We start from the raw sequence: 114,850 nt of genomic DNA on the forward strand, positions 1-114,850 counted from the left end.
TGCCAGCACCGCCCGATTGACCATGATCGCCACACATGGATCATGCCACCCACCAGCAACGACACCCCACCCGCTATCACGCACCAACTCGTTAGAAGGGAGGCTCCTCTTCAGCCTGCGCGGCGTCGAGCAGAGCCTCACTCAGAGCCTGCTCTACTTTCGACTCCCCCCTCGAAGTGAACTCCTTGAGCATGACCCATTTGCGGGAAGTGGTGGTACCCGGCTCATTCCGTGTGTCCGTGGTCCATTGGTCGGGGTGCAGACGATCCAAGGCCTCCCTGACCAAGCCGAATCCCCACTCGCGGTCCGCACCTGTTCGTTTGGTATGCTCAGGGGCTTTTTCGGCAAGGAGGAAGCCGATCCTTCCCCACTTGATCCCTTCAGGCGTCTTAATCTTCCGTTGGAACTCGGCCTTATCCCGCAGGTGAGCTATGGCGATGTCGGTGTCGTCCGCGGCCGGTACGTCTTCGCTATGGTCGATGCTGGCATCCTGGGGGTGGCTGGCGGCAAGGCTGGCGGAAGCGACCCTCGCTTCAGTCCGCCGTTTCTCGACTGCGGCTCGGGCTTGGACGGCGAAGCTTTCGGGAGCCGAGAGCGCGTAGTCGGTGTCGGCCATCGGGTACGAGTCTTCGAAACTGAGGACGCGTACGGAGATCGGGTACGGGCGCGAGTGGCGATCTGTGCCGGGTGCACTAGACCAGTAGATACCATTGCCAACGAGCGGCTCGTTGAGCAGGGTTGCCAGCAGGTCCTCGGAGAAGTGGGCGTTGGCCTTCTTCAGGGACATCAGGTCGCCCTGCGAGAGCAGGTGGAAGACGAAAAAGTTGTCGCCCTGGCTGAGGAGTTCCTGCGGCAGGCTGCCGGGCTGCTGGGTGATCAGCAGGGCGCCGAGGTCATACTTGCGGCCTTCCTTGACCCAGGAGACGAAGGGGCCATCTTCGCTCTGGGAGGAGCCGCCGAGGACGGACTGAGCCTCTTCGATGACGGCGATGGTGGGGATGGACTTGGGCTCGGCCTCCGTGAACTGGTTCTGGTTGTGCTCGAAGATGTCGCCGAGGATGACACCGGCGAGTTGGAGTCCCTGGGAGCCGCGCATCTGGGAGATGTCGACAACGCACAGCTTGCCCTGGGACAGGCAGTCCTTCAGTGCGCTGAGTAGCTGGCTGTCAGGGTCGTGGAGTGCGTTTACGACGCGGGTCATGTTGCCGATCGCGGCGTTGGTTTCGGCCTCCTGGCCGGGATCGAGGTGCAGGATCTCCCGGACCTGGTCGCGGTCTGCACCGTACTTGTCACGGTGGATCAGGTCGACGAGGCGGCTCCACTTGGGGCCGTCGAGGGACTTGAGCTTGACGACGTTTTGCTGATCCTGTTTCTCCGGGGGCAGGGCGATACCCAGTACCCGGGACGCTTGCAGTTCCTTGATGTTCAGCTTGACGCCGTTGACGACGAAGGACTGGTAGAAGTCGCTGGGGCCCCTACGGTTGGTGAAGACAACCAGTTTGTCGCGCAGGTGCGGCACGTCGCACAGGGCGGGGCGGCCCTTGAAGTCGGGCCAGAAGTACTCGCCATCAGGGTCGAAGATGACTGTGCCGACGGGAGCTTCGCCAGAGCGCCGTGGGACAGTGGGCTGGCCTTCGTACAGGGCGGAGAAGAGCAGCTTGACCAGGTTCGATTTTCCGAAGCCGGCCCGGGCGAAGACGAAGCTGCGACGGGCAACGAGCTTGTCGATCTGGAAGGTCGGCATGATCGCGGGCTGCTGGAGCTGCATCCAGGAGGTGTCGCCCACACGCTTGTCGTTGCCGGCGTAGACGAACTCGCCGAAAGCGAGATAGCCGATGGGGACCGCGCCATCGTCTGTGTCCTTAGCGTTGACGACTTCGGCGAGCAGATCATCGCCCAGGAGCGCGACCTGGGCGCCGACATGCGGGAGACGCCGGTGGCTGGGGACGAAGATGTGCTTGTCCCCCTCCATACGCAGGACGCCGAGGATGCGAATGTCAACCTTGTACTTCAGGTAGCGCTCGCGCAACTCGTCAGGGATGGGCCGCTGGTCGCGCACCGCGCGTGTGGCGTAGTCCTCGCCGATGGGGGATACCAGGCGCCCCTGGGAGGAGATGGTGGTGATCCGCCCGAGGATGGCCTCACGCTCGTGCTCGAGCTGGACGAGGACGAACTGGCCGTGCATGGCCATGGACTGAAAGTCGTCGTGGTGCGGCAGCACGAGGTCGGCGTGGAACTCCATGCCGCTTTCGGAGAAGCCGCGGAAGGTGCCGACGACTTTGTCGCGCTCGAACAGGCTCATGACGGTTCTTGCTCCACAGGAGGTGGGACGGACAGAAGCGGGTGTTACTCGTAGCGGCGGGCGGCCACGTCGGAGGCCAGTCGCAGGGCGTCGATGACCGGGGCTTTGTCCTCGCCGACCTGCTCGCGCACGGCGTCGACGAGGTAGTCTTCGACGATGTCCATGTCTAGGTCGGCGACGCGGGAGAAGCTGTCGGCCTGCTGGATGCAATTCGGATAGAGCGGGATAGGAAAGCCGGCCACCGCGTCAGCCTGCAGATAGCCGAAGATCGCCTGGGCCTCCCTGTCCTGGCGGGACATGACGTCGACGGTCCAGATGGGATCGCCGGAGTAGGGGCCGAAGCGGACGAAGTACATCGATCCGAAGTTGAACTTCGGCTTCTCGCCTGTGGAGTCGTCCTCTATGTCCCTCGTGTACTCGTCCCAGAGGTACACCTCGTCCAGCATCTCCGACGGAACCTTTGCGAAGCAGGCGGCACCGTTGTCGAACACGCCGGACAGTGAGATCGCCAGCCGGTAGTACTCCAAGACTTGGGTTTTCTTCGCCAGTCCCACCAGCCACACCTTGCGCCGGTCTTGACGGTAGATCCGTTCGATGGCCTGGTACATCAGCTCGCCCATCTTCACGAACAGCTCACCCTTGAAGATCTTGGCGCGCAACAAGCCATCGCGGACGATCAGGGTGTCGACCGCGTAATCGCGGTGACAGATGAGGTCATAGAGCGTGGCCCACTCACACAGATCCCTGAAGACCTGGACCCAGCTGGGGGAGTTGCCGGACATCATTGGTGACAAATCCTGGAGCCGTTCGACACCGAGTCCGTGCATCATCCTGCCCAGGGCTGTACTGGGGCTGCCGTCCTCGTGGAACTGACGGCGGCTTAGGGCGTCGATGTTGGAGATCGGGGCGACCACCTCCATGCACAGCTCTTTGCCGCTGGAGTCCACGACGCGGACGACCTGCAGGTAGAAGGGGTTGAAGGCGACCTTGTTGTTGCCGCCGTCGGACGCCATCAGTGCGACCGACGTCGCGGCCCGCGGTTTGATCACCCTGACCTCGGAGCGGATGCCACGGGCTTGCTCGACAAGCTTGTCCAGCTCCGTGCGACCGGCTTCGACCTGGTCGCCGATCAGCTGCTTGAGCTGCTTGATCTGGTCCGCGTCGAACATGCCTCTCCCCACACCACGTTCGTGCTGTCATAGGCGAGTGGTTCACTCGTCTGGCCCCCACAGGATGGCACGGCGCACAGACAATCCGTCACGTAGTTGTCGGAAGTAGCAGGGGTACCGCATCAGCGGGGAAGTCCGATCAGCTCGGCGATGAGGTCGATCTCGTCGATGGCGGAGCCGGCCTTGCCGAACTGCTCAGCCTGCCGCTTCGGTTTGGTCGGGGTGCCGGCCTGACGAACCTCCTTGACGACCCACCCGGCCTTCGACTCCTTCACGGACGCCAGTAGCATCTGCTCGGGATCGGTGCGGGCCGAGGGCAGAGCGCCGAAACGGATCGCCAGCCGGGCGCCCTGGTGGCAGCGGCGGGCGGCAGCGGCCCACACCTTGGCCAGAGCCTGGACGAACGCCTCCTGATTCGGCTGTCGCGCGATTTGTCCGTGCGTGCCGTAAGGGACCTCCGGGGGGCCGCCGAGGAACCACGAGCGCAGCCATTGGTCGGCCACGTAGGTGCGCATGCCGTAATACGGGGGTGAGGTGACCACCAGATCAAACCTCTGCCGCAGGCCGTTCAGAGCCTCGACGGAATCGCCCAGGTAGACCTTGCCGCCCTGAGCGAGCGGGGCGGCGTCCAGCAGCCGCTTGGCCCGCCGCTCGATGACCTCCAAGGCCGGGACGCGCACCGGTTCCATGTCGCGCTTGGCCCAGAATTTCACCGCGTAGGCGGGCTTGGACGCGTACGTCCGCGGCATCTGGTTCGACAGGTACGACGGGAGGTTCTTGTTGCGCGGCCCGTGCAAGATGCCCAGCATGACCGCCCGAAGCATGGCCGCCGTGGGTGTGGTCATCTCCAGCAAGGAGTCGCGCAATGTCACTAGCTCGCGCAGCGTCTCCCGCTCGAAGCACCACTGCCAGAAATCTCCCTCGGGCAGCTCCCCCCTCACACCACCGTCGAGGATCTGCCGGGCCAGCCGGACCACTGCGCCCGGCGTGACCTGGATGAGCTTGGCCTGAGCAATAGCGGCGGCCACCGGATTGATGTCGATGCCCACCGACGGCAGTCCCGCCAGACGCGCGGCGTACAGCGTGGTGCCCCGCCCGCAGAACGGATCCAGTACCCGGGTCGCCGCAGGGTGGGCAGCAAGCTGCTGGAGAGGGAAGTCCAGTGGAAACATCGTGTAGTACGGGCAGACGGCGTTCAGCCGCAGCACATCCTCAGGCCAACTAGTGGAAGCGGCCGCCGCAGTCACCGTCATGGGGTAATGATACAGGTATAGTTACACCCATGTCGCGAAGGAGGCTTGATCCCGCCGCACAGCGTCGCGGGCAGATGCTGGCCTCCCGACTGACGAATGCCCGGCGCGCCTCCGGGCGCTCAGCTGAGGCCGTCGCCCGCAGCGCAGGAATCTCCGTCGAGACCGTGCGCAGTATCGAGAAGGGCCGCACGTCCACGCCTGAGTTCTTTACCGTCGCTGCTCTGGCCGCCGAGCTGGGGCTGTCGCTCGACGAGCTCTATGCGTTCGTGCGTGAGCCATCCCCCGGTGAGCCCCGCGGGTTGGACGAACCCAGTCTCAACGCCTCCGGCTAAGCCATTCGTACCGCAGAAATCGCATGTCTTCCGTGGTGCCTGCGTACGGAGCTGAGCACGAGACGCGAGAAGCAGCATTGGCGCTGCCACCTGCTCCGTCACCCCGACCGCCCCCCCCGCGCATGTCTGCGCCGGGATGTTATGGGTGCAAAGCAGCCAGCGATTTCGTGCAGGTTACGCGTCTGCCCAGCGCGCTTGGTAGTACATCTTCTCGGCCTCCTCGGCTGCGGCGGCGGGCGTGCGTTCGTAGTGGCAGACGAGGCATTCGCCTACGCCCACCCCCATGCCGAGCTCATCGCCGTAGTCGGCGCTGAACGCGGCGTAGCCGCAGACTGGGCAATCCGGTAGTCCGAGGCCGTTGGGGTTGTGCTTGGGGTGGTAAGGCGTGTGGAGCTCAGCGGCCTCTTCCGCTCGGCGGGCGGCGGCCTCGTCGCCGATGCGAGACAGGAGGGCGGCTGCACGGGCGCGTGAATGACGGTCCTCGTCTCTCGTGCTTTCCCATGCGCGGTCTGAGTGCTCGGCCCCGAGGACTCGCAGGCTTTCGTGGTCGTCGAGGGCGAGCAGCGCATCGACGTGTTCGCGTCGCAGGCCGCCCTCGCCGCTGGCGTGCCGTACCGGCTGGGTGCCCTTGATGCCGTCTCGGAGCACGGTGATGTTGATGCGGGTGTCCAGGTCCGGCAGATTCGGATCTTGGGCCCACGGCCACCGTGAGTCTCCCTGGACCGTTGCGGCCGCTGGCTCTGGATCGGGAATCACGAAGATTCCCGGCTCCGTCGTTACGGCCTTGGCCTTGTCCTCGACCACGGTGAGAAGTCGGGCGGCTGACTTCACCCGCCCCTTCTTATCCGCGGCCCCCTCTTCACCCCACTGGGAGGAGACGATCGCCGCGAGACCGTTGGTCAGCGCTTGGTCGAAGATGGCTTCCGCTCCCGAGGCGCCGTGGTTCCCGTCGATCTCGGCGGTGCACGGGGCGTACGCCTCTGCGCGCTGTCTCTGCATGTCGATATTTTCGTCGGCGCACGCGAACTCGACACCGGCGTTTCTGTTAATTGACCGATGAGCCACCGTCAGAAGGTGATGGGTGGCGGCTCGCAGCCCACCCATCACTCCAGCTTAAAACGGGCCGGCGAGGCTGTGCAGAGGCAGCTCAGGTCAGTTGCCTCGCGCCCGGCCACGCCGAGGATTTGCACACCGTCGTGAGACTGAACGGCTGGACACGGCGTGAGACTGCATGAGAAGCCACAGGTCACGGGATCGACCTAGGACACGAGCCGCGAGATCCTGCAGGCGGGGCTGTCGGGAGGCTACTGGCCCGCTTGGGCGTGGGCTGGGGGCGTGGTCTTGTGGGCGGTGGCGAACTGGCCGCGGGACGTGGAGCCGTTCGGCAGGAGCCAGTTGGCGGTGATGTGGCCCAAGAGGGCTGCCTCGTGGGCGGATGAGTCAGCCGTGGTGGGCTGGAGGACTCGGTTCACCCGGATGGTCAGTTGGCCGGTCGGTGAGGTGGGCTCGGCCGTGGTGGTGGTCCGTACGAGGAGATCGGTGCCGTGCGGTCCGTCGGTCACCGTCGTGAGGTGGATCGGCGCTCCATGGCCGGTCGGTGCGAAGTGGCCGGTGACAGTCGGGTCGGGGCTGTTGCTCGTGCTCTGGGCCTGCGGCTCGGCCTCGCCGGTCATAAGGGCGAACAGTTGAGCAACCAGAACCGGGTCATGGGTTCCGTCGTAGATCCACCGTCGTCCCAGCACGCCGTGCTCGGCGGTACCGATCAGCGCCTGCTCGGCATCGTCGAGCGGTGCCCCACGGTAGGTGAGTGGTACGTGGTAGGCGAGCGGCTGGTCGCCGGAATCGTCGGTGACCACCATGAACTCGATTCCGACCTCTCGCTCCGGATCGTCGAGCCGGAAGCCGCCGGCCTTGGTCAGCTTCGGCTCCGGCCCGTTGCCGAGGTACCAGGGCTGCGCGGGAAGCCACGATGCGAGAAGCTCCAACTTGCCCGGCGCCAGCGTCGTTCTGTGGATGACAGCCATGTCCCGACCTTTCCTTACTCGCCAACATGCGCTCGCCGTCCGCCGAGCGATACGGGAACCTACCTCACCTGCGAGGACGAACGGGAGACGCCCGTCCCCGGGGGCCGGGGACGGGCGTCGGGCTCTCGTGAGTGCGTCGTACGCGGGCAGGTAGGGGGCGGTGGGCGGGGAGCGGTGGCTCAGGACACCACTCGGCTGACCAACTGGCCGCGGACCCGGGCCGGGATGTCCGGGGCGAACCGGCGCAGATAGTGGTCCATGTGCGTATCGTCGCCGAGCAGGAAGGGCAGATCGAAGACCAGGAGCTTACGGACCGCCAGCAGCGGTACGGGAGCGCGCAGAGGACGGAACAGGGAGTTCCACAGGCCCGGTTCCTCGCACACCGGATGGAACTGCCCGATCATCAGGCCGTCGGCCACGAATTCGTCCTTGGCCTTGCGCTGGAGCTCGTCCAGCTCGCCCGAGTCCGTCGGGTCGAAGCCCGGCAGCACCAGCAGCAGAGTCAGCAGCTCCTGGTCCTCCTCGTCCAGGCCGGCCGAGAGCTTCTCGTACCACGCCCGCAGCGAGCCGACGGCCGAGGACAGATTCGCGTCCTCCGTCCTGGCCGGCACCGCGAGATGGAAGAGCTGCTTGCGCAGCGAGGGCTGGGTGTACGGGCACACCGGGCCGCTCCGGCCCAGCTCCGGATGGCCGGACACCAGGAAGTCGCCGCTCCACTCCAGAACCGCGCGCAGATGCGGCAGATGCCTCTGTGGCACCTCACCTTGCGCTACCTCGGCCGCGGTCCAGAAGTGGATGTGCTCGTCGCCCCTCACCGCGGGTCCCGCCACAGCGGACGCAGCGACGGACCGCCGTTCGGCAGCGTGATGTCGCCGCCGAGCGGGACGAAACCCTGCCGGAGACAGAGCGCCTCACCACCGGGTGAACTGGCCTCCGCGTACGCCGGGTGGCCCTCCCGGTCGGCACGGTCGATCAGCTCCTGGAGCAGAACGGAGAGCAGGCCGTTCCGCTGCCGCGCCGGGCGGACCGCCCCGAACGAGGCGTAGTAGTGCGGAGGACCCGCAGGATGGCGCTCGGCCTGGAGTCCGACGATGGTCCCCAGCGCGCCGGCGTACTCGCCGAGGGCATCGGCGAACCGCTGTTCCAGCTCGTCCCCGCGCGCGTCCACCTCCTTCGAGGCACCTGGCGGCAGAAACAGCATCACCGCGTCGCCGCAGGGAGAGAGGGCCACTCCGTCGTAGTCGTGCGAGACGTCGACGAAGATACGGAACAGCCCGGGCAGCAACTCCGCCCGGGTCCGGTCGTCCGGAATGATCCAGCGGGTCAGCGGATCGTTGTGGAAGGCCGCGGCCAGCAGCGCGGCCAGCTCATCGGTGTCCGGCCTGGCAGGACGGCCCAGGCCCAGGACACCACGCGGCGGACTTTCGAACGTGGACAACGATTCCCTCCGGAAGGCGGTGCGGGGGCCGTGCGCTACCGCTACTCGCCGCGGACGGCGAGCTGCTCCACCCGGGCGTGCAGGCGGTCGAGATAGTGCTCGGCCTCCGGCTTGATCAGGACACTGCGCATTACCCGTGCCGCATCGGCGTCGCGGACGATCCGCGGATGCCGGCGTACGAACGCCTCGGCGTCCGTACGGAGCACACTCAGGAAGACCGGCTCCTTATGAGCGGTCATGCCGCCTTGCAGCAGACGTCCGGACGCCGCGTCGACGGCGGACAGCGAGGCCGGCCGGGTCGTCGGGAAGTAGGTGACGATGTCGAGATCGGGCCGCTGGTAAAGCTCCAGGGCGTCCGAGGACTCCAGCAGATCCGCCCACCGCAGCGCCGCGCGACGGTTGGCCGCGAGGATCGCCCCGAAGCCGTCCGGAGTCAGCGGGAGGAGCTGAAGAGTCAGCCACAGGCCTGCCGCCGCGGCTCCGGCCCTGGAGCACTCCAGGCTGATCTCGCCCAGATGCACCTCGGCGTCGGTGAAGTAGGTGTACGGCGAGTCGTGCGCGAAGTGCCGGCCGGCGCGCGGATCGGGGAACAGCACTGCGCCGCAGCCGTACGGCTGGAGCCCGTGTTTGTGCGGGTCCACCACGACCGAGTCGCACTCCGCCACCGCCTGCCAGGGCCTCGGGTCGATTCCCTCGGGCGCGTCGGCCCGTCCGAGCAGCGCGTAGAAGCCGCCGTACGCCGCGTCGACATGCACCCGTGCCCCGTACCGCCGGGCCAGGGGCAGCACCTCGTGCACCGGGTCCACGGCTCCCAGCCCGGTGGTGCCCGTCGTCACCACCACCGTGCCCACCCGGCCCGTCTTCAGCAGGCTCTCCAGGGCGTCCAGATCGATGCGGCCGTACGCGTCGACCGCCACCCGGTGGCCCTCGACGCCCAGGACCTCGCACATCCGCTCATGCGTGTAGTGGCACTCCGAGCTGTAGGCCACCCCGCGGTCCGGATGCAGCCGACGGGCCACATACAGCGCTTCGAGATTCGCCATCGTGCCGCTTGTCGTCAGATGCCCGACATGCGCGGGCAGACCGAACATCCCGGCCAGCGCGGCGATGCACTCGCGCTCCATCTCGGTGGTCGCGGGACCGCCCTCCGCCGCGTGGTTGTTGGGGTTGAACAGCATCGCCGTGAGATAGCCGACGACGGCGGCGGGATGCGGCGGCTTCACCATCTGCCCGGCGTAACGGGGGTGGAAGAACGGGTAGTTGTCCTCCATCCGCTTCGCGAACCGCTCGAACGCGTCGGCGAACGCCTCGTCGCCGACCTGGTGAGCCGTATGCGCCTCGAAGGGACCGAACCGCTCGCCCCATTGCTCGGCCACATCCACCGCGCGCGGCAGCCAGTAGCGAAGATCCACGGTCAGCCTTCCCGGGCATACGACTTGGACGTACGACTCGGACGTACGTAGGAGTACGTATACGGGCCGGCCCGCAAGCCCCGCGCAACGCGCGTCGACTCGTCCGGTATCGGCTCTTCGGGGCCGGGCGGAAGGCTCTTCGGCTCCGCGCGAAATGAGGTCGACTCCCTGAGGCGGCACCGGTAGATGTGGGGCATGACATCACCCATCGAAGAGCTGCTGCCCGGCACCCGGCGAGCCCTGCTGCACCGCGTCGCCCTCGCACAGACCGAGGGACGCGCTCCCTCGCTGGTCGCGGCGGTGGCACGCGAGGGACGGATGGTCTGGACGGGCTCCCGCAGCTGTGTGGACGGGCATGCCCCGGACGCCGACACCCAGTACCGCGTCGGGTCGATCACCAAGACCTTCACCGCCGTACTGGTGCTGCGGCTGCGCGACGAGGGACTGCTCGATCTCGGTGACCCGCTGGAGAAGCACCTCCCGGGCACAGGAGTGGGCGAGATCACCGTTGCCCAGCTTCTCGGCCACACCGCGGGACTGGCCGCCGAGAGCCCGGCGCCCTGGTGGGAGCGGACACCGGGCTCGGTGCGCCCGGAACTCTCCGATGTCCTCGGCGAGCGGCCCGTGCTCCATCCCGCGGGACGCCGTCACCACTACTCCAACCCGGGCTACGCCCTGCTCGGTTCGCTGATCGAGGCGGTGCGGGGCGCGTCCTGGGAGGAGGTGCTGCGGCGAGAGATTCTGGAGCCGCTGGGCATGGACCGTACGACCACCCAGCCCGTCGCCCCGCACGCCGGAGGCTGGGCCGTGCATCCCTGGGCGGATGTGACGCTGCCCGAGCCCGCCATGGATCTCGGACTGATGGCCCCGGCCGGCCAGCTCTGGTCGACCGCCGCCGATCTCTGCCGCTTCGCCGGGTTCCTCGCCGAGGGAGACGTAAAGGTCCTGAGCCCGGAGTCCGTACGGGAGATGCGGACGCCGTCCGCTCCACCGGAGGCCGGTCAGTGGGACGGTGGCTATGGGCTCGGTGTGCAGCTGGCTCGCCAGGCCGGTCGTAGCCTGGCCGGGCATACGGGGTCGCTGCCCGGCTTTGTCGCCTCTTTGTGGGTCGGCGTGGAGGACGGAGTAGCAGCGGTGGTGCTCGCCAACGCCACCTCGGGACCGGCGGTCGGGACGGTCGCGGCGGCTCTGATCGGGATCGTGGCGAATGCCGAGCCCCGGATTCCTGAGCCCTGGCGTCCGCTGCCGGAGGTCGATCAGAGGCTGCTGGAGCTGACCGGACCGTGGTACTGGGGCACCCAGGCCTTCGGTCTGAAGCTGACGGCGGACCGAGGTGTGGAGCTGCATCCGTTGCGCGGCGGTGGGCGCGGCTCACGTTTTGTCATGCAGCCGGACGGCACCTGGACGGGGCTTGATGGCTATTACGCGGGGGAGACCTTGCGTGTGGAGCGTCGGGCGGATGGCTCGGTGGAACATCTCGACCTCGGTTCGTTTGTCTTTACCCGTCAGCCGTATGACGCCGAGGCGGATGTGCCTGGTGGCGTGGACGAGGGAGGCTGGCGCGGTCTGACGCCGTGAAACAAGCCGGATGTTTCACGTGAAACAGGCGAGGGTGGGCTTTCCGGTGTATGGCGGACTCCTCGGATGCTCGAACTCCTTGGACGCTCGGATCCCTCCGACTCCGTGGAGCCGTCGTTCAGAGCTGGAGCTTGAAGCCCATATGAGAGGCGGTGAAGCCCAGCCGCTCGTAGAAGCGATGGGCATCGGTGCGGCTCGCGTCGGAGGTGAGCTGGACCAACTGGCAGCCCTGGCGGCGGGATTCATCGATCGCCCACTCGATGAACCGAGTGCCGAGCCCGCTGCCGCGCTCATCGCCATGGATGCGTACGCCCTCGATGATGGAGCGGAGGGCGCCGCGCCGGGAGAGTCCGGGGACGATGGTGAGCTGGAGCGTCCCGACCACGCGGTCCTCGCGCACAGCGACCATCACCTGCTGGTTCGGGTCGCGGGCCAGGCGCTCATAGGCCGCGATATACGGGCCGAGGTCGTCCGGGGACTCGCGCTGGGCGCCCAGCGGGTCGTCCGCGAGCATCGCCACGATGGCGGGAAGGTCGTCAGGGGCCGCGGGCCGTATCTCCAGGTTGCTCATGATCCGCAGACTACGCCGGAGGGCGGAGCGGGCGGCCTGGAGGCTTCCAGGTGATCCCGACCGCGCATTGTGGAGCCGGGCACCGAAGGTGGGCGCCCTGCGACTCAGCCTGTCGCCAGGTTCAGCGGCGCGAACCGCCTGGTCCAGTCACCGGGCAGATCCGGGATGCCATGGACCATCGTCGTGGTACGGGCCGCCGGCTCCAGACCGTGCTCCTTCACCCAGGCCAGCAGCTCCTCATGGCGTATATCGATCATCGTACGCACCGGCCGGTCGAGGTCGGGGCCCAGCGAAGCGACCAATGAGCAGATCAGCGCTTTCGCGGTCTCCTCGTCGCCGGCGACCAGCGGGCCGATCACATGTGCTTCCGGAGTGGGCCAGACCGCCGCGTATCCGATGAGCCCGGCGCTGTCCTCCGCGACTCCGAGCCGGTCCGCGAAGGCAGGGAGGCGCGCGATCAGATGGGTACGGTCGACTCCGAGGACCTCGGTGTCCAGACGCACGATCGTCGGCAGATCGCCGGCGGCAGCGGGCCGTGTCGTCACTGATGGCGCGGTCTCCGGAGACCGGAAGCGCCCGAGGACCGTCTCGGTCCCGCCGATGTCGGTGAAGCCGAGCTGCCGGTAGAGCGGCCGGCCGTACTCAGTGGCATGCAGCATGAGCGGCGTGCCTCCGGCCTCGCGCAGTACATGAGTCATCAGCCGCCGTCCGAGCCCCTGCCGGGCATGGCGCCCGGCGACAAGCATCATGCCGATCGCCGCGAGACCCTGGCCGCCGCCCGAAGAGCCGTACGAGGTGATCACGCAGACGGCGGCCAGGCCCTTGCCCTCGGGATCATCGATCCCGTATCCGGTGCCCGCCGTCAGCAGCAGACCCCATCTGTGCTCCTCCCGGGCCCAGCCACGGTCCTCGGCGAGATCCGCACAGGAGATGAGGTCACCCAAGGTCAGACGGCGGATGGGCAGAACGGAGAGCGATGTCGGCATGGGGATCAGGCTGTCGGAGCCGGTGATCGTTCGTCCACCGGTTTGCGGGAAGTTGGTACAGCCCGAAGGCGGCGCCCGCGCCGGGTCAGTCCCCAGGGCTTGAGCACCGAGATCGCGGTCATCAAGAGATAGGCGGAGGTGGCCACCGTGGGCGCGGCGACCAGGCTGCTGTCCGGTATTCCGGTGGCCGCGGCTGTATGGATGCCTGGCCGCAGGGCGAAGACCGTCGCACCGAAGGTGATCAGAGTGAGCCAGAACTTGATCCACACCCATCGATGCCGGGCCAGACCCCAGGGCGTACCGAGCGAGAGCACCAGTCCGCTGATCAGCGCGAGCAGGGCCACCGGGATGATCGGCCAGTCGACGAGGATCTTCATGGCCTGGTAAGCGGTCTGGGTGATGGCGGGGTCGCTGGTGCGGAAGGCGGTCACGCCGAGTGTCAGCAGACCGATCGTGAGCCCCAGCCAGCTCACGGACGTAGCGACATGGATGACCAGGAGGGCCCGGCGGACGGGCCGTTTGAGGTGTTTCACGTGAAACACGGTGCCGTCCGGTCGGCAGAAGGGCGTCTGACGACGGGAGTAACCGTACGTACTAACCTCGGCGTACATGGCGAGCGTACGCAGACTGCATCTCTTCGACCTCGATGGAACACTCATCCGCGGTTCGGCCGCTGCTGTGGAGATCTCACGGCAGCTCGGACTGAGCACCGAGATCGCCGAGCTGGAGAGCCACTTCTTCTCCCGAGGGATGGCACCGGACGAGTTCGCGGTACAGGCGAGGGCGCTATGGGCCGATCTGACCATGGAGCAGGTATCGGCGGCCTTCGACGGTGCGCCCTGGCTGGCCGGGATACGTGAGGTCTGGGCGGATATCCGGAGCCAAGGAGATTACTGTGCCGTTATCTCCCTCTCGCCCGACTTCTTTGTCAGACGCCTGCTGGACTGGGGCGCGCATGCCGCCCATGGTTCACGCTGGCCGGTTCCGCCTTTCACCGAGCCGGTCGACCGGGCGGGCATTCTCAACCCGGCGGCCAAAGTGGAGATCGCGAACCGGCTGTGTGCAGAGTTCGGGGTAAGCCTGGACGACTGCGTTGCGTACGGTGATTCCATGTCGGACGCCGAGATTTTTGCGGCGGTGCCCAGGGCGGTGGCGGTCAATGCGGACCACCATCTGTCGGGGCTTGCCACGCACACGTACAGCGGAGGCGATCTGCGTGAGGCCTATGAACTGGTATGCCCTGCGCGGTGACTCAGGCGCCTTCGGACAGTAATACGCTGACCCGAGGGCGCCGCGGGAAACGCGGCGGGAAACCGCGAATGGGCACAGGAGCAATGCAGCGTAACGGTAAATCCGGTACGGATGGCCGGACTTCACGCTCTTTGTCCCATCCGCCGGTGTTCCCTGTCATGCTGCGACAGCAGGGAACGGGAGCGCGGCGGAGGCTAATGTGGGCTGTCAACAGTCCTAGTCGAGCGGGGAATTGCTAGCGTATTCCGGGCCAGCGGAAGTGCGCAGACCGACCGAAAGATGTTCGAGGCGAGGCACACCATGGACGCTCCGACCACCACGTCGGCCGACAACGGCACTTCCGGAGACGGCGGAAAGGGCGGCTGGTTCGCTCCCCGCAGGGCGCCGAGCGCCGAGGGCCGCACCGACTCCGGCACGGCAAGCGGACCGGCAGCCGGCCCGGCAGGCGGTGCGGCAGGGCAGTCGGCAGGCCGGGAGCGAATACGCGTGCCGAGCCGCTCACTTGCCTCCATACGCCCGGTCGGTTCCGGCGCGACGCGTCCCACGCGGCCCTCGCGTGAGGGCCCCGCGGGGCATGACGCGCGTACGGAGACGGTCCCCGGCCCTCCGGCACCGGTGGACGATGTCCCCGACGCCTTTCGCCCGCGTACCAACCCGCGCGCCACGGGATCCCGTGGCGGTGACGGACCGGCCGCGCATCCGCCGGTCCCTGAGGGACCCGTCACCACGGCAGAGACGGGCAGAGAGCGGGGACCTGTCTCCCAGGCCGCCGCGGAGGCCGCTGTACGGTCCGCCGTCGGCCGCCCGGAGCCGACCCGGCCGATACCTGCTCAGCCGATCCCCACACAGCCGCCGTCGGCCCAGCCGGCTGCGGCCCGGCCCGATCCCGTAGGGCCTCCCGAGACGCGCCCCCAGGCCGCACAGGAGACCAGCGAGCCGCCTGCCAGGCCGAGGCCACCGGAGCCGGACGCGGAGCCGCGTGCTTCCGAGCCACAGGCCATGGACGCCCGTACCACCCAGCCCGACGCCGTCGAGCCCGGCCGTACCGAGCCCGGACACACCGAGACCGGCGCCTCCGGGCTCCGGACCGCCGCTCCGCTGCCGCAGGAGGCCCCGGTATCGGCCGCGCTGCCTCCGGAAGCTCCGCCGATGGCCCCGGCCACACAGCCGTCCGTGGCCGCACCCGCGGCCTCACTCTTTCCGGAGGACCGCAACGCGTCCCCCGACGCGATCCTCATCCGTCGCACGCTGGAGGAGGTCGCTCCCGTCGCCGACCAGCTCACCTCCTACTTCTACGCGCTGCTCTTCGTCCGCCATCCGGATCTGCGCAATCTGTTCCCCGCGGCCATGGACGCCCAGCGCGACCGCCTCCTCAAGGCGCTGCTCACCGCCGCCGAGCACATGGACACCCCGGACGTCCTGACCGGCTATCTGCGCCAGTTGGGCCGTGGACACCGCAAGTACGGCACTCAGGCGACGCACTATCCCGCCGTGGGCGAGGCCCTGATCGGCGCGCTGACCCGCTATGCCTCCACCATCTGGGACGAGGAGACCGAGGGCGCCTGGGTCAGGACGTACACGACCATCTCGCAGATCATGATCGACGCCGCCGCCGAGAACGAGCTGCACGCTCCGGCCTGGTGGCAGGCCGAAGTGGTCTCGCACGAGCTGCGCACCGCCGACATCGCCGTCGTCACCGTCCGGCCCGACCAGCCGTATCCCTTCCTCGCCGGGCAGTACACCAGCCTGGAGACGCCGTGGTGGCCCCGGGTCTGGCGGCACTATTCCTTCGCCTCGGCACCGCGCCCGGACGGGCTGCTCTCCTTCCATGTCAAGGCCGTTCCGGCGGGCTGGGTCTCCAATGCCCTGGTCCATCACGCCGGTCCCGGCGATGTGCTCCGTCTCGGGCCGCCCGCCGGCTCGATGATCGTGGACCACAGCAGCCACAACGGTCTGCTCTGTCTGGGCGGAGGCACCGGCATCGCGCCCATCAAGGCGCTTGTCGAGGATGTCGCCGAGCACGGCCACCGGCGCCCGGTCGAGGTCTTCTACGGTGCGCGCAGCGATCAGGACCTGTACGACATCGAGACGATGCTGCGGCTGGAGAGCGAGCATTCCTGGCTCTCCGTACGCCCGGTGGTCGCGGAGGGGCCCACCCTGGGACTGATGGGACAGCTTCCCGAGGCGGTGCGTGAGCACGGTCCCTGGCATGAGTACGACGCGTATCTGTCCGGTCCGCCCGGGATGATCCGCAGTGGCCTCGACGCGCTCAAGGGCGCCGGGATCCCGTCCGAGCGGATCCGCCACGACTCCCTCGAAGAGCTGGTGGCCGCCGCCAACTGAGCCCGGCCGGGCGGAGTTGAGTTCTCAGCCGAGATCGGGGGCGTGCATCGCGCGCACGCCCTCGATATTGCCGTCGAGATAGTGCCGCAGCGAGAGCGGTACGAGATGGACGGCGGCGATCCCGATCCGGCTGAACGGCACCCGGACGATCTCGTACTCCCCGCAGGGCTCGTCCATCTCGGGGCCGTGCCGTAGGGAGATGTCCATCGACTCCAGCCGGCAGACGAAGAAGTGCTGCACTTTGACGCCGGTCACGCCGCCGTCGGCGATATGTTCCACGGTGTCGACGAAGCACGGCACCACATCGATGATCTTGGCGCCCAGCTCTTCGTGGACTTCGCGGTGGAGTGCGTCGACGACGGTGGAGTCCGTCGTCTCGACGCCGCCACCCGGTGTGATCCAGTAGGGATCCACTCCTGGCTTGGTGCGTTTGATCAGGATCAGGTCGTCGCCGTCGAGCAGGATGGCGCGTGCGGTGCGCTTGACCACGGGCCGTTCGGTCATGGGAAGAGGTTCGCCCGTGGCACCCGTTCTGAAACGCCCGTCGGCCCCGCTGTCACCAGTCCACCGCAGCACGCAGCAGCCACTCGTGCGCCCGCGCGACCGGCGGCAGCGCGAGTGTGCCGGTGCGTACGACCAGGAAATAGGTGCGCAGCGGAGGCACCGGCGGATCGAGGAGCGCGACCACCTCTCCCCGCTCCAGCGCGCCCTCGCAGAGATAGCGGGGCAGTACGGCCAGTCCCGCGCCCGCCGCCGCGCATTCCAGCACGGCCCGCAGATCGGGCGCGATCACCGTACCCGCGGCGGCCGGCGGGGAGTCGAAGACGGACGCCCAGTAGCGGGAGACGAGCGGCAGCGACTCATGCACCTCCACCACCGGGAGCTGCTCCAGCACCACATGGCCCTCGCGCAGGACCGTATGGCCCAGCCGTGCGGCCCAGCGTGGCGCGGCGACCAGCACATGCTCCTCGTCGCAGAGCGGAGTCGACGTCAGCAGTCCGCCGCGGGGCCGGGCCGTGGTGATGGCCAGATCATGGTGTCCGGCGGCCAGCCCTTCCAGGGTCTCCTCGGCATTGGCGCAGAACGAGGCGCGCAGCGTGAGGCCATGGGCGGTGAGCGGAGTGAGCGCCGGCAGAGCGCGTACGGATGTGAACTCCGGCGGCCCCGCCAGATGGAGCGTCCGGGCGCCGGACTCCTCGTCGAGCCCGGTCTCGGCGATCTCGATCAGCGCGTCGAGATGCGGTGCCGCCCGGTGCGCGAGTTCGTCGCCGATCGTCGTGGGTGTCACGCCACGGGCCTGGCGCAGAAAGAGCGGACGGCCGAGCTGTCGTTCGAGAGTTCTGATCTGGCCGGTCACCGCGGGCTGGGAGAGACCGAGCAGCGCCGCGGCCCGGGTGAAGGAGCCGGCGCGGTGCACGGTGACGAAGGTACGCAGCAGAGCCAGGTCCATGTCCCGCTCTCCCGTCTCGTACCTGGGCCGCAGCATCTTCGGACCGTCAACTATAAATAAGTCGATAGGTTGCTGTCGCTACTGTGATTGGACACTGACGCAGAGTCAACTAGCCTTGTGCAAGTGGTTCTCCGCGCGTGGAACCTGGGACGGTCCGAGCCATGAGGGGGGAGGCTCGGACCGTCCGTATCCGGTGAACGCCGCATTCCACGGGCCAGGTTTCAGTAGGCCGCTCCATCCAGGGCGCGCAGCACATCCGCGACCAGGTCCTCGGCGTCCTCGGCGCCGACGGAGAATCGGATGAAGCCTTCCGGTACGGCGTCGCCGCCCCACCGGCCGCGCCGCTCGGCCGTGGACCGTACGCCGCCGAAGCTGGTCGCGTCGTCCACCAGCCGCAGCCCGGCGAGAAAACGCTCGGCCCACTCCCGGTCGGGCAGTACGAACGAGACCACGGAGCCGAAGCGCCGCATCTGCCGCGAGGCGACGGGATACGAGGGATCGCTCGGCAGCCCGGGATGGCGCAGCCCGCTCACCTCGTCACGTCCCAGCAGCGCCTGGGCCAGCACCAGCGCGCTCGCGCACTGACGGTCGATCCGGAGCTGGAGCGTGGCCAGCGAGCGGTGCGCGAGCCACGCCTCCATCGGCCCCGGGATCGCTCCGACGACCTTGCGCCAGCGCCGTACTCCCGCCGCCAGCTCCGGATCGGCGCTGGTCACATGGCCGAGCAGGATATCGCCATGGCCCGTCATGCCCTTGGTGTCACTGGCCACCGAGAAATCCGCTCCGAGCTCCAGAGGCCGCTGGCCGAGCGGCGTGGCGAGCGTGTTGTCGACGGCGACCAGCACGCCCGCGGCATGCGCCTCCCGTACCAGCCGCCGTATGTCGCAGACATCGAGGCCGGGATTGGACGGAGTCTCGATCCAGAGCAGCCGAGCGCCGTCGAGAACGCCGAGCTGGGCATCGCCGCCGGTCGGCGCCGTCCGCACCGTTACGCCGTACGCCTCAAGACGTTCGCGCAGCAACGGCAGGGCCTGATAGCCGTCGCTCGGCAGTACGACCGTGTCGCCGGCCCGGAGCTGTGAGAAGAGCACCGCCGAGATCGCGGCCATCCCGGAGGCGAAGACGACGGTCTCGACCGGCTTCCCCGGCGCCTCCAGCTCGCCGATGGCCCGTTCCAGATGGGTCCAGGTCGGATTGTCGTCCCGGCCATAGGTGTACGGGCCGGTCGGTTCGCCCGGCAGGTGGTAGTGGGCGGCGAACACCGGGCCCGGCAAGGTCGGTTCATATGTCACCGGGTCGGGCAGCCCGGCCCGCACCGCCCGAGTGCCGTCCCCGATGCCCGTGCCGTTCACGCTCATGCCGCCGCCTCCTCGATCGTGTCCCGTACGGCGGAGAGCAGCCCTTCGCTCGCCGCCTCCACCAGCTCCAGACACTCCTCGAAGCCGGTGATGTCCCCGTAGTACGGATCGGGCACGCCCAGCTCACCGGTCGGCTCCGCGGCGGCGTCGTACGAGCGCAGCAGCCGCACCTTCGCGGCATCGGCGGCGGTGGGCGCGAGCCGTCGCAGCTCGCGCAGATGACCTTCGTCCAGCGCGATCACCAGATCGAGCCGGGAGAACCACGAGGCGTGGAACTGCCGTGCGGTGTGATCGTTCTCATATTCGTGCGCGTCCAGTACGGCGACGGCGCGCGGGTCGGCGCCGTCGCCCTCGTGCCAGCCGCCGGTTCCGGCGCTGTCCACCTCGACCAGCCCGTCGAGACCGGCCTCGATCAGCCGTGCGCGGAAGACGGACTCGGCGATGGGCGAGCGGCAGATATTGCCGGTGCAGACGAAGCAGACGCGGTACGGGCGGTCAGTCATTGTCGTCAGGGAGCACCATGTTCAGCGCCCACGACACGATCGAGATGATCAGGCCGCCGAGCACGGCGGTCCAGAAGCCGTCGACCTGGAAGCTCAGATCCAGCTTGTCGGCGAGCCATGAGGTCAGCAGCAGCATCAGGGCGTTGACCACCAGCGTGATCAGTCCGAGCGTGAGGATGAACAGCGGCAGTGTCAGCAGCTTCACCACCGGCTTGACTATGAAGTTCACCAGCCCGAAGACCAGTGCCACGAGCACCAGTGTCAGGGCCTGGTTGCCGGTGCTGTCACCGGTCAGAGTGATGTCCTTGACCAGCCAGATCGCCACCGCGAGAGCGCCCGCGTTGGCGATCGTCTTGACTACGAAATTCTTCATGTGTCTGATCGTGGCATGAAGGCATTCCGACTGGACGAGCTGGAGGCGGAGCGTGCCGCCAACGACGGGGCGTATCTGCAGTTTCTGCGGGAACGCAACATGTCAGTGGGCCTCTACGCCCTGGACGCCGGTGAGATCGACCCGCAGCAGCCGCACCGGCAGGACGAGGTGTACTTCGTCGTGAGCGGCCGGGCCTCGATCACCGTCGGGATGGAGACGAGCCAGGTCGGCCGGGGCAGCGTCGTGTACGTACCGGCCGGAGTCGCGCACAAGTTCCACCACATCACGGAGGATCTGCGGGTGATGGTCGTGTTCTCTCCGCCCGAGGGCTGACCGGGCGGCCTTCTTCTCAGGGCTGCCTCAGGGTCGGATCAGGGGAGAGCGGGGGCCGCACAGGCTCCGCCGCCGTTCCCTCGGCTCTAGCATCGATGGTGCAAGGCAGGTACGTGAGTCACTCGGTGAAGCGAGGTAAGGACGATGGCGGTTCGGGAGCTACTCACGGGGTTGCCCTGGTGGGTGAAGTGGATCGCGGTGCCCGTGATCGCCATCGTCGTGTTCGGTGGACTGATCATGAGCGTGGTCGCGTTTGTGATCGGAGTGCTCTTCAAGGTGCTGATCTTTGTGGCACTCGTCGGCGGACTCATCTATGTCGTACGGAAGTTCATGTCCTCCTAGCCCTCGCGGGGCGACCGGCAGGGACCGGTGAGGAACGGTAGGGACCGGACCGGTACGGACTTGTAGGACAGACCGCGCGTACGGCTGTTAGCCCGCGCGAGGGAAAGGTGAACCGGAAACCATCCCGGGGAGCGGCCTGCCCCTAGAGTGACAAATCCCACCGCTCCCCGGTCTCCCTCAGGAGTGCGGCGGGCGCGCGGGGGCGGCCCCCGCGGGCGGGCTCTCGCCCGTCGGCATGCCTGGGGGCGACTTTGGCCACGGTTACAGAAAGCGCAGCTCCGAGTGTTTTCGCCCTCGGTGAGGCTGTGCAGAATCGTCGCGGCAGGATTACCGACTCGATCGGCCGCCGGCACGACACGCGCCGGCACGACGACACGCTCGACGCGCCCGTCCGTTTTGGATCCGTGGCGGCGACCGTGGCTGTTTCTGTGCCACTCCACGAGCGAGGGCAACGGCTCCCGGCAGTCGAGCGATTACACAGAGAGACCGGATCGCTGCTCAGCGCGCTCGCCTTCTCTATCTGTATCTGAAAAATTACTCCTTGTGATCTGCTAGCGCTTACAGGACGATTGCGTCAAGAGGGTCAACGGGGATCATTCCCAGCCACTGTTTCATCTACTCCGGAGTACACGATGCGCGAGTCGGTGCAGGCCGAGGTCCTGATGAGCTTCCTTGTCTCGGAGGAGCTGGCGTTCCGGATCCCGGTGGAACTCCATTACGAGATGAGAGATCCCTACGCCGTGCGCATGACATTCCATCTGCCCGGCGATGCGCCTGTCACCTGGACCTTCGGCCGTGAGCTGCTGCTCGACGGGATCAACACGCCGAGCGGTGACGGCGATGTGCATATCGCGCCCACCGAGCCCGAGGACCTCTCCGATGTCCATATCCGGCTCCAGGTCGGCGACGATCACGCGCTCTTCCGCGTCAGTGCCGCGCCTCTGGTGGCCTTCCTCGACCGCACGGACCGACTGGTTCCGCTCGGTCAGGAGCGCACGCTCGGTGACTTCGAGGGCAATCTTGAGGAGGCGCTCGGCCGCATCCTGGCCGAGGAGAATGCCGGCTGAGCCGGTCCGAACGGGGCCGTCCGGGTGATCCTTTACGGCCGAACGGATTTCCGGACGGGACGGCGATTTCCGGGCCGGGACGGCAGAGGGACCAGAGGGACTACTTCTTGCGGCGTCGGCCCTTGCCGCCGCCCAGTTTGCGCGCCGGTGCGCTCTGTACCGGCAGTGACGGCGCCGCTTCCGGGCCCTCGGGATCCGAGAGGCCCGCCGGGCCTGTCGTACTCGTCGGGCCTGCTGGACCTGCCGGGCCTGCCGGACCCGCCGACCAGGGGCCCGCTGTCCCACCAGGAGCCGGATACGGCGGTGTGGGAGGCAGAGCCTCCGTCGGGGCCGTCGTCGGGGCCACTGGCGAGTCCTTCTGCCCCGAGCGATCGGCGGAGACCACCAGCGCCGCCAGCGCCGTGGTCACCGGCACCGATGCGACCAGACCGATCGAGCCCACCAGCGTTCTGACGATCTCCTCCGCCACCAGCTCACTGTTCGCGACCGTACCCACGCCCGACTGCGCGATCGAGAAGAGCAGCAGCAGCGGCAGCGCGGCGCCCGCGTAGGCGAGGACGAGCGTATTGACCACCGAGGCGATATGGTCCCGGCCGATCCGGATACCGGCCCGGTAGAGGGCACGCGGTCCCATCGACGGATCCGCCTGATGCAGCTCCCAGACCGCCGAGGTCTGTGTGACGGTCACATCGTCGAGCACACCGAGTGAACCGATGATGACGCCCGCCAGCAGCAGACCGCTCATATCGATTTCGGGATAGAGGCCATGGATCAGCCCGGTGTTGTCGTCGGTATTGCCGGTCAGGCTCGCCCAGCCGATGAAGAGCGAGCCCAGCAGCCCGATCAGCAGCAGTGAGATCAGTGTGCCGAGGACCGCGACCGAGGTACGGGCTGTCAGACCGTGACACATATAGAGCGCGAGCAGCATGATCGCGCTGGCCCCGACCACCGCCACGACCAGCGGATTCGAGCCCTGAAGAATCGCGGGCAGGATGAACAGTGTCAGCACGGCGAAGGAGACGGCGAGTGCGACCAGGGCCATGAGACCGCGCAGCCGCCCCACCACGACCACCGCCAGGGCGAAGATCCCCGCCAGCAGGGCCATGGGGAATCTGCGGTTCACATCCGTCACGGAGTACTGGAGATCGCGAGGCGCGTCGGGTGCGTATGCCACCACTACGCCCTGTTTCACGTGAAACTGTCGCGGTGCGTCCGGCTGGACGACCTCGATAAAGGTCCGCCCTTTCTCCTTGCCGCTGGTGACCTCGATCGTCGCCTTGGTGCAGTCACCGTTCTCCGCCCGCTCCGCCTCACGTCCCTGAGGTTTTGAGGTATCGCCGGTGGACGGGATCTGGGCGGCGTTCACGTCCTTGCAGTCGACCGACTGGATCTGTACCACCCGGCCCTGCTCGGTCTGCCGGTCGAAGCCCACACCGGTGCGCTCATGCGCCGGTGCGCCACCCGGCCAGAGCACGGCCAGCCCGACGACCACCGCAGTCGCGAACGGAATCAGGACCGCGGCGATGACCTTGCGAAGGTGCTGGGAGACCGGCGCGGCGGGGCCATGGCTGTGCGAGTGTCCGTGTGATTCGTGGGTCTGCTGGGGTGAGGTCACCCTCCGATCATCGCAAGAAGCCAGAGGCCCTCTGTTCAGCACGCCGGATATGACGCTAGCGTGGGGGCACCTTTTGCACACGCGGGAGCTCGGAGCACCGGGCTGAGAGGGCGCTGACTGTGTAGTCCCGGGGAGTATCCCCAGGACTCCTGAGCTGCGCCGACCGCTGAACCTGTTACCGGGTAATGCCGGCGTAGGGAGTAGGTCTCATGACCGTTCAGGACGCACACACGCCTGCCTCCGATTCGGGAGATCCGATCGAGGCCCAGAGGTCCATCGGCTGGCACAAGGGATATGTCCAGGGCTCACGCCCCGACCTTCAGGTGCCGGTCCGCCGGGTGCACCTCACCAACGGCCAGGATGTGACGCTGTACGACACCTCGGGGCCGTACACCGATCCCACCGTCGAGACCGATGTACGCCGCGGTCTCGCGCCGCTGCGGGAGAACTGGATCATCGGGCGAGGTGACACCGAGGAGTACGCGGGCCGGCCGGTCCGTCCCGAGGACGACGGGCTCAAGCACACGGCGCCGCGCGGAGGACTGCGTAACCTCGACGCGGTCTTCCCGGGCCGGCCGCGTCAGCCGCGCCGGGGCCGGAGCGGGCAGGTGGTGACACAGCTCGCGTACGCCCGTCGCGGAGACATCACACCGGAGATGGAGTATGTCGCGATCCGCGAGAACGTGTCTCCGGAGGTCGTCCGCGAGGAGATCGCCGCGGGCCGCGCCGTACTGCCGGCGAATGTCAATCACCCGGAGATCGAGCCGATGATCATCGGCAAGCGGTTCCTGGTCAAGGTCAACGCCAACATCGGCAATTCCGCGGTCACTTCCTCCATCGAGGAGGAGGTGGAGAAGATGACCTGGGCGACGCGCTGGGGCGCCGACACGGTCATGGACCTCTCCACCGGCCGCAATATCCACACCACGCGTGAGTGGGTGCTGCGCAACTCCCCCGTGCCGATCGGCACCGTGCCGCTCTACCAGGCGCTGGAGAAGGTCGACGGCAGGGCCGAGGAGCTGACCTGGGAGATCTACAAGGACACGGTCGTCGAGCAGGCCGAGCAGGGCGTCGACTACATGACGGTCCATGCCGGTGTACTGCTGCGCTATGTGCCGCTGACGGCGCGCCGTAAGACGGGCATCGTCTCGCGGGGCGGCTCGATCATGGCGGCCTGGTGTCTGGCGCACCACAAGGAGTCGTTCCTGTACGAGAACTTCGAGGAGCTGTGCGAGATCCTCGCGGCGTACGACGTGACGTACTCCCTGGGCGACGGTCTGCGGCCGGGCTCCATCGCGGATGCCAACGACGAGGCCCAGTTCGCCGAGCTGCGGACGCTCGGGGAGCTGAACTCCACCGCGAAGCGGCTGGGCGTACAGACGATGATCGAAGGGCCGGGCCATGTCCCGATGCACAAGATCAAGGAGAACATCGACCTTCAGCAGGAGATCTGCGAGGAGGCGCCGTTCTACACGCTCGGCCCGCTGACGACCGATGTGGCTCCGGCGTACGACCACATCACCTCCGGGATCGGTGCGGCGATGATCGCCTGGTGGGGGACGGCGATGCTCTGCTATGTCACGCCCAAGGAGCACCTCGGTCTGCCGAACCGGGACGACGTCAAGACCGGTGTCATCACCTACAAGATCGCAGCCCATGCGGCGGATCTCGCCAAGGGCCATCCGGGAGCGCAGGACTGGGACGACGCCCTTTCCGACGCCCGGTTCGAGTTCCGCTGGGAGGACCAGTTCAATCTGGCCCTCGACCCGGACACGGCCCGGGAGTTCCACGACGAGACCCTCCCGGCCGAACCGGCGAAGACGGCCCACTTCTGCTCGATGTGCGGCCCCAAGTTCTGCTCGATGAAGATCTCGCAGGACATCCGGCAGCGGCACGGCGGCGACATGGCGAGTGGCGGGACGGCAGGCGCCGGTACGGAGGGCACCGGTACGGAGGACACCGTGTTCGGAACCGCCGAGATCGAGGCGGGCATGGCCCAGAAGTCCAAGGAGTTCGCGGCGAGCGGCAATCGCGTATATCTGCCGCTGGCTGACTGATCTGGAGACTCGCGGTAGGTGAGCGGTGGCGGCCTCGGTCCGAGGTCCGGGCCCCACCGCTCACACCGGCTGTCTGACGACGTCTCCGGGGCCGTCGGCGGTCCCCGGTGCCGTCAGCGCCGTACGTCACTCCGGGTGGTGGTCCGGGCCGCCGAAGTCGGGGCTGGTGAAGTCCGGGCTGGTGAAGCTCGGGCGCTGGCCGGTGGTGGCTCCTTCGTCCGGGCTGGTGAAGTCGGGCCGGCTGTAGCCGATCTTGGGCAGATGCTTGATCGACCTGGGCGGCGGCGCGGCCGGATCCGCGCTCGGGTCGGCCAGAGCGGCGCGTAGGAAGGGCAGAATGCCGCGCTCCAGCAGGGCATGGCGCCAGGCCTCCCGCGCACGGGCCACTTCGTCCGGCAGCTCACCGCTCGTCGGCTCCTCGGCCGGAAGCTGGGTCGAGCTGTTGCGCAGGGCCGTGATCAGCAGGCCTGTCGCGGCGGCCAGGATGCCTATCGCGGTGATGGCACCGAAGAACCAGCCCACGGCGACCAGGCTGTCGGCGAACGCGGGCGGCCGGCTGAGCGCCTTGAGGAGATAACCGACGAGCAGGAAGATCACCGCGGCCGTGCCTCCGAGCACCGGGAGCAGCACGGTGACAACAGCCGTCAGCCCCGCACCGGATCCCGTCGGCTCGCTTCCCTCCGGCTCCAGCACGGAATCGCGGACCGAGACCGAGGGCCCCGGCGAGCGTGACTCCTCGCGGATCTTTCTGTAGTGCTCGTACTCGGCGGCTGCGGCCGTCGTTATCAGCGCCGTGGCGTTCAGCGTCATCGTGCGGAGCTGCTCATTGTTGAGCCGCTCCCCGACCGTGTCGAGATCCGGCCGGTCGTGCGCGTTGCGCAGCACGTCATCGAGGATCCGCTCGAAATCCGCGCGATCCTCGCTCAGCAGGTGTGGAGCGCTGTTCATGTGCATCCCCCGATGCTCCGTAGGGCCGGTTTGCCCGCATAGGGCGGGCAGTTGGCGAAAACGGAGGAGAGCCTGCTACGGATAAACCGATGGTAGAGCTCTTCCGGCGCGTGGTGACAGGGGGTTTGCGGAAATCACTCGCGTGACGGTGTTTCAGTTCTCCAGAGGAAGCCGGACGACCAGCAGCTTTCCCGCCATGGTCACTCCGCCGTCCATCGCGATGGCAAGTCCGTCGGCATATACATGTGGCCCTTCCACCACCGGGCCGGTGTCCGCCTCGCCGTCCGAGACATCTTCGGTGCCGACTTCGCCCAGCAGATAGGGAATGGGGCTGTGGCCATGGACGATGCGCTGTCCGCCGTACTTGGAGAGCAGTTCCTGGACGGCCTGCGGGCCGCTGTCGTCGCGGAACGCGAAGCGTTTCGTGAGCTTGCGGAACAGATCCCAGCATTCGTCCGCGTCATTGCGGGTGAGGATCTGATGAATGGTGTCGTTGACGTCCTCGATCGTGGAACCGTAGTCCAGATAGGCCGTCGTGTCGGAGTGCACCAGCAGATGTCCCTCCTCCTCGACCACCGCGTCGAGCCGGGACATCCACTGGAGATGGACGTCCTGGAGGCGCTCCATATCGGTGCGCTGACCGCCGTTCAGCAGCCAGGCGGCCTGGAAGGTGGCCGTGCCCGCGCCGGAGTTGACATGCGTGTCGCCGAACCGCTTGGCACCGATCAGCAGCAGCTCGTGATTGCCCATCAGGGCCTTGCAGTAGCCGCCCGCCGCCGCCGCCTCCGCGGAGAGCCGCATGACGAGATCGATGACACCGATACCGTCCGGACCGCGGTCGGTGAAGTCCCCGAGGAACCAGAGGCGGGCGCTGCCCGCCGTCCAGTGGCCGTCGGCGTCGATCAGCCCCTGTTCGGCGAGCGCGGCGAGGAGTTCGTCGAGATAGCCGTGGACATCGCCGACGACATAGAGCGGGCCGAGGCCGTCAGGCCCCGGCGCGTCGGCGGCGGGAGCCACCCGTACCTGGACCGTGTCCCCCCGGTTGATCACCGGGAGGTCGCGCTCGGTGGGTGTGTAGCCCTCCGGCGGCTCGTCGTCGGGGACCGCGTTGCCGGGATGCCCGGACATGGGACCGGCCGGCCCGGACATGGCACCGGCCGTGGGGCCGGGCTGTCCGGGCGGTCCGGACTGCACGGGGACCTGTGCGTACGGCGGTACGCGGAAGTCGCGCAATGTCGCCGTCCGCACCACGGGTCCCTGGCCGGCCCCCTGTGTCATCGACCCCTCCACCGCCGTCGTACCGCCGTACACCTCGCGGGCCGTCCGGCCGGTGGCGGTGAGTCCACCGGTGGTGAGGGAAGGTCCGTGGTGTCGTCCGCCCATCATAGGAATGCAGCTCGTCCTGTGTGACGCACCAGGGGTGGTGAATCCGATTGCACCTCCGGTTCAGCGGCTGTTTTCGCGCCGATCGCCCGAAATGCGAAAGGTCTGGGCCTTCGGTCAGTCGCCCGCGGGAGAGCGGGGCGCGCTGACCGTGGTGCGCGGAGGGCGTCGCTGGGAGGAGGTACGGACGATCAGTTCGGTCGGTATGACCTGCTCGACCGGCCGGTCGGTCTCCAGCCCTTCGATGGCGTCGATGAGGAGCTGGACGACGGCGGTGCCGATACGGCGTGGCTTGAGCGAGAGCGTCGTGATGGGCGGTTCCGTCGACGCGTACACGGTGGACTCGCTGCAGCAGACGAGCAGGAGATCGTCCGGTACGCGCAGTCCGTACCGCCGTGCGGCGGCGAGCAGATCGGTGCCGTTGGGATCGAAGAGCCCGTACACGGCGTCGGGCCGGTCCGGGCGGGCCAGCAGCCGGTCGGCGGCGACGGCCCCGGCACACGGGTCGTGGGCGGGATAGGACTCGTAGACCGGGTCCTGGCCGACGCGTTCGCACCAGTGCAGATAGGCGGTGGTGGAGAGCCGGGTGTAGGTGTCCGTGGTGGTGCCGGTGAGCAGACCGATCCGGCGTGCTCCGGCCGCGGCGAGATGGTCGAGCAGATCGAGGACGGCCGCCTCATGGTCGTTGTCGACCCAGGCGGTGACGGGAAGGGTGCCCGCGGGCCGGCCGTCGGAGACGACGGGAAGGCCCTGGCGGACGAGTTCGGTGACGACCGGATCGTGGTCGGAGGGATCGATGACGACGGTGCCGTCGAGGGCGACATTCGCCCAGACGTCATGGCGGGAGGTGGCGGGGAGGATGACGAGGGCGTAGCCGCGGGCAAGCGCGGCGGAGGTGGCGGCCCTGGCCATCTCGGCGAAGTAGGCGAACTCGGTGAAGGTGAAAGGTTCATCCCCGTACGTCGTGACCGTCAGGCCGATGAGGCCCGACTTGCCGGTACGGAGGGTTCGGGCGGCGGCGGACGGTCGATAGCCGAGGCGTTCTGCGACCTCTCGGACATGGCGTCGCGTGGCGTCGGGTAACCGTCCCTTGCCGTTGAGCGCGTCCGAGACAGTCGTGATGGAGACACCGGCTGCGGCGGCCACGTCCCGGATGCCCGCCCGACCTTGCCGGCTTCCCCGGCGGGATGTGTCCGTCCGGCTCACCTGGTGTTTCCCTGCTGCTGTCATGGCGAGCCGATAGTAGGGCTCGGGCGGGCGGTGGGTCCGGTCGCACAATCACCTATGGGCAGGCACGTTTTTGCATGGTTGAAGGTGGTTAATGGCCTTGGAACATAAGGGAGTTAACAGGTGTAGCGATGTTCTGCCATGCAACGAGCCGCATGGGCCTGTCGTAGGGCCCATGTTTCGAAGAGGTCTCAACTCACCTCTACGGGGGACGCGCGCCACGGAGTGGGCCACCGGCGCGCGCCATGGGAGCGAGTGCGCCCCCTCTTTCTGAGGGGTTCGGCGGCGGTCCGGGCGGCGGTCCGGCGGCGGGTCTCATGGCGTCCGGCGGCGGTCCGGGCGAAGGTCCGGCGGCCGGGTTCGCAAGGGCCGCGAATCCTCATAAGGTGAACAGCATTGAAGTCGTCGTTGAAGTCGTCAGAGAAGTTGTACGGACCCGTGAACGGCCGAGGAGGACCTGCGGTGAGCGAGACGAGCCCCAAGCTGCGCGCCGAGCTGGACGGCATCCCCACCTACAAGCCGGGCAGGCCGGCCGCGTCCGGCGGCGGGCCCGTCGCGTACAAGCTGTCCTCCAACGAGAACCCGTATCCGCCGCTGCCCGGCGTGATGGAGCAGGCGATCTCGGCCGCGGGCGTCTTCAACCGCTACCCGGACATGGCCTGCACCGGACTGATGGACGAGCTGGCGGACCGCTTCGGCGTGCCCGTCGCGCATCTCGCGACCGGCACCGGTTCGGTGGGCGTGGCCCAGCAGCTCGTCCAGGCCACCTCGGGCCCCGGTGACGAGGTCATCTACGCCTGGCGTTCCTTCGAGGCGTATCCGATCATCACCCGGATCTCGGGCGCGGCCTCCATAGAGGTGCCACTGACCTCGGGCGAGGTGCACGACCTGGACGCGATGGCCGACGCGATCACCGAGCGGACCCGGCTGATCTTCGTCTGCAACCCCAACAACCCGACCGGCACGGTGGTGCGCCGCGCCGAGCTGGAACGGTTCCTCGACCGTGTTCCGGGCGATGTGCTGGTGGTGCTCGACGAGGCCTACCGCGAGTTCATCCGCGACGCGCAGGTGCCGGACGGCGTGGAGATCTACCGCGAGCGCCCGAACGTGGCCGTGCTGCGTACATTCTCCAAGGCGTACGGACTGGCCGGTCTGCGGGTCGGCTTCGCGATCGCCCATGAACCGGTGGCCGCCGCGCTGCGGAAGACCGCCGTCCCGTTCGGTGTGAGCCAGATCGCACAGGAGGCGGCGATCGCTTCCCTGCGTGCCGAGGACGAACTGCTGGGCCGGGTCGGCGCGCTGGTCGCCGAGCGCACGCGGATCTACGCGGGCCTGGTCGACCAGGGCTGGACCGTGCCCGAGACCCAGGCCAATTTCGTCTGGCTGCGGCTCGGCGGCCGCACGCTCGACTTCGCGGCGGCCTGTGAGGCGGCCGGTGTGGTCGTACGGCCCTTCGCGGGCGAGGGAGTACGGGTCACGATCGGCGAGCACGAGGCCAATGACGTCTTCCTCCAGGCGGCGGAGGCGTTCCGCAAGGAGCTGTAGCTGCGGCAGTAAGACTGGCCGGTGCGGCGCCAGTGCGGCCAGTGCGGTCTCGCTCGGCCGGTCCGGTCCGGTCGGGCGAGAGCGATACGGAGTGGTGCGGGGCGGTCTCTTCGAGGCCGCCCCGAGGCATGCCGACCCCCCTGCGAAGGCCCGGAAGCATGTGCGACATAATGCTTGTGAATGTGAACGCGTTCACAAGCGCGTCCCGTTTCCTCTCGTATGTCCAGGGCGAACGGGACAAGCTGCCGCTGTGACCACGGCGATGTAAGGAGAAGACGACGTGGACCTCGCTCTGGCGCCGGAGACCCTGGCGCGATGGCAGTTCGGCATCACCACCGTCTATCACTTCCTCTTCGTCCCTCTGACGATCTCGCTCGCCGCGCTCACGGCCGGCCTGGAGACCGCGTGGGTCCGCACGGAGAATCCGAAGTACCTCAGGGCCACAAAGTTCTGGGGCAAGCTCTTTCTGATCAATATCGCGATGGGTGTCGTCACCGGCATCGTGCAGGAGTTCCAGTTCGGGATGAACTGGTCCGACTACTCGCGATTCGTCGGCGACATCTTCGGTGCTCCGCTCGCCTTCGAGGCGCTGATCGCCTTCTTCTTCGAGTCGACCTTCATCGGACTGTGGATCTTCGGCTGGGACAAACTGCCGAAGAAGATCCATCTGGCCTGTATATGGATGGTCTCGATCGGCACGGTCCTCTCCGCCTACTTCATCCTGGCCGCCAACTCCTGGATGCAGCACCCGGTCGGCTATCGCATCAACAAGGAAGCCGGCCGTGCCGAACTCACCGACTTCTGGAAAGTGCTGACCCAGGACACCGCGCTCACCCAGTTCTTCCACACCCTGACGGCCGCTTTCCTGGTCGGCGGTGCCTTTATGGTCGGTATCGCGGCCTTCCATCTCGCGCGGAGGAAGCACATACCGGTGATGCGGACCTCGCTCCGCCTCGGCCTGGTCACCGTCGCGATCGCCGGACTGCTCACCGCCGTGAGCGGTGACTCGCTCGGCAAGGTCATGTTCGAGCAGCAGCCGATGAAGATGGCGGCGGCGGAAGCCCTGTGGGAGGGCGAATCGCCCGCGCCGTTCTCGCTGTTCGCCTACGGAGACGTCGAGAAGGGCCACAACACCGTGGCCGTCGAGGTTCCCGGACTACTGTCCTTCCTCGCCAACAACGACTTCAGTTCACATGTCCCCGGTATCAACGACGTCAACAAGTCCGAGCAGGAGAAGTACGGTCCCGGCGACTACCGGCCCAATATCCCGGTCGCGTACTGGGGCTTCCGCTGGATGATCGGCTTCGGAATGGCGTCGTTCGGCATCGGTCTGCTCGGGCTCTGGCTGACCAGGCGGAAGTTCCTGCTGCCACCCGCCCTGCGGACGGACGAGGACGAGGTGCCCCATCTGGTGCTCTTCCGGCAGAAGGCGCTCAGCCCGAAGCTCACCAAGTGGTACTGGATCGTCGCCCTCTGGACCCTGCTCTTCCCGCTGATCGCCAACGCCTGGGGCTGGATCTTCACCGAGACGGGACGCCAGCCATGGGTCGTGTACGGAGTGCTCCGCACGGCCGACGCGGTCTCCCCCGGAGTCTCCCAGGGCGAGGTGCTCACCTCGATGATCGTCTTCACGCTGCTGTACGGAGTGCTCGCGGTCGTCGAGGTCAGGCTGATGGTCAAGTACGTCAAGGCCGGCCCGCCGGAGCTGACGGACGCCGATCTCCATCCGCCCACAAAGATCGGCGGCGACCACACGGACGCCGACCGGCCGATGGCCTTCTCGTACTGAGGACTTGAGGAGCTATGGCTATGGAACTCCACGACGTCTGGTTCGTTCTGATCGCCGTCCTGTGGACCGGCTACTTCTTTCTCGAAGGCTTCGACTTCGGTATCGGAGTCCTCACCAAGCTGCTGGCCCGCGACCGTAAGGAACGGCGGGTCCTGATCAACACCATCGGGCCTGTCTGGGACGGCAATGAGGTCTGGCTGCTCAGTGCCGGCGGAGCGACCTTCGCCGCCTTTCCCGAGTGGTACGCCACGCTCTTCTCCGGCTTCTATCTGCCGCTGCTGCTCATCCTGGTCTGTCTGATCGTGCGCGGTGTCGCCTTCGAGTACCGGGCCAAGCGGCCCGAGGAGAGCTGGCAGCGCAACTGGGAACACGCGATCTTCTGGACCTCGCTGCTTCCCGCCGTGCTCTGGGGTGTCGCGTTCGGCAATATCGTGCGCGGCGTCAAGATCGACGCGCACAAGGAGTACATCGGCAATCTCGCGGATCTGCTCAATCCCTACGCGATCCTGGGCGGTTTGGTCACCCTGGCTCTCTTCACCTTCCATGGCACGGTATTTGCCGCGCTCAAGACGGTGGGAGACATCCGGGTCCGGGCCAGGAAGCTGGCGGTCGGACTCGGGGCGCTGACCGCCGTGCTGGCGCTCGGTTTTCTGCTCTGGACCCAGGCGGACCAGGGCGACGGCAAGAGCCTGGTCGCGCTGGTCGTGGCGGTGGTGGCGCTGGTCGCCGCGATCGGCGCCATCGCGGCGGGACGTGAGGGCTGGTCGTTCGCGCTCTCGGGCGTGACGATCGTGGCCGCGGTGGCGATGCTCTTTCTGACTCTCTTCCCGAATGTCATGCCGTCCTCGCTGAATCCGGCATGGAACCTCACGGTGACGAACGCGTCGTCCACTCCGTACACCTTGAAGATCATGACCTGGTGCGCGGGTATCGCGACTCCGCTGGTGCTGCTCTACCAGGGATGGACGTACTGGGTGTTCCGCAAGCGGATCGGAACGCAGCACATCGCGGATGCGTGACTGCCGTTGCGTGACCGCTGTTGCGTATCGCCGATGTGTAAGAGACCGATGCGTCCGAGGGCAGAGCCCGGTTCGTAAGAGCCCGGTTCGTAGGAGTGGGTGTTTCACGTGAAACCAGTCGATCCGCGTCTGCTGCGATATGCCCGGGCCACTCGCTACTTCCTGATCGCCGTGGTGGCGCTGGGAGTGGCCGGTGCGGGGTTGGTGATTGCTCAGGCGATGCTGATCGCCGAGGTGGTGGTCGGAGCGTTCCAGCGCGGACTGGACGGTTCGGAGCTGCGCACTCCGCTGCTTCTGCTGGTCGCGGTCGCCGTCGGGCGCGCTCTGGTTTCCTGGCTGACCGAACTGGCGGCCCATCGAGCGAGCGCGGCGGTCAAGTCGGAACTGCGCGGACGGCTGCTGGAGCGGGCGACCGCACTCGGCCCGGGATGGCTGAGCGGACAGCGCACCGGCTCACTGGTCGCGCTCGCGACCCGCGGTGTGGACGCTCTGGACGACTACTTCGCGCGCTATCTGCCTCAACTGGGGCTCGCGGTGGTGGTGCCGGTGGCGGTTCTGGCGAGGATCGTCACCGAGGACTGGGTCTCTGCGGCGGTCATTGTGCTGACTCTGCCGCTGATTCCACTGTTCATGGTGCTCATCGGCTGGGCCACCCAGGCCCGGATGGACCGTCAGTGGCGGCTGCTCTCCCGGCTGTCGGGCCACTTCCTGGATGTGGTCGCCGGACTGCCGACCCTGAAGGTCTTCGGCCGGGCCAAGGCGCAGGCCGAGTCGATCCGCGCGATCACCTCGGAGTACCGGCGGGCCACCCTCCGTACGCTGCGTATCGCCTTTCTGTCGTCCTTCGCGCTGGAACTGCTCTCGACACTGTCGGTGGCTCTGGTCGCGGTCGGGATCGGGATGCGGCTTGTGCACGGTGATCTGGATCTGTACACGGGGCTCGTGGTGCTGATCCTGGCGCCCGAGGCCTATCTGCCGATCCGTCAGGTGGGCGCGCAGTATCACGCGGCGGCCGAAGGGCTGTCGGCCGCCGAGGAGATCTTCACGGTCCTGGAGACCGGGCCTCCGGCGGGCGGTACGGGAGAGGTGGCCGGTACGGGTGCGCCACGGCTGGAGCTGGACGGTGTGACCGTCCGCCATCAGGGCCGTACGGAACCTTCGCTGGACGCGGCCTCGCTGACGGTCGAGCCGGGGGAGACGGTCGCCCTGGTCGGTCCGAGCGGTGTCGGGAAGTCCACGCTGCTCCAGGTGGTGCTCGGCTTCACCGCACCGGACGAGGGCCGGGTACGGGTGGACGGCCGGGATCTGTTCTCTCTTGATCCGGACCGCTGGCGGGAGCGGATCGCCTGGGTTCCGCAGCAGCCGTATCTCTTCGCGGGCACGATCGCGGAGAACGTACGGCTGGCCCGGCCGGACGCGGACGACGCGGCGGTACGGGACGCGCTGCGGGAGGCGGGTGCGTATGAGTTCGTGACGGCGCTGCCGCAGGGCGTGCACACGCCGCTCGGTGAGGACGGTTCCGGGCTCTCGGCCGGTCAGCGGCAACGGCTCGCGCTGGCCAGGGCCTTTCTCGCCGACCGGCCGCTGCTGTTGCTGGACGAGCCCACGGCGGCGCTCGACGGCGAGACGGAATCGGGCATCGTCGAGGCGGTACGGCGGCTGGCCCTGGGCCGTACGGTGCTGCTCGTCGTCCATAGACCGGCGCTGCTCGCGGTGGCCGACCGGGTGATCGCGCTGCCGGAGCGGTCGGCGGGCAGGGCGGAGGTGTCCGGATCGGCGGAGGAGCGCGGCGGTCTCGGCTTTGTGCCGGCGCCTGCGGCTCCGGTCGGTGGCGAAATTGGTGGAGAAGCCGGCGGACAGGCCGATGCGGATGCCGGGGACGACGCCGTCAGCGGACATGTCGTACCGGCCGATTTCGGTGCGGCCGGTACGGCCGGCACGGCTGGTACGCCCAGTGAGGGAGGTGGATCAGCCAGGGATCCGCTCGTGCGGATGAGGGCCGCCGCCGGGGCGCTGCGCGGACGTTTTGTACTGGCGCTGGTCCTCGGCAGTTGTGCCCTCGGCTCCGCCGTCGGGCTCATGGCGGTGTCCGGCTGGCTCATCTCGCGCGCCTCCGAGCTGCCCCCGGTGCTCTATCTGATGGTTGCGGTGACGGCAACCCGTGCCTTCGGTATCGGCCGGGCCGTCTTCCGCTACGCCGAGCGCCTCGTGTCGCACGACGCCGTACTCAGGATGCTCGCCGATCTCAGGGTCTCCGTGTACCGGCGGCTGGAGCGCATCGCGCCTGCCGGGCTGCGCGAGACCCGGCGCGGGGATCTGCTGTCCCGGCTGGTCGCCGATGTGGACGAACTCCAGGACTACTGGCTCCGGTGGCTGCTCCCGGTCGGTACCGCCCTGCTCGTCGGAGTGGGGGCCGTCGGATTCACCGCGTGGCTGCTGCCGCAGGCGGGTGCCGTACTGGCCGCCGGGCTGCTTGCCGCCGGGGTGAGCGTGCCGCTGGTGAGCGGCGCCTGCGCGCGCCGGGCCGAACGGCAGTTGGCCCCGGCGCGCGGACTCCTGGCCACCCAGGTCACCGATCTGCTCCGTGGCACCGCCGAGCTGACCGTCGCGGGCGCGCTGCGGAGCCGTATGCGCCGGGTGCGCGAGGCCGACGGAACGCTGACGGCCATCGCCGCGCGCGGCGCGAGCGCCAACGCGCTCGGCGGCGGACTCTCCGCGCTGGTCTGTGGACTGACTGTGGCCGCGGCGGCGCTCGTGGGCGTTCAGGCGGTACGCGACGGACGCCTCGACGGCGTGGAGCTGGCCGTGGTCGTCCTGACTCCGCTCGCCGCGTTCGAGGCGGTGACCGGGCTGCCGCTTGCCGTGCGCTATCGGCAGCGGGCCAGGCGCGGCGCCGAGCGGGTGTACGAGGTGCTGGACGCTCCCGTGCCCGTACATGAGCCCGAGCGGCCGGCCGTCGCTCCCGTATCACCGTTCCCGCTGGAGGTACGAGGGCTGTCCGCGCGGTACGCGGGGCAGCGGCGGGACGCTCTCAGCGGCTTCGATCTGACGCTGACGGCAGGGAAGCGGGTCGCCGTCGTCGGGCCTTCCGGTTCGGGCAAGACGACGCTTGCGCAGGTCCTGCTGCGCTTCCTGGACGCACGCGAGGGCGGCTGCCGGCTCGGCGGTACGGATCTGGCCGCGCTCGACGGGGACACGGTCCGGGGCTTTGTCGGGCTGTGCGCGCAGGACGCCCACCTCTTCGACAGTTCCGTACGGGAGAACCTCAGGCTTGCCCGTACCGAGGCGACCGAGGACGAGCTGCGCGAGGCTCTGCGCCGGGCCAGGCTGCTCGACTGGGTCGAGGGTCTGCCCGCCGGGCTCGACACCCTGGTCGGCGAGCACGGCGCCCGGCTCTCGGGCGGTCAGCGGCAGCGTCTGGCGCTGGCCCGCGCGCTTCTCGCCGATTTCCCGGTACTGGTCCTGGACGAGCCCGCCGAACATCTGGACCTGGCGACGGCGGACGCGCTGACCGCCGATCTGCTGGAGGCGACGGAGGGCCGTACGACACTGCTGATCACCCACCGTCTGCGAGGGCTCGACCAGGTGGACGAGGTGATCGTGCTCGACGGAGGCCGTCCCGTACAGCGAGGCCCTTACGCCGAGCTGGCGGCCGACGAAGGGCCACTGCGGCGGATGCTGGAGCGTGAGCGGGCCGGCGATCGGCTCATGACCGGCTGATCGCCGACCGCCGACAGCCCTGCCGGTGTCGTCCGGGTGGTCGATGTTCGGGAGGTCGGCGTGCGCAAGTGGACTTTCCCTATCAAATAGGAGTTACTACGCTCTGGCTTATGAAAGTGCCCGAGCCTCTGGGCCCTCTCGACGCGGTCACCCGCGCCGCCAGCAGCCTGGAGGGCCTGTCCGCCGAGAACACCGCGCGAGTGCCTCAGCTTCTGGAGGCGATGTGTTCCGTCGGTACGGGCCGCGGACTGCACACCACGCTCGCCCGGATCTGTGAGACCGCGGCCGAACTGGCCGGGGCCCGCTTCGCCGCGATCGGAGTCCTTGACGAGACGGGCGAGAGCCTCTCCGACTTCGTGACCCATGGCGTCGGCGAGGACGTGGCCCGGCGCATCGGTCACCCGCCCGATGGACGTACCGGCCTTCCCGGCGTGCTGATGAGAGGCCCGGAGCCGATTCGGCTCGCCGATCTGACCGTCGATCCGCGCGCCGCCGGACTTCCTCCGGGACATCCACCGATGCGGACGTTCCTCGGTGTTCCCATCCGCGCCCAGGGCGAGGTCCTCGGCAACTTCTATCTGGCCGAGAAGCCGGGCGGTGGCGAGTTCAGCGACTACGACCTGCACATGGTGCGCGTACTCGCCACTGAGGCCGGGAACGCCATCGGCAACGCCCGGCTGTACGAGGCGGCCAGACAGCGCGAGCGGTGGATCGACGGCTCGGTCGCCGTCACCACGGCCCTGCTCACCAGCGGTGACGCGGGAGGCGGGGCAGATGCGGCAGACGCGCTGTCCGTGGTCGCCGAGCAGATCCGCAGACTGGCGGATTCGGTCATCGGTGTGGTGCTGCTGCGCACGGAGGACGGCGGACTGGAGGTCGTGGCCGTCTCCGACGACCATCCGACCGTCAAGCGGAACTATGTGATCCCGGCCGAGAATCCTGTCACCAGGACGCTCCTGGCCGGCGAGTCCCTGTTCGTGGACGACCTCGCCACCGATCCTCGGGTGACACCCGCTCTGGCCGCGGATTTCGGTCCCGGCATGCTGCTGCCGCTGCGGGCCGACGGCCGGGTGCTCGGCGCCCTGGTGATGCCTCGCGCACGGGGCGCGCGCCGTTTCGGAGAGCGGGAACGCATCCTGGCTGACCAGTTCGCGGCCCAGTCGGCGCTGGCGCTGATGATGGCCGACGCGCAGCGTGACCGGGAGCGGCTGGCCGTCCTGGAGGACCGGGACCGGATCGCACGCGATCTCCATGACCTGGTCATCCAGCGGCTGTTCGCCACCGGGATGACGCTGGCGAGCGCCCAGCGCGGCACGGTCGCTCCCGAGGTGCACCAGGGCATCGACAAGGCGGTCGATGAACTGGACGTGACCATCCAGGAGATCCGTACGGCCATCTTCGCGCTCCAGCAGGGCTCGACCGAGGCGCCGGCCGGGGTGCGTACGCGTGTGCTGCGGGAGATCAATATGGCGGCCGTGCCGCTGGGCTTCCGGCCGAGCCACCGCTTTCTCGGGCAGGTCGACACGGCGGTCGGCGAACTGGCTGGACGGAATCTGATCGCCGCGCTCCGTGAGGCCCTGTCCAATGCCTTCCGGCACGCGCAGGCCACCCGTATCGAAGTGGTTGTCGACGCCGCGGCCCGGCTGCCGGACGGCAGGGCGGCGGTGCGGCTGTCGGTCGCCGACGACGGTGTGGGCATTCCGGACGGCGGACGGCGCAGCGGACTGCGCAACCTCGCGCGACGGGCCGAGTCGCTGGGCGGATCGAGTACGTGCGAGCCGGGGATCGGGGAGGACAGGGCGGGTACGACGGTGATCTGGGAGGCGCCGCTATGACGGGCGGCTGTGAGTGGCGGCTCGCCGTTCGCACTGGTCGCGCCGTTCACGCCGCTTGCATGGATTTGCGTGGATCTAGAGCCGCGCGAGAATCTGCTCGATGATGATCGCGACGCCGTCCTCGTTGTTCGTGGCCGTATGTCCGGAGGCGGCGGCCAGCACGTCCGGATGGGCGTTGTCCATCGCGTACGAGGTCCCGGCCCAGGTCAGCATCTCCAGATCGTTGGGCATGTCTCCGAAGGCGACGACCTCGTCGGACGAGACACCGCGCTCGGCGCAGCAGAGCGCGAGCGTGCTGGCCTTGCTCACTCCCAGGGCGCTGATCTCCAGGAGTGCGGTGGGGCTCGACCGGGTGATGGTGGCGCGGTCCCCGGCCGCCGTACGGGCCAGGGTGAGGAAACCGTCGGGCGTCAGGTCCGGGTGCTGGGCGAGCAGCTTGACGACCGGGCCCGCGGACTCCTCGTACTCCTCACGGAGGAGCTTCTCCGCGGTGGCGACGGTCGCGCCCGGGTCCTCCAGGAAGGGCGGGTACGTCGGCTCGTAGTTGATCCCGTTGGTCATCTCGACGGCGAAGGCCGTTCCCGGCGCGGCGTCGCGCAGGGTCTGCACGACGTACAGCGCGGTCTCCCGGTCCAGCGGCCGGACCTTCAGCAGCTCCCCGCCGGCCCGCAGATCGACCACCGCTGCGCCGTTGGCGCAGATGGCCATGCCGTGGCCGTGCACATGGTCGCTGACAACTCCCATCCAGCGGGCCGGGCGCCCGGTGACGAAGAAGACCTCGATGCCCGCCTCCTCGGCGCCTTTGAGCGCGGCGATCGTACGGTCCGAGACGGACTTGTCGTGGCGCAGCAGGGTGCCGTCGAGATCGGTGGCGATCAGCCGGGGCCGGGCGGGGAGCGGAGAGTCAGCAGGCGAGGTCACGGCGCCATTCTCCCGTACGTCTGTGCACGGGCGTGCGGTGGGGCGCACATCTGAGAGGTCATAGGAGAAGCCGTACGGGCTGTATGGACCGTACGGGCCGTACGGGAGAGAGGCCGGACCGAGGAGAGTCAGGAGGCCGGCGGTGGCAGTGCGACCACTGCGAAGACCGCGCCCTGCGGGTCCTGGAGGATGGCCATCCGGCCGACCTTCTCCATGTCGAAGGCGGGCACCATTACCGATCCACCGGCCCGTACGAGCGCGTCCACCGTGCTGTCGGTGTCGTCCACCGCGAAGTGCACCAGCCAGTGCGGCGGAATCCCTTCCGGGAGGTTCTCCATGCTCTGGAGACCGCCGACGGTGCGCCCTTTGACCTGGAATCCGGTGAACTCGGGCATCTCCGGCATCGGTGCGACGTTCAGGCCGAGCGCGGTGCGGTAGAAGGTGCCCGCGGCCTCGGGATCGGAGGTGCTGAGCTGATTCCAGACCAGCGAGCCGGGCTCATTGACGAGCTGGGCCCCGGGGAACTCCACCGCCTGCCACGCCCCGAACACCGCGCCCTGCGGATCGGCGGCGATCAGCATCCGGCCCAGATTGCCGACATCCATCACCGGGGCGAGCACGGTGCCGCCGTTCGCGCTGATCGCGGACTGGGTGGCGGCTGCATCGGCGGTGGCGAAATAGCTGGTCCAGCTGGGCGGCGGCGGAGGCTGGTCGTTCGGCGCCATCGCCGTCATGATCCCGGCGACGGGCTTGCCCCGCATGGTGCAGGTCGCGTAGCCACCGAACACCGCGGGCCCGGGCTCGCCCTGCCACCCGAACAGATCCCGGTAGAAATCCAGGGCCGCCTGCTGGTCGGGCACCATCAGATCGATCCAGCACGGTGTACCGGGCTCGTAGGGAGCGGTGACTTCAGGCATCTGTGTCATCTCCGGAATCTGCTCTGCCAAGGGCACTCGCCCGGGCTGCTGCACATCCCCCCGCCGACCACCCTCTCCGCACTCCGCCACTGCCGCCACCTGAGTGCGGCAGACGGCGACGTGCTCGCCGGGCCGGGGCATGCGTCTGAGTACCGTGATTCTTCCCGTTCGCCGTTGGCATGATGGTGGCCGCGACGAGTGGCTGCGTGCCGAGCGGCTCGGATTTTATGCCGCGTATACCTATGACCACCTCTCGTGGCGCACCTTTCGCGACGGTCCATGGTTGGGCGCGGTGCCGACGCTTACCGCCGCTGCCGCCGTCACCGAGCGGCTGCGGCTGGGGACTCTTGTCACCTCAGTCAAGGCTCGTTCACCGATCGCGCGCTGACCTGCGGAAACGCGGCAAGGGCGCGGGAAAGGCCGACGTAGGCGCTCAGATCGGCTCGACGGCGATGCGAAGGTGGCAAAGTCGGCGCAGGTCATCAGTGTCGCTCGTGATGACAGTGACGTTGCCGTGCTCCAAATGAGCCGTAGCCGCGAGCATTGCATCGATGGCGTACTTGCGGCCGTGCAGGCTTTCGGCGGCGAGCAGCCTGCTGGCCGCACGTGCGATCTCCTCTGTGACGGGGCGCACCTTGGTCAGGGAGACCGCATGGTTGAACGCCGCCTGCGGCACCTTCGGGTCGCGTGCCTCGACCAGCGTCGCCGCGCTTGTCGCGACGAGCAAGTCCAGGTTGCGGGCGACGTCCAGCCATACGGTCATGTCGCGGTGCCGCCGGGAGAGCTTGGAGAGAGCCTCGCTGCCGAGAATGAGAGTCCCACTCACGCGGCGTCCGCTGGAGCGGAGTCGCCACGGTGAGCGGCGTGGTGAGCGCGGACGCGCTCGGCCTTGGCCGACACCTCGGCCGGGTCGACAGGACCGTGCTCCGCCTCGGCGGCGGCGATGTACTCGTCGATGGCCTCACGCTGGAGCTGCCGCTGGACAGCCTCCTCGATATAGGAGGAGACGCCCTGTTTACCGGCGCGCGCGCGAATCGCCTCCAAGGTCTCGGCGCGCAGGGAGACGCTGGTGACTCGTGTCTTGCCAGGGCGCGGCGTGTCCATACATGGATTGTAGTACATGGCCTGTTAATTCGCTGGCGCTCCGAGCGCGGAAGCTCGGTCGCCGGTTCGAGAGCCGCACCGAGAGCCGCACCGAGGGCAGGGCCGAGCTTGGCCCCGATTACTTCGAGGATTCGAGGATCGCGACAGCCGGCGATGGCCGGTATCGGATCGCAGGTGAGGAGAGCCGTCGGTCTGGTCAGCCGCCCCGCGAGCCACCTCTTCAGGGGCGGTGGCTCATCCAACAGGTGGTCGGGCTTGCGCGGCATCCGCCGCGTCCCGGTGAACGGTGGCTATTGGCGGCCGGCGTCAAGCTGGCTGAGACGGTCGCCGATCACTGAGACGCCCGGACGGGGCTCGTTCTCGTAGTACCAGGGCTTGCGTCGGCGCAGCAGCGCCTCGCCGTGCTCGCTCCAGGTGAATCCGGGCTTCCGCAGGAGCTTCCTGAACACCACGTCGGCTGTCCCCGGGTTGGCGGCGGCCAGTCGGCGGATCGGCAGGGGCGTGATCGACTCCTCACGCAGGTAGGTGCGCAGCAGGTCCTGGTACTGCTTGTGGCCTGCGCAGGCGGGATTCGCGAAGAGGTCCCGCAGCATCCCGTAGTCCGCGTAGAAGTTCAGGCCGTCGACCTCGTCGTAGATGACGCCGATGGTGTCCGAGTCCGCCAGTTCTCGTGGCAGTTCGAAGAAGGGCAGGTCCAGGCCGGGGAGTCGCCTGCCCCGGGCACGGCCAGGCTGTCCTCCGGCGACGGCGGCCTCCTGGCGGTGGCGGTAGTAGGCGTTGAGGCGGTCCTCGGCTTCGGCAGGCGGAAGGACCAGCTCGTCGCCGCCGCAGAACTCGACGAACGCGGCCCGGTCCTCCCGCATCCGCTGCCATCCCTGCTCGATCTTCTCGGGGTTGCGGAAGACAAGCTCGGGCCGGCTGGTGGCCAGTTCGATCGCCACTTGGGCGATCTCGGAGGCGTTGGACCTGGGGTAGTACGACATCGCCCCGGATACCAGCCATGCCCCGTCGGCCGAGTGAACGGGTACCAGGCAGGTGTGGAGGAACCCTCCCCTGGACACTCCACGGAACGCCGCCCGTCCCATATTCGAGTATGTGCGGTACTTCAGGTCGTCGAGCAGGTTCAGCAGGACGACGGCATCTCCTTCCTTGCGCTCGACCTCGAAGACGCCCTCGACCGGGTCACGCCAGCCGAGCAGCATCTCCCAGTCGGCCGCGGCCAGGTCCTTCCGCCCGGCGACGAACCGGTCCACCACGGTCGAACCGCCCGGCAAGCGGTACCGCAGAATGAAATGGTCGGTGATCCGGACCACCGCGCCCTCGTCCAACCGCCGCTCAGGCCCTGCGGCCTCCAGCAGAAGAGGTGTCAACCACCGGTCGAAGCGAGCGCTCTGCGCGAAGGCGACCAACTGCCCTTTCAACTCGGCACTGCGCTCGATGAGGCCGGTCAGCGACGGTTCACCGACGCCCTGATGTGCGCCCTGTACGGCGTCAGCCATATTCAGTCCCTCCATACAGGCCAGTTCCGGGTGAAGCGTCATGAAGTGTGGGGTGCCTGGCCTCAACCGGCCCAGTGACGGTACGCCTCGATCCACTCCACGCCCTCGGGGGCCGGACTGGGCAGCGGCAGTTCCAGGATTCCGATCGACTGCCGCATACCGCCGCGAGAGCACACGGCGACGATCCTGCCGTCCGGCGTGAGGTCGACGCCCCGCACGGTCACCTCGACGCCGAGCACAGCGGTGGTGAACGGCACGTCGAGGTGCTCCTCAAGCATGGCGAACAGACCGGTGAGCTGCTCGTCCTCGTTGTAGGCATCGACGGTCGCCTCTTCGATCATGGCCTTGAGTTCGGCCTCGCCCAACGTGCCCATGGATCAACGCTAGCGACGACCGGGGCGACGCCAGGCTGCTTCCAGCACCTTTCCCCCGGGACCGCCGTGGTGCCGACAGCCCGCGTATCGTCTGCGGCATGCGTCTGAGTACGGTGATTCTCCCTGTCCACCGGTGGAGCCAAGGAAAGAAGATCTGGCGGCGGGCCGAAGATCTCGGGTTCCACGCCGCCTACACCTACGACCACCTGTCCTGGCGGAGCTTCCGGGACAAGCCTTGGTTCGGAGCGGTGCCCACGTTGACCGCCGCCGCGACAGTGACCGAGCGTATCCGGCTTGGCACCCTGGTCACCTCGCCGAACTTCAGGCATCCGGTGACGCTCGCCAAGGACCTGATCGCGCTGGACGATGTCTCGGGCGGGCGGATCACTCTTGGGATCGGTGCGGGTGGTACGGGCTTCGATGCCACGGTGCTGGGGCAGGAGGCGTGGACGCCGAGGGAGCGGGCGGATCGGTTCGCCGAGTTCGTGCCGTTGCTCGACCGGCTGCTGACCGAGGATTCCGTGACGTACGACGGGACGTTCTACTCCGCGGTCGAGGCCCGGGGCATTCCTGGGTGTGTGCAGCGGCCCCGGCTGCCCTTCGCGGTGGCGGCCACCGGGCCGCGAGGGCTGAAGCTTGCCGCCCGGTACGGCCAGGCGTGGGTGACGACGGGCGATCCGACGCTCTTCGAGACGGGTACGCCAGAGCAGTCGCGGGAAGCCGTCCGCGGGCAGATCGAGCGGCTCGGGAAGGCCTGTGCGGAGATCGGGCGTGAGGCGTCCGAGGTGGAGAAGATCCTGCTCACCGGCTTCACACCGGACCGGGACGGACCGATGAAGTCCCTGGATGCGTTCGTGGACTTCGCGGGCAGGCACTTCGAGCTGGGCATCACCGAGATCGCGGTGCATGCGCCCATCCCCGACTCGGAGTTCGCCGCCGACCAGCGGGTCTTCGAGCGGATCGCGACCGAGGCGTTGGCGCAGCTCCGTCTGTAGCGCGCGGTCGGTTGCTCAGTCGGGGAAGCGTAGATAGCGCGGCGGTACGGCGTCGGTGAGCCAGACGCCATTGGCGCTGACATGGAAGACCAGCCCGCCGCGGTGCATCGCTTCCGCGTCCACCGACAGCACGACGGGCCGGCCGCGGCGGGCGCCGACCCGGGTCGCGGTCTCGCGGTCGGGCGACAGATGCACATGGTGGCGGAACATGGGACGCAGCCCCTCGGCCCGGATCGCGTCCAGATGGCGGGCGACCGTCCCGTGGTAGAGATACGCGGGCGGCTCCGCTGGAGGCAGTTCCAGGTCGACCGTGACGGTGTGGCCCTGGTTGGCGCGGATGCGGTCGCCGTCGACCGTGAAGCGCCGCTTGTCATTGACGGCCACGACATGGTCGAGTTCGGCGCGGGTGATACGGAAGCCGTGCTCACCGGCCGCGCGGATCAGCTCGTCGACCGCGACCCAGCCGTTCGCGTCCAAAGCGATACCGATCCGCTCGGGCTGATGGCGCAGGTGCTTGGAGAGATACTTCGACACCTTCACTGTGCGTCGTTCATCAGGTACTCCGTTCATACGAACAGCGTGACCGTGGCGTCTGCACACCGCCACTTATTTCCAAGTAATCTCTTTTCACAGGTTTGATCCACAGCCAACTGGGGTTATCCACAGGGGATTTGTCGATCCTGTGGACAACGGGTGTGCCAATTAACCTATTTGATCAATATGGCTTCTTTGTCGGTGGGTTGAGGTGAGGACATCCAAGGTCCTTGCCTGAAGCTCCCGTTCCGTGGCCGCCGTGATGAAGGCCGCGGTGTTCTCGCGGCCAACGAGCCGCCGTACGGCCCGAATCGTGTCGGCGGGAAGTGTCACCGAGCGGGTCTCGGAGTCCGGTGATGGCGGAGCGTCCGCCGTCAGAAGGTGCTGGAGACGGCGGGTGGCGAACAGCCGCATCGCGCGGGCGAGTTCGGCGTCGACCGACTGCCGCGCGAGCGGTCGCATCCGGCGTACGAGCGCGGCGGCCTTGGCCGCGTCCGCCTCCGTCGGGGGCCGATGACCGAGATAGCGGGCGAAGACATGCTCGGTCGTGAACTCCAGGAAACGGGCAGCGATGTGCTCGACCTGGCCGCGAAGCTCCCGTAGCTGCCCGGAGATTGTGGGCAGCGGCACTCCCGCCGCGTACAACTCCGCTGCCACGGAGAGCTCCTGGGGGCTGGGCACGAGGAACATGTCGTCCCGGCCCGGGACGCGCTCCAGCACACCCAGTTCCACCGCCTCGGCGATCGCCTCGTCGTCCGCTGTCCCACCGAACCGTTCGTCCAGCTCCGCACGGGAGATTCCGGCCGCCTCCTCATCGGTCCACGGTCCGTGCACCTCGGCGACCAGGCCGAGCACCACGCCCAGACCGCGTCCCGTGTCCCATGCCTCCAGCAACTCCTTGATGGAGGCCAGGGTGTACCCACGGTCCAGCAGATCGGCGATCTGCCGCAGCCGGGCGAGATGGGTGTCGTCGTACACATTGGCCCGTCCGCGCCGCTCCGGTCTGGGCAGCAGCCCGCGGTCCTGGTAGGCCCGGATCGTACGGACGGTGGCGCCGCTGGCGTGCGCCAGCGCCTCGATCCGGTACTCGGCCGGCGCGGAGGACCCGACCTCCGCCGCCGGTGCCGGCATCGGCGGCGGCGCTGTTTCCGCCTGTGGCTGTGGCTGTGGCTGCAGCTCCGACCTCGGCCCGGACATGCTCACTCCCTACGCCCGAGCGCCGCCCGGCCCACCGCGCCCGCCGCCGCACGGGCCGCGGGCGACGTCGCGAGGTACTCGACGGCCCTGCGCAGCGAGCCCTCCCGCGAAGGGTGGTACGACCGGCGGAAGTAGCGGGGTATCGCCGCGCCCAGCTCGCGCCAGGGCGGCAACAGCCCTTTGCCGATCGCCTTGTTGTGCTCGCGCAGCGAGTAGCGCGGCAGGCCGGCGAGTTGAGGGTCGTGCCGGATCAGATAGGCGGCGCCCGAGATCCACAGCCACAGCAGTACGGGCGCGGTGACGCACATGGTTCCGACGCGACGGGCGTAGCGAGCGGGATCCGGGCCGCCGCAGTGCTCGTACATGTCGAAGGCCACAGCGCGGTGTTCGACCTCCTCCGCGCCGTGCCAGCGCAGTAGATCGAGCATGATCTCGTCGGCCCCTGCCCGGTCCAGCCCTTCCGCGCGCAGCACCCAGTCACCGAGAATCGCCGTGAACTGCTCTATCGCGGCGACGAATGCCAGTCGGTAGAGCAGCCATTTCCCGGCCGGGAAGGGTATCCCCCACGGTGGCTTCTCGCCGAGGAGCTTCTCGAAGAGGAAGTCGATGTGCCGTGTGTACGCCTCGGTGCTCAGCTTCTGCTCGGCCAGATGGTCCAGTACATAGGAGTGCTGCACGCTGTGCGTGGCCTCCTGCCCCATGAACCCCTTGACGTCCTTGAGCAGTTCCGGGTCGGTGACCAGCGGCAGACCCTCCTTGAAGACCTTCACGAACCACCGCTCGCCCGCGGGCAGCAGCAGATGCAGCACATTGATGACATGGGTGGCCGTCGGCTCGTCCGGTATCCAGTGCAGGGGAGTCCCGTGCCAGTCGAACGAGACCCGGCGCGGCACGATCGCGTAGTGCTCCCCGGCTTCTCCGGCTTCCCGGGCCTCCCGGGCGGCCCTGTTCTTCTCGGCGCTCACAGCGGCGGCTCCACGCGGGCGATCGCGCGCAGTGCCCCGGGCGCGATACGGGACAGGAGCCGGGCTCCCCGGGCCTCCGGAGTGACCGGCACGACGGCCTGGTTGCGTACGACGGCCCGCAGTACGGCGTCGGCGACCTTCTCCGGCGGATAGTTGCGCAGACCGTACAGCCGTGCGGCCTTCCTTCTGCGCCGCTCCTGCTCCTCCGTGGAGACACCGGTGAAGCGCGCGGTGGACGTTATGCCCGTGTTGACGAAACCGGGACAGATCGCGGAGACCCCGATGTCCTGCCCGGCCAGTTCGGCCCGGAGACATTCGCTGAGCATCAGCACCGCCGCCTTGGACGTGCTGTACGCGGGCAGCGCCTTCGACGGCTGATAGGCCGCCGCGGAGGCGGTGTTGACGATATGGCCGCCCTGGCCGCGCTCGGCCATCTGCTTGCCGAAGACGCGGCAGCCATGGATGACGCCCCACAGATTGACGTCCAGGACCTTCTTCCAGTCCTCGGCGGTGGTGTCCAGGAAGGCACCCGACAGCCCGATTCCCGCGTTGTTGACCAGGACATCGACGATGCCGTACTCCGTGGCGACCTTCTCCGCGAGCTTCTCCATGGCCTGCCCGTCACCGACGTCGGTCTGCTCGGCCCAGGCCGCCGGGGCTCCGATCAGCCGGGACAGCTCCGCCGTCCTGGCCGCTCCCTCCAGGTCGAGATCGACCGCCACGATCCGTGCGCCCGCCTCGGCGAACGCGAAGGCGGTGGCCCGGCCGATACCGCCGGCCGCACCCGTGACCAGGACGAGCTGCCCACCGAAGCGCTGGGCGTACGGTCCGCTCGGCGCCGCTCCCGTACCGGCACCCGGACTCGTGCGCGTGCCCGTACCCGTACTCGTACCCGCGTCTGTACTTGTGCCCGTGCCCTCGGGCGGGTGTCCGCCCTCCTCGTGGTCCTCGTGGACCAGGACGAAGTCGCCGATCCAGGAGGCCAGTTGGTCCGGCCTGGTGCGGGGTACCCAATGCTTGGCCGACAGCGTGCGCCGTACCAGCCCCGGAGCCCACTGCTCCAGATCGTCGTAGAGCCGTTCCGACAGGAAGGCGTCGCCGGTCGGAGTGATGAGCTGGACGGGTGCGTGCGCATAGGCGTTGGTACGCGGCCTGCTCAGCCGGGCGCGGACATTGTCCCGGTAGAGCCACGCGCCGTGCGCCGCGTCCTGTGGCAGCGAGGGCGTCGGATAGGACGTGTCGTGGAGCTTTTCGGCCCGTCGGAGGATCTTGGGCCACTGCCTGCCGAGAGGACCGCGCCAGGCCAGCTCGGGCAGCACGGGCGTATGCAGCACATAGACGTACCAGGACTTGGCTCCCTGGCCGAGGAGTTGAGCCATCCCGCGTGGAGTGGGCCGCTTCGCGCGCTGTTTGATCCAGTGCCCCAGATGATCCAGGGAAGGCCCTGACATCGAGGTGAACGAGGCGATCCGGCCCTCGGTCCGCGCCACGGTCACAAATTCCCAGGCCTGTACGGAACCCCAGTCATGGCCGACCAGATGGACCGGCCGGTCCGGGCTCACCGCATCGGCGACCGCCAGGAAGTCGTCCGTCAGCTTCTCCAGCGTGAAGCCACCGCGCAGCGGCGCGGGCGCCGTCGACCTGCCGTATCCCCGTACGTCGTACAGCACCACATGGAAGCGCTCCGCGAGTCGTCCCGCGACCTCGGACCAGACCTCCTTGCTGTCGGGATAGCCATGCACGAGCAGTACGGTCGGCCGGGCCGGATCGCCCAGCTCGGCGACGCACAGGTCGACGCCGCCCGTGCGCACCCGGCGCTCCCGCGCGTCCTTCAGCCCCGTCCCCGTACTCATACGGCCTCCGCCCAGCGCCGCACATGCGGCAGATCGTCATCCAGCCAGAACGCGCTCTGCTCCGGATCCCGGGAGTCGGTGACCACCAGGATCTCCTCGAACTTCGCGCCCGTACCCCGGAATCCGAGGTGTGGTTCGACCGCCCACAGGCCCGGCGTGGGCGGATGGTCGGAGAATTTGTACGGGCTCCACAGCGGCGACCAGCCGTCCCGGTGACCGCGGAGCGCGTCGCTCGCGAGTCCTTTGAGCGACTGGGTGCCGAACCCGAAGACATGCGGCGACCAGCGGCGCTCCTTCACCCGGTCGACCTTGTGGGCGATGACTCCGAAGGGATACGCCCGATGCCGGTTGGCATAGCCCTGCCGGATCATCAGCCGGTCCACGTCCTCGTAGATCTCGCGCAGCGTGCGCCGCTCGCGCACCTCCCGCAGAATGAGCTCGCGGTGCGTCCGCAGATCGGCGAGCAGCCTGTCGTGCAGCGGATTGGGACCCAGACAGCCCGAGTAGCCGACATCGGCGGTGAAGCCCCGATGGATGGGCGCGAGATCCAGGATGTACGGCATCCCTTCTTCCAGCCGTCGGTCGGTGGGAAAGAACTGGAGCGGTATCCGGAAGCCGGTGAACGCCGTACGGTCCCCGAACCACGCGAAGGGCAGATGGAACCAGTCGCGCACCCCACGGGCACGCAGCCACTCGCGCTGCATCCGCGCCGCCCCGCGCTCCGTCACTCCCGGCCTGAGCCGTGCGGAAACGGCCTCCGCGCACTCGTACGCCAGACGCTGGACCTCCCTGAATCCCCGTAGCTCCGCGGTCCGTTGATCCGTCACTGCATCGCCTCCCACCCGCTCCGTGTGCGGTACGTGTTCGTGATGTGACGCTGAAGAATGTCTCACTGATGAATGTGACAATGGTCGACGGCGGCGTCAAGCGTCGGCTCATACCTGTGGATAACCGGTGCGGACCGGTGTGGACCGCTGTGGTCGGCGCGAACCGACGCGGTCCGGCGCGAACCGGCGCGGATCTATACGGATCCATGCGGATCGGCGCGGACAACCGGCCGATCGGCCCGCAGCCCTTACGTTCCCCTTACGGGTCCCTACATCTGGAGACGGACACCGATACAGCCGCCAGGTCTGACGCCCTCTGTCGCCTTCACCACTACGGTCGGACCCGTGACTGTGATCGCGACAGAAGGCCTGAGTAAGCGGTTCCCCCGGGTAACCGCGCTTGACCGGCTCTCTTTGGACATCGGACCCGGTGTGACCGGTCTGGTGGGCGCCAACGGGGCCGGCAAGTCCACCATGATCAAGATCCTCCTGGGTCTTTCCCCCGCCACGGAAGGCCGGGCCACGGTGCTCGGGCTCGATGTCGCCACCAGCGGCAGCGCCATCCGGGAGCGCGTCGGATATATGCCCGAGCACGACTGCCTGCCGCCGGACGTCTCGGCCACCGAGTTCGTCGTCCATATGGCGCGCATGTCCGGACTCCCACCGACCGCGGCCCGCGAGCGCACCGCGGACACCCTGCGCCATGTCGGCCTCTACGAGGAGCGGTACCGTCCCATCGGCGGCTACTCGACCGGTATGAAGCAGCGCGTCAAGCTCGCGCAGGCGCTGGTCCACGACCCCCAGCTGGTCCTTCTGGACGAGCCGACCAACGGCCTCGACCCGGTCGGCCGCGACGAGATGCTCGGTCTGATCCGCCGTGTCCACACGGACTTCGGCATCTCCGTCCTGGTCACGTCGCACCTGCTGGGCGAGCTCGAACGCACCTGTGACCATGTCGTCGTCATCGACGGCGGGACGCTGCTGCGCTCCAGCTCCACCAGTGACTTCACCCAGATCACCACGACTCTCGCGGTCGAGGTCACGGACACGGACGCGCACCCCGACGGCACGCAGACGCTGCGCGAGGCTCTCACCACGGCCGGGCTGACCCTCCACGCGGGCATGGAGGAAGGACTCCCCGGCGCGGGCCACATCCTGCTGATCGAGGCCAAGGGCGAGGAGACGTACGACGTCGTCCGCGACACGGTCGCCGAGCTCGGCCTGGGGCTCGTACGGATGGAACAGCGGCGCCATCACATAGCGGAGGTTTTCCGCCCGCAGCAGAACACGCAGGCGCCGGCCGACCACGCGACGGACCACACACTGGTGAAGGGAGGCGCCCACGATGAGCACTGAGACCGAGAACGGTACGACGGCCGGAGCCGGGTCCGGCGCCGGCTCCAAGGGTGGCTCCGGCTCGAGGGCCGGCTCCGGCTTCGGATCCGGCTCCGCGGCGGGAGCCGAGGCCGGGACGACCCGGATCCACAACATCGGATACCGCAACTACGAAGGACCGCGCCTCGGCCGCGCCTACGCGCGCCGCTCCCTCTACTCGCAGTCCCTGCGCGGCGCGTACGGACTCGGCCGCTCGGCCAAGTCCAAGGTCCTGCCGATGATCCTCTTCGCGGTGATGTGCCTGCCCGCGGCCATCATCGTCGCGGTCGCCATCGCGACCAATCTCAAGACCCTGCCCCTCGACTACACCCGCTACGCGATCTTCACCCAGGCCGTCATCGGTCTCTATCTGGCCTCCCAGGCGCCGCAGTCCGTCTCCCGGGATCTGCGCTTCAAGACCGTGCCGCTCTACTTCTCCCGTCCGATCGAGCGCGTCGACTACGTGCTCGCGAAGTACGGAGCGATGGCCTCCGCCCTCTTCGTACTGACCGGCGCGCCGCTCGTCATCCTCTACGCCGGCTCGTTGCTGGCAAAGATGGACTTCGCGGACCAGACCAAGGGATTCGGTCAGGGGCTGGTATCGGTGGCGCTGCTCTCCCTGCTCTTCGGCGGACTCGGCCTGGTGCTGGCCGCCCTCACACCGCGCCGCGGCTTCGGCGTCGCCGCGGTGATAGCCACCCTGACCATCTCGTACGGCGCGGTGTCCACCCTCCAGGCGATCGCATGGAGTTCGGACGCGATCGGCGCCGTCAAGTGGCTCGGCCTCTTCTCGCCGGTCACGCTCATCGACGGCGTACAGACCGCCTTCCTGGGCGCCACCTCCGCCTTCCCGGGCGAGGCGGGTCCCTCGGCCGGCGTGGGCGTGGTCTATCTGCTGGTCGTCCTCGCGCTCGTGCTCGGCTCGTACGCCGTTCTCATGCGCCGTTACCGGAAGGTCGGGCTGTGACCACCATCAATATCGAGCACGCCTCGCGCTGGTTCGGCAATGTGGTGGCCGTCAATGACGTCACCATGACGATCGGCCCCGGTGTCACCGGGCTGCTCGGTCCCAACGGCGCCGGCAAGTCCACTCTCATCAATATGATGGCGGGCTTCCTCGCGCCCTCCACGGGCACCGTCACCCTCGACAGGCAGCCGATCTGGCGCAACGAGTCCGTCTACCGGCAGATCGGCATCGTGCCGGAGCGGGAGGCGATGTACGACTTCCTCACAGGTCTCGACTTCGTCGTGGCCAACGCCGAACTGCACGGCCTGGGTACGAAGGAGGCCCGCGCGGCGCTCGCCACGGTCGAGATGGAGTACGCGCAGGACCGCCGGATCGCGACGTACAGCAAGGGCATGCGTCAGCGGGTGAAGATGGCGTCCGCGCTGGTCCACGACCCGTCCGTACTGCTGCTGGACGAGCCGTTCAACGGAATGGACCCGCGTCAGCGGATGCAGCTCATGGAACTGCTGCGGCGTATGGGCGCCACGGGCCGCACCGTTCTCTTCTCCTCCCATATCTTGGAGGAGGTCGAGCAGCTCGCCTCGCACATCGAGGTGATCGTGGCCGGGCGCCATGCAGCCTCCGGGGACTTCCGCAAGATCCGCAGGCTCATGACCGACCGGCCGCACCGCTACCTCGTGCGGTCCAGTGACGACCGCGCGCTCGCCGCCGCACTGATCGCCGATCCGTCGACGGCCGGTATCGAAGTGGACCTCGCCGAGGGCGCACTGCGCATTCAGGCGGTCGACTTCGGCCGGTTCACCGAACTGCTGCCACGAGTCGCCCGTGAGCACTCCATCAGGCTGCTCACGGTCTCGCCCTCGGACGAGTCCCTCGAGTCGGTCTTCTCCTATCTCGTAGCGGCCTGAGCGGCCTGAAAGGAGCTGTGACGTCATGTACAACCCCACAGTCGCCCGGCTCACCTACCGGGCCCTGCTCGGCAGGCGCCGGGCCGCGATCCTCTTCCTGCTGCCCGCGCTGCTGATCGTGATCGCGGCGGCGGTCCGCGCGCTCAACGGTGCGGACGACCAAGTCGCGGTTGATGTGCTGGGCGGTTTCGCGCTCGCCACGATGGTGCCGCTGATCGGTGTCATCGCGGGGACGGGCTCGATCGGGCCTGAGATCGACGACGGATCGATCGTCTATCTGCTCTCCAAGCCGGTGAAGCGGTCGTCGATCATATTCACCAAGCTGATCGTGGCGATCGCCGTGACCATGGCGTTCTCCGCGATCCCCACCTTCATCGCCGGATACATACTCAACGGCAACGGCCAGCAGATCGCGGTCGCGTACACGGTCGCGGCGCTCGTCGCCTCGATCGCGTACAGCGCGCTCTTCCTGCTGCTGGGTACGGTCAGCCGCCATGCGGTGGTCATCGGACTGGTCTACGCGCTGGTCTGGGAGACGCTCTTCGGCAGCCTGGTGGCGGGCGCGCGGACGCTCAGCGTTCAGCAGTGGGCGCTGGCGCTCGCCCAGAGGATCGGCGGCGAGGGCACGATCACCTCGGATGTCGGCCTGCCGCTGGCGGTGGGCCTGTTGGCGGGAGTCTCGGTGGTGGCGACCTGGTACGCGGGCCAGAAGCTCAGGACGCTGAAGCTCGCGGGCGAGGAGTAGACGAGTCGCGCTGTCAGCGGCAGCCCTGTCCGGCGGGCCTTTGCCCGGCGGGCGTGGGCTGCCGCTGTTTTGCTGCGGCTGTCGCCGCCTTGGCCACGTAGCCCTGGCCGCGTAACTGTACGTTTATCGGCTCGTTGTTCAAGGCGCGTGGAGGCAACTGGAGTTCGTGACGTCGAGCGTTCGTGAAGTCGGGGATTGCCGGTGCCGGATGGAAAGCCGCACCGGTCATTGAGTGAGTAGCCACCGTGAGCCGACCTCCGCCCCTGACGCCCGGGGAGAGGGCCTCCATTGTCGGTTCACAAGTGGAAGGCATGAACATGCCACCAGAAGGTGCCCTGCTTGAGTCGCGCTCGATGCGTGACAGCGTCATGGGGCGGGTCGAGACGCTCGACAAGGTCAAGGCGCTGCGGCTGCTGCCGGACGGCGTACACATCACCACGGAGGGCGTGGCGCGCTACTTCGAAGTATCCACAGGCGTCATCAGGCAGTTGACCGCGCGGCATCGCGAGGAGCTGTCCGCGAATGGGATGCATGTGGTGCGAGGCTCTGACCTGCGCGAATATCAGAGTGACAAGATGTCACTCTCATCCGGGGAGGCCGGAAGTTATCCACAGCGGCGCTCCAGCCTCACCCTCTACACCCGCCGCGCCGTGCTCAATATCGCGATGCTTCTTCGCGACAGCGACATCGCGCGGTGTGTCCGTACGTACCTCCTCGACGCCGAGGACGATCTGCGCAAGGGGTACGCGAGTCTCGACCGGCGGGTGACCGATGTCGAGTCGTGCCTCGGTGGGGTCGGTGTCGCGCTTCAGGAGCTGGGGCCGGTGCTGAACCGGATGTCGTACCGGCTCGACAGTCTCGACCGGCGGCTCGATGCCACCAATCAGGTGGTGGGAGCCATCAGCAACCGGCTGTGCGAGATGTCCGCGGACATCAACCGTGTGGACGCCCGTGTGGACGATGTCGTCCACCAGTTGAGGGATCTGCGCCGGAGCCGTAACCGCCGCTGATCTGTCGTTGATCCACCGCTGATCCATTGCTGTGGTCCGCGTCCGTCCGCCGTACTTCCGCGGGCGGACGTGGGCCATGTCGCCAATATTCGGTGGCGGCACGTCGTCGCCCGGGGCACAGTAGTTATGTCGGAAGTTCGGGCAGTAGTTCTGTCGGAACATACCTCCAGGACCGGGAGCGGAACACGGCGACGACCGGGATTCCGAGTCCGTCGAGTTCCCAGCAGGGCAGCACCGCGCAGGCACCGGAGTAGCCATCACTGCTCCGTGCTGCCGCCGGCGCGCTGCCCAGGGGCGGCCGCTTCGAGCGCGCATCCGCGCGGGCCGCCCCTCCCGGAGGATTGGCCGAGCCGTACGGCAGCGACACGCACGGCAGTGACACGCACAGCGCTCGGGCCGGACAGCACCTAACCGAGCAGCAGCCTCTCCAGCACCACCGCGATGCCGTCGTCGCCGTTCGACGCCGTGATCTCGTCGGCCACGGCCTTCAGTTCCTCGTGTGCGTTCGCCATCGCCACACCGTGCCGCGCCCATGCGAACATCGGGATGTCGTTGGGCATGTCGCCGAACGCGATCGTGTCCGCCGCCGTGACGCCGAGGCGCCGCGCCGCCAGCGAGAGTCCGGTGGCCTTGTTCAGACCCAACGGCAGGATCTCCACCACTCCGGCTCCCGCCATCACCACATCCACCAGACTGCCGACGGTTTCCCGCGCGACCCGCGCCAACGCGTCGTCGTCCAGCTCCGGGTGCTGGATGTACACCTTGTTGAGCGGTGCCGCCCACACCTCCGCCGGGTTGTCGATGAAGACCGCGGGAAGCTCGCCGTCCAGCATCCGGTAGCCGGGGCCGATCAGGACCTCGCCGTCGAGACCGTCCCGGCTCGCGGCCAGCGCCAGCGGGCCGGTCTCCGCCTCGATCTTGGCCAGCGCCAGCCCGGCCAACTGCCGGTCCAGCGTCACCGACGTCAGCAGCCGGTGCTCACCGGCGTGGTAGAGCTGCGCTCCCTGGCCGCACACCGCGAGACCCTCGTATCCCAGGTCGTCCAGGATGTGCCGCGTCCAGGGCACACCACGCCCGGTGACGATGATGTGCGCGGCGCCCGCCGCCGTAACAGCGGCAAGCGCCTCACGGGTGCGTAGGGAGACCGTGTCGTCGTCACGCAGCAGTGTGCCGTCGAGGTCGGTCGCGACCAGCTTGTACGGGAACGACGCCACGGACGATGGCGACAGCGGAAGCGGCGCCGACGACGACGCCGAGTCGGGGCCGGTGCTCACTTGGCGATCGGCTCCAGCACCTCACGGCCGCCGAGATACGGACGGAGCACCTCGGGCACCCACACCGAACCATCGGCCTGCTGGTGGTTCTCCAGGAGCGCCACGATCGTGCGCGGTACGGCGCAGAGCGTGCCGTTCAGCGTCGCCAGCGGCTTGATCTGCTTGCCGTCCCGCATCCGGACAGAGAGCCGGCGGGCCTGGAAACCGTCGCAGTTCGACGCGGAGGTCAGCTCGCGGTACTTGCCCTGCGTCGGGATCCACGCCTCGCAGTCGAACTTGCGCGAGGCCGACGCGCCCAGATCACCGGTCGCCACATCGATCACCTGGAAGGGCAGCCCCAGAGCGGTCAGCCACTGCTTCTCCCACTCCAGCAGCCGCCGGTGCTCGGACTGCGCGTCCGCCGGGTCGATGTACGAGAACATCTCGACCTTGTCGAACTGGTGGACCCGGAAAATGCCCCGGGTGTCCTTGCCGTACGTACCGGCCTCGCGGCGGAAGCACGGCGAGAAGCCCGCGTACCGCAGGGGCAGCTTGTCGGCCTCGATGATCTCGTCCATGTGGTACGCGGCGAGCGGCACCTCCGACGTACCGACCAGGTAGTAGTCGTCCTTCTCCAGGTGGTACACGTTCTCCGCGGCCTGGCCCAGGAAGCCCGTGCCCTCCATGGCGCGCGGGCGGACCAGCGCCGGCGTCAGCATGGGGATGAAACCGGCCTCCGTGGCCTGTGCGATCGCCGCGTTGACGAGGGCCAGCTCCAGCAGCGCGCCGACGCCCGTCAGATAGTAGAACCGCGAGCCGGAGACCTTGGCGCCGCGCTCGACGTCGATGGCGCCCAGCGCCTCGCCCAGCTCCAGATGGTCCTTGGGCTCGAAACCTTCCGCCGCGAAGTCCCGGATCGTGCCGTGCGTCTCCAGGACGACGAAGTCCTCCTCGCCACCCACCGGGACATCGGGGTGGACGATATTGCCGAGCTGGAGGAGCAGGCGCCTGGCCTCCTCGTCCGCCTCGTGCTGCTCGGCGTCGGCCGTCCTGACGTCGGCCTTGAGCTGCTCCGCCTTCTTGAGCAGCTCGGCCTTCTCCTCGGCGGACGCCTTGGGGATCAGCTTGCCGAGGGATTTCTGCTCGGAGCGCAGCTCGTCGAAGCGGACGCCGGACGACCTGCGCCGCTCGTCGGCGGAGAGCAGGGCGTCGACAAGGCCGACGTCCTCTCCACGGGCGCGCTGGGAGGCGCGAACACGGTCGGGGTCCTCACGGAGCAGGCGAAGGTCAATCACCCCACCAGGCTACCGGTGCGCGCCGACACCGCCCCACCCGATATCAACAGGCGCGTCCCTTTGTCTGAATTGCCGTAATTGGGAAATCTGTCGGGAAATCCCGCGCCGGCCGTCTGTCGTTCGTCAATAAAGAGGGTTCAATTCGCCGGAACGAAGCACTCGGCGGTTGTCCACTTGACTCACTTCCCTTGCGGGGAAGGCGACTTGAGCTCCGAGCGCCGAGCGTTGTCCACAGCGATACACAGGGTCATGCAAGTTATCCACAGGCTGTGTGAGTGATCTGTGGATTGCGGAAATGAGCGCTCTGTGGGCCGGGCGCGGGCCGAAGAAATTCCCTCGTAAACCGGCTCCACACACTCATTCGGGTGGGAATTGCCCGCTCCGACGAGTTGATCGCTGGACTTCGGCTGACGCGGGCCAGGGAGAGCCCTGTGGATGGACATCAGTGACTGGAGCGATTTGTCGACCCATGCGGCCGTGGTTGTCGACTTGTCCCCAGGTCGAGAAGCATGCCTGTGGATAACTCTGGGCTGTGTCCACAGGACCCACAGGCGCGTGGCAACCTCGAAGCGCCCGAGCCGTCACACCCGAGCCGTCAGGCGCGGCCGTCCTGGCTGCGTGCCAGCCACTCCGCCGCCTCGATGAACTCCGTGTCCGAGGTTCCCGGCCGCAGTGTCGACACATCGGCCGCCGACATGCCCGCCCGCGGGTACGAGCCGAGGAAGCGCACCTTGGGACAGATCCGCTTCAGCCCCATCAGGGCCTCGCCCACCCGCCGGTCCGAGATATGGCCCTCGGCGTCCACGGCGAAGCAGTAATTACCGATGCCCGCGCCGGTCGGCCGCGACTGGATCAGCATCAGGTTGACACCGCGTACGGCGAACTCCTGGAGCAGTTCGAGCAGCGCGCCCGGATGGTCGTCGCCCATCCAGATGACCACCGAGGTCTTGTCCGCGCCGGTCGGCGCCGAAGGGCGCGCGGGCCGGCCCACGAGGACGAAGCGCGTCTCCGCGTTCTCCGCGTCGTGGATCTCGGTGACCAGCGGTTCCAGACCGTATGTGGACGCCGCGAACTCGCCCGCGAAGGCCGCGTCGAACCGGCCCTCCTGCACCAGCCGCGCGCCGTCCGCGTTCGACGCGGCCGACTCCCACACCGCGTCCGGGAGCTGGCTCCGCAGCCAGTTGCGTACCTGCGGCTGGGCGACCGGATGACCGGTCACCGTCTTCACGTCGGAGAGTTTCGTCCCGGGCCGTACGAGCAGGGCGAACGTGATCGGCAGCAGCACCTCGCGGTAGATCATCAGCGGCGCGCCGGAAGCCAGCTCGTCGAGCGTGGCGGTGACACCGCCCTCCACCGAGTTCTCGATCGGTACGAGTGCCGCCGCGGCGTCGCCGTTCCGTACGGCGTCGAGAGCCGTCGGTACGGACACCATGGGGACGAGTTCGCGGGTGGCGGCTTCCGGGAGCGTACGGAGGGCGGCCTCCGTGAAGGTGCCCTCGGGGCCCAGATACGTGTAGCGCGTGGCCGACATACGGTCACCCTAATGGCCCGGCGCGACTCACGACTCCTGAGCGCGCGCCGGGGGCTGGTGCCGGCGCTCAGGACTCCAGCAGCCGCTGGCCCACGTACTCTCCCTGCCGCGCGCCACCGGGCACTGCGAACAGTCCGCTCGCCTCGTGGCGGATGAACGCCGACAACGCGTCTCCACGGTCGAGCTTGCGCTGCACGGGTACGAATCCCTTGAGCGGATCGGCCTGCCAGCAGACGAAGAGCAGCCCCGCGTCAGGGGTCCCGTCCGCCCCGATTCCGTCGTGGAAGGAGAAAGGACGGCGCAGCATCGCGGCCCCACCGTTCGCTTCCGGCGTCGAGATCCTGGCGTGCGCGTTGGCGGGTATGACGGGGCTGCCGTCGGCTCCCAGCCGGTCGAGGTCCGGCTCCGTTGTCTCCGTGCCGCCCGTGAGCGGAGCGCCGTCGGCCTTGCGGCGGCCGATGACCTGCTCCTGCTTGCCGAGCGGGAGCTTCTCCCAGTCGTCGAGGAGCATACGGATACGCCGTACGACGGCGTAGGAGCCGCCCGCCATCCAGGCCGGGATGCCGGCCGCCGGCGCCGCCGGGACGAAGATCCGCCGGTCGAAGTCCGGCTCGGACGGCTTGGGGTTGCCTGTGCCGTCGATCTGGCCCATCAGATTGCGGCTGGTCATCGGCTGCGGTGTCGCTCCGGGCGAACGGTTGAAACCGTTCATCTGCCAGCGCACCCGCGCCGCCGCGCCCGCGTCCTTCTGGAGCGTACGCAGGGCGTGGAAGGCGACCAGGGCGTCGTCGGAACCGATCTGGATCCACAGATCGCCGTTGCTCCGCCGGGCGTCGAGCCGGTCGGAGGAGAAGGCGGGCAGCGGGTCCAGAGCGCTGGGACGCTGGTCGGCCAGGTCCGTACGGTCGAAGAAGGTACGGCCGAAACCGAAGGTCACGGTGAGCGAGGAAGGCCCGGCGTCCAGGGCGATACCGGTGTCGCCGTCGGCGTCCGGGCCTCCGGCCGGTTCGCCGGCCATCATCGCGCGCGCCGACTCCGACCAGCGGCGCAGCAGCGCGGCGGCCTCCTTCCGCCCGGCACCCGGGGCCAGATCGAAGGCGACGAGATGGCCGCGGGCATGCATCGGGGTGGTGATACCGGGCTGGTGCGCGCCGTGGAAGGGGACCGACTCCGCGCCGAGCGTGGTCAGCGCCGTCGCCGGCTCGGGACGGCTCGCCGCGTACGCACCGGCCCCGCCCACCGCTCCGAGCGCCAGTCCGGTGGCCCCGGCGGCGCTCGCGGTGCCGATCAGCCGCCGCCGGGAGATAACGGCGGGCGCGGCGCCGTCCGTCCGCAGCCGGTCGTCGTCCAGGGTGTCCCTGGCCTCCTCCCGAGGATCCTGGGCGGCCCGGGTGTTGCGGTCGTTCCGGTCGTTCCGGTTGTTCCGGTTGTCGTGGTCCTGTTGGGTCTCGCTCACGATGGGTCAGCCGATCTTCACGTTCTTGTCGACAGTTGTCTGGTCGATGTCGGAGGTCCGTACGGTCACCTGGAGCCGCCACTCGCCGGGCATCGGGATCTGTACGCCGTCCGCGCTCCAGTGTCCGGGAGCGAAACGGTCGGGGACGATCGGCAGTGGGCCGATCTGCTCTGCCGTGAGCGTGAAGGCGGCCTTCACCTCGGGCACGTCCAGGGGCTTTCCGTCGGCGCCGTCGACATAGATGTGCATCACATTGGCGCCGGAGCGGCCGGGGTCGAGAGTCAGCCGGATGGTGCCCTTGCCGTTCTGGCCGCCGGTGTCGAAGGGCATACGGACATTGACGGGACCCGCGCTCGCGGGAGCCTCGGCCACGGTGCCGCCGGTGCGGCTCGCTTCCAGCTCGGCGGTACGGCCCGGCTCGGTGGACGTCAGTACGGTCGTGACGGCGAGGAGCACCACGGCGACTCCGGCCTCGGCCAGTACGGAACGGCGCAGTCCGGTTCGCGCCGGATCGGCGTCGCGGAGGCGCTTCTGGCGTGCGCTCGCCAGTGCGGCTCTTTGCCGGGCGAGTTGGGTAGCTCTCTGACTGTCATCAACCACAGCCGTCGCGGTGACGGTGTCGGAACCGGTTCTCCCCCCGGTCTCCGATTCCGCCTCCACCTCGGCTTCCGCCTTGATCCCGGTGTCCGCCTCGATCTCGGTGTCCGCCTCCGCCACGGTCTCCAACTGCCCGTCCACCGCCGTCTCTTCCGCCAGCCGTCCCGTCCACCGCCGTGAGAACCAAGCGATTGCGACCAGCACAGCCACGAGTCCGACCTTGACCAACAGGAGCTGCCCATATGACGTTTCCCAGAGCGCCGACCACGATCCGACCTGACGCCAGGACTGGTAGAGCCCGGTCGCGGCGAGCACCACGACGCTGAGAAAGGCGGTGCGGGAGAAGCGCCGTACCGCCGTGCTGTCGATGAAGGGCGCCCGGTAGAGGGTGACGAGCAGCGCCGTGAGCCCGCCGAGCCAGACCGCCACCGCCAGCAGATGCAGGACGTCCACCGGCATGGCGAGACCGGTTTGTATCCCGGTCGAGGCGTGTTCGGACAGCGCCCAGGTGGCGGCGATCCCGGCCGCGACGACCGAGCCGCCCATGGCGAGCCCGAAGGTGAGGTCCTTCCGCTCCTTGCTCTCCTCCTCGTCACGGGGCGACTCCCTCTTGGCGTACGCGCCGAAGAGGACGGCGACAAAGAGCGCCGCCGCGCCGAGGAGCAGCAGCCGGGAGACGAGCGCCGCTCCGGTCTTGGTGGCCAGGACGTCCTGGAGCCCGTCGAGATCGAAGGCGTCGCCCAGTTCGCCGGAGCCGGTGTACGGATTGCGCAGGAGCAGCAGGACGAGTGTGGCGGCGGTGAGGGCGAGCCAGCCCTGGACGACAAGCCGTTGCAGTGGCCGTACGGACGCACCGCGCTGCCAGCAGCCGAGTACGAAGGCGGCGCCGCCGACGAGCAGGATGAAACCGGCGTACGAGATATAGCGCGCCGCACCGTACAGCGTGCCGACCAGTCCGCCGCCGGCCTCCTCGGTGGGCACGGTGGCGGTGGTCTCGGAGGGCGCTCCGATGGAGAAGGTGAAGGCGCCGGAGACGGGATGACTGTCGGCGGAGACGGCCTGCCAGGCGACGGTGTAGGTGCCGTCGGGCAGTCCGGGACGCAGGTCGACGCCGTACCGCACGGCGCCTGTCTCGCTCAGATCGCGGATCTTGCCCGTGTCCGCGCGTTTGCTGGTGGGATCGAGTACACGGATGGAGTTGTCGCCCATGGCGATCTGTTCGGAGAAGGTGAGGGTGATGTCCTTGGGAGCGGAAACGACCACCGCCCCGTCCTCGGGGCTGCTCCCGGTCAGCGCGGCATGCGCCGACGCCGTGCCGGAGAGCACGGTGAAGACGGTGCCGAGCAGCACCGTGGTGATGAGCAGCAGGCGCATCAGGAGTGCTTGCCCGGGTGCTTGCCCGAAGCGCGGGGCGATGGCTGTCATGGCGTCTCAGTCCCTCATTGCTGGGCCGGGTTGTAGGTGGTCTCCTTCACGGGAAGTTCGACCGCGATGGGATCGCCCTTCTCGAAGTGCAGTTCGATGTTGACGTTCTCCCCCTGCTGGGGGCGGCGCTTGATGTCCATGAACATGATGTGGCTGCCGCCGCGTTCGAGATCCAGCTCGCCGCCGGCCGGGATGTCGAAGGACGTCACCTCCATCATTTTCTGGTTCTCGGTCTTGTGGATGGTGATGTCGTCGGAGAGGTCACCGGTGACGGAGGTGAGCTTGTCGGCGCCGCCGCCTTTGTTGGTGATGACGAGAAAGCCGGCCGCGAGGTCGCTGACGGGCTGGGGCATATAGGCGCTGCTGACGGACAGTTCGGGCTGCTCGGACGAGCCGCCGCCGGAGGAACAGCCGGTCAGTGCCAGCGTGGCCGTGAGACCGATGGCGACCGCGAGTCCAAGTACGGGTGCAGGTGCGGGCGCGAGCGGAGTGCGGCGGTTCACGGGGTCTCGCCCTTGATGATCTTCGGCAGATCCTTGGCGTAGTCGTCCGCGGAGGCGTCCTCGCCGTAGAGGACATAGCCGGCATCGGTCTTCGGCGAGAAGGCGATGACCTGCGCGCCGTGCATGGACACCACGCTGCCGTCCTTCTCCTTCGTCGCCGGGTCGATACCGATGCCCAGTTGACGGGCGCCCGCCTGGATCGTCGGAAAGTCACCGGTGAGTCCGACGAAGGACGGATCGCCCGCGCTCGGCAGCCACTTGGCGAGTTCGGCGGAGGTGTCACGCTCGGGATCGGTGGTGACGAAGACGACCTGGAGCTTGTCCTGGTCGGCCTTGGGAAGCGACTTTCTGGCGATGGCGATGTTGCTCATCGTCAGCGGGCAGACGTCCGGGCAGTTGGTGTAGCCGAAGTAGATCAGCGTCGGCTTGCCCTTGGTCCGCTCGCGGAAGTCGTAGTCCTTGCCCTTGGTGTCCTTGAGGACGAGGTTCGGCTTCTCGAAGGGCTGGTCGAGCACCGTTGCCGCTTTGGTCTTCTCCTGGACGGAGACATCGGCGATCGATTTCGTGGAGTCGTCACCGCTGCCGCAGGCGGTCAGGGCGAGCGCCGCGGCCACCGCGAGGGCGGCGGCCGAGGTCAGGGTTTTCTTGCGCATGAAGGGAGTTCCTGGTCGTGGAGTACGGGCACCGGGCACGCGGGGCCGGGGAGTTCCGGCCTCGCGTGCCTCGGACGCCTCGGATACATGGAGCCTGACGCGTCAGCCGTGCTGCGGCCGTATGTCAGGCAGCAGTTGGGATACGGGTCGGGCCGCGGTCGGGCGGTGCGTCAGGCCGTACGACGTCGGCCGGCCAGGACACCGAAGGCCACGCCGGCGACACCGACGGCAATGCCGACGATGCCCAGAACGCGGGCGGTGGTGTCGCTGCTGTCGGCGGAGGCCGTCTCGGTCTTCGCGTCGTCGGCCGCGCTCGCGGCCTTCGTGTCGCCGTGGTCCGAGGCCGTCTCGGCGCCGGCCTGGTCCGCCGTACCGCCGTGTTCGTCGCCCGTGGCCGCGGTGAGCTTCAGGACGGGCGCGGGGCTCTCCGGCTCCGCCGCGCCTTCCTTGGGCTCCTCGATCCAGCGGACGACGTCCTTGTTGTCGTACGTCTGGATGGCCTTGAACACCAGTTGGTCGGCGTCCTCGGGAAGCTGTCCGACGGAGAGCGGGAACTGCTGGAACTGCCCGGGGCCGATCTTGCCGCCGTCCGCGGTCCAGGTGACCTTGGAGACCGCCTCGGTGATCGTGTTGCCGTGCATCTCCAGCGGCTTGGCGAGCTTGCTCTTGGTGACATCGATCTTCCAGCCGGGCACGGGCTGCGGCATCACGGACGCCAGTGGGTGGTCGGTGGGGAAGTTCACTTCGAGCTTGGTGGTGGAGGCGTTGTCGCGCTCGTTGGGGACCTTGAAGTTGATCGTGGCATAGCCGCCCTTGGCGGCCGGGCCCTGCGGCTGGACGCTGACATGCGCGGAGGCGGGGCCCGCCAGCAGCAGAAGAGCGGTCGCGGCGATACCGCCGGCGACGGAGAGACGAGTGAGGTTCTTGGCCGCGGATCCTGAGGAGGAGGCGGAGAACGTTGAGAACACGGAACACTCCACGGTGTGGGGAGAAGAGGTGATCGGGCGGCGCGACATCACTCCCCGTCCGGCACGGCCGTAGAGACGTACGGACGTAGCAGCATGAGCACGTAAGCGCGTAACCACGTAAGAACGCGTGGATGTGCGGACGTGCCGGAGTGCGGACGTGCGGAAGTGGGAAATGCGTCGCGTCAGGCTGCGAGAGCGAGGACCGCCGGAGGGCCGCGCCTGATCACCGTGTGCTGGAGTGTCTCCCCGGCAGGCACCGGAAGAGTGGCGTACGAGATACGCGGAGCGCGTGTCTCGGGAGCGTGCGCGCCGGTCAGCCCGGCGCGCAGGGCCCGTACGAGCGCGAGGGCCGCACGCAGGGCGCGCAGCGTCGCACTCTCCGTCACCTCACTGATCCCGTGCGCCGAGAGCTGAGTGAGCCGCAGCAGCGCGAGATCTCCGCGGCGCAGCACCCAGCCCATCGCGAGGGCGACCAGCAGATGCCCGAGCACCATCGGCAGGGAGGGCAGCAGCCCGTCGACGGAGGTCTGTACGGAGTGTCCGGCCGCCGAACCGGAGGCCGAACCGGAAGCCGAGGACGAGCCCGCGGCTCCGATCGCGCCCATCAGATGCTGATGGGCGCCCGCCATCGACGCCATCGCCCCGGAGCCCGTAGCCGCGGCTCCATCCGCAGCCGCCGCGGCACCCGTGCCCATGTCCATGCCCGAACCCGCCGGGTTGAGCCCCGCGTTGGCCACGATCCGCTGTGCGTCGACCGTGCTCAGCGAGGCCGGGCCCGCTCCGCAGACCAGTTTCGCGGCCAGTCTGATCAGCGCGTCATCGGTCCCGGCCGGCACCGTGAGATGCCGCTGACCGATGCCGAACAGACTGTGCAGAGCGAGCTGTCCGGCCGTCAGGGCCAGCACGATGGACGGTGTCGACCGCGCGCGTCCGGCCAGCGGAGCCGCGACGGCGAAGACCGCCAGGAAGCTGAGGAGCAGAGTCCACCAGGGGACCGGGGCACAGGAGGCCAGCACATGTCCGGTCGCCGACAGCACGACACAGACCGCGGTGAACACCGCGGCCCTCAGCAGCCGCGGAGCGGCTCCGGCGCGTACGAGACGAGCAGACATGGCCGGGTCATCATCGCACTGCGCCTCCGGCCGCCGTAGGGCAGGTCCGGAAGGTCGCTCTCCGCCCCATACGCGCTGCCCTATACACCGCCATGCGCCGCGTTCGCGTCCGCCGAATGAGGGTTATCACGTCAACCGCGCGCTTACGGGCTCCCATGGAGGGCAAATGGAGGGCAATACGTATCGGTATGTCGAGCCGCAGCCAGAAAGGCTGGAGCATGAGCATCTGGTGGTCTCTCCACTTGCGGCGCGAAGCCGCGAGCGTTCCGCTCGCCCGTCATCTTCTGCTCGGTGCCATGGAGACCGCGGGGGTCGATCCCGAGGTCTCCTTCGATCTCTCGGTCGCCCTCAGCGAAGCCTGTGCGAATGCCGTCGAGCACGGCGGTACGGGTGAGGACAGCGGTGACGGCGGTGACAGCGGGGACGGACGTTCCGCCCGATCGCCCGGGGCATACCGGGTGACCGCGTATCTGGACGGCGAGCGTTGCCGTATCGAAGTGGCCGATTCCGGCCCCGGGTTTTCCACCCGGCGAGTGGTGCGCCGCCCTGTGCCACCGCCCGCTCCCACCGCCGAGAGCGGCCGAGGGCTGGGTCTGATCGAACAGCTCGCCGATCATGTGCATTTCCGCAATAAACCCGGGCACGGCGCGGTGGTCAGCTTCGACAAGATCCTCAAATGGCGGGAGGACGCCCTGCTCAGAGCCATGTGAGCCCGAGCAGCGCGCCCTCCGCCATGCCTGCTTCAGCCGTCGGTCTGCCTCAGCCTCATGCCTGCCTCAGCCGTCAGGCCTGCTCAGCTGCCAACCTGCTTCAGCTGTCAGGTCTGCTGCTTCAGCCGTCAGCTCTGCTTGAGGCCCGCCATCCAGGCCTCCACCTCGTCGGCCCGGCGCGGCAGCGCCGCCGACAGATTCCGGCTCCCGTCCTCCGTGACGAGGATGTCGTCCTCGATCCGGACACCGATACCGCGGTACTCCTCGGGCACGGTCAGATCATCGGCCTGGAAGTAGAGCCCCGGCTCGACCGTGAGGCACATCCCCGGCTCCAGCGTCCCGTCCACGTACACCTCCCTGCGCGCCGCAGCGCAGTCGTGCACATCCAGACCGAGCATGTGGCCCGTGCCGTGCAGCGTCCAGCGGCGCTGGAGGCCCAGCTCCAGGACCTTCTCGACCGGCCCTTCGAGCAGACCCCACTCCACGAGCTTCTCGGCGAGGACACGCTGCGAGGCGTCGTGGAAGTCGCGGTACTTGGCGCCGGGCTTCACCGCTGCGATACCGGCCTCCTGGGACTCGTACACCGCGTCGTAGATCTTCCGCTGAAGCTCGCTGTAGCGGCCGTTGATCGGCAGCGTGCGCGTGACATCGGCCGTGTAGAGGGTGTGCGTCTCCACACCGGCGTCGAGCAGCAGCAGATCGCCGGAGCGTACGTCGCCGTCGTTGCGCACCCAGTGCAGGGTGGTGGCATGCGGTCCCGCCGCGCAGATCGAGCCGTAACCGATGTCGTTGCCCTCGACGCGGGCGCGCAGGAAGAATGTTCCTTCGATATAGCGCTCGCTGGTCGCCTCCGCCTTGTCGAGGATCTTCACGACGTCCTCGAAGCCGCGCACGGTGGAGTCGACGGCCTTCTGGAGCTCGCCGATCTCGAAGTCGTCCTTCACGGCGCGCGCCTCGGAGAGATAGATGCGCAGCTCCTCGTCGCGCTCCGCCGTCACCTTGTCGGTCAGCGCGGCCTCGATGGAGGCGTCGTGCCCACGGACGTTACGGACCGGGCCCGTCGCCTCCTTGAGGACGGCGGCCACCTTCCGTACGTCCTTGGCCGGGATGCCCAGCAACTGCTCGGCCTCGGCGAGGGAGTGCCGGCGGCCGACCCACAGCTCGCCCTGGCCGTCGAGCCAGAACTCACCGTTCTCCCGGTTGGAGCGCGGCAGCAGATAGACCGTCGCGTCGTGCCCGCCGTCCTTCGGCTCCAGTACGAGAACGCCGTCGTGGGTCTGGTCGCCGGTGAGATACGTGTACTCGGTCGAGGCGCGGAAGGCGTACTCGGTGTCGTTGGACCTGGTCCTGAGGTTGCCCGCGGGGATCACCAGGCGCTCGCCGGGGAAGCGCGCGGAGAGCGCGGCGCGGCGCGCGGCGGTGTGGGACGCCTGTGCGATCGGCTCCAGGCCGTGCAGCTCGGTGTCGGCCCAGCCGGACTTCATGATTTCTGCGAGCTCTTCGGACACGCCCGGGTTCAAACCGTTCTTCCTTGTCTTGATCGGTTCTTCTTCGGTCTCCGGGATCTCCGGTTCCGGGGTTTCCGGGGTCTCCTGGGCGAGCTCGTCAGCCACGTCTTCTCCTCATAAGGTCATGAATCCAGAACATCCTTCCCATCGTATGTGTGAGGGGAAGGCCGCCCGGTGTCCCTGTGCGGAATCCATCGGCACCGGATAAGACCGGATAAGACCAGGCGAGACCGAATGAGAACCGGGTGAGACCGGGGGTGAGACCGGGCGAGATCAGTCGAACCGGGCGGCGAGCAGCACCACGTCCTCGGCGCTGTCGGGATTCCACGCGCCTTCGGCGTTTCTGCCGCCCGGACCGCCCGGACCGCCCGGCCCGCCCGGACCGTCAGGCCCGCCCGGCAGTACGGTCCGCAGTACGTGGTCGGCGACCGCTCCCGGATCGTTCCTGGCGGACGGCGGGACGCTCGCCGCCGCCCCGTGCAGCCGCGCGTAGGCCCGGTCCATGGGATCGCCGGTGCGCCGCAGGAGTCCGTCCGTATAGAGCAGCACCGTTTCGCCGGGCGCGGGCCACAGCTCCACGCTGGGCGCCTCCCAGCAGGCGAGCATCCCGAGCGGCGCGGACAGGGTCGTCTCGACGAACTCGGTACGCCGGTCGCCGACGATCAGCGGCGGCGCGTGTCCGGCCCCGGCCAGCAGGATCTTGCCCTGGGCCGGTTCGGCGTACGCGAAGAGGGCCGTGGCCGTACGCGCGGGCTCGGTCAGCCGCAGCAGCAGCTCCAGATCGGAGAGCACGGCGACCGGATCCTCGCCCTCCATCACGGCGTACGCGCGCAGCGAGGCGCGCATCCGTCCCATCGCGGCCACCGCGCCGGGCCCGGAGCCGCTGACCGAGCCGACGGACAGGCTCACGGCGCCCTCGGGCAGCGGGAGCGCGTCGTACCAGTCACCGCCGCCGTACGGGCCTGTCCGATGGCGTGCGGCGAGCTGGATGCCGGGGATCCGTGGGAGCCGGCTGGGGAGCAGTTCCTCGGCGATGGTGGCCACGCGGGTACGGGCGCGCTCCAGCTCCAGCAGCCGGGAGAGATGCTGGCTCGCGTACCGCGTGTAGAGACCGACGAGATGGCGCTGGCGTTCCACCGGTTCGGCGGGTTCGTCGTACAACCAGACAGCGGCCCCGAGCCGCCCGGACACGGCGCTGGATACGGGACCGGACACGGCACTGGACACCGTGCTGGATACGGGACCGGACGCGGCGCCGCCGGACGCGAGACCGGACGCGGCACCCGTATGGGTTCCCGTACCGGCGACCAGCGGTACCGCGTAGCTGGCGCCGTATCCGAGCCGCACCGCGACCTCGCGCTGACGCGGGTCCAGTTCCGTGTCCCGGAGCAGATCGGGAGAGGCCACCGGCTCGGTCCGCGCGGTAGGACCGTCCAGGAGCCGGCCGTACGAGGAGGCGCGGCGCGGCACGGTCTCCAGATGGCCGAGATCCGCATGCGTGAGCCCGAGTCCGAGGGTGGTGCCGGGGCCCAGACCGTCGGCCGGTTCGAGTACGACCAGCCCTCGGCGGGCGCCGACGAGGGCGGCTCCGGCGCGCAGCAGTTCCTTGAGCGCGCTGTCCAGTGAGCCGGTTCCGGCCAGACGTTCGGTGAGTTCATGCAGGGTGGTCAGATCGGAGACCCAGCCGGCCAGCCGGTCCCGGATCAGCGCGCCGGGCGCGGCGGGAAGGTCGTCCAAGGGCGGGCCAGTGTGCGCGGGGGCCGGAACCGTGGAATCGATTCCAGCCACTTTCGGCATGTTCGGGGCGCTCATGGCAGTCGGCTTTCCGACGGGTGCGTTTCACTCAATAGCATCGCAAACCCCTAGGTCATTCCGCGCGGCTACCCATGTATCCACATGTACACGTACAACTAAGGCAATGTCCAGCATTGTCCGGGCGGAACGGCCGGTGTCCTGAGACGTTCAAGTTGGCAGAAAAATTACCCCCCTGACCAGGTTTTGCGATCGACTGAGGGCGCTCAACAGGGGGTCCTTCAGGGATGAGTTCGAGTTCGGCCCGGTTGGAGCGTCATTCCGAACGTGATGGGTACGTAAACGGTGACGGACAGGGGCAGTTGGGACCGCCCCGGAACCTGGCGGCAGGACCGGGCGTCTTAACCGCCGTAGGTCACACCTCATCCCCCCGGAGTGGCGAGAAAAGCACAGCGGGACAGAGCGGGACAGTAAGCGCCATGCGCACGCCACCCCTCGCCACATGCTCAACGAAGACAGTCCGTGCCCGGCCCAGGAATGGCGTGATGCGCCCGCGGGTGGGGAGGGGCTGTCCGTGCCTCAGGTACGGGGCGGCCATGCGTCGAAAGTGCGCGCGGTTACTACGCACAGTGATACGCACGGTGAAGTGATGCACACACATGGTGTCAGTGTCATGTGGACCTCGGCGTTCAACGGAAAGGAACGAGCGCTCATGCGCGAGATCCTCGGAAGGCGACGCAGGCTCCGGCGCAAGGGGGGGCCTGCCCAGCTCGACGCGGCGCTCGTCTGCGCCACCGCGTGGAGATGGCCCGTACTCCCGGGCGCCGGTCTCACGGCGGCCGGCGGACGCGGGACACGCGGACTTGGCTGCGCCTGCCCCGACCTCGAGTGCGCCGTACCCGGCGCGCACCCCTTCGATCCCGGTCTGCTCGCGGCGACCACCGACGAGCGCATGGTGCGCTGGTGGTGGCGGAACCGGCCCACGGCCCCGATCGTGCTGGCCACCGGCGGCAGCGCGCCCTGCGCGGTGAGCCTGCCGGCCGTGGCGGGCGCCCGCGCGCTGGTGGAGCTGGACCGGATGGACATCCGGCTCGGACCGGTCGTCGCGACGCCCACGCGCTGGTCGCTGCTGGTGGCTCCGTACACCCTCGAACAGCTCGGTGAGCTGCTGTACGCCAAGGCCTGGGTGCCCAGTTCGCTGCGGTTCCACGGCGAGGGCGGCTATCTGGTGCTGCCGCCTTCCGAGGCGGCAGGCGGACAGGTCCGCTGGGAGCGGGCGCCTCTGGCGGGCTCGGCGGCGCCCTGGCTGCCGGATGTGGAGGCGGTCGTGGACGCGCTTGTCGAGGCGAGCACGAGCGCGCCGGACGGCGGCAGCAGACTCGCGTACTGACGGCGGTCGACGCGTCCCGCACCGGCCCTGGGACGCGTCGCGCCGAGTTCTTCCGGAGCCGGGTTTTTCGGCGCCGGGCTGTACGGCCGGGCTGTACGGAGCCGGGGCTGTCACTCGTACGGGTGCGAGCCGGGCCGAGTTGTACGGGAATTGCGCGCGGCGCCTCTGAGCGGCCCGTTCCATCGATATCTTCGGCCCACCGTCAGCAATTCCCCGGCACTGGCAGGTGGGCCCACCATGAATCTCCGCATGACCGGGCTCACGGCCGTTGTCGTGTTCACCGCACTTCTGCCACTGGCCGCCACCACGGATCTCACGCACACCGTCCGTCCGGCGGAGCCGCGCGCGGACGCCAAGGTGGGAGCCGGCCTTCCGACTGTGTCCGGAACCGACGGGTCCGCCACTGAGGACTCTGTGACGGACGGGACGCCGGTGGCGGGCGATACGGCCGACGGCACGGCAGGCGCTGTTGCGGGCGATACCGCCGACGGGGATGCGGCGGCGCGCACGGCCGAGCGATGTGGGCCTGAAGTCGTCTCTCCCGAAGGGATCGAGGCGCAGACATGTGTACTGACCGAGGGACGCGACACCTGGGCCCGTACCGCCTACCGCAACACGTCGGGCGGTGAACTGCGCGCCGTGCTCAGCCTGATGGGCCCGCGCGGACGCACCGTACTGACACACTGCGTGGCCGCGGTCACGGATGAGCCCGCGACCTGTCAGACGCCTCGTGAACCGTCCCGAGGAACTCGCGCGGAATACACGGCGATCGTGGAGTTCGCGGCCTTGCCGACACCGTCCAGCAGTGACAACGGCGAGGAGATGGGACCTCTGCTGCTGAGGTCCGGGAGTAACTCGTAGGCCACGGAGGGCCGTTGACGTACCGGCCGGGCCCGGGAACGCGGACGCCCGATCGCTGGCGACGGGGGATGCACCAGCGACCGGGCTTCTAGAACGGTAACAAGAGATCGGCAGTTAGCAAATTCGATCCGGCGTATTCGGACAATGAATTACCTGCCGGTACGGGAAGTTGTGACGGGTGGTGTGACTGGTGTCACCGCTCGGCCGGAACCCGTCACAACCGAAGACACCGCCGGTGATCCGGCAGTGATCCGACGATCCGCAGGCGATCCGCCGACGACTCGGGGACCTGCCGACTGCCGATGACATCCCTGGTCAGCTCAGCTCAGCGTCACCTGGCGGTTGGTGAGCCCGCCGCGCGCCCGGCGCTCGTCGCCCGTCAACGGCGTGTCGACGGCCAGCGCCGCCGCCAGCCGCTCGGCGAACTCCGTCGCCGGCTTCTCGCACTCCTCCGCGCCCATCGCGCTCGGCAGGTCCCACACCGGCACCGTCAGCCCGTGCGCCCGGAAGGAGCCGACCAGCCTCGTTCCCTCACCGAGGTTCGACGTGCCCGCGACATGCAGCCGGGCGAGCGCGTCCAGCAACTGCTCTTCGGGGTACGGCATGACCCAGCGGAGGTGGTTCTTCTCCGGCGTCTCGCACCAGTACGCGGCGTCCGTGCCGGAGAGCCGTACGGTCGGGATCGCGGCGGCGTTGGCACGCTCCAGGGAGGCGTTCACCTCGGCCGAGGCATTCTCCGCGTCCGGCACCCAGAACTCGAACCCGGCGTGCACGACAGGCGTGAAATCGGCCTCGGGGTCGAGCAGATCCTGAAGCCGCGGACCATCGGCCGGCACCCGCTGCGCGGCCACGGGATTGCCGGGCTCCGCCGTCAGCGCACGCCGGAGCGTATCGGCGAGATCGCGGCTCAGATCGCCGGACGAGGTGTCGTTCTGGAGCGCGAGCAGTACGGAACCGTCGTCGCGGCGCAGCGCCGGCCAGGCCATCGGCAGTACGGTCGCGAGCGTCACGGACGGCACGCCCTCGGGCAGCCCGTCCTTGAGGGTCAGCCCTGCGGTCGCGGCGGGCACCAGCTCGCGCAGCGCGATCCAGTCGCACTCACCGGCCAGGCCCTCGAAGGGACGCTGGACCAGCTCGGTCACGGCATGCGCTGCGGCCCGGCCGTGGCAGGCCTTGTAGCGACGGCCCGAACCGCACGGGCAGGGCTCGCGGGCTCCCACCACCGGAATCGGTCCATCCTTGAGCTGCGCCGTGGTGGCCTTCGTCTGGGGGCGCTTCTTGGCCATGGTGTGGCTTCTCCCGTAGCGGCGGTGCGATGTCGGCGCGAGCCTAGCCGTACGGACGGACAGTGCGGGGGCCGCGACGCGGCGCGCGAAGGCTCGGCCCGCCGCGCGGCTCGCCGGTGGGCAGCTCAGGCAGGGAGCTCACACCGTCAGGTCACAGCCGGCGGCTCAGGCGGCTCACATGTCAGCCCGCCTCGTCGATCAGCCCGCCTCGTCGAAGGGATCCGCGAAGGCGAGCCCGTCCAAGCCGTCCAGGCCCTCAAGCTCGTCCAGCTCATCCAACTCCAGCTCGTCCGTGTCCGGGCCTGTGACGCGCGTAGCGAAATCATCGCGCCGGTGCACGGCGGCGACTATCACCCACACGGTGACCTCGCCGGACGCGCTGTCCCGTACGCCCCATTCCTGGGCGAGCGCCGAGATGATGTTGAGTCCGCGGCCACCGCGGGCCGTGACCGAGGGTGTCGCGGGTATCGGCCGCGTCGGGCCACCGCCGTCCGTCACCTCGACGACCAGCCGTCCCGCCTTGTCGACGCGCCACTCCGCACGGATGTCGCCGTCGCCGATCTGCTCATGCCCCAGTGGTCTGCCATGCCGGCACGCGTTGCTGACCAGTTCGGAAAGGATCAGTACGGCATCGTCGACCACCGCTGCCGACACTCCGCTGCGGCTCAACTGCTCCCGCATCCGGTGTCGCGCCTCGCCCACGCCCGCAGGGCCATGGGGAACGGCCATGCACGACGACGTGGGCACTTCTTGTGCCACCACAAACGCCACCCCCGAGACCTCCTTCGCCCCACGCCCCGGTGTGGATGCCCCATTGGCCTGGACCGGAAACCGGCCAGGCGAAGGCCTTTGACGCACTCGTAACCCTCGAATACGCATCGAACGCGCCGGTGCACTCCCCGTGCGCTTCTGCTGCACTCCCTGTCACCATTCGGCGCTGTCGTATCGGGCGGATTTATCAGCCAATGTGTCCGGTGGTGCGTATGGCATGTCAGGACGGTGCGTACGGCGTGTGTACGCCGCGTCAGGAAAGACGGCCGAGCTGCGACAGAACCTGTTTGGGGCGATTGGTAATGATCGCTTCCACACCGAGGCGCACACAGAGATCGACGTCTTCCGGCTCATTCACCGTCCAGACATGGACACGGTGGCCCGCCTTGTGCAGCCGCTCGATGTAGTCGGGATGGTTACGGACGATCCGCATCCCGGGACCGGCGATCCGCGCACCGGCGGGCAGCCGCCCGTCACGCAGCCGCAGCGAGAGGAACTGCATCAGATAGACGGTCGGCAGCGTCGGTGCGGCGTCCGCGATCCGGTGCAGCGAGCGCGCGGAGAAACTCATGATCCGTACGGCCGAGTCGTCCGGTGCCGGATCGTTCAGACCGAAGCGTCCCAGCAGGTGCAGCAGCCGCTCCTCCACCTGTCCGGCCCAGCGGGTGGGATGTTTGGTCTCGATGGCCAGCTCGATGGGCCGGCCGGCGTCCGCGATCAGTTCGAGCAGCCGCTCCAGCGTCAGTACGGAGGTGAACTCGCGGTCCCGCCAGTCCGGGCTCTCCTCGCTGTCCTTCCAGGAGCCGAAGTCGAGTGCCGCGAGATCGGCCAGCTCCAGGGCGGAAACGGCACCGCGTCCGTTGGAGGTGCGGTTCACCCGGCGGTCGTGGACACAGACGAGATGTCCGTCGGCGGTGAGCCGTACATCGCACTCCAGGGCGTCGGCGCCGTCCTCGATGGCCTTGGTGTACGCGGCCAGGGTGTGCTCCGGCGCGTCCTCCGAGGCTCCACGGTGGGCGACGACCTGGATGCTGTGCTGTCGTGCTTGGGTCACCGCGTCATGGTGTCATCGTGACGGGCTAGGCGGGTGAACGGATGGGGTTCTCCGGCCGACCGGACCAAGGTGCGATCGTTTTGTCCGAAATAAAGGATGGCGGACAGACGCACAGGTCCTGCTTACAGTGGTCTGACGTGCCGTGGGAAAAGCTGACCGCAGATACTTGCGTACTTGCGCGATCACGGAAACTTGCATGACGGAACTGACTCGCACGGCGGAACTCTGCGGAACTTTTGCCGAAGACTGATGTGGACCCGAGGAGAAAGAGCTGTGAGCACTGAGAACGAGGGCACTGCGGCCCCCGGCGGCCCGTCCGTACCTCCCGTGCCGGATGCCGCTCCCCAGGGCACACCCGCGTCCGGTCCGCGAGAGGCCTGGCAGGAGCCGACGGCGCAGGCGGACCCGCGGACAGGCTCGCAGGGGGGCGCGTACGAGGACGGACAGCACGGGGGCGCGCAGGCGGGCGCGGATGCACAGCCGGGCGCGGGCGCGCAGGCGGGCCATCCGCAGGCGGGCCATCAGGATGGGACGCCCGGTGGGGCGCCGGGTGGTGACTCCGCGGGCGGCCCGAAGGCCGCTCCCGAGTCGGGGCACGCGGCGGACGCCGGCTGGCCCCCGCCTCCGCCCGTAATCCCGTCGTACGCCTCCTACGGAGGCGGCGGGGACGGTTCCGGTTCCGCAGGCGGCGGTGGCGGTGGCGGCGGCCCGCAGTGGGGCGCCCCGGAGCCCGGCCAGGAGCCCCGGCCGGCGCGCAGGCGCCAGGGCGGGCTGATCACCGCGGTGCTCGCTGCCGCGCTGATCGCGGGCGGTATCGGCGGCGGAGTCGGCTACTGGGCCTCGGAGCGCAACGACGACGGCGGGGCCGGTTCGACGACGGTCGCCGCGGCGGACGCTCCTAAGGACGTCAAGCGCGAGTCCGGCACGGTCGCGGCGGTGGCCGCGAAGTCGCTGCCGAGCGTGGTCACCATCGAGGCGCAGGGCGGCAACGGCGAGGGCGGTACGGGCACCGGCTTCGTCTACGACAAGGAAGGCCACATCCTCACCAACAACCATGTGGTGGCCTCCGCGGCGAACGGCGGTGACCTGACCGCGACGTTCTCGAACGGCGACAAGTACGACGCCGAGGTCGTCGGCCGGGCCGAGGGCTACGACGTGGCGGTGGTGAAGCTCAAGAAGGCGCCCCCAGGTCTGACGCCGCTCCCGCTCGCCAACTCCGACCAGGTCGCGGTCGGCGATTCGACGATCGCCATCGGCGCTCCCTTCGGCCTCTCCAACACCGTGACCACGGGCATCATCAGCGCCAAGAACCGCCCGGTCGCCTCGGGTGACGGTTCCGGCGCCAGCAACTCGTACATGAGCGCCCTCCAGACCGACGCCTCCATCAACCCGGGCAACTCCGGCGGCCCTCTGCTGGACGCCCGCGGTGCGGTCATCGGCATCAACTCGGCCATCCAGTCGGCGGGCAGTGGCGGCCTGGGCCAGTCCCAGGCGGGCTCCATCGGCCTCGGCTTCGCCATCCCGATCAACCAGGCGAAGAACGTCGCCGAACAGCTCATCGAGACGGGCCAGCCGGTCTACCCGCTGATCGGTGCCACGGTCACGATGACCGAGGGCGGCGAGGGCGCCACCATCTCGCCCCAGGGCGAAGGCGGCACCCCGGCCATCACCCCGAACGGCCCGGCCGCCAAGGCCGGCCTCAAGGCGGGCGACGTCATCACCAAGTTCAACGACACCCCGATCGACAGCGGCCCCACCCTGATCGGCCAGATCTGGACCCACAAGCCCGGCGACAAGGTCACCCTCACCTACATCCGCGACGGCAAGGAGTCCAAGGTCCAAGTAACCCTGGGCGAACGCAAGGGCGAGAGCTAACCAGCTAGGCTGTTCCCCGCGTAGGCAAGGTGGGTTGCCCGAGCGGCCTAAGGGAACGGTCTTGAAAACCGTCGTGGCAGCGATGTCACCGTGGGTTCAAATCCCACACCCACCGCCCAGGTCAGAGAACTAGCAGGTCAGAGGGCGCGTCTCCGGGATGGAGGCGTGCCTTCTGTGTTTACTCTGTCTCACCCCGGACGCTTGAGTCCCGGCGTTGAACAGTGCGCGTGGGCCATGTGTGGGCCAGGTTCACCCCGTACCGTCGTCGCTCAGCTCCTTGTCGATGAGCTGATTCGAGCGGGCCGTGTGGGAGAGGTGGACGTCGGTTGGGTTTGTCGTATGGGGGCCGTTGTCCGGGATCGAACGGCCTGTAGGCGGTCCGGTGCTTGCCCGCCGGTCGGCGTTGCGGCCGTGGCTTTGATACGGAGAGTGAAAGTATTTGAGGCTAGTCACAGCATTGAGGGCGTGAATAGCCGTATATGTGGGGAGTATGTCGTGGCCGGTGTGGCTACTGAGGGTCAGATACGGTGGCGTCTGTCGCGTCGGCTGGGTGCCGGCGCGTTTCTGGCCTTTCAGCTACCCGGAAGGAGTGAGTGTGAACGCTCGCTTTGGCGTGAGTCGGGCAAAGGCGCTTGCGGTCGCGGCGCTGGCCGCGATCGTCGCCTCGACCGTCCCAGGATCGGCGTCTGCTGCCGCAGACGGAAATCGATCTCGCTCAGAACACTGGGGCGTGATCACCCGTAACACGATCGGCTCTCCCGTCGCCGCTCTGAGGGACGGCCCGTTCGGCTCGTTCGGTGTGCAGGGACCCTCCGCCAGGCCGCCTTATGGGCGCGGCAGCCTGGGAATCGAGGTAGCGGACGACTCCACTTCGCTGAATCCTCCGAGTGAGAAGGTCGATTTCGGCAACGAGGTCGACTTCTTCGGCGATCCGGTGCTGGGCCTGAAGAAGGTCGGTTTCCGCGTCTTCCAGACCAACGAGAACATTGGTTACGGCGGCCCGGAGAACATGCCGAACATCCGGTTCGAGATCGATCCGAATGTGAGCGCGCATCCGGCCGACAACTACTCCACGATGGTGTGGGTGCCGGATGCGGCGCCGGTGACGGACCGGTGGAGCCCGTTCATCGATGCCACCACGACCGGCTACTGGTATCTCACGGGCAACGAGACCTCCTGTACCCAGGCCGCCAGGTGCACCTTCGCGCAGCTCAAGGCCTCGCTCAACGACGGCGGCCCGCGGCCGACCATCTACACCGCCTCGGTGGGCAAGGGCCGCGACTTCATGTGGATCGGCGCTGTCGACGGTCTTCGGATCAATCAGAACATCTACGATTTCGAGGTCGACGGCGTCAAGACGCGTCGCGCCGGCTGACACGCCGGGGCAGGGCAGGTCCGCAGGGCGGGGCCGTAGGGCAGGTCCGAGAGGTATTGGCAGGTGAAAAGGCGCGGCTCCGGATTGGGGTCGCGCCTTTGCGTTGGAATGAGTGCGTTGGTGAGGTGGGGGCGTGGTGTTCTGGTGGTTGTCGTTGTGTCGGCCCGTCGATCGGTGCGTCAGTGATCAGGCCCCGGGAAATTCGAGAGCGTGGGACTCGTGAGGCTCCGGGAGTGTCGCCGAAGCGGGTCTGGTATGTGGCGTACGGGTCCAATATGGATCTGGCGCGATTCTCCTGCTATATCGCAGGCGGTCGGCCGGCGGGCGCGGCCAGGGCGTATCCGGGATGTCGGGACCGCAGATTGCCTGAGGTTTCGGTGCCGGTGGAGCTTGAGGGAGTTGTGTATTTCGCCACCGAGTCGCCGGTGTGGGCGGGCGGAAGGGCGTTTTACGATCCCGAGGCTTCGGGACGGGTATTCGCCAGGGCGCATCTGGTGTCCGCCGAGCAGTTCTCGGACATTGCCGCACAGGAGATGTACCGACAGCCCGGGGCCGATCTGAATCTGTCGCAGGTGCTGAGGCGGGGAAGGGCGGAGCTCGGGAGCGGGCGGTACGAAACGCTCGTATGCCCGGGGACGATGGACGGGCTGCCGGTGCTTACGTTCACCGCTCCATGGCGTGTGCGCGATCTGAGCTGGAACACGCCGTCCGCCTCCTACGTCAAAGTTCTGTGCCGAGGGTTGCTGGAGGCGGGCGCCTGGGATCTTCCTGCCGTCGCGCGCTATATCGCCGCGTGCCCCGGTGCGGCCGGCGCGTGGACCGCTCGTGACATCGCTGAACTCGTCGTGGGGTGAGGTGCGCGGAGGGCGGGCCCCGTCGTACGGCTGTTGTACGACGCGTGCGTTACGGGCGTGCCGTGAGGCGGGCCGCCGAGGCGATGGTGGCGCGCGCCTCGTGTTCGTCCAGCCCTGTCCGTACGGCGGCCTCGACCAGCGGCTCCACGAGCGCGTCACCGAAGCCGTGTTCGTATGCTCGGCAGGCGGCCCAGAAGAGCCGGGTGTTGCGCTGGCCTTCGTGTGCCGCTCGTACGAACTGAACCAGGCCGTCGCCGCGCGCGGGCTGGTCCCGGCGGTGGTTCGGGCGGGCCGACGACGCGACCGGAGGCGTGATCGGAGGCGTGGCCGGAGGAGTGAGCAGGCGCAGCAGCGCACGAGGGCAGGGTGCGGGCGCCAGGCCCTCCGTACCCGGCGCCAGCCGATAGGCGCCGCGCGCCGTGACCGCGCCGGGACCGACCAGATAGCCGCCGGCGCCGCGTACGTCGATTCCGGGAGCGAGCCGGCCGGCGGAGTTGGGCACGACGATGTTCGGCGGGCCCGTCAGCCAGATGTGCCGGCCACCGCTGGGTGTCAGGACGACCACGGTCTCCGGCAGCGTGAACAGATGCTGGAGGGCCAACTGCTGGAGCGCGGCCATCGAGTCCGGGGGCGGGCTGAGGGTTCGGCCGGGAGTCCAGCCGAGGGTTGGGTCCGAGACCGGATTCGGGGTCGGGTCCGAGATCGGGGCTGCGGTCAGGTCCCAGGGTGGGGCGAACGCCGGTCCTGGCGCCCGTCCTGCCCGCCCTGATACCGATCCCGCTCCCGTCCCTGCGGTGACGTCCAGATCGATGCCTATGAGCTGGTGCGGCGGACGCCCGCAGGCGATGCCGTAACCGGTCGCCCAGGGCGCGGCGGCGAAGAGAGCGCGTACGCCGGTGGGATCGGCGGTGGCGTCGTGGACGCCATGGCCCAGCAGCCCGCACTCGCCGCGGCAGCGGATCCGTTCGGGCTCGTCGCGGTGAGGCGAGCGCAGGGCCGGGAGCTTGGTGGGGGACAGAGGGATGACGGGGAGCCCACGTTCGGCGGCGGACAGCGCGTGAGCGAGGGCCAGGGTGGCGGGGTGCCGGGCGGTGGTGGCCATGCTTCTATGTTCGTACAAGCGTTCGAAGAAGGGAAGAGGGGATGGCGACCGTGCCCTCGGCGGGAGGCTCTGAGGAGGTCGTGGTGAAACGATTCGCCTCTTCCGAGGAGCGGCTTACGGAGGCCGGCTCGCTGTCCCTGGCCTTGGGGACTTGTCGATACCTTGGGGGTGAACCATGGATTTGGGAGCGCATAGGGGTTTATCGACTTGTCCTCACGCTTGCGAGGGAATCAGCGACTCCGGGGTGGTTCGCGAGGGATTCGGTGGGCAATTCTGAGGTCGCGACGTCGTCACAACGACCGAGGCGGTCGGCCAACTGCCTTGGAAACACCCGTACTTCGTTCCTGGAGGAACTGACATGGCAAGCTTCCGTACCGCTCGTGCCTTTGCCGCTGTCGCCGCCCTGCCCCTCGCCGCCGCGCTCTTCACCGGCGTGGCCCAGGCCGACGACGACGCCTTCTCCGACAACGAGTGGAATGCGAGCGTCGCCACGCTGGTCGGCAGTGGCGTGGGTGGTCACAACTTCGGCAACTCGACGACCACGCAGCAGGTGGCGACCGGTGCCGGCGCGTCCAACCAGAACAACACGGCCAACGTGATCGGTGCGGGCTTCACGACCATCGACCAGTCCAACGAGAACATCGCGGTGAACTTCGCCCGCCACTGGTGACATAGGGCCCGACGGGGGTGTGACCGAGGGGTGATGTTCTGCGCGGCGGCACTTCGGTGCCGTCGCGCAGTCCGTTGTGGGGCGGCGCGCGCACACTTTGCTGTCCAACTGTCCAACTGTCCAACTGTCCGGCGTCCGGCTGCCCGGCTGTCCGGGTTGTGTTCGTGCTGCGGGTCCGGCTGCTCGTGCCGTGTTCGTCGCCGCGTCCGCAGCCGTGCTCGTCCCGCGTCCGTAGCCGCATTCGTCCCGTGCCCGGGGTGACCCTGATGGTCTCCCTCATCCCTCCTCCACCTTCAGGAGGTGGAGCTGACACCACCCCTACACCCTGAGGCGGACATCTCTTCGGGACCTGGGGCCGATCCCCCGAGGCAGGGCTCACTCCTAGCGTGGAGCCATGACCACGCCTGTCTGCACGAGCGCCTCCACGGCCGCCAAACCGGCTCCGCACGCGCCGTACGTACATCACGTGCCGCCGTCCGTGCCCGCCGCGCCGTACGCGTCGGCCGTACCGTACGCGCCGCATCCCGCCCAACCGAGCCACCAGGCCCACCAGACCCACCCGAGCCACCCGGCCCGTCCGGCCTACGCGTCGTTCTCCTCGTACGTACGGGCGCGGGGGCCCGTGCTGCTGAGGACGGCCCGTTCCCTCACCTCCAACCCGTGCGACGCCGAGGACCTGTTGCAGACGGCCCTCACCAAGACGTATGTCGCCTGGGACCGCATCGAGGACCACCGGGCCCTGGACGGTTATGTCCGCCGCGCCCTGCTCAACACCCGTACCTCGCAGTGGCGCAAGCGCAAGGTCGACGAGTTCGCCTGCGAGGAACTGCCCGAACCCGCGGGCCTGCCGGAGCCGGATCCCGCCGACCAGCAGGTGCTGCATGACGCCATGTGGCGCGCGGTGATGAAACTGCCCGACCGCCAGCGGGCGATGGTGGTCCTCCGCTACTACGAGGACCTCAGCGAGGCCCAGACCGCCGAGGTGCTCGGAGTCTCGATCGGGACGGTCAAGAGCGCGGTGTCCCGTGCGCTCGGCAAACTCCGCGAGGACCCGGATCTTTCCCCGGTTCGCTGATGCTGCCTCAGTCCCCTGACATCCCGGTTCGCTGAGGTCCCGGTCAGACGTTGCCTCCGTACCGGTCCGCCGACAACAGACCTACAGACCTCGCCGTTTCTGCTCCCGGGTAGTGACATACCGCACGGTACGTGCGCAGAATCTCCGCAACCCTTAGCGCGACGGAGCGCTAGCGCCCACCGGGAGGACGCCGTGCTGAGCACCATGCAGGACGTACCGCTGACTGTGAGCCGCATCCTGCACCATGGGATGACCATCCATGGAGCGTCACACGTCACGACCTGGACCGGCGGGCCCGAGCCGGAGCGCCGTAGCTTCGCAGAGGTCGGCGAGCGCGCGACACGGCTCGCCAACGCCCTGCGCGATGAACTCGGCGTCGGCGGCGACGAGCGTGTCGCCACGCTGATGTGGAACAACGCCGAACACGTCGAGGCCTATCTCGCGATCCCTTCCATGGGCGCGATCCTCCACACCCTCAACCTCCGGCTCCCGCCCGAGCAGCTCGTCTGGATCGTCAACCACGCGGCCGACCGCGTGCTGTTCGTGAACGGCTCGCTGCTGCCGCTCCTCGCGCCGCTCCTTCCTCACCTCCCGACCGTCGAGCATGTCGTCGTCTCCGGTCCCGGCGACCGGGCGTTGCTCGACGGCGCCCTGCTCGACGGTCCGCTGCCCGACGGCGCGTCCGCACGGGTGCGGGTGCGTGTGCATGAGTACGAGGAGCTGATCGCCGGCCGTCCCACCACGTTCGACTGGCCCGAGCTGGACGAGCGGACCGCCGCGGCCATGTGCTACACCTCCGGCACCACCGGGGATCCCAAGGGCGTCGTCTACTCGCACCGTTCGATCTATCTGCACTCCATGCAGGTCAATATGACGGAGTCGATGGGACTGTCGGACAGGGACACCACCCTGATTGTCGTACCGCAATTTCATGTGAACGCCTGGGGCCTGCCCCACGCCACCTTTATGGCCGGCGTGAACATGCTGATGCCCGACCGCTTCCTCCAGCCCGGTCCGCTCGCCGAGATGATCGAACGTGAGCGGCCCACGCACGCCGCCGCCGTCCCCAGCATCTGGCAGGGACTGCTCGCCGAGGTCACCGCGCGCCCGCGCGATCTCACCTCCATGGCACGCGTCACCATCGGCGGTTCCGCCTGTCCGCCGTCGCTGATGGAGGCGTACGACAAGCTCGGCGTACGGCTCTGTCACGCCTGGGGCATGACGGAGACGTCGCCGCTCGGCACGATGTCCAACCCGCCCGCCGGACTCACCGCCGACGAGGAGTGGCCGTACCGCATTACCCAGGGCCGTTTCCCGGCCGGCGTCGAGGCCCGTCTCGCCGGGCCCGATGGCGACTTCCTGCCATGGGACGGCGAATCGGCCGGTGAGCTGGAGGTACGCGGCCCATGGATCGCGGGCGCCTACTACGGCGGCGCGGGAAACGAACCGATCAGGCCCGAGGACAAGTTCAGCCCCGACGGCTGGCTGCGCACGGGCGATGTCGGAGTCATCAGCCCGGACGGCTTCCTCACGCTCACCGACCGCGCCAAGGACGTCATCAAGTCCGGCGGCGAGTGGATCTCCAGCGTGGAGCTGGAGAACGCGCTGATGGCCCATCCGGAGGTGGCGGAGGCGGCGGTCGTGGCCGTACCGGACGAGAAGTGGGGCGAGCGGCCACTCGCGACGATCGTCCTCAGGGACGGCGCGTCGCCCGATTACGCGGCGCTGAAGGAGTTTCTCGCCGGGAAGATCGCTAAGTGGCAGCTTCCCGAGCGGTGGGCGGTGGTGCCGGCGGTGCCGAAGACGAGCGTCGGGAAGTTCGACAAGAAGGTGATCCGCAGGCAGTACGCGGACGGCGAGCTGGACGTCACTCGGGTTTAGGCGTCACTCCGGTTCAGACGTAACTCGGGTTCAGAGGTTTGAACGCGGGCGCGGCCTGGTTCGTACCGATCTTCAGTTCGTACCAGCCTGGAGGGTGTACCAGCTTTGAGGTCGTACCCGTCTTCAGGTCGTACCAGTCTTCAGTTCGTACCGATCTTCGCGAGGAGGTCGACGATCCGGGACTGCACCTCGGTGCTGGTGGAGCGCTCCGCGAGGAACAGTACGGTCTCGCCGGACGCGAGCCGAGGCAGTTCCGCGCGGTCGATTCCCGCCGAGGTGTAGATGACGAGAGGAGTCCGGTTCAACTGACCGTTCGCCCGCAGCCAGTCGATGATGCCCGCGCGTTGCCGCCGTACCTGCATCAGGTCCATGACCACGAGGTTCGGCCGCATCTGGGAGGCGAGGGCGACCGCCTCGTCGTCGGTGCCCGCGCGCGCGACCTGCATACCGCGCCGCTCCAGCGTGGCCGTCAGCGCGAGCGCGATCTCCACGTGCTCCTCGATCAGCAGCACGCGCGACGGATGCTGTTCGCTGTCGCGCGGGGCCAGGGCTTTGAGGAGTACGGCCGGGTCGGCGCCGTACGCCGCTTCCCGGGTCGCCTGGCCCAGACCGGCCGTCACCAGTACGGGAACCTCGGCGGCGACCGCGGCCTGGCGCAGCGACTGGAGGGCGGTACGGGTGATCGGTCCGGTCAGCGGGTCGACGAAGAGCGCGGCCGGGAACGCGGCGATCTGGGCGTCGACCTCCTCGCGGGAGTGCACGACCACCGGGCGGTAGCCGCGGTCGCTGAGCGCCTGCTGGGTGGAGACGTCCGGCGCGGGCCAGACCAGCAGCCGGCGTGGATTGTCGAGCGGCTCGGGAGGGAGTTCGTCGTCGACGGGCCGTGGCTGAGGGCGGTTGGCTACCTCGACCGCGCCGCCGGGACCGTCGAGCGGCTCGGGGCCCTCGGCGCCCTCGTCGGGTGCGCCGATCGCGTACGACCGGCCTTCGGGATGGGCGGAGGGCATCCGCGAGTTGCCCTGGGGGGAGCCGGGCTGGGGCTGGTGCGGCGAGTTCGGCGACGCGCTCGCGGAGCGGTCGTCGGTGTCGGCGGGCGGCGTGCCGAGCTTACGGCGCCGTCCCGAGCCGAGGGACTGGCCCGAGCCCTGGCTTTGGGTGGTCTGGCCCTGTGGCTGGTGAGGCTGAGGCGGCTGGTGGGGCTGGGGCGGCTGGTGTGCGAAGGGCACGCCCTGGCCGAGTGTGCGCACGCTGAAGGCGCGGCCCTGGGTGGAGTCCGGCGAGACCGGAGTCTCCTCGGGGAGAGGAAGCGCGGGCGGCAGCGGTTGATGAGCGCCACGCCGAGGATCTGCGACGGCGGACTCGCCCGGAGCACCTGGAGTGCCCGGGGCACCCGGAACACCCGGGGCGGTCGGTACGGGAGCGCCCGGGGCCGCCTGCGGTGTCTGGGCGGACGGCATGCTGCCTGTGTGGCCGACCGTGTCGGCGCCCGTGCGGCCGTCCGCGTTCGCGGAGGTACGTGGGTCGTCGGGCCAGCCCGGAGGTCCGGTCATCATGCCGAAGCCCGAAGTGGTGGGCATGCCCTGCCCGTTGGACGCGAGGTCCGTGCCCTGGCCGGCAGCCGTTTGTCCGGGCGCGGCCTGTCCGGGCATGGCGAGTCCGGGGCTCCCCCAGCCGTTCGGGTCGACGGGCATGGCGCCGGTGCCGCTGCTCGTACGACCGGCCGTGTCTCCGGGGCTCCCGGCGCTCCCGATGCCTCCGGCGCTCTCGGGCCAGGTGGGTGGCGCCGGGTGCTGGGTGTCCGTAGCGCCACGGCGCCGTCCCGAGGGCAGCGGGTGCGCCTGCGGCGGGGTGTGGTCGGCGTCCGGTTGCGTACGTACGGCGTCGTGGCGGCCCGGGAGCGAGGCGTCCTGAGCGCGGGTGGTCGGCCTGCTCGGTGCTGTCGGGGAAGGGGCCGGGACGGGCGACGGAGCGCGGTCGGCGGCGGCGGGCGGCAGGGCGAAGGCGCTGCGGGCGCCCTCGGACTCCGCGGGTGCGGCGGGCCGTTCCGTATGCCGTTCTTGCGCGGGGGCCAGAGCACGCCGGGCACGCCGTCCTGCGGGCTGCTGCGCTCCGGAGGCGCCGGCGGGGACATGCTGCCCAGGGGCCTGCTGCCCGGGAACCTGATGCCCGGGGACCGACTGTCCGGGAACCTGCTGTACGGGAGGCAGCGGCGCGGGCATCGGAGCCGGAGACGGGATCGGAGCCGGAGCCTGGGCCGCGGGTACGACTGGCGCCGTCGGCGCGGGCTGTGCGGCGGGTGGTGCAGGTGGCGCGAACGGCGCGGAAGCCGGCATAGGAGTGGGCGATGCCACGGACTCCACCCTGCCCGGGCCCGGACCGACCGCAGGCGCGGGCGCTGGTGCTGGCGCCACAGGTCCGGAGCCGGAGCCGGAGGAACTGGAAGCGCCCGAGGGACCGGAGGGAAGCGCCGGAAGCGCCCTCTGCCCGCCGTGCCGCGCCCGGCGTCCCGTACCCGCCGCCGCGGCATCCACCGGCACACCCTGCGGCGGTACGGCCTGGCCGAGCGCCGCCCGGCCCGTCGGATGAGCGCCCTCGGCGGCCGTGACGACCGACCCTTCGGAGGGCGCGGCAGCGGGCAGTGCCACGGCCGACCCGACGGCCACGCCGGCGCCCGGTGCCGTACCCGGACCTGCGGTGGGCGCCACGCCCGCCGCGCCGCCGGCCGAGGCGTCCTCGGCCGGGCTGGGCCGCCCGCGTCGACGTCCCGTACCACCGCCACCGGTCCCGCCGGCATCCTGCGCCGGGATCAGCCCTTGCTGCCCCTGCTGTCCGTGTTGTCCCTGCTGTCTTTGCTGTCCTTCAACAGCGGCCCCACCGGCAACAGCGGCCCCACCGGCGGTCCCGGTGCTTCCAGCCGCCGCTCCCGGAGCCCCGCTCTCGGCCGCGCGCGCACGCCGTCGTCCCGTGGGCTCCCCGGCGTCCTCGCCCGGACCTTCCAGGAACGCGTCCGTGGACGACCGCCGCGCCCGCCGCCTGCCGCCGCCCGAAGTCCCGGGAGCCTGCTGCGTCCCAGGTCCCTGCTGTACGGGCAGCCCGGGCGCGGACTGGGCGTCCGCCGATGCCGATGCCGATGCCGATGCAGATGCCGCCACCGGCGCGGGCGGCGGAACCGTACCCGAGCCCTCTCCCAGCGGCAGCTCCAGTACGTACGCGCTGCCGCCCAGGCCCGGCATCTCGTGCGTCTGCAACACGCCACCGTGTGCTCGTACGATCCCTCGGACAATCGGTTCATGTACCGGATCGCCACCGGCGAACGGTCCGCGTACCTCGATCCGTACGACATCACCGCGCTGCGCCGCGGCCACCACGATCGTCGAGTCGACATATCCACCGCCCGGCACCAGCCGGGCCCGGCCCGTCGAGTCGACACCGGCCACATCGGCGACGAGATGCGCCAGCGCCGTCGCCAGCCGCGCCGCGTCCACCTCGGCCTCGATCGGCGGGGCATGCACCGCGAACTGCGCCCGGCCGGGCCCGATCAGCTCGATCGCGCCCTCCACACCGGCCGCGACGACCCCGTCGAGCAGGGCGTTCGTCTTGACGAGCTGTTCCGTGCCGGCGTCGAGCCGCTGGTAGCCGAGGACGTTGTCCACGAGCGTCGTCATCCGGGCGTAACCGGCGGCCAGATGGTGCAGGATCTGGTTCGCCTCGGGCCAGAGCTGGCCGGCCGGGTCGGCGGCGAGCGTGCCCAGTTCGCCGCGCAGCTCCTCCAGCGGGCCGCGCAGCGATTCGCCGAGTACGGCGGTGAGCTGGGAGTGCCGGCCGGCCAGGTCTCCGTACCGCTCCGTCAGCTCCTCGATCTCGGCGGCGTACCGGTCGCTGCGGTCCGCCAGCTCGGCCGCGTGGCGTTCGTTCGCCTCCGCCAGCTCGCCGGTGAGGCGGTCCCTCGTACCGGTCAGTTCGGCGGTGAGACGGTCGGTCGTGGCGGTCAGCTCGGCCGTGTGCCGCTCCGTCGCCTCCGTCAGTTCGGTGGCATGCTGCTTGGTGAGCTCGTCGAACGGACGGCGGTCGGTGAAGGTCATCACGGCGCCGACGAGCTGGTCGCCGTCCCGTACCGGCGCGGTCGTCAGATCGACCGGCACCTGCTTGCCGTTCTTCGCCCACAGGACCTGTCCGCGCACCCGGTGCTTCCGTCCCGACCTGAGCGTGTCGGCGAGCGGTGAGTCCTCGTACGGGAACGGCTCGCCGTCCGCGCGCGAGTGCAGGATCAACGGATGGAGCTGATGGCCGCCGAGGTCGCTGGCGCGGAAGCCGAGGATCTGGGCGGCGGCGGGATTGACGAGGACGACCCGGCCCTCGGTGTCCGTACCGACGACGCCCTCCGAGGCGGCCCGCAGGATCATCTCGGTCTGCCGCTGGGAGCGGGCCAGCTCGGCCTCGGTGTCCATGGTGCCGGAGAGATCCCGTACGACCAGCATCAGCAGCTCGTCGCCGGTGTAGCTGTGCGAGTCGTTGTACGCGTCCCTGCCGTCCTCCAGGCTCGCGCTGGTGACCTCGGCCGGGAACTCGCTGCCGTCCGTGCGCCGCGCGATCATGCGCGTCGGTTTCGTACGGCCGCGCGCGTCGGCGGCGTCGGGACGGCGCATCGAGCCGGGGATCAGCTTGGAGTCGAACTCGGGCAGCAGATCGAGCAGCCCGCGGCCGACGAGCGCCGTGCCGGGCGTCTCGAACATCTCCAGCGCGATGGTGTTGGCGTTGACGACCGTGCCGTTGGCGTTGACGAGCACCAAGCCGTCAGGGAGTGCGTCGAGTATCGCCGCGAGGCGAGCAGCGCCTCGGGATGGCCTGCTGCTCACGACGACGCTTCCTCCCTGAACCACTGCACCTTGCTGACGGCCGCACCCATCTTGCCTCTCGGGTCCCGGCATGTCACTGGAGGGAGTCTAAGGGCTGGGGAGGTGACCGCGGCGGCGGATGAGCCGGAGCCTTGATGAGGGTTGTGTGCGAATGGCCCCGGAATGGCCTCCGCCCGGACAGGACCTTGCTGAGTGTCATCGTCCGGTCACGGAGCTGGGACGGCTCGGGCGGGGACGGCCGGGACCAGCGGGAACGGGCGACAGGGGGCCGGTGACCGGCGACGGGCGGCTGAGGACACCGACAACAGCGAAGAGGTTTGAGGTTTACAGCCGGGCGCTCGGGAGGACGGGCTCCAGCGTGCGCCAGCGGGCGATCTCGCAGCCGTTCTTCCGGCTGAAGGAGGCGTTGACGCGGTGGCCGTGCCAGGTGCCGGTGATACGGGCGGTGGCGTCGCCGCCGTGCTGCATGGTGCACATGGCGTCTGGGGCCACGGGCGCGAACGGGTCCCGGCCTTCGCCGGAGAGCTCGGCCAGCCGGTCGCAGGCGGCCCGCGCCCGGGGATGCGTACCGCCCGCCGGCCCGCACGTCAGTTTGAACGTTCCGTCGGCCGCCGCGGTCCCGCTGCCCGCCACGGTGACGGTGAACTGGTCCGAGGGTGCCGTCAGCGGCGGCAGCGTGGGCTGAGGGAGGGGGAGGTCCGGTACGGCGACGGGTCCGGCGGAGGCGCGGGCGGAAGGACCGGCGAAGGCGGCGGGTGCGAGGGCACCCAGCACGGCGGCGGACGCGGCCACGGTGGCGGCGGCGGTGAGGACGAGGCGACGCAGCATGGAAGCTCCTGACGGGTTACGGATCCGGGGACGGCGCCCCGACATCTCTAACGCGCGTCAAGCTCCGGCGTTGCGCACCCGTAAGGGCTTTGCTCTGGGCCCCACCTGCCTAGTACCGTGAGGAGCGATTGGTGACACCCCACCTGGCTGTGTCATCATCTGCACGCACCACTCGCGCCCGCGCGGGTGTGCTGGAGGCGTCGCCTAGTCCGGTCTATGGCGCCGCACTGCTAATGCGGTTTGGGCCTTAAAGCCCATCGAGGGTTCAAATCCCTCCGCCTCCGCGCATCGATCACCGAAGCCCCGTCCACCCGGCCGGGGCTTCGGCCGTTCCTGCCCTGTTCAAGCGTTTCCGCAGGTCAGGCAGGGTGCGGACAATGGATTTCACCTGGCGCCACAGGTCATGTAATGTTGTTCCCGCAACGCCGACCGGCAAGAAAAACCCCGGAACGCCAAGCACTCGTAGCTTAACGGATAGAGCATCTGACTACGGATCAGAAGGTTGCAGGTTCGAATCCTGCCGAGTGCACACAGCCCAGAGGCCCCTCAGGATCATTCCGGAGGGGCTTCGTCGTGCCGTACAGCAGCGAAGTACAGCAACCGCGTCAGCCGGTACCGCCCATGGCGTCCGACAGCTTGCCGATTGCGGCACGAACTTCCTCTTTGCTCGATTCGGCGTAGACCTCCATCGTCATCCGCAGCTGCACCACCCGGCTTCGTCTCCACGACGTTGACGGAGTGGACGCCCCAGGCGTGCCGCAGACGTGTGACGCGGCGGCGATGTCGGCGGGCTCCAGGCCGGCGGGAAGCCGGAGCGTAACCCGCATCCCCGTCGAGGAACCCCGCACGCGGCGGACCTGCGGCGGGACCGGCTGCACATCCGGGCGGCGCGCCACGTTACGGACCATGAACGCCCGCAGGCGGGATGGCTGCACCGTCAGCCCGCACACATCCATCGTCGAGCGGTACGTGGCCTGGAAACGGACCCGGGTGACCGGCAGGCCCACCAGCGACCAGTACACTCGAGGCGCCCCGTACTTGGCGTAGCCGAGACCACCAGCAGCCGCTATGGCTCCGGTCGCCTCCACCACCGTGACGAGGTCCGACATGGCGTCAGACACCGGCTGTGATGGCGACTGCGGAAGCTGATCCCGTGGCGTGTCTGCCCGTTGAAGGTGTTCGCCCAGTCCCGCGCCCGCAGGCCGATGACCGACACCGGCGTGCCCGGGGCCAGGTTCTCCGGGAGACCCGTCTCCGGCACGGTCACCTGGTAGAGGTTCCCCTCACCCTCATCCGAGATCAGCAGGCCCACCGTCGAGAGCCCCGTACCGGTCTCCCGGTCCACGGCCCGCTCCCCGGCCTGCTTACTCACGAGCTTCGGCGTCGGCGCAGTCGCCACGAACACCACAGCGGTCGAAACATCAATCTTGAAAGACGGCATGGAGATGTCCCCTCCTTGTGGGGCCGCCCCGGCGGGCAACCTCTCATCCAGGCAGGTGAGTACGGCCCAGGTGATCGACTGCCGGGCGAGAACGACCTCATGGCCACCTTCGAGGTAGCGCGCATGACCGCAAGGCAGGCCCTCAGTGTTTTGCAGAGCGAGGGTCTGACGGAGTCCCGAAAGGGCGCCGGGGTCTTCGCACGCACCTTCCGCCCGCTCAGGCACAAGGGCATCCAAAGGCTGGCCCAGTCCCAGTGGGGGGAAGGCCGCTCGATCTGGTCGGCGGACACTGACGATCGCACCTTGGTTGTTGATCAGATGAGGGTCACCGAGGAGGCCGCGCCGGAACGCATCGCCACAGTTCTGGGGATCGACCCAGGCGAAGCCACGTGGGTTCGAAGCCGCCGGTTTGTCTTGGACGGTAAACCCATACTGCTGGCCACGTCATACTTGCCCGCCAGTCTGGTTGCGGGATCACCCATCACCCAGGAAGACACCGGCCCGGGTGGTACTTACGCCCGCCTTGCCGAGTTGGGGTTCAAGCCCGTTCACTTCTGAGAGGAGATCCGTTCCCGAATGCTGTCTTCATCCGAAGCGGACCAGCTTGGCCTTGCGACAGGGACGCCGGTGATCCTGATCTGCCGCACTGCGTTCTCCGAAGAGGGACGCGCCGTAGAAGTCAATGAGATGACGCTGGACTCTGCCTCGTACATCCTGGAGTACGACTTCGACGCGTGAGGGACATCAGCCGCCGTGCCAGTTGCGCGCATTGCGAGCGACGGCATAAACCGCTTCGACTTGAGCTGAACCAAGGGTCGGGGAGAGCCCCATCAAAGCGCGATCCACTTCCTTGGCCGGGACCACCAACACGGGTGGAGCAGCATTCTTCACCTTGATCGCGGCTGCGTGGACAACTGCGATGACGGGGCGAACCGGTACCGCGAACCCGCAGTGGCGAGAGAGAAGCCGAGCCACGCGCCGCGCCTCGGACTGACTGATGGTGATGTGGGGAGTAGGGGTGCGGTTCACAGTGGTGGCGTTGTCGCCGTACCAGACTGACTTGCCTTTGTGACGCTTGGAGTTGATGGTGAAAACGCCGGGTGGGCCGATGACCAGGTGGTCTATGTCTGATCCGCTAGGCCATTGAACCGCGTGGAGCACGTACCAGCCCCGTCGGCGAAGCCGGTTGACCCGTCTACCTGTGACGCGCTCCCCAATTAAGCCACTCGCCCAGCTACTCAGTTCTGAACTGGCTCGCCTACGCCCAAAGGCCCGCTTGAACGGGTTGGGCTGGAGTTCCACGAGCTTACGCCGCACGGCATCTCCCGGCCGGTTCAACGCTAGATCGTCTGTCGCGTTCACTCCGCCCCCAACATCAGCAGCTATGCCCAGGGCACCACGGCGGAACGGCATTGCCAAGAAGGCGATCTAGCCATCGGGTTGTTACAGGTTTCTCTACCTCATCAAGGGACCCGGCTGCGCTCCGCTCCGCCGGGCGCGCTTCCCGGCTCCGCTGCGCGCTGCGCTCCTGCCTTCGGCCCGCTCCGCGCACGCTGCGCCGACGCGCGCCCACTGTGGATAGGGCCGGTGGCCATGAGTCGATCACCGCAGAGTGCGGCCTGTGGTCAAGACAATGCCTCCGGCGGGGGAGCCGGCACCGGGATGGAGGGGGCGCCGGCGCCGACTGCGGGTCCTTAGGGGCGTGCGCGGGGATCTCCCATCCCGTCCACCGTCGACCCAGGCAGAGCCGAGTAGACGTGGTCCATGGCGTCCAGGTCGTTCGTACAGTGGCGCGCTCCACCTGGACGCCATGGACCACGTTCGCTCCACGGTGTGTGGGTCGACGGCGGACGGGATGGGAGCTGGGGTAGGTGTGGATTAAGGCGAGAGCGTCAAAAACCCGTCACCGGCTAAGGGCGTTTACTTCGGAGATAGCCCCGGAAGCGAACCAGTTCACCAAGGTCAGGGCCAATACAACAGCACTTTCTGCCTCTCTCTGCGACACATGCAATGGAGCGTTCACATCTGGGTCAACGTGCCTCGTGTATTCATTGGTCCACAGCATTTGCAGCATCGATAGAAGCACCGACTTAGGCTCGACAGCCGAGTCAACCTTGAACGAAAAGTTCCATTTCTCGGGCTTGCTGCGGAGTGCAGAAATCATTTTCCCCAGCGTTGGAAGTGAGTCCTTTGGGGACAGGACCGGTCCCGCAGCCGCCTCCACTGCACGCACGGCATACCTGTAAGCCGAAGATGGGTCACGATGCATGGAGAAGGCATGTTTCCAAGCATCTGCCAAGAGCCTGCCAGCCCTGGCATCGAGGCCCTCGCTGCTTTCCGCCGCCAACTGTACTGTCTTGTCGATGCGGGCTACCAAGCCGGGACGGCCAGCCACAACGCCTACGCGCCAAGATGACGCCGACTCTTCAAGGAGGTACTCCAACCTTTCGCATGACTCACCTGCGGGCTCCAGCTCCGAAAGCTCCAAGTCCACAACTGTCAGAAATGCATTTTCATCCTCATAGAGAGCTTTCCGGAGAGCAGAAAGGCCTTTCGCGCGATCATCGTGATAGCCGCCAGCACCGGTCCATCCGGACGAAATTCGCGCCACCCTTTCAGCGCGGCGGATTTTATCAGTGCTCGGCGTGTAGTAGCCTCTAGAGCCGCTGCGGAAACTGCTAGGTTGCTCGCGCTCGTAACGCTTCATCCTTGCTGAAAGCCACGCCCAGAGAGACTCTTTCAACCACTCAGGGACACCTTCATTCAGCCTGACAAAACTGGAGGCGCCCTCCTCTGAAAGGCGAGCATAGAAAGGTCGCCACTCTGTATCAGTCATGCCCCACCCCTTCACGTACTCGTGCGCTTACCGATGATAGTGGCTGTATGTGACGTGCGTTGGGAATTGCAGCGTCACGTCACCGGCCGCCGTGACTCTGGCAGGTCAGGTAATGAGTATCGTCGCAAGCACACCCAAAATGGCACCAATGATGCCATTAAGGAGCATCAGAGGGAGCTGCGCTTTCCAGCCCTGCGCCGCCCGGAGTTCCTCAACAGTGAGTGTTTGCGATGCGATCGCCGCTGCTAGCCCCTGCACCTCTGCAAGCAGCTCGGGGTCTTTAGGTTGTACAGGCAGGCTTTGCATGATGCGGTCGGCGGTGGCTCGCGAGTTGCGATCACCTTCGCGAAAGAACGCTTGCCCCATGGCCTGGACAAGGCTGCCGGACAGTGGCTCCACCTCGACCACGCCGAAGGACTTGCCGTCAACGGAGACAACCTCAGTCGTGACGGTAGGGGCCGGGGTCACCATCTGCATGGCTCGACGCATCGCGTGGGTGTACCGAGCTTCATCAATGCCGATGAGGCGATCTGGCATTGGCTTGTCGTCCCTGACGCCGAAGACGATGGTGCCACCACCCGAGTTGGCGAAGGCGGAGATGATTTGAGCGATCACTTCCGGCTTCACATTACCGATCTTGAACTCCAGCTGCTGACCCTCTGGTTCGGCTAGCAGTCGCTTCACATCATCAGACGCAGTAGGCACGACTGAAGGGTAGTCTCGGGTCTGCTGTACAGCAGCGAAATACAGCAACCACAGCACCCGTCCCCGGCCGGTAGCGTCCCTCTGGGGCCGTAGCGCAGCCGGTACGACCGTCGGCGAACGAGCTGCACTGAGCTACGGATCAGAAGGTTGCAGGTTCGAATCCTGCCGAGTGCACACAGTCAAGAGGCCTCTCAGAGAAACCTGAGGGGCCTCTTGCATTGCCGGTGCGGTTGGGCTGTGCCACCTTCGGGTGGACTTGTGGACTTTGAGAGTGCGCCGCCAAGCGGGCCGCACGCTGCACTGACAGTGCGCGTGCCCAAGGGCGTTGGTCACGTGGCCGGCAGGTGGTAGTTCAGGACGTAGGCGTCGGCGGCCATGACCGTGTCGCAGACCTCCACCGCGCGGCCCTTGGTGTCGTACGCGGTGCGGATCAGGTGGATCACGGGCACTCCGGAGGCGAGCTGGAGCGTCTTGATCTCCTGGGGCGAGGGCATCCGGGCGCGGATTTCCTCCTCGAAGTGGTCGAGTGTGTGGCCGAGTTCTTCGAGCCGGGCATAGATACCGCCGGGGCCCGGGTTGGGCTGGGCGATCGGGGTGTCACGGGCCAGGTCGAGCGGTAGGTACGACACGGCGAACTCCACGGGATGACCGTCCAGCAGATAACGGCGACGCCGGACCAGTACCCGCCGTGGGGCTCCCAGTCGAGTGGAGATGTCCGGGCTCGGGCGCTCCTCCTTGATCTCCAGGTTGTCCACCTCCGGGCGGCTGCCGACGGCGTCGGCCTCGACGATGAAGGCGGACTTGCCCTTTTCGCGGTGGCGCCGGGCGAATCTGTCGGAGGCCAGACGACGCACACGCGGACGCGGCCGGACGAAGACGCCCTTGCCGTGTTCGGCGGAGACCAGCCCTTCGCTCTGGAGCATCGAGAACGCGTTGCGCACGGTCATACGGGAGACGCCGAAATGCTCGACCAGCTCCGATTCCGAAGGCAGCTTGGACCCCTCGGTGAAACTTCCTCGGCTGATGGCTTCCCGCAGTTGGTCGGCGATCTGCCGGAAGACGGCCCGATCGCTCGTCGGGTCCAGCGAGCCGAGCAGACCCGAAGGGAGGGCGACCACATGTACTCCTTTAGATATCTAGACAAGCGGCTGAGTCTTGTTGCTACGGTGAGAAGCCTAGCCAGCCGAACGGAAGAGGAACGCAGAGCGTGACCACAGTCGAACGCCCCCACTCCGTGAGCGTCGCAGGGGTAATCGTGGATCAGCGGGGGCGGGCTCTGCTGATCAAGCGACGCGACAACGGTCACTGGGAGCCTCCCGGCGGTGTGGTCGAGGCCGGGGAGACCCTCCCCGACGCTCTCCAGCGGGAGGTGCTGGAGGAGACCGGCGTCAAGATCGCCCTTCCCGCTTCGCTGACCGGTGTCTACAAGAACATGACGGGCCTGATCGTCTCGCTCGTCTTCCGCTGCGAGGCCGCCGACGGCACGCCATCCACCGGGGAAGAGACCCGTGCGCTGCGCTGGGTCACCCGCGAAGAAGTCACCGAACTTGCCGACGAGGCGTACGCGATCCGCGTCCTGGACGCCTTGGACGCGGTGTCGCCACCCGCCGTGCGGGCGCACGACGGCGTGAAACTCATCTAGCACCGACCACCGCTCCATCGCCGACCATCAGCGTAAGGGAACTTGTATGCACGAGTATATGAGCAGGGTGCGGGTCTGGGGGCTGACGTGCCCAGGTTTCCGCGAAGAGATCAGCCGGGCCCGGCGATGGACCCACGACGTCCTCACCGGCCACCCCCAAGCCGACGACGTGGCCCTGATCGTGAGCGAACTGGGCACGAACGCCCTTCTCCACACAGCCAGCGGCACCGACGTCGGCGTCTTCCATGTCGCCCTTGCCCTCTCCAACCACGTCATCGCCATCTCCGTCACAGACGCCGGGAACGCCGACACCGCGCCAACAATTACTTACGCCAACGAGGACGCCTTACGCGGCCGTGGACTCGACATGATCCGCACGCTTGCCCACGGCGTCACGATCCACAACAACGGCCAGGGCCACACGGTCACCGCGGAACTCCTCACTGCCCGTTTCACAGGCTGTGCCTGGTGATCTCGGACAGGCTGCCACGGTCCTCTCCTGCCCGTTGGCGCTCACGCTCCGTGTGTTGGGGCGGTTGACTGGGGATGGACGGTTCGGCCGGACTGTGGCCGGGGCCGGGGCCGGGGTGTCGGGAGGAGCGTTGTGGTGGTGAGTGGGTGGCGTCGTGGGGGCTGGGTTTGTCGGGGGGTTCGGTGGGGCGAGCTTGGGGTTGGGCTGGTTTGGGGGAAGGGCGGCGAGCGGCGGGAGAGAGGGCTTGGGCGGGGGCTTGAGCTGGGGTTTCGGGTTGTTGGGGTACGGGGGTGTCTGGGGGCGCGGGGGAATGTGTGTCCGTTGGGCGCGGTGCTCGGGGCGCGGAGTACCGGCGGGCTGTGTGCCGAGTGCGCGCGGCTGGACCGGGCGCATTCCGTGGCCGCCGATACCGTCGCCGATGATCCGCGGACCTTTCGCGTCTATCTCGCGTGGTTCGGGCCAGGGATGGCGAAGGTCGGGATCACGGCCGAGGAGCGAGGGCCGGCGCGGTTGCTGGAGCAGGGCGCCGTGGTGTTCTGCTGGCTCGGGCGTGGGCCGCTGATGGCGGCGCGGCGGACCGAGGAGTTGCTGCGTACGGCGCTGGGCGTGCCGGACCGTATCCCGTACGCGCGCAAGCGCGCCGTACGGTCCGCGCTGCCGCCGAGGGCGGAACGGACCGCCGAGATCGAGGAGTTGTACGGGCGGGCGGTCGCGCTGGAGGGATGGCCGCAGTCGCTGGAGCGGGTGGCGTTCACGGCGGTGGACCACGCCGGAGTGTTCGGGCTGGACGGGCTGGCGCCGGCCACGGGCGTGGTGAGCGAGCTGGTGGACGGCGGGCAGGTCGCGGGACGGCTGGTCGCCGCCGCCGGGCCCGATCTGCATCTCGCCACGGCGGACGGCGGGCTCGTGGTCCTCGACACCCGGCTGATGACCGGCTGGGAGCTCATCGGTCCGGAGGAGGGAGACGGTACGGAGACGAGCGGTGGCGCGATCACCGTACCCGTGCGTGAGCTGTCCGGCGGAGATGTGCAGGATGGGCTGTTCTGAGCTCGTCTCTGAGCTCGTCGGGCGGTGGGAAGAGGAGTCCTGGGATGGATGATCACGAGAGCGCGCGCATACGGGCGTTTCTGGCGCGGGTCGGACTGCCGGGCCTCGTCGACGTCCATACGCACTTCATGCCGGAACGCGTGCTCAGGAAGGTATGGGCCTACTTCGACGCGGTCGGGCCGCTCACCAGGATGGAGTGGCCCATCACCTACCGGCACGAGGAGGACGAACGCGTCGCCCTGCTCAGGGCGTTCGGTGTACGGGCGTACACCTCGATGCTCTATCCCCATAAACCGGGCATGGCGCGATGGCTGAACGACTGGGCCGCCGAGTTCGCCGCCCGTACGCCCGACTGTCTGCGCACGGCCACGCTCTTCCCGGAGACGGGCGTCGAGTCGTATGTACGCGAGGCCGTCGAGGGCGGCGCGCGCGTCTTCAAGGCGCATCTCCAGGTCGGGGCGTACGACCCGAACGACGAGCGGCTCGATCCGGTCTGGGGGCTGCTCGCCGAGGCCGCGGTCCCGGTGGTCGTGCACTGCGGCTCAGGACCCGCGCCCGGGAAGCACACCGGGCCGGAGCCGGTCGGGCGGCTGCTGGCGCGCCATCCCGCGCTGCCGCTGATCGTCGCGCATCTCGGGATGCCGGAGTACGCGGATTTCCTGGCCCTCGCCGAGCGGTACGAACAGGTCAGGCTGGACACGACCATGGCGTTCACGGACTTCGGCGAGCGCTTCGCGCCTTTTCCCCGGGAGGCGCGGGAACGGCTCGCGGATCTGGGGGACCGGATCCTGCTGGGGACCGACTTCCCGAACATCCCGTATCCGTACATACACCAGTTGGAGGCCCTGGAGCGGCTGGAGCTGGGGAACGAGTGGCTGCGCGCGGTCTGTTACGGGAACGGAGTGCGGCTCTTCGGGCTGGATGATTCCGGGCTCGGAGGTTCTGGCCACTCTCTCTGACGCCCAGCCCGTACGCGTCGCCCTGACAGCCCGCGGCCACGTTTCTCAGGGAATTCACAGGTTTCGGAAAGAGGGCTCTCAGAGGTACTCCGCAGGGTTGACCAGCATGACCATTACCTCGCCCCGCGGGCGCACCGAAATGCTCAGGCCGGACGGCAGTCCCGTCCGTGTCCTTGTCGTCGACGACGAGACCTCGCTCACCGAGCTGCTCTCCATGGCCCTGCGGTACGAGGGCTGGGAGGTGCGCAGCGCCGCGGACGGCGCGGGCGCGGTGCGCTCCGCCCGGGACTTCCGGCCCGACGCGGTGGTGCTGGATGTGATGCTGCCCGACATGGACGGGCTGGCCGTACTGGGACGGCTACGGCGTGAACTGCCTCAGGTGCCCGTCCTCTTCCTCACCGCCAAGGACGCCGTGGAGGACCGGATCGCCGGGCTGACCGCGGGCGGCGACGACTATGTCACCAAGCCGTTCAGCCTGGAGGAGGTCGTGGCCCGGCTGCGCGGACTGATCCGGCGGTCCGGCGCGGCGGCCGTGCGCAGTGAGTCGCTGCTGATCGTCGGCGATCTGGCGCTGGACGAGGACAGCCATGATGTCAGCCGCGGCGGCGAGTCCATCCATCTCACGGCGACCGAGTTCGAGCTGCTGCGCTATCTGATGCGCAATCCGCGCCGCGTACTGAGCAAGGCGCAGATCCTCGACCGTGTCTGGTCGTACGACTTCGGCGGCCAGGCCAATGTCGTCGAGCTGTATATCTCCTATCTGCGGCGGAAGATCGACGCCGGACGCCCACCGATGATCCACACCCGGCGTGGCGCGGGATATCTGATCAAGCCCGGTGAGCCCGCCGACGCACCTCGATGAGTACGAGGACGGGGACGGGGACGAGGACGAGGACCCGGGCCGGGAAGGGCACCACGGCTGGGAAGGGCACCAGGGCCAGGAAGGGCGCGGGCGCGGTGGCCAGGAGAGGCGCGCTGCGACGGCGCTGGTCCCTGCGGACCCGGCTCGTGGTCTCGGCCGTCGTGCTGATCGCGGTGGTGGCGGCGGTCATCGGCGCGGTGACGACCATCGCGTTCCGCTCGTATCTGTACGACCAGTTGGACTCGCAGGTGGGCTCCATCGCGAGACGGGCCGCCGGACCGCCGAAGGCGGGCCCGACCGGCGACGGGCCGTTGATCGGCGACGGACTCGGAAACGGACCGGTCGACGGGCCGAGCGACGGGCCGAGCGACGCGTTGGCGAGTGGTGACGGGCTGGCCGACGCCGTCCTCGGTGGCAAGGACCCGCTGAGGATCGTCACCGGCGGCGGTGCGCCCGTCGGGACCGTCGGCGCGGTGGTGGCGGACGACGGTGCCATCAGCCGGGCCGTGGTCAGCATCCTCCAGGATTCCGACGAATCCTGGCGGCCCATCGCGGACAGACCGCTCACCCGGGCGGAGACCGCCGCCCTTGCCACCGTCCCGCGCGACGAGGATCCGCACACCGTCACGCTGCCCGGCCGTGGCGACTACCGGATCGAGTACGTCACCGGCGAGAACGGCGCTCTTCTCGTCGGCGTACCGCTCACCGATGTGCAGAACACCCTCAACACCCTGGTGGTCGTGGAGGTCTGTGTCACCGTGGCCGGGCTGTTCGCCGCCGGGATCGCGGGCGGCGTCCTGGTCGGCGTGGCGCTGCGACCGCTGCGGCGGGTCGCCACCACCGCCACCCGGGTCTCCGAACTCCCGCTGCACAGTGGTGAAGTGGCTCCTCTCGAACGGGTCCCGGCCGCCGAGGCCGATCCCCGTACCGAGGTCGGGCAGGTCGGCGCCGCGCTCAACCGGATGCTGGGCCATGTCGGATCCGCGCTTGCCGCCCGGCAGGAGAGCGAGATGCGCGTACGGCAGTTCGTCGCCGACGCCGGTCATGAGCTGCGGACACCGCTGGCCTCGATCCGTGGCTATGCCGAACTGACCCGGCGCGGTCGCGAGCGGCCCGGCCCCGACACCCGGCACGCGCTCGGACGTATCGAATCCGAGGCGGAACGGATGACCGGTCTGGTCGAGGATCTGCTGCTGCTGGCGCGACTCGACGCCGGTCGTCCTCTCTCGTACGAGAACACCGATCTCTCCCTCCTTGTCGTGGACGCGGTCAGCGACGCACGGGCCGCCGGACAGGACCACCACTGGCGCCTTGAACTGCCCGAGCCGGACGCGCCCGCCGCCGTCGTGCAGGGCGACGCCTCCCGGCTCCATCAGGTGCTGGTCAATCTGCTCGCCAACGCCCGTACGCATACACCTCCCGGTACGACGGTCACCGCGCGCGTCCGCAGAAGCGACGCCGGCCCCAGAAGCGACGTCGGCCCCTCCGGCAGTGGACCGGACGGCTGGTCCCCCGCCGGGTGCTCCTCGGCGGTTGTCCTTGAAGTACAGGACGACGGTCCCGGTATTCCGTCCGCGCTGCTCCCTCATGTCTTCGAACGCTTCGCGCGCGGCGACGCCTCACGCTCCCGCGCGGCCGGCTCCACCGGGCTCGGACTCGCGATCGTCCAGGCGGTCGTCACCGCGCACGGCGGGACCGTGGACGTACGGAGCGTGCCCGGCCGGACCGTCTTCGCCGTACGCCTTCCGGCTTCGTCAGACCAGCAGCAGCCCTCGTACCAGCCTTGCCCGCAGGCGCGGTTGGGACAGTCTCCGGACGAGCTCGGGCAGTTCTCTCACGACTCACAGACAGGGCACAGCCTCACCACACTGCCGTGACAGCGCTCCCGGCGAGCGTCGACGCCATGCGAACCGACCCCCCACGGAGCACGCTGCCCGCCCGGGAGCATCTCCCGGTCGAGGTGACCGATGCTCCCGTGCTCGATGTGACCATTCCCGTCCACAACGAGGAGCAGGACCTCGAACGCTGTGTGCGACGCCTGCACGGCCATCTCGTCCGCACCTTTCCCTACAGCTTCCGCATCACCATCGCCGACAACGCGAGCACCGACCGCACGCCCGAGGTGGCGAAACGGCTCGACGCGACGATCCCCGAGGTACGGGCGTACCGCCTGGAGGAGAAGGGCCGCGGCCGGGCGCTCCGTACCGTCTGGTCGCACTCCGACGCGCCCGTCCTCGCCTATATGGACGTGGACCTGTCCACCGATCTCAACGCGCTGCTCCCGCTCGTCGCCCCGCTGATCTCCGGGCACTCCGATCTGGCGATCGGCTCCCGGCTGGCCCGTTCGTCGCGCGTCGTGCGCGGACCCAAGCGCGAGTTCATCTCGCGGGCGTACAACCTCATACTCAAGTCCTCCCTCTCCGCGCGCTTCAGTGACGCGCAGTGCGGTTTCAAGGCCATACGGCGTGAGGTCGCCGAACGGCTGCTGCCGATGGTCGAGGACACCGGGTGGTTCTTCGACACCGAAATGCTCGTGCTCGCCGAACGCGCAGGACTGCGGATCCACGAGGTGCCCGTGGATTGGGTGGACGACCCCGACAGTCGCGTGCGCATCGTCAGCACGGCGGTCGAGGATCTCAAGGGTGTCTGGCGTGTCGGACGGGCTCTGGCGGTGGGCGCGCTGCCTTTGGACCGGCTGGCTCGGCCCTTCGGGGATGACCCGAGGGATCGCCGGATCAGGGGAGTTCCTGGCGGGCTCGCCAGGCAACTGGTCGGCTTCTGTGTCGTGGGCGCCCTGTCCACGCTCTTCTATCTTCTGCTCTACTCCCTCTTCCGCACCATGGCGAGTCCACAACTCGCCAACGCCACGGCTCTGCTGGTCTCCGCCGTCGCCAACACCGCCGCCAACCGGAGGCTCACCTTCGGGGTACGAGGCCGGGAGCGCGCCGTCCGTCATCAGGCCCAGGGCCTGGTCGTCTTCGCGATCGGACTCACGCTGACCAGCGGTTCGCTGGCGGCCCTCGACGCGGCCTCCGGCACGCCCTCGCACTCCACCGAGCTGGCCGTGCTGATCGCCGCCAATCTCGCCGCGACGGTGCTGCGCTTCCTGCTGCTGCGTGCCTGGGTCTTCCCCGACCGGCGCACGGACCAGCCGTCCGGAGCGCACCAGCCGTCCGGAACGGAAGAGTCCGGAGTGGACCAGCCGTCCGCAGCAGACCTGCCGCCCGGAGCGGACCGGCCCACCGCGAACGCCCAGCCCGTCCCCTACGCCCAGCGCGCCGTCCCCTACGACCAGTCCACCGCCGCCGATCGGCCCGCCGCTCTCGATCCGAGGGACTCACGATGACCATGACCCTTCAGCCCGACGGTCCCCCGCTGGCGGCAACGGACGGACGTCATCACCGCCGCGCCGGCCGCGCGGTCCGCTTCTGGCGCGGCAGGCCCGAGGACGCCCGCTGGGTACGCCCGGCCCTCCTCGCCCTCCTCCTGGCCACCGCGCTCCTCCAGCTCTGGGACCTGAGCGCGTCCGGCTACGCCAACTCCTTCTACTCCGCCGCCGTCCAGGCCGGCAGCGAGAGCTGGAAGGCCTTCTTCTTCGGCTCCTCCGACGCCGCGAACTCGATCACCGTCGACAAGCCCCCGGCCGCGCTCTGGCCGATGGCCCTGTCCGTACGGCTCTTCGGACTCGGGTCCTGGCAGATCCTGGTGCCCGAGGTGCTGATGGGCGTCGGCACGGTGGCGGTGCTGTACGCGGCCGTACGCCGTCGCTTCAGCGCCGCCGCCGGACTGATCGCGGCCGTGGCGCTGGCGCTGACTCCGGTCGCCGCGCTGATGTTCCGCTTCAACAACCCGGACGCGCTGCTCGCCCTGCTGATGACCGTCACCGTCCACTGCGTACTGCGCGCACTGGAGGCCGGGCGGACCAAGTGGCTGGTGTGGGCCGGGATCGCCGTCGGTTTCGCGTTTCTGACGAAGACGCTCCAGGCGTTTCTGATCCTGCCGCCGCTCGCGCTGGTGTACGCGGTGTGCGCGCCCGCGTCCGTACGCCGCAGGCTCGGCCAGCTCGCCCTCGCCGGGCTCGCGGTGGTCGTCTCCGGCGGCTGGTGGGTCGCGATCGTGGAGCTGTGGCCCGCGTCGTCGCGCCCGTACATCGGCGGCTCGCAGACCAACTCCTTCCTTGAACTGACCTTCGGCTACAACGGCCTCGGCCGGCTCAACGGCAACGAGACCGGAAGCGTCGGCGGTGGCGGAGCAGCGGGTGGCGGTGGCGGAGGAGGCGGCGGCGGCCGAGGCTGGGGCGAGACCGGTATCGGCCGGATGTTCAACGAGAGTGTCGGCGCCCAGATCTCCTGGCTGCTGCCCGCCGCGCTGCTGCTGCTCGTCGCCGGACTCGTCATGACCCGGCGGACCGCGCGTACGGACACGGCGCGCTCGGCGTTTCTCGTCTGGGGCGGCTCGCTGCTGATGACCGTCGGAGTCTTCAGCTTCATGGCCGGGATCTTCCACGAGTACTACACCGTGGCGCTGGCGCCGTACATCGCGGCGCTCGTCGGCATGGGTGCGACGGCGCTGTGGAAGGAACGGGCCAGGCCACAGGCGGCGGCGACGCTCGCGGTGACGGTCGCCGGGACGGCGGTCTGGGCGTACGTCCTGCTCGGCCGGACGCCGGAGTATCTGCCGTGGCTGCGCTGGGCGGTGCTCATCGGCGGTGCGGTGGCCGCGGTGGGACTGCTGTGCGCGGGACGGCTCGGGCGGCGGTTCGCGCTCGCGGCGGCCGGACTAGGTGCGGCGGCCTCGGTGGCCGGGCCGCTGGCGTACACGCTGACCACGGTGAACACCCCGCACGCGGGCTCGATCGTCACGGCGGGCCCCGCCTCGGCGCGCGGCGGATTCGGCGGTGGCGGAGGTCCCGGAGATGGCATGCGCTTTCCCGGCCAGGCTACGGGCCAGGCGCAAGGCCAGGGCCAGCCGCCAGCAGCCGGTGGCCAGGCCGTCCAGCCGCCTCAGCAGAACGGTCAGTCCCAGAACGGCCAGCCCCGGACCGGCCGGCGGAACGCCATGCCCGAAGGATTCAGCGGCGGCGCGGGAGGTCGCGGCGGAGGCGGTATGGCGGGCCTGCTCAACGGCCAGAACGTCAGCTCCGAGGTCGGGACCGCCCTCAAGCAGAACGCCTCCGCCTACACCTGGGTCGCCGCCGCCATCGGCGCCCAGAACGCCGCGAGCTACCAACTCGCCACCGAGAAGCCGGTCATGGCGATCGGCGGCTTCAACGGCAGCGACCCGTCACCGACCCTCGCGCAGTTCGAGCAGTACGTCACCGACGGGAAGATCCACTACTTCCTCTCCGGAGGCGGCGGTCCCGGCGGCGGCAACTCCGCCATCACCACCTGGGTCGAGGCCACCTTCAAGGAGGTCACCGTGGACGGCACGACTCTCTACGACCTGACTCGGCGGACGGCCGACTCAGCGACGACCTGACTCACCGACGGTCTGCCCTGACCACGGTCTGACCCGACGACGGCCTGACCCGACCACGGCCTGAACCGGGGTTCCGGAAAGCCTCCTGTGCGGTGTACGGCGGCATCAAGTCCCGTACACCGCACTAGGCATAGCATCGACTCCGGCCGGACTTCCGGACTCCGGCTTCCGGTTTCCGGTGGCGGGCCGCCCTGTCATCCGGCCGCCGGAGCCGGTCATGGCCGGAGCCGGGCAGGTAACAGGAGTCCGGTCATCTCCGGCCGGAGGGAACCGAGGAGGCTCACCCATGGTGCCGGAAGCCGACCGAGCCGAGCGGCCGATCCGTATCAGTGTGTGGCTGGAGGGCAAGCCGTCCGGCCGTGGCCGCAGGAGCGAACGCTCGGCCGGCCAGTCCACGGATCCCTCGGCCGCGCAGACACTGAGCCCGTCCTCCAGTCCTTCCGCAGGCCAGCCCGCCGGGCTCGATCGCGACCGCATCACCGCCGTCTCGGTACGGCTGCTCGACGCGGAGGGCCTGGCGAAGTTCTCCATGCGGCGGCTGGCCGCCGAGCTGGGCGTGACCGCCATGTCCCTCTACTGGTACGTGGACACCAAGGACGATCTGCTCGAACTCGCCCTGGACCGCGTCTTCGGCGAGGTCCAGGTGCCGGATCTGACGGACGAGAGCGCCGACTGGCGCGACCAGTTGCGCGAACTGGCCGTCAGCTACCGGACGGTGCTGGTCCGCCACGCCTGGGTCTCCCCGCTCGTCGGCAGATATCTGAACATCGGCCCGCACTCGGTGGCCTTCTCCGCCGCCGTCCGGTCGGTCATGCGCCGTACGGGCCTGGCGCCGCACGGCCAGATGGGCGCCCTGTCCGCGGTCTTCCAGTTCGTGTACGGATTCGGCACGATCGAGGGCCACTTCGTACAGCGCTCCGCCGACGCGGGACTGAGCCAGGACGAGTACTTCCGGCAGGCGAAGGGCGCCATCAGCGAACAGCCGCGGTTCAAGGAGTCGTTCGAGAGCGCGGACGAGATCATGGCGGCGCGGGGCGGCGACACGGTGGCGGAGATGCGCGAACGGGACTTCACGTTCGCGCTCGAACTCCTTGTCGCGGGCATCGAGGCGATGCGCGCCCGCGGCTGAAAGATCGCCTGACGATGAAAGATCGCCCCGGCGATCACCCCGGCGCCGCAGGCGGCACGAGCGGCTACTGCGGCGCCAGCCTGGCCGGGAAGCCGCCGGTCGCGAGCGGGCTCCAGCGTTCGGGCGTGACACGGATGATGGACTTGCCCTGCTTCACCATCGCCTGGCGGTACTCGTCCCAGTCCGGGTGCTCGCCCGCGATGTTCCGGTAGTACTCGACCAGCGGCTCGACCGACTCCGGTGAGTCGATCACCTCGGCGGTGCCGTCGATCTGTACCCACGGACCGTCCCACTCGTCCGACAGGATGATCAGACTCACGCGCTCGTCCCGCTTGGCGTTGCGCGTCTTGGCGCGCTCCGGGTACGTGGAGACGACGATACGGCCCGAGTCGTCGACGCCACAGGTGAGCGGTGAGCCTTGCGGGCGGCCGTCGGAGCGGGTGGTCAGCAGGATCGCCCGGTGCCGAGGCCGTACGAACTTCAGCAGCTCGTCGCGGTCCACGGCGGTGTTCGTTGCGATGTTGGGTGCCATGGTCCGCAGCCTACGACGTCCGACCGTCCGGGCCGGCTCTACGCCACCGGCAGGCTCTCGCCCTGTACCGCCTGGATGTCCAGCTCCACCCGTAGCGTCGTTCCGATCGCCGAGATGCCCGCCTGCACCACCTGGTTGTAGTTCATGGCGAAGTCCTCGCGGCTCAGCTCCGTGGTCGCGCGGAAGGCCGCCCGTACGCCGCCCCACGGATCGGGCCCGGTGCCCAGATAGCTCAGATCCAGGTCCACCTCGCGTACGACTCCGTGCAGCGACAGCCGGCCGTGGACCGTCCAGCGGTCCGGACCCGCCGGTGTCAGTCCCGTACTGCCGTATGTGATCTCCGGGAAGCGCTCCACATCCAGGAAGTCGGGCGACTTGAGGTGCTTGTCGCGCAGCGCGTTGCCGGTGTCGATGCTCGCTGCGGCGATGACCGCGTCGACCCGCGAGCGCTCGTGCGCGTTCTCCTGCCAGCTGTCGGGACCACCGGTCCCGCCGATCTCGATCCGCCCGCCGAACTCCTTGAACCGTCCGTGCACGCTGGAGATCCCGAGATGCTGCGCCACCGCGCTCACCGACGAGTGCGCCGGATCGATGCTCCAGGCGCCGGGCGGCGGCAGCTCGACTCCGCCCTGCCGGGCCAGCACCACCGTGCCGACCTCGGCCCGCCCGCTCGCCGTCACCAGCGCGGTGGAGGCGACGGGCGTGTATCCGACGGCCGTCACGACGACGGTGTACGGGCCCGGCGCCAGCGCCACATCGGCCCGTACCGAGCCGTCCTCCCGGGCACCGGCCCGTACCACCTGCGCGCCGGTCATATCGGTCATGGTGACGACGGCGTGCTGGACGGCCCAGCCGTCCCGTGTCCTCACCTGTCCGCGAAGCCCCATCCCGCTTCCCTCCCTGCTCTCTCTCACCGATAACGAGCCCTCACCGATAAACGAGCCTTCACCGGTAACGAGCCCCGGGCCCCGATGGGCCCGGGGCCCGCCCCGCTTGCAGTCGCTGGCCGGGTCCACTCGCCGGATCTACTCGCCGGGATGGGCGAGTTCGATGTCGTGCCCGTCGACACCGCGCCCGGTCACCGTCAGCGCGCCGGCCACCGGCGGATATCCGGTCGCGATGACCGTGTACTCGCCCGAGTCCAGATCGGCGAAGGCGTACGCGCCGTCGTCCCCGGTCGTCGCGGTGGCGACCACGTTCCCGGCCGCGTCGACCAGCGTCACCCGGGCGTCCGGCGCGGGCCGCCGGGCGGCGCCCGCCCTGACGATGCCCTGGACCGTGGCGCCCGACCGGAGGAGCGCCTCGATCCTGGTCACTCCCTGGCCGCCGATCTCCACCGGCAGCGCCAGCGGCCGGAAGCCGGTCGCGTTCACCGCGACGGTCACCGAGCCGGGCACCAGCTCTCCGAAGGCGAACTCGCCCTGGTCCACGGACTTCCCGGTGGCCAGCACATCGCCGCGCACATCGGTCACGATCACCATCGCGCCCTCGATCGGTAGCCCGCCGTCCGCGGCGCGCACGGTCCCGGCCAGACCGCTCGTACCGGAGAGCAGGATGTCGTACACGACCGGCTCGTCACCGACGACCACCGTGGACGCCTGCGGCTGGAAGCCGTCGGCGGAGGCGATGAGTACGTACGAGCCCGATCCCGGCGAGTCCAGGACATAGCCGCCGTCGGACCGGGCGACCGAGCGGGCGAGCTGACGTCCGGCCAGGGAGATCAGGGTGACGGCCGCGCCGGGCACCGCGGCGCCCTCGGCGGCGCGCACCACACCTCGTACGGCCGTGCCGTACAGCGACGCGGTCGTGGCTCCGGCCGGACCGGTGCTCTGGGCCGGTATCGCGGCAGATATCGCGGCCACCGCGGCGACCGCAGCGGGAGCCTCGACGGCCGCAGGAGACGCCTCGCCGACCGCAGAAGACGCCACCGGAGCCGCGACGGCACCCACAGCCACCGGCGCCTCGACCGCGCCGCCGCCCGCCGCCTCGGAGACCGCGGCCGTGGCACCGGCCTCCGCCGCCTCACCGCCGGAGCGTGTCCTCAGCGCGACCTCCTTGATGAACAGCGTCAGCAGCAGGGCGACCACGGCCGCCGGAGCCGAGTAGAGGAAGACATCGCCGACGCCGTGCCCGTACGCCGCCTCCATGACTCCGCGCAGCGGCGCGGGCAGCGTGTCCAGATTGGGAATCGCACCGCCGCCGGTGCCGCCGTGGCCCAGCGCCGCGCCCTGCGGGCCGAGATCGGCCAGTCCGTCCTTGACGTAGTGGGTGACCCGGTTGCCGAGCACCGCGCCCAGCGCCGAGACACCGATCGCACCGCCCAGGGAGCGGAAGAAGGTGACGGTGGAGCTCGCGGCGCCGAGGTCCTTCGGCGAGACCTGGTTCTGGGTGCACAGGACCAGGTTCTGCATCATCATGCCGACGCCGAGGCCCATCAGCGCCATATAGACGGCCATGTGCCAGTACGGGGTGTCCACCCGGAGCGTACCGAGCAGTCCGAGGCCCGCCGACACCAGCACACCACCGCTGACCAGCCAGATCTTCCAGCGGCCCGTCTTGGTGATGATCATGCCCGAGACGGTGGAGGAGAGGAACAGACCACCGATCATCGGGATGGTCATCACACCGGACATCGTCGGCGACTTGTCGCGCGCGAGCTGGAAGTACTGGCTGAAGAAGACCGTTCCGGCGAACATCGCGATACCGACGAAGAGCGAGGCCAGCGAGGCCAGTGTGATCGTACGGTTACGGAAGAGGCGCAGCGGGATGATCGGCTCGTGGGCCTTCGACTCGACGAGGACGAAGAGCGCGCCGAGCGCGACCGAGCCGCCGACCATGGCGTAGGTCTGCCAGGAGATCCAGTCGTACTTGTTGCCCGCGAAGGTGACCCAGACCAGCAGCAGCGAGACGGCCGCGCTGATCAGGACGGCGCCGGACCAGTCGACCTTGACCTGGCGCTTGACGACCGGGAGCTTGAGCGTCTTCTGGAGCACGACCAGCGCGATGATCGCGAACGGGACGCCGACGTAGAAGCACCAGCGCCAGCCCAGCCACGAGGTGTCGGTGATGACACCGCCGAGCAGCGGGCCGCCGACGGTGGCGACGGCGAAGGTCGCGCCGAGATAGCCGCTGTAGCGGCCTCGCTCGCGCGGAGCGATCATCGCGGCCATGACGATCTGGGCGAGGGCGGAGAGCCCGCCGACACCGACGCCCTGGACCACCCGGCAGGCGATCAGCATCCCGGTGTTGTTCGAGAGGCCGGCCACGACCGATCCCCCGACATAGATGACCAGGGCTATCTGGACCAGGAGCTTCTTGCTGAAGAGGTCGGAGAGCTTGCCCCAGAGCGGAGTGGTCGCCGTCATCGCCAGCAGCGACGCGGTCACCACCCAGGTGTAGGCGCTCTGTCCGCCGCCGAGGTCGGAGATGATCTCGGGCAGCGCGTTGGAGACGATCGTCGACGAGAGGATCGCGACGAACATGCCCAGGAGCAGCCCGGAGAGGGCCTCCATGATCTGACGGTGTGTCATCGGCGTGCCGGGAGTGACGGCGGGGCCGCCTCCATGCTTGGCGTGGCCGCCCCGCACACCCGCTGGTGTGGTCGTAGCCATTGGTTTCCTTAGTCCTGCGTCGTCTTACGTGTGGTGCCGTACGGGCGTTTCCTGCCGCATGGGTGTACGGGTGTACGGAATGTCATGGCGCCGGTCCCGGCTCTCGCCGAAGCTGCTGCGCAGCCGGGCCAGCAGTGCGTTGAGCTGCCCCACGTCGTCGTCGGTCCAGTCGTCGAGCGTGCGCGCGAATATCTCGGTCGTCCGCCGGGCCAGCTCGTCGAGCAGGTCCTGTCCCGCGGGTGTCAGCCGCAGGATGCGCGAGCGCTTGTCGGCGGGGTCCGCGGACCGTTCGATCCAGCCGCGCTGTGCGGCATGGGCGACATGCCTGCTGGTCACCGACATGTCGACGGCGAGCAGCTCCGAGAGACGGCTCATCCGCATCTCGCCGTGGCGCTCCAGCAGAGTCAGTACGGCGGCGGAGCCTCCCGGGCATTCGGCGGGCAGGATGCGCGCCAGACTCCGTTTGACAGCGCCGACGCCACTGAGCTGGCGGGCCAGCTCGGCGTACTGACTCTGTGCGGCCATGGGACCCTCCCGATATCTTGTTGCTTGGGGCAACCATGGAACCATAGAAGCCATTGGTTGCTACAGGCAAATGAAATCGGGGCGCAGCGGAGTAAAGGAACTCAAAAGGCTTCGCATGGTACGGGTCAACACCCGGCGCGGCGGCTCCCGACCTGGGAAAAGAGGCTCTCGGCCGGGGAAGAGAGGCTCTCGGCCGGGAGGGATGGCATCCAGGGCCGAGGCAAGGTCGTCCGGAATTTCCTGAACGGACGTTCGGGGACTTAACGGGCGTTCGGTGCCCCGAGTCGCGCGTCCGGCGTCCGAATCGCGCGTCCGGCGCGGAATACAGGGCAGTTGGGTACGGGCCCGGGGTTGGGCGGGATCCCCGCGTTCGCTAGGGTCCTGCCGTATGGCACACAACCCCCATGCCCCACAGGGCCCCGAGGGCACTCCCGACCCCGCGGGCAGCACCCAGATGTTCCGTGCGTTCGTCGACGACGGCGAGCCGCAGCGCAGGCAGCCGCCTCAGCAGCAGAGCGGGCCGAAGGCCGGACTGATCATCGGCGTCGTCGCCGTGGTCGTGGTCCTGGCCGTCGTGGGCTGGCTCGCCCTCGGCTGAGCCGTTACGGGCTGAGTCGTTACGGGCGGTCGCGTCGGCCGTTCGCGCCCGCTGTTCGCGCCCGCCGATGGTCCGCTGGCGGTGCGGCGGACGGACCGCCGATTCGGAACCCCGCCCGGAGCGTTGCCCGGAGTCTGTCCGGAGCTTCGTCCGGCTCACCGGACGAAGGGCGGGGTCCCCGGGCCTCAGTCCGAGATGAGTCCTTCGCGCAACTGGGCGAGCGTACGGGTCAGCAGCCGCGAGACATGCATCTGCGAGATGCCGACCTCTTCGCCGATCTGCGACTGCGTCATGTTCGCGAAGAACCGCAGCATGATGATCTGCCGCTCACGGGGCGGGAGTTTGGCGAGCAGCGGCTTGAGCGACTCGCGGTATTCGACGCCTTCCAGCGCCATGTCCTCGTAGCCGAGCCGGTCCGCGAGCGAGCCCTCGCCGCCGTCGTCCTCGGGCGAGGGCGAGTCCAGCGAGGACGCCGTGTACGCGTTGCCGACGGCGAGGCCGTCGACGACGTCCTCCTCCGACACCCCGAGAACGGCGGCGAGTTCGGGAACGGTCGGCGAGCGGTCGAGCTTCTGCGCCAGATCGTCGCTGGCCTTGGTCAGCGCGAGACGCAGCTCCTGGAGTCGGCGCGGCACCCGCACCGACCACGAGGTGTCCCGGAAGAAGCGTTTGATCTCGCCGACGACCGTCGGCATCGCGAACGTCGGGAATTCCACGCCGCGTTCGCAGTCGAACCGGTCGATGGCCTTGATCAGACCGATCGTGCCGACCTGGACGATGTCCTCCATCGGCTCGTTGCGGCTGCGGAACCGCGCCGCCGCGTACCGCACCAGCGGCAGATTCAGCTCGATGAGGGTGTCACGTACGTAGGTGCGCTCCGGGCTGTCCTGGTCGAGCACGGCGAGCCGCAGGAACAGGGAGCGGGACAGAGTGCGGGTGTCGATGGCTTCCGGCTGGGACACACGCGGCTGCGCCACATGGTCGAGAGCATCGGGCGCGGGAGCGCTCTTCGTGAGCGTGAGCACCTTCGAGCTGCCCTGTTCTACGGACATGCCACCCCCTTGAGGTCGCGGACGGTCGCGTCGGCCGCTCCCGTCGGTGGAACGCAGCCTCCACCTGAATACCGGCGGCGGGACTGCGGCAAACGCGGTTCCAGCAGAATGTCACATGTCGGCAACACGCTGTAGTGACTTGTCGACAAGTAGGGACCGAATCTGCCCAGGAAAGAGGTGGTATACGACTTTTGGGCCCAGGAGAGGAAACCGGGTGATCCAACCGCCCGGGTTATGCCTCGATCCGATTTGCGGATCGGAGCCGGGCGAAGCTTCTGGCCAGCAGCCTTGACACATGCATCTGGGAGACGCCCAGTTCCTGGCTGATCTGCGACTGCGTCAGATTGTTGTAGTAACGCAGCATCAGAATGCGCTGTTCCCGCTCGGGCAGTTGTACGAGGAGATGCCGGACCAGATCGCGGTGCTCGACGCCGGCCAGCGCCGGATCCTCGTAGCCGAGACGGTCCAGCAGTCCGGGCAGCCCGTCGCCCTCCTGGGCGGCCTCCAGCGAGGTCGCGTGGTACGAGCGTCCCGCCTCGATACAGGCCAGTACCTCGTCCTCGGAGATCTTCAGCCGCTCGGCGATCTCGGCGGTGGTGGGCGAGCGGCCGTGGGCCGTCGTCAGATCCTCGGTGGCGCCGGTCACCTGGACCCACAGCTCATGGAGCCGGCGCGGCACATGGACGGTCCGTACGTTGTCGCGGAAGTACCGTTTGATCTCACCGACGACCGTCGGCATCGCGAACGTCGGGAACTGCACGCCGCGGTCCGGATCGAACCGGTCGATCGCGTTGATCAGACCGATCGTGCCGACCTGGACGACATCCTCCATGGGCTCGTTGCGGCTGCGGAACCGGGCGGCGGCATAGCGGACCAGCGGCAGATTGGCCTCGATGAGCGCCCCACGCACCCGGGTGTGTTCCTCGCTGCCCGGTTCCAGCTCCTTGAGCTGGGCGAAGAGCACCTGGGTCAGTGCCCTGGTGTCCGCGCCTCTGCTCTGCGCGGCGGGACGTGGCTCGGTCTCGATCTGGGGCGGCACTTGAGGCGCAGTACTGGCCGGCACGGTCACGCCACCCCTTTGCGGTCGACTACGTCAACTCATCCGTCAAAAGCGGTCATAGCATCACAAGACATGTCCACTGTGTGCAAGCACCCGATAAAACCGTGTTGACGGCAAGTTGGGGCAATATAACCAAAAGCCCCACACCGAAAAGGTGTGGGGCTTGGGAGGCGGAGGGCTCAGAACTCGTAGTCGGCGATCACCCAGGTGGCGAATTCTCGCCACTGGCCGACACCCGCCTGATGGGCCGGGTGGTCCAGATAGCGCTGGAGCGCATCCCGGTCGGAGACAGCCGAGTTGATGGCGAAGTCATAGGCGATCGGCCGCTCGCTGATGTTCCAGGCGCACTCCCAGAACTCCAGCTCGGGAATCTGCTCACCGAGCTTCTCGAAGGCCTGCGCACCGGCGGTCACCCGGGGCTCGTCGCGTGAGACGCCCTCGTTGAGCTTGAAGAGGACCAGGTGGCGGATCAAGGGCACTCCTTGGGGGACGGCCTGCGGACACGCCCTGGCCGCAGGGTGCTTCCGTACGGCCGCCGGAGGCTTCCGTGCGGACGCGGTGGGTGCTGGTTCGTACAGCCGTCTTCCGGCCGTTCTCCGGCTACTTGATGAGTTCGGACATGAATTCGCCGACGCCCTGGGCGGCGCTCGAAATGCCCTCGAACCCTACCTGGACGAGATCGGCGGCCCGCTCCGGCGACGTGATGATCGTGTACAGCACGAACACGGCGAGCGCGTAGAGCACGATTTTTCTCGCTTGCCCCATGGGTCGCTTCCTCCCCTGCCGTCCCCAGTGCGATCGCGCGAGAGTCTAACCGTATGAACGCCAATGCCCGGAGGCCGTACCC

General features: G+C 68.6%; 99 protein-coding genes, 3 tRNA genes, 3 pseudogenes and 1 riboswitch. Of the genes and pseudogenes, 43 read left to right on the top strand and 62 right to left on the bottom strand.

Going from position 1 to position 114,850, the window contains the following annotated elements:
- Positions 1-91: 91 nt before the first annotated feature.
- The 3 genes from ACFV6H_RS20110 to ACFV6H_RS20120 form a co-directional block, all read right to left on the bottom strand.
- The gene (locus ACFV6H_RS20110) at positions 92-2,302 is read right to left on the bottom strand and encodes an ATP-binding protein (protein WP_385543820.1); all 2,211 of its coding nucleotides are present in this window, start codon (positions 2,300-2,302) and stop codon (positions 92-94) included.
- A gap of 44 nt (positions 2,303-2,346) precedes the next feature.
- On the bottom strand, positions 2,347-3,471 hold the full coding sequence (locus ACFV6H_RS20115; RefSeq protein WP_385543823.1) for a hypothetical protein: 1,125 nt from the start codon (positions 3,469-3,471) through the stop codon (positions 2,347-2,349).
- 122 nt (positions 3,472-3,593) lie between these two features.
- Positions 3,594-4,724, bottom strand: a complete 1,131-nt coding sequence (locus ACFV6H_RS20120) for a site-specific DNA-methyltransferase (protein ID WP_385543826.1) — start codon at positions 4,722-4,724, stop codon at positions 3,594-3,596.
- A 29-nt stretch (positions 4,725-4,753) separates the two neighbouring features.
- Here ACFV6H_RS20120 and ACFV6H_RS20125 point away from each other — a divergent pair, with 29 nt between their 5' ends.
- Entirely contained in the window at positions 4,754-5,056 is a 303-nt protein-coding gene (locus tag ACFV6H_RS20125; RefSeq protein ID WP_385543829.1) for a helix-turn-helix domain-containing protein, read from the top strand.
- A 174-nt stretch (positions 5,057-5,230) separates the two neighbouring features.
- Here ACFV6H_RS20125 and ACFV6H_RS20130 read toward each other — a convergent pair whose 3' ends face one another.
- From ACFV6H_RS20130 to ACFV6H_RS20150, 5 genes are all read right to left on the bottom strand, one after another.
- Positions 5,231-6,160 carry a hypothetical protein gene (locus ACFV6H_RS20130; RefSeq protein ID WP_385543832.1) on the bottom strand — a complete coding sequence of 310 codons (930 nt, stop codon included), beginning with the start codon at positions 6,158-6,160 and terminating at the stop codon, positions 5,231-5,233.
- A gap of 200 nt (positions 6,161-6,360) precedes the next feature.
- Positions 6,361-7,080, bottom strand: coding sequence for a 1,4-alpha-glucan branching protein (locus ACFV6H_RS20135; protein ID WP_385543835.1), 720 nt, complete (start codon positions 7,078-7,080; stop codon positions 6,361-6,363).
- A gap of 179 nt (positions 7,081-7,259) precedes the next feature.
- The gene (locus ACFV6H_RS20140) at positions 7,260-7,838 is read right to left on the bottom strand and encodes a DUF6875 domain-containing protein (protein ID WP_385543837.1); all 579 of its coding nucleotides are present in this window, start codon (positions 7,836-7,838) and stop codon (positions 7,260-7,262) included.
- A gap of 53 nt (positions 7,839-7,891) precedes the next feature.
- Positions 7,892-8,518: a GNAT family N-acetyltransferase gene (locus tag ACFV6H_RS20145; RefSeq protein ID WP_385543840.1), complete on the bottom strand. Its 627-nt coding sequence runs from the start codon at positions 8,516-8,518 to the stop codon at positions 7,892-7,894.
- A 41-nt stretch (positions 8,519-8,559) separates the two neighbouring features.
- Entirely contained in the window at positions 8,560-9,930 is a 1,371-nt protein-coding gene (locus ACFV6H_RS20150) for a pyridoxal phosphate-dependent decarboxylase family protein (protein ID WP_384779847.1), read from the bottom strand.
- A 195-nt stretch (positions 9,931-10,125) separates the two neighbouring features.
- On the opposite strand from ACFV6H_RS20150, the gene ACFV6H_RS20155 reads away from it, so the two are divergent.
- A complete protein-coding gene (locus ACFV6H_RS20155) occupies positions 10,126-11,508 on the top strand; it encodes a serine hydrolase domain-containing protein (protein ID WP_385543843.1) in 1,383 nt (460 codons plus the stop codon).
- 118 nt (positions 11,509-11,626) lie between these two features.
- Here the strand turns inward: ACFV6H_RS20155 and ACFV6H_RS20160 are convergent, their stop codons facing one another.
- From ACFV6H_RS20160 to ACFV6H_RS20170, 3 genes are all read right to left on the bottom strand, one after another.
- Complete coding sequence (locus ACFV6H_RS20160) at positions 11,627-12,079, bottom strand: GNAT family N-acetyltransferase (protein WP_385543846.1); 453 nt, start codon at positions 12,077-12,079, stop codon at positions 11,627-11,629.
- Between the two features lie 104 nt (positions 12,080-12,183).
- Positions 12,184-13,065 (bottom strand): GNAT family N-acetyltransferase, encoded by an 882-nt coding sequence (locus ACFV6H_RS20165; RefSeq protein ID WP_385543849.1) that lies wholly within the window; start codon positions 13,063-13,065, stop codon positions 12,184-12,186.
- Between the two features lie 5 nt (positions 13,066-13,070).
- Positions 13,071-13,598, bottom strand: coding sequence for a DUF2269 domain-containing protein (locus tag ACFV6H_RS20170; RefSeq protein ID WP_385543852.1), 528 nt, complete (start codon positions 13,596-13,598; stop codon positions 13,071-13,073).
- 76 nt (positions 13,599-13,674) lie between these two features.
- On the opposite strand from ACFV6H_RS20170, the gene ACFV6H_RS20175 reads away from it, so the two are divergent.
- On the top strand, positions 13,675-14,316 hold the full coding sequence (locus tag ACFV6H_RS20175) for an HAD family hydrolase (RefSeq protein WP_385543855.1): 642 nt from the start codon (positions 13,675-13,677) through the stop codon (positions 14,314-14,316).
- An 822-nt stretch (positions 14,317-15,138) separates the two neighbouring features.
- Positions 15,139-16,659, top strand: a complete 1,521-nt coding sequence (locus ACFV6H_RS20180) for a globin domain-containing protein (protein ID WP_385544412.1) — start codon at positions 15,139-15,141, stop codon at positions 16,657-16,659.
- Between the two features lie 24 nt (positions 16,660-16,683).
- Here ACFV6H_RS20180 and ACFV6H_RS20185 read toward each other — a convergent pair whose 3' ends face one another.
- The 5 genes from ACFV6H_RS20185 to ACFV6H_RS20205 form a co-directional block, all read right to left on the bottom strand.
- Positions 16,684-17,163: an NUDIX domain-containing protein gene (locus ACFV6H_RS20185; protein WP_093589666.1), complete on the bottom strand. Its 480-nt coding sequence runs from the start codon at positions 17,161-17,163 to the stop codon at positions 16,684-16,686.
- A gap of 52 nt (positions 17,164-17,215) precedes the next feature.
- Positions 17,216-18,109, bottom strand: coding sequence for a LysR family transcriptional regulator (locus ACFV6H_RS20190; RefSeq protein WP_384983735.1), 894 nt, complete (start codon positions 18,107-18,109; stop codon positions 17,216-17,218).
- Between the two features lie 221 nt (positions 18,110-18,330).
- The gene (locus ACFV6H_RS20195; RefSeq protein ID WP_385543859.1) at positions 18,331-19,467 is read right to left on the bottom strand and encodes a cystathionine gamma-lyase; all 1,137 of its coding nucleotides are present in this window, start codon (positions 19,465-19,467) and stop codon (positions 18,331-18,333) included.
- On the bottom strand, positions 19,464-19,970 hold the full coding sequence (locus tag ACFV6H_RS20200) for a low molecular weight protein-tyrosine-phosphatase (RefSeq protein ID WP_385543862.1): 507 nt from the start codon (positions 19,968-19,970) through the stop codon (positions 19,464-19,466). Before ACFV6H_RS20200 ends, ACFV6H_RS20195 begins: the two co-directional genes overlap by 4 nt.
- Positions 19,963-20,343 (bottom strand): phage holin family protein, encoded by a 381-nt coding sequence (locus ACFV6H_RS20205; protein ID WP_384983210.1) that lies wholly within the window; start codon positions 20,341-20,343, stop codon positions 19,963-19,965. The genes ACFV6H_RS20200 and ACFV6H_RS20205 overlap by 8 nt, the downstream gene beginning before the upstream one ends.
- A 15-nt stretch (positions 20,344-20,358) precedes the next feature.
- Here ACFV6H_RS20205 and ACFV6H_RS20210 point away from each other — a divergent pair, with 15 nt between their 5' ends.
- From ACFV6H_RS20210 to ACFV6H_RS20220, 3 genes are all read left to right on the top strand, one after another.
- The gene (locus tag ACFV6H_RS20210) at positions 20,359-20,676 is read left to right on the top strand and encodes a cupin domain-containing protein (protein ID WP_093594300.1); all 318 of its coding nucleotides are present in this window, start codon (positions 20,359-20,361) and stop codon (positions 20,674-20,676) included.
- 144 nt (positions 20,677-20,820) lie between these two features.
- The gene (locus ACFV6H_RS20215) at positions 20,821-21,018 is read left to right on the top strand and encodes a DUF5326 family protein (protein WP_093594303.1); all 198 of its coding nucleotides are present in this window, start codon (positions 20,821-20,823) and stop codon (positions 21,016-21,018) included.
- Positions 21,019-21,650: 632 nt separating this feature from the next.
- Complete coding sequence (locus ACFV6H_RS20220; RefSeq protein ID WP_093594306.1) at positions 21,651-22,085, top strand: SsgA family sporulation/cell division regulator; 435 nt, start codon at positions 21,651-21,653, stop codon at positions 22,083-22,085.
- Positions 22,086-22,185: 100 nt separating this feature from the next.
- Here the strand turns inward: ACFV6H_RS20220 and ACFV6H_RS20225 are convergent, their stop codons facing one another.
- Positions 22,186-23,700 (bottom strand): YibE/F family protein, encoded by a 1,515-nt coding sequence (locus ACFV6H_RS20225; RefSeq protein ID WP_385543867.1) that lies wholly within the window; start codon positions 23,698-23,700, stop codon positions 22,186-22,188.
- A 71-nt stretch (positions 23,701-23,771) separates the two neighbouring features.
- Positions 23,772-23,917, top strand: a riboswitch (TPP riboswitch).
- On the opposite strand from ACFV6H_RS20225, the gene thiC reads away from it, so the two are divergent.
- Complete coding sequence (gene thiC / locus ACFV6H_RS20230; RefSeq protein ID WP_385543870.1) at positions 23,910-25,757, top strand: phosphomethylpyrimidine synthase ThiC; 1,848 nt, start codon at positions 23,910-23,912, stop codon at positions 25,755-25,757. (Overlaps the previous riboswitch by 8 nt.)
- A gap of 126 nt (positions 25,758-25,883) precedes the next feature.
- On the opposite strand, the gene ACFV6H_RS20235 is transcribed toward thiC, so the two are convergent.
- From ACFV6H_RS20235 to ACFV6H_RS20245, 3 genes are all read right to left on the bottom strand, one after another.
- Entirely contained in the window at positions 25,884-26,711 is an 828-nt protein-coding gene (locus ACFV6H_RS20235) for a hypothetical protein (protein ID WP_385543873.1), read from the bottom strand.
- A 147-nt stretch (positions 26,712-26,858) separates the two neighbouring features.
- On the bottom strand, positions 26,859-27,983 hold the full coding sequence (locus ACFV6H_RS20240) for a metallophosphoesterase (RefSeq protein ID WP_385544415.1): 1,125 nt from the start codon (positions 27,981-27,983) through the stop codon (positions 26,859-26,861).
- Between the two features lie 222 nt (positions 27,984-28,205).
- Positions 28,206-29,318 carry a LacI family DNA-binding transcriptional regulator gene (locus tag ACFV6H_RS20245; RefSeq protein ID WP_066951829.1) on the bottom strand — a complete coding sequence of 371 codons (1,113 nt, stop codon included), beginning with the start codon at positions 29,316-29,318 and terminating at the stop codon, positions 28,206-28,208.
- 459 nt (positions 29,319-29,777) lie between these two features.
- Between ACFV6H_RS20245 and hisC the strand changes: the two genes are divergently transcribed.
- The 5 genes from hisC (at position 29,778) to ACFV6H_RS20270 (ending at position 39,223) form a co-directional block, all read left to right on the top strand.
- Positions 29,778-30,860, top strand: a complete 1,083-nt coding sequence (gene hisC, locus ACFV6H_RS20250; RefSeq protein ID WP_385543877.1) for a histidinol-phosphate transaminase — start codon at positions 29,778-29,780, stop codon at positions 30,858-30,860.
- Positions 30,861-31,140: 280 nt separating this feature from the next.
- On the top strand, positions 31,141-32,649 hold the full coding sequence (locus ACFV6H_RS20255) for a cytochrome ubiquinol oxidase subunit I (protein ID WP_385543880.1): 1,509 nt from the start codon (positions 31,141-31,143) through the stop codon (positions 32,647-32,649).
- A gap of 20 nt (positions 32,650-32,669) precedes the next feature.
- Positions 32,670-33,668: a cytochrome d ubiquinol oxidase subunit II gene (cydB, locus tag ACFV6H_RS20260; protein ID WP_385543883.1), complete on the top strand. Its 999-nt coding sequence runs from the start codon at positions 32,670-32,672 to the stop codon at positions 33,666-33,668.
- 108 nt (positions 33,669-33,776) lie between these two features.
- Positions 33,777-37,388 carry a thiol reductant ABC exporter subunit CydD gene (gene cydD, locus ACFV6H_RS20265; RefSeq protein ID WP_385543886.1) on the top strand — a complete coding sequence of 1,204 codons (3,612 nt, stop codon included), beginning with the start codon at positions 33,777-33,779 and terminating at the stop codon, positions 37,386-37,388.
- Positions 37,389-37,498: 110 nt separating this feature from the next.
- Complete coding sequence (locus tag ACFV6H_RS20270) at positions 37,499-39,223, top strand: GAF domain-containing sensor histidine kinase (protein ID WP_385543889.1); 1,725 nt, start codon at positions 37,499-37,501, stop codon at positions 39,221-39,223.
- 75 nt (positions 39,224-39,298) lie between these two features.
- Here ACFV6H_RS20270 and ACFV6H_RS20275 read toward each other — a convergent pair whose 3' ends face one another.
- Positions 39,299-40,144, bottom strand: a complete 846-nt coding sequence (locus ACFV6H_RS20275; protein ID WP_385543892.1) for a Cof-type HAD-IIB family hydrolase — start codon at positions 40,142-40,144, stop codon at positions 39,299-39,301.
- A gap of 128 nt (positions 40,145-40,272) precedes the next feature.
- Positions 40,273-41,061 (bottom strand): VOC family protein, encoded by a 789-nt coding sequence (locus ACFV6H_RS20280; protein ID WP_385544418.1) that lies wholly within the window; start codon positions 41,059-41,061, stop codon positions 40,273-40,275.
- A 139-nt stretch (positions 41,062-41,200) separates the two neighbouring features.
- Here ACFV6H_RS20280 and ACFV6H_RS20285 point away from each other — a divergent pair.
- A pseudogene (locus ACFV6H_RS20285) lies at positions 41,201-41,440 on the top strand (LLM class flavin-dependent oxidoreductase); the annotation flags it as partial.
- A gap of 54 nt (positions 41,441-41,494) precedes the next feature.
- Here the strand turns inward: ACFV6H_RS20285 and ACFV6H_RS20290 are convergent.
- The 4 genes from ACFV6H_RS20290 to ACFV6H_RS20305 all read right to left on the bottom strand — a co-directional run bounded on the left by ACFV6H_RS20290 (position 41,495) and on the right by ACFV6H_RS20305 (position 44,038).
- Positions 41,495-41,887, bottom strand: coding sequence for a PIN domain-containing protein (locus ACFV6H_RS20290; RefSeq protein ID WP_385543895.1), 393 nt, complete (start codon positions 41,885-41,887; stop codon positions 41,495-41,497).
- Positions 41,884-42,165, bottom strand: a complete 282-nt coding sequence (locus ACFV6H_RS20295) for a hypothetical protein (protein ID WP_385543897.1) — start codon at positions 42,163-42,165, stop codon at positions 41,884-41,886. The genes ACFV6H_RS20290 and ACFV6H_RS20295 overlap by 4 nt, the downstream gene beginning before the upstream one ends.
- Positions 42,166-42,455: 290 nt before the next feature.
- On the bottom strand, positions 42,456-43,664 hold the full coding sequence (locus ACFV6H_RS20300) for a hypothetical protein (RefSeq protein ID WP_385543899.1): 1,209 nt from the start codon (positions 43,662-43,664) through the stop codon (positions 42,456-42,458).
- Positions 43,665-43,726: 62 nt separating this feature from the next.
- Positions 43,727-44,038 carry a calcium-binding protein gene (locus ACFV6H_RS20305; protein ID WP_385543902.1) on the bottom strand — a complete coding sequence of 104 codons (312 nt, stop codon included), beginning with the start codon at positions 44,036-44,038 and terminating at the stop codon, positions 43,727-43,729.
- 98 nt (positions 44,039-44,136) lie between these two features.
- Here ACFV6H_RS20305 and ACFV6H_RS20310 point away from each other — a divergent pair, with 98 nt between their 5' ends.
- Positions 44,137-45,033 carry an LLM class flavin-dependent oxidoreductase gene (locus tag ACFV6H_RS20310; RefSeq protein WP_385543904.1) on the top strand — a complete coding sequence of 299 codons (897 nt, stop codon included), beginning with the start codon at positions 44,137-44,139 and terminating at the stop codon, positions 45,031-45,033.
- A gap of 15 nt (positions 45,034-45,048) precedes the next feature.
- Here the strand turns inward: ACFV6H_RS20310 and ACFV6H_RS20315 are convergent, their stop codons facing one another.
- The 5 genes from ACFV6H_RS20315 to ACFV6H_RS20335 all read right to left on the bottom strand — a co-directional run bounded on the left by ACFV6H_RS20315 (position 45,049) and on the right by ACFV6H_RS20335 (position 50,409).
- Positions 45,049-45,603 (bottom strand): RNA 2'-phosphotransferase, encoded by a 555-nt coding sequence (locus ACFV6H_RS20315; protein WP_385543907.1) that lies wholly within the window; start codon positions 45,601-45,603, stop codon positions 45,049-45,051.
- Positions 45,604-45,735: 132 nt separating this feature from the next.
- Positions 45,736-46,698: a MerR family transcriptional regulator gene (locus ACFV6H_RS20320; protein ID WP_385544421.1), complete on the bottom strand. Its 963-nt coding sequence runs from the start codon at positions 46,696-46,698 to the stop codon at positions 45,736-45,738.
- Positions 46,699-46,766: 68 nt separating this feature from the next.
- Complete coding sequence (locus ACFV6H_RS20325) at positions 46,767-47,729, bottom strand: metal-dependent hydrolase (protein WP_385543910.1); 963 nt, start codon at positions 47,727-47,729, stop codon at positions 46,767-46,769.
- On the bottom strand, positions 47,726-49,582 hold the full coding sequence (locus ACFV6H_RS20330; RefSeq protein ID WP_385543913.1) for an SDR family oxidoreductase: 1,857 nt from the start codon (positions 49,580-49,582) through the stop codon (positions 47,726-47,728). Before ACFV6H_RS20330 ends, ACFV6H_RS20325 begins: the two co-directional genes overlap by 4 nt.
- The gene (locus ACFV6H_RS20335; RefSeq protein ID WP_385543916.1) at positions 49,579-50,409 is read right to left on the bottom strand and encodes a M24 family metallopeptidase; all 831 of its coding nucleotides are present in this window, start codon (positions 50,407-50,409) and stop codon (positions 49,579-49,581) included. Before ACFV6H_RS20335 ends, ACFV6H_RS20330 begins: the two co-directional genes overlap by 4 nt.
- Before the next feature lie 345 nt (positions 50,410-50,754).
- Here ACFV6H_RS20335 and ACFV6H_RS20340 point away from each other — a divergent pair, with 345 nt between their 5' ends.
- From ACFV6H_RS20340 to ACFV6H_RS20360, 5 genes are all read left to right on the top strand, one after another.
- Positions 50,755-51,765, top strand: a complete 1,011-nt coding sequence (locus tag ACFV6H_RS20340; RefSeq protein WP_384779923.1) for an ABC transporter ATP-binding protein — start codon at positions 50,755-50,757, stop codon at positions 51,763-51,765.
- Positions 51,755-52,750, top strand: a complete 996-nt coding sequence (locus tag ACFV6H_RS20345; RefSeq protein WP_384983274.1) for an ABC transporter permease — start codon at positions 51,755-51,757, stop codon at positions 52,748-52,750. The genes ACFV6H_RS20340 and ACFV6H_RS20345 overlap by 11 nt, the downstream gene beginning before the upstream one ends.
- The gene (locus ACFV6H_RS20350; RefSeq protein ID WP_385543920.1) at positions 52,747-53,658 is read left to right on the top strand and encodes an ABC transporter ATP-binding protein; all 912 of its coding nucleotides are present in this window, start codon (positions 52,747-52,749) and stop codon (positions 53,656-53,658) included. Before ACFV6H_RS20345 ends, ACFV6H_RS20350 begins: the two co-directional genes overlap by 4 nt.
- 25 nt (positions 53,659-53,683) lie before the next feature.
- The gene (locus ACFV6H_RS20355) at positions 53,684-54,403 is read left to right on the top strand and encodes an ABC transporter permease (protein ID WP_093593742.1); all 720 of its coding nucleotides are present in this window, start codon (positions 53,684-53,686) and stop codon (positions 54,401-54,403) included.
- 317 nt (positions 54,404-54,720) lie between these two features.
- Positions 54,721-55,413 carry a hypothetical protein gene (locus ACFV6H_RS20360; RefSeq protein WP_384983277.1) on the top strand — a complete coding sequence of 231 codons (693 nt, stop codon included), beginning with the start codon at positions 54,721-54,723 and terminating at the stop codon, positions 55,411-55,413.
- A gap of 407 nt (positions 55,414-55,820) precedes the next feature.
- Here the strand turns inward: ACFV6H_RS20360 and ACFV6H_RS20365 are convergent, their stop codons facing one another.
- From ACFV6H_RS20365 to ACFV6H_RS20405, 9 genes are all read right to left on the bottom strand, one after another.
- The gene (locus ACFV6H_RS20365; protein ID WP_385544424.1) at positions 55,821-56,627 is read right to left on the bottom strand and encodes an HAD family hydrolase; all 807 of its coding nucleotides are present in this window, start codon (positions 56,625-56,627) and stop codon (positions 55,821-55,823) included.
- Positions 56,628-56,683: 56 nt separating this feature from the next.
- Positions 56,684-57,961 carry a serine--tRNA ligase gene (gene serS / locus ACFV6H_RS20370; protein ID WP_093593739.1) on the bottom strand — a complete coding sequence of 426 codons (1,278 nt, stop codon included), beginning with the start codon at positions 57,959-57,961 and terminating at the stop codon, positions 56,684-56,686.
- A 595-nt stretch (positions 57,962-58,556) separates the two neighbouring features.
- Positions 58,557-59,492, bottom strand: coding sequence for a prephenate dehydratase (gene pheA / locus ACFV6H_RS20375; RefSeq protein WP_384983283.1), 936 nt, complete (start codon positions 59,490-59,492; stop codon positions 58,557-58,559).
- A gap of 67 nt (positions 59,493-59,559) precedes the next feature.
- Positions 59,560-60,843 carry an iron uptake transporter deferrochelatase/peroxidase subunit gene (gene efeB / locus ACFV6H_RS20380; protein WP_385544426.1) on the bottom strand — a complete coding sequence of 428 codons (1,284 nt, stop codon included), beginning with the start codon at positions 60,841-60,843 and terminating at the stop codon, positions 59,560-59,562.
- Positions 60,844-60,954: 111 nt separating this feature from the next.
- Positions 60,955-62,970, bottom strand: a complete 2,016-nt coding sequence (locus ACFV6H_RS20385) for a copper resistance protein CopC (protein ID WP_385543925.1) — start codon at positions 62,968-62,970, stop codon at positions 60,955-60,957.
- Between the two features lie 14 nt (positions 62,971-62,984).
- Positions 62,985-63,473, bottom strand: coding sequence for a copper chaperone PCu(A)C (locus ACFV6H_RS20390; protein ID WP_385543928.1), 489 nt, complete (start codon positions 63,471-63,473; stop codon positions 62,985-62,987).
- Positions 63,470-64,126: an SCO family protein gene (locus ACFV6H_RS20395; RefSeq protein ID WP_385543930.1), complete on the bottom strand. Its 657-nt coding sequence runs from the start codon at positions 64,124-64,126 to the stop codon at positions 63,470-63,472. Before ACFV6H_RS20395 ends, ACFV6H_RS20390 begins: the two co-directional genes overlap by 4 nt.
- 170 nt (positions 64,127-64,296) lie before the next feature.
- Entirely contained in the window at positions 64,297-65,094 is a 798-nt protein-coding gene (locus tag ACFV6H_RS20400) for a YcnI family protein (RefSeq protein ID WP_385543932.1), read from the bottom strand.
- Between the two features lie 182 nt (positions 65,095-65,276).
- On the bottom strand, positions 65,277-66,206 hold the full coding sequence (locus tag ACFV6H_RS20405; RefSeq protein WP_385543934.1) for a hypothetical protein: 930 nt from the start codon (positions 66,204-66,206) through the stop codon (positions 65,277-65,279).
- Between the two features lie 218 nt (positions 66,207-66,424).
- On the opposite strand from ACFV6H_RS20405, the gene ACFV6H_RS20410 reads away from it, so the two are divergent.
- Positions 66,425-66,916: an ATP-binding protein gene (locus tag ACFV6H_RS20410; RefSeq protein ID WP_384779949.1), complete on the top strand. Its 492-nt coding sequence runs from the start codon at positions 66,425-66,427 to the stop codon at positions 66,914-66,916.
- A gap of 128 nt (positions 66,917-67,044) precedes the next feature.
- Here the strand turns inward: ACFV6H_RS20410 and ACFV6H_RS20415 are convergent, their stop codons facing one another.
- Together ACFV6H_RS20415 and ACFV6H_RS20420 are read right to left on the bottom strand one after the other, a co-directional pair.
- Positions 67,045-68,529: an aminopeptidase P family protein gene (locus ACFV6H_RS20415; protein WP_385543937.1), complete on the bottom strand. Its 1,485-nt coding sequence runs from the start codon at positions 68,527-68,529 to the stop codon at positions 67,045-67,047.
- A gap of 168 nt (positions 68,530-68,697) precedes the next feature.
- Positions 68,698-70,236, bottom strand: coding sequence for a PP2C family protein-serine/threonine phosphatase (locus tag ACFV6H_RS20420; protein ID WP_385543940.1), 1,539 nt, complete (start codon positions 70,234-70,236; stop codon positions 68,698-68,700).
- Positions 70,237-70,888: 652 nt separating this feature from the next.
- On the opposite strand from ACFV6H_RS20420, the gene ACFV6H_RS20425 reads away from it, so the two are divergent.
- On the top strand, positions 70,889-71,566 hold the full coding sequence (locus tag ACFV6H_RS20425) for a bifunctional DNA primase/polymerase (protein ID WP_384983308.1): 678 nt from the start codon (positions 70,889-70,891) through the stop codon (positions 71,564-71,566).
- Between the two features lie 237 nt (positions 71,567-71,803).
- Entirely contained in the window at positions 71,804-72,427 is a 624-nt protein-coding gene (locus tag ACFV6H_RS20430; protein ID WP_385543944.1) for a hypothetical protein, read from the top strand.
- A 320-nt stretch (positions 72,428-72,747) separates the two neighbouring features.
- On the opposite strand, the gene ACFV6H_RS20435 is transcribed toward ACFV6H_RS20430, so the two are convergent.
- The 3 genes from ACFV6H_RS20435 to ACFV6H_RS20445 all read right to left on the bottom strand — a co-directional run bounded on the left by ACFV6H_RS20435 (position 72,748) and on the right by ACFV6H_RS20445 (position 75,538).
- Positions 72,748-73,713, bottom strand: a complete 966-nt coding sequence (locus tag ACFV6H_RS20435) for a DUF5926 family protein (RefSeq protein ID WP_093602200.1) — start codon at positions 73,711-73,713, stop codon at positions 72,748-72,750.
- Between the two features lie 198 nt (positions 73,714-73,911).
- Entirely contained in the window at positions 73,912-74,592 is a 681-nt protein-coding gene (locus tag ACFV6H_RS20440) for an ATP-binding protein (RefSeq protein WP_385543947.1), read from the bottom strand.
- 145 nt (positions 74,593-74,737) lie between these two features.
- Positions 74,738-75,538 carry a glycerophosphodiester phosphodiesterase gene (locus tag ACFV6H_RS20445; protein ID WP_384779970.1) on the bottom strand — a complete coding sequence of 267 codons (801 nt, stop codon included), beginning with the start codon at positions 75,536-75,538 and terminating at the stop codon, positions 74,738-74,740.
- 273 nt (positions 75,539-75,811) lie between these two features.
- On the opposite strand from ACFV6H_RS20445, the gene ACFV6H_RS20450 reads away from it, so the two are divergent.
- The 4 genes from ACFV6H_RS20450 to ACFV6H_RS20465 all read left to right on the top strand — a co-directional run bounded on the left by ACFV6H_RS20450 (position 75,812) and on the right by ACFV6H_RS20465 (position 79,642).
- Positions 75,812-77,413, top strand: coding sequence for a trypsin-like peptidase domain-containing protein (locus ACFV6H_RS20450; protein ID WP_385543951.1), 1,602 nt, complete (start codon positions 75,812-75,814; stop codon positions 77,411-77,413).
- A gap of 28 nt (positions 77,414-77,441) precedes the next feature.
- Positions 77,442-77,528 (top strand) — tRNA-Ser (locus tag ACFV6H_RS20455).
- A gap of 435 nt (positions 77,529-77,963) precedes the next feature.
- Entirely contained in the window at positions 77,964-78,788 is an 825-nt protein-coding gene (locus tag ACFV6H_RS20460) for a hypothetical protein (RefSeq protein ID WP_384983401.1), read from the top strand.
- Between the two features lie 275 nt (positions 78,789-79,063).
- Positions 79,064-79,642 (top strand): histone deacetylase, encoded by a 579-nt coding sequence (locus ACFV6H_RS20465; protein WP_385543954.1) that lies wholly within the window; start codon positions 79,064-79,066, stop codon positions 79,640-79,642.
- Positions 79,643-79,691: 49 nt separating this feature from the next.
- On the opposite strand, the gene ACFV6H_RS20470 is transcribed toward ACFV6H_RS20465, so the two are convergent.
- A complete protein-coding gene (locus ACFV6H_RS20470) occupies positions 79,692-80,744 on the bottom strand; it encodes a bifunctional DNA primase/polymerase (protein ID WP_385543956.1) in 1,053 nt (350 codons plus the stop codon).
- A gap of 358 nt (positions 80,745-81,102) precedes the next feature.
- Here ACFV6H_RS20470 and ACFV6H_RS20475 point away from each other — a divergent pair, with 358 nt between their 5' ends.
- The 3 genes from ACFV6H_RS20475 to ACFV6H_RS20485 all read left to right on the top strand — a co-directional run bounded on the left by ACFV6H_RS20475 (position 81,103) and on the right by ACFV6H_RS20485 (position 84,370).
- Positions 81,103-81,414 (top strand): hypothetical protein, encoded by a 312-nt coding sequence (locus ACFV6H_RS20475; RefSeq protein WP_384780009.1) that lies wholly within the window; start codon positions 81,103-81,105, stop codon positions 81,412-81,414.
- Between the two features lie 394 nt (positions 81,415-81,808).
- Entirely contained in the window at positions 81,809-82,489 is a 681-nt protein-coding gene (locus ACFV6H_RS20480; protein ID WP_385543959.1) for a SigE family RNA polymerase sigma factor, read from the top strand.
- Between the two features lie 192 nt (positions 82,490-82,681).
- Entirely contained in the window at positions 82,682-84,370 is a 1,689-nt protein-coding gene (locus ACFV6H_RS20485) for a long-chain fatty acid--CoA ligase (RefSeq protein WP_385543962.1), read from the top strand.
- A gap of 140 nt (positions 84,371-84,510) precedes the next feature.
- Here ACFV6H_RS20485 and ACFV6H_RS20490 read toward each other — a convergent pair whose 3' ends face one another.
- Positions 84,511-89,226, bottom strand: coding sequence for a PAS domain-containing protein (locus ACFV6H_RS20490; protein ID WP_385543965.1), 4,716 nt, complete (start codon positions 89,224-89,226; stop codon positions 84,511-84,513).
- Between the two features lie 324 nt (positions 89,227-89,550).
- A complete protein-coding gene (locus ACFV6H_RS20495; protein WP_385543968.1) occupies positions 89,551-90,054 on the bottom strand; it encodes an SSI family serine proteinase inhibitor in 504 nt (167 codons plus the stop codon).
- Between the two features lie 193 nt (positions 90,055-90,247).
- Here ACFV6H_RS20495 and ACFV6H_RS20500 point away from each other — a divergent pair.
- Both ACFV6H_RS20500 and ACFV6H_RS20505 read left to right on the top strand, forming a co-directional pair.
- A tRNA-Ser gene (locus tag ACFV6H_RS20500) sits at positions 90,248-90,338 on the top strand.
- A 172-nt stretch (positions 90,339-90,510) separates the two neighbouring features.
- Positions 90,511-90,583, top strand: a tRNA-Arg gene (locus ACFV6H_RS20505).
- A gap of 160 nt (positions 90,584-90,743) precedes the next feature.
- Here ACFV6H_RS20505 and ACFV6H_RS20510 read toward each other — a convergent pair.
- Both ACFV6H_RS20510 and ACFV6H_RS20515 read right to left on the bottom strand, forming a co-directional pair.
- A pseudogene (locus ACFV6H_RS20510) lies at positions 90,744-91,163 on the bottom strand (plasmid transfer protein); the annotation flags it as partial.
- A complete protein-coding gene (locus ACFV6H_RS20515; protein ID WP_385543970.1) occupies positions 91,121-91,495 on the bottom strand; it encodes a hypothetical protein in 375 nt (124 codons plus the stop codon). The pseudogene ACFV6H_RS20510 and the gene ACFV6H_RS20515, both read right to left, overlap by 43 nt.
- Positions 91,496-91,540: 45 nt before the next feature.
- On the opposite strand from ACFV6H_RS20515, the pseudogene ACFV6H_RS20520 reads away from it, so the two are divergent.
- Positions 91,541-92,233, top strand: a pseudogene (locus ACFV6H_RS20520) (GntR family transcriptional regulator); the annotation flags it as partial.
- A gap of 6 nt (positions 92,234-92,239) precedes the next feature.
- Here ACFV6H_RS20520 and ACFV6H_RS20525 read toward each other — a convergent pair.
- The 4 genes from ACFV6H_RS20525 to ACFV6H_RS20540 form a co-directional block, all read right to left on the bottom strand.
- Positions 92,240-92,908, bottom strand: a complete 669-nt coding sequence (locus ACFV6H_RS20525; RefSeq protein ID WP_385544429.1) for a nuclease-related domain-containing protein — start codon at positions 92,906-92,908, stop codon at positions 92,240-92,242.
- Positions 92,909-93,398: 490 nt separating this feature from the next.
- Positions 93,399-94,331, bottom strand: coding sequence for a hypothetical protein (locus ACFV6H_RS20530; RefSeq protein ID WP_385543973.1), 933 nt, complete (start codon positions 94,329-94,331; stop codon positions 93,399-93,401).
- 105 nt (positions 94,332-94,436) lie between these two features.
- Complete coding sequence (locus ACFV6H_RS20535) at positions 94,437-95,036, bottom strand: helix-turn-helix domain-containing protein (RefSeq protein WP_385543975.1); 600 nt, start codon at positions 95,034-95,036, stop codon at positions 94,437-94,439.
- Positions 95,037-95,365: 329 nt separating this feature from the next.
- A complete protein-coding gene (locus ACFV6H_RS20540) occupies positions 95,366-96,154 on the bottom strand; it encodes a GntR family transcriptional regulator (protein WP_385543978.1) in 789 nt (262 codons plus the stop codon).
- A gap of 116 nt (positions 96,155-96,270) precedes the next feature.
- Here ACFV6H_RS20540 and ACFV6H_RS20545 point away from each other — a divergent pair, with 116 nt between their 5' ends.
- From ACFV6H_RS20545 to ACFV6H_RS20585, 9 genes are all read left to right on the top strand, one after another.
- The gene (locus ACFV6H_RS20545; RefSeq protein ID WP_384983752.1) at positions 96,271-96,678 is read left to right on the top strand and encodes an NUDIX hydrolase; all 408 of its coding nucleotides are present in this window, start codon (positions 96,271-96,273) and stop codon (positions 96,676-96,678) included.
- 46 nt (positions 96,679-96,724) lie between these two features.
- Positions 96,725-97,150: an ATP-binding protein gene (locus ACFV6H_RS20550; protein WP_385543981.1), complete on the top strand. Its 426-nt coding sequence runs from the start codon at positions 96,725-96,727 to the stop codon at positions 97,148-97,150.
- Positions 97,151-97,288: 138 nt separating this feature from the next.
- On the top strand, positions 97,289-98,197 hold the full coding sequence (locus tag ACFV6H_RS20555) for a DUF2797 domain-containing protein (RefSeq protein ID WP_385543984.1): 909 nt from the start codon (positions 97,289-97,291) through the stop codon (positions 98,195-98,197).
- Positions 98,198-98,241: 44 nt separating this feature from the next.
- Positions 98,242-99,156, top strand: a complete 915-nt coding sequence (locus ACFV6H_RS20560) for an amidohydrolase family protein (protein ID WP_385543987.1) — start codon at positions 98,242-98,244, stop codon at positions 99,154-99,156.
- Between the two features lie 106 nt (positions 99,157-99,262).
- Positions 99,263-100,018 carry a response regulator transcription factor gene (locus ACFV6H_RS20565; protein WP_385543989.1) on the top strand — a complete coding sequence of 252 codons (756 nt, stop codon included), beginning with the start codon at positions 99,263-99,265 and terminating at the stop codon, positions 100,016-100,018.
- A 113-nt stretch (positions 100,019-100,131) separates the two neighbouring features.
- Positions 100,132-101,895 (top strand): sensor histidine kinase, encoded by a 1,764-nt coding sequence (locus ACFV6H_RS20570; protein ID WP_385544434.1) that lies wholly within the window; start codon positions 100,132-100,134, stop codon positions 101,893-101,895.
- A gap of 26 nt (positions 101,896-101,921) precedes the next feature.
- A complete protein-coding gene (locus ACFV6H_RS20575) occupies positions 101,922-103,364 on the top strand; it encodes a glycosyltransferase (RefSeq protein ID WP_385543992.1) in 1,443 nt (480 codons plus the stop codon).
- A complete protein-coding gene (locus tag ACFV6H_RS20580) occupies positions 103,361-105,496 on the top strand; it encodes an ArnT family glycosyltransferase (protein ID WP_385543995.1) in 2,136 nt (711 codons plus the stop codon). The genes ACFV6H_RS20575 and ACFV6H_RS20580 overlap by 4 nt, the downstream gene beginning before the upstream one ends.
- A gap of 286 nt (positions 105,497-105,782) precedes the next feature.
- Positions 105,783-106,625 carry a TetR/AcrR family transcriptional regulator gene (locus tag ACFV6H_RS20585; protein ID WP_385543998.1) on the top strand — a complete coding sequence of 281 codons (843 nt, stop codon included), beginning with the start codon at positions 105,783-105,785 and terminating at the stop codon, positions 106,623-106,625.
- Positions 106,626-106,689: 64 nt separating this feature from the next.
- Here the strand turns inward: ACFV6H_RS20585 and ACFV6H_RS20590 are convergent, their stop codons facing one another.
- From ACFV6H_RS20590 to ACFV6H_RS20605, 4 genes are all read right to left on the bottom strand, one after another.
- Entirely contained in the window at positions 106,690-107,157 is a 468-nt protein-coding gene (locus ACFV6H_RS20590; protein ID WP_385544001.1) for a PPOX class F420-dependent oxidoreductase, read from the bottom strand.
- A 38-nt stretch (positions 107,158-107,195) separates the two neighbouring features.
- Positions 107,196-108,044, bottom strand: coding sequence for a YceI family protein (locus tag ACFV6H_RS20595; RefSeq protein ID WP_384983498.1), 849 nt, complete (start codon positions 108,042-108,044; stop codon positions 107,196-107,198).
- 138 nt (positions 108,045-108,182) lie between these two features.
- A complete protein-coding gene (locus ACFV6H_RS20600) occupies positions 108,183-110,768 on the bottom strand; it encodes an MFS transporter (protein WP_385544004.1) in 2,586 nt (861 codons plus the stop codon).
- A 24-nt stretch (positions 110,769-110,792) separates the two neighbouring features.
- The gene (locus tag ACFV6H_RS20605) at positions 110,793-111,293 is read right to left on the bottom strand and encodes a MarR family winged helix-turn-helix transcriptional regulator (RefSeq protein ID WP_384780057.1); all 501 of its coding nucleotides are present in this window, start codon (positions 111,291-111,293) and stop codon (positions 110,793-110,795) included.
- A gap of 388 nt (positions 111,294-111,681) precedes the next feature.
- On the opposite strand from ACFV6H_RS20605, the gene ACFV6H_RS20610 reads away from it, so the two are divergent.
- Positions 111,682-111,891 carry a hypothetical protein gene (locus ACFV6H_RS20610; RefSeq protein ID WP_093595126.1) on the top strand — a complete coding sequence of 70 codons (210 nt, stop codon included), beginning with the start codon at positions 111,682-111,684 and terminating at the stop codon, positions 111,889-111,891.
- A gap of 185 nt (positions 111,892-112,076) precedes the next feature.
- On the opposite strand, the gene ACFV6H_RS20615 is transcribed toward ACFV6H_RS20610, so the two are convergent.
- The 4 genes from ACFV6H_RS20615 to ACFV6H_RS20630 all read right to left on the bottom strand — a co-directional run bounded on the left by ACFV6H_RS20615 (position 112,077) and on the right by ACFV6H_RS20630 (position 114,768).
- Positions 112,077-112,943 carry an RNA polymerase sigma factor SigF gene (locus ACFV6H_RS20615; RefSeq protein WP_066946402.1) on the bottom strand — a complete coding sequence of 289 codons (867 nt, stop codon included), beginning with the start codon at positions 112,941-112,943 and terminating at the stop codon, positions 112,077-112,079.
- Positions 112,944-113,175: 232 nt separating this feature from the next.
- Entirely contained in the window at positions 113,176-114,006 is an 831-nt protein-coding gene (locus ACFV6H_RS20620; protein WP_093593156.1) for an RNA polymerase sigma factor SigF, read from the bottom strand.
- A gap of 176 nt (positions 114,007-114,182) precedes the next feature.
- On the bottom strand, positions 114,183-114,476 hold the full coding sequence (locus tag ACFV6H_RS20625) for a Dabb family protein (protein ID WP_093593150.1): 294 nt from the start codon (positions 114,474-114,476) through the stop codon (positions 114,183-114,185).
- Between the two features lie 127 nt (positions 114,477-114,603).
- On the bottom strand, positions 114,604-114,768 hold the full coding sequence (locus ACFV6H_RS20630) for a hypothetical protein (protein WP_176732477.1): 165 nt from the start codon (positions 114,766-114,768) through the stop codon (positions 114,604-114,606).
- Positions 114,769-114,850 lie beyond the last annotated feature (82 nt).

The organism is Streptomyces sp. NPDC059743, assembly GCF_042732975.1.
GTDB lineage: Bacteria > Actinomycetota > Actinomycetes > Streptomycetales > Streptomycetaceae > Streptomyces.

Bases quoted from the DNA above. Each gene is read 5' to 3' on its own strand.
- ACFV6H_RS20405 (WP_385543934.1), bottom strand. From the start codon at position 66,206: ATGTCTGCTCGTCTCGTACGCGCCGGAGCCGCTCCGCGGCTGCTGAGG.
- ACFV6H_RS20110 (WP_385543820.1), bottom strand. From the start codon at position 2,302: ATGAGCCTGTTCGAGCGCGACAAAGTCGTCGGCACCTTCCGCGGCTTC.
- ACFV6H_RS20410 (WP_384779949.1), top strand. From the start codon at position 66,425: ATGAGCATCTGGTGGTCTCTCCACTTGCGGCGCGAAGCCGCGAGCGTT.
- ACFV6H_RS20155 (WP_385543843.1), top strand. From the start codon at position 10,126: ATGACATCACCCATCGAAGAGCTGCTGCCCGGCACCCGGCGAGCCCTG.
- ACFV6H_RS20580 (WP_385543995.1), top strand. From the start codon at position 103,361: ATGACCATGACCCTTCAGCCCGACGGTCCCCCGCTGGCGGCAACGGAC.
- ACFV6H_RS20595 (WP_384983498.1), bottom strand. From the start codon at position 108,044: ATGGGGCTTCGCGGACAGGTGAGGACACGGGACGGCTGGGCCGTCCAG.
- ACFV6H_RS20495 (WP_385543968.1), bottom strand. From the start codon at position 90,054: ATGCTGCGTCGCCTCGTCCTCACCGCCGCCGCCACCGTGGCCGCGTCC.
- cydB (WP_385543883.1), top strand. From the start codon at position 32,670: ATGGAACTCCACGACGTCTGGTTCGTTCTGATCGCCGTCCTGTGGACC.
- ACFV6H_RS20130 (WP_385543832.1), bottom strand. From the start codon at position 6,160: ATGGGTGGGCTGCGAGCCGCCACCCATCACCTTCTGACGGTGGCTCAT.
- ACFV6H_RS20605 (WP_384780057.1), bottom strand. From the start codon at position 111,293: ATGGCCGCACAGAGTCAGTACGCCGAGCTGGCCCGCCAGCTCAGTGGC.
- ACFV6H_RS20330 (WP_385543913.1), bottom strand. From the start codon at position 49,582: ATGAGTACGGGGACGGGGCTGAAGGACGCGCGGGAGCGCCGGGTGCGC.
- ACFV6H_RS20615 (WP_066946402.1), bottom strand. From the start codon at position 112,943: ATGTCCGTAGAACAGGGCAGCTCGAAGGTGCTCACGCTCACGAAGAGC.
- ACFV6H_RS20550 (WP_385543981.1), top strand. From the start codon at position 96,725: ATGCACGAGTATATGAGCAGGGTGCGGGTCTGGGGGCTGACGTGCCCA.
- ACFV6H_RS20575 (WP_385543992.1), top strand. From the start codon at position 101,922: ATGCGAACCGACCCCCCACGGAGCACGCTGCCCGCCCGGGAGCATCTC.
- ACFV6H_RS20300 (WP_385543899.1), bottom strand. From the start codon at position 43,664: ATGGCTGACGCCGTACAGGGCGCACATCAGGGCGTCGGTGAACCGTCG.
- ACFV6H_RS20135 (WP_385543835.1), bottom strand. From the start codon at position 7,080: ATGGCTGTCATCCACAGAACGACGCTGGCGCCGGGCAAGTTGGAGCTT.
- ACFV6H_RS20160 (WP_385543846.1), bottom strand. From the start codon at position 12,079: ATGAGCAACCTGGAGATACGGCCCGCGGCCCCTGACGACCTTCCCGCC.
- ACFV6H_RS20195 (WP_385543859.1), bottom strand. From the start codon at position 19,467: ATGAGCGTGAACGGCACGGGCATCGGGGACGGCACTCGGGCGGTGCGG.
- ACFV6H_RS20175 (WP_385543855.1), top strand. From the start codon at position 13,675: ATGGCGAGCGTACGCAGACTGCATCTCTTCGACCTCGATGGAACACTC.
- ACFV6H_RS20480 (WP_385543959.1), top strand. From the start codon at position 81,809: ATGACCACGCCTGTCTGCACGAGCGCCTCCACGGCCGCCAAACCGGCT.
- ACFV6H_RS20190 (WP_384983735.1), bottom strand. From the start codon at position 18,109: ATGGACCTGGCTCTGCTGCGTACCTTCGTCACCGTGCACCGCGCCGGC.
- ACFV6H_RS20470 (WP_385543956.1), bottom strand. From the start codon at position 80,744: ATGGCCACCACCGCCCGGCACCCCGCCACCCTGGCCCTCGCTCACGCG.
- pheA (WP_384983283.1), bottom strand. From the start codon at position 59,492: ATGTCGGCCACGCGCTACACGTATCTGGGCCCCGAGGGCACCTTCACG.
- ACFV6H_RS20610 (WP_093595126.1), top strand. From the start codon at position 111,682: ATGGCACACAACCCCCATGCCCCACAGGGCCCCGAGGGCACTCCCGAC.
- ACFV6H_RS20560 (WP_385543987.1), top strand. From the start codon at position 98,242: ATGGATGATCACGAGAGCGCGCGCATACGGGCGTTTCTGGCGCGGGTC.
- ACFV6H_RS20235 (WP_385543873.1), bottom strand. From the start codon at position 26,711: ATGCACATGAACAGCGCTCCACACCTGCTGAGCGAGGATCGCGCGGAT.
- ACFV6H_RS20425 (WP_384983308.1), top strand. From the start codon at position 70,889: ATGCGCGAGATCCTCGGAAGGCGACGCAGGCTCCGGCGCAAGGGGGGG.
- ACFV6H_RS20220 (WP_093594306.1), top strand. From the start codon at position 21,651: ATGCGCGAGTCGGTGCAGGCCGAGGTCCTGATGAGCTTCCTTGTCTCG.
- ACFV6H_RS20200 (WP_385543862.1), bottom strand. From the start codon at position 19,970: ATGACTGACCGCCCGTACCGCGTCTGCTTCGTCTGCACCGGCAATATC.
- ACFV6H_RS20600 (WP_385544004.1), bottom strand. From the start codon at position 110,768: ATGGCTACGACCACACCAGCGGGTGTGCGGGGCGGCCACGCCAAGCAT.
- ACFV6H_RS20345 (WP_384983274.1), top strand. From the start codon at position 51,755: ATGAGCACTGAGACCGAGAACGGTACGACGGCCGGAGCCGGGTCCGGC.
- ACFV6H_RS20440 (WP_385543947.1), bottom strand. From the start codon at position 74,592: ATGCGTATTCGAGGGTTACGAGTGCGTCAAAGGCCTTCGCCTGGCCGG.
- ACFV6H_RS20165 (WP_385543849.1), bottom strand. From the start codon at position 13,065: ATGCCGACATCGCTCTCCGTTCTGCCCATCCGCCGTCTGACCTTGGGT.
- ACFV6H_RS20385 (WP_385543925.1), bottom strand. From the start codon at position 62,970: ATGACAGCCATCGCCCCGCGCTTCGGGCAAGCACCCGGGCAAGCACTC.
- ACFV6H_RS20240 (WP_385544415.1), bottom strand. From the start codon at position 27,983: ATGACACAGGGGGCCGGCCAGGGACCCGTGGTGCGGACGGCGACATTG.
- ACFV6H_RS20185 (WP_093589666.1), bottom strand. From the start codon at position 17,163: ATGACCGAACGGCCCGTGGTCAAGCGCACCGCACGCGCCATCCTGCTC.
- ACFV6H_RS20320 (WP_385544421.1), bottom strand. From the start codon at position 46,698: ATGCCGGCACCGGCGGCGGAGGTCGGGTCCTCCGCGCCGGCCGAGTAC.
- ACFV6H_RS20280 (WP_385544418.1), bottom strand. From the start codon at position 41,061: ATGCCTGAAGTCACCGCTCCCTACGAGCCCGGTACACCGTGCTGGATC.
- ACFV6H_RS20475 (WP_384780009.1), top strand. From the start codon at position 81,103: ATGGCAAGCTTCCGTACCGCTCGTGCCTTTGCCGCTGTCGCCGCCCTG.
- ACFV6H_RS20310 (WP_385543904.1), top strand. From the start codon at position 44,137: ATGCGTCTGAGTACGGTGATTCTCCCTGTCCACCGGTGGAGCCAAGGA.
- ACFV6H_RS20270 (WP_385543889.1), top strand. From the start codon at position 37,499: ATGAAAGTGCCCGAGCCTCTGGGCCCTCTCGACGCGGTCACCCGCGCC.
- ACFV6H_RS20120 (WP_385543826.1), bottom strand. From the start codon at position 4,724: ATGACGGTGACTGCGGCGGCCGCTTCCACTAGTTGGCCTGAGGATGTG.
- ACFV6H_RS20205 (WP_384983210.1), bottom strand. From the start codon at position 20,343: ATGAAGAATTTCGTAGTCAAGACGATCGCCAACGCGGGCGCTCTCGCG.
- ACFV6H_RS20590 (WP_385544001.1), bottom strand. From the start codon at position 107,157: ATGGCACCCAACATCGCAACGAACACCGCCGTGGACCGCGACGAGCTG.
- ACFV6H_RS20245 (WP_066951829.1), bottom strand. From the start codon at position 29,318: ATGACAGCAGCAGGGAAACACCAGGTGAGCCGGACGGACACATCCCGC.
- ACFV6H_RS20210 (WP_093594300.1), top strand. From the start codon at position 20,359: ATGAAGGCATTCCGACTGGACGAGCTGGAGGCGGAGCGTGCCGCCAAC.
- ACFV6H_RS20630 (WP_176732477.1), bottom strand. From the start codon at position 114,768: ATGGGGCAAGCGAGAAAAATCGTGCTCTACGCGCTCGCCGTGTTCGTG.
- ACFV6H_RS20525 (WP_385544429.1), bottom strand. From the start codon at position 92,908: ATGCCGTTCCGCCGTGGTGCCCTGGGCATAGCTGCTGATGTTGGGGGC.
- ACFV6H_RS20530 (WP_385543973.1), bottom strand. From the start codon at position 94,331: ATGACTGATACAGAGTGGCGACCTTTCTATGCTCGCCTTTCAGAGGAG.
- ACFV6H_RS20215 (WP_093594303.1), top strand. From the start codon at position 20,821: ATGGCGGTTCGGGAGCTACTCACGGGGTTGCCCTGGTGGGTGAAGTGG.
- ACFV6H_RS20395 (WP_385543930.1), bottom strand. From the start codon at position 64,126: ATGCGCAAGAAAACCCTGACCTCGGCCGCCGCCCTCGCGGTGGCCGCG.
- ACFV6H_RS20465 (WP_385543954.1), top strand. From the start codon at position 79,064: ATGGATCTGGCGCGATTCTCCTGCTATATCGCAGGCGGTCGGCCGGCG.
- ACFV6H_RS20360 (WP_384983277.1), top strand. From the start codon at position 54,721: ATGCCACCAGAAGGTGCCCTGCTTGAGTCGCGCTCGATGCGTGACAGC.
- ACFV6H_RS20115 (WP_385543823.1), bottom strand. From the start codon at position 3,471: ATGTTCGACGCGGACCAGATCAAGCAGCTCAAGCAGCTGATCGGCGAC.
- ACFV6H_RS20315 (WP_385543907.1), bottom strand. From the start codon at position 45,603: ATGAACGGAGTACCTGATGAACGACGCACAGTGAAGGTGTCGAAGTAT.
- ACFV6H_RS20295 (WP_385543897.1), bottom strand. From the start codon at position 42,165: ATGGACACGCCGCGCCCTGGCAAGACACGAGTCACCAGCGTCTCCCTG.
- thiC (WP_385543870.1), top strand. From the start codon at position 23,910: ATGACCGTTCAGGACGCACACACGCCTGCCTCCGATTCGGGAGATCCG.
- ACFV6H_RS20515 (WP_385543970.1), bottom strand. From the start codon at position 91,495: ATGCCGTCTTTCAAGATTGATGTTTCGACCGCTGTGGTGTTCGTGGCG.
- ACFV6H_RS20430 (WP_385543944.1), top strand. From the start codon at position 71,804: ATGAATCTCCGCATGACCGGGCTCACGGCCGTTGTCGTGTTCACCGCA.
- ACFV6H_RS20585 (WP_385543998.1), top strand. From the start codon at position 105,783: ATGGTGCCGGAAGCCGACCGAGCCGAGCGGCCGATCCGTATCAGTGTG.
- ACFV6H_RS20435 (WP_093602200.1), bottom strand. From the start codon at position 73,713: ATGGCCAAGAAGCGCCCCCAGACGAAGGCCACCACGGCGCAGCTCAAG.
- ACFV6H_RS20420 (WP_385543940.1), bottom strand. From the start codon at position 70,236: ATGAGCGCCCCGAACATGCCGAAAGTGGCTGGAATCGATTCCACGGTT.
- ACFV6H_RS20305 (WP_385543902.1), bottom strand. From the start codon at position 44,038: ATGGGCACGTTGGGCGAGGCCGAACTCAAGGCCATGATCGAAGAGGCG.
- ACFV6H_RS20355 (WP_093593742.1), top strand. From the start codon at position 53,684: ATGTACAACCCCACAGTCGCCCGGCTCACCTACCGGGCCCTGCTCGGC.
- ACFV6H_RS20125 (WP_385543829.1), top strand. From the start codon at position 4,754: ATGTCGCGAAGGAGGCTTGATCCCGCCGCACAGCGTCGCGGGCAGATG.
- ACFV6H_RS20565 (WP_385543989.1), top strand. From the start codon at position 99,263: ATGACCATTACCTCGCCCCGCGGGCGCACCGAAATGCTCAGGCCGGAC.